Below are 115,343 nucleotides of genomic sequence, written 5' to 3' on the forward strand. Positions count from 1 at the left end.
CTACCCCTTTGTCGAATTCATGGTTCCCGACAGTTCCGACATCGAATTTCATATGATTCAAAAACTGGAGCGTCGGTTTGTCCTGGATCAAAGAAGAAACGGGTGCACTTGCCCCAACAGCATCCCCTGCCGATAGTAAAAGTGTATTTTCAGGGTTTTCAGCTTTACGCTGCTTCAAGTGCGCAGCTAAATAATCAGCACGCCCTTGCTTGATACCGCCAAAATCGGAGGTGGTATCAAGCTGGCCGTGAAGATCATTGATCCCGAGCAGTTGCACCTTGACGTTTTCTTTCCCCAAATTGAATTTGTAAATGCCAAAGCCTTTATCATCCTTTTTGCCTGTATAGGAAATCGCGCTGTCTTCATTTAAATATTCCGCACCTTTTGGTGATGAGGTGAAGGTAACGTTCACCTTGCCTGAAATCGGGGCGATCGACCAGTTATTATCAGCGGTTGGATTGATTTCACTCTCTTGTGTGATATAATCCATCAAGATCTGGCGATTTTCATCCGCAGAGTCAACTACATATTCGCTGCCCTTGACGCCCGGGAAGTTCCCCCCGCCAGAAGCACGGTAATTATTCGTCACGACGATGAAATCTTGATTCGGGTCCACTGGTTCACCATTATATTTCAAATCTGCAATCCTGCTGGAATCCGACACTTTTATCCCTTTTTCATCATAGCGCGGAGCCTTGGTGACATCGATTTGGTACGTGACACCGTCAATCACATCAAAATTATAGACGGCAAATTTTCCATTAAGCAGCTCCTGTTCCTCGGACTTTGCAGGATCGATTGTATTATATTTCCCGGCAGACATCTCAAGCCACTCTTTAACCACGGACCCTTTAATCTTGATTGCCTTCAAGGTATTATCGTATAAATATAAATCACCTGCGCTGCGAATGGTCAGTCCGCCTTCCTTGATTTCGGTGAATTCCTCGACTCCATTGCGACCCGCTTTGAACGGGGCTCCTACAGAGAGAATGGGCAAGTCTTTGTATTCAGGGCGGTTGCTTTGGATGTATTTCTCTACATACCATTTCTGTGCGCTCGTCACGACCTGTACGGAAGGATCATCTTGCACAAGGGCGAAATAACTATGAATTGGAGCTGTAGTCGTTCCAATTGGCGTGTTAACATACTTGATCGTTCCTTCGTGATCCTTCTTCACGGCTTTGACGACAGACGCATCTTCAGCTGCTTTTTTTCCTGTTATTTTGTCGTTGATTACCCGTGTTGATGAAGCGGAATTGATGACTTTCCATTTTCCCTTGATATTTTGGATATCAAGATCGATGATCCCGAGATTACTGCCGCCATATCCTGCTTGAACGGCTGGTACACCATTGATGGTACCCTTTTCATTATCCACGCCTTTAAGGATTTTTCCTTGGCCATCTTTGAATAGGCTGTCTAAAGAAGCCTCATCTTGTGCTGGAAAGACTTTATGCGTATGGGAGAACGTGATGGCATCGATGCCGGATACCTTGCTTAATGAATAGATGACATCCTCGGTATTGTTGATATCGCCATTAAACCCGGAATGTGTGAGCGCCACGATGACATCCGCGCCCTTTTTCTTCATTTCAGGTACATATTTATTCGCTGTCATGACGATTTCCTTTGCAATGACCTTACCGTCAAGATTCGCTTTATCCCAATCCATGATTTGCGGAGGGGCAAATCCAATGTAGCCAATTTTCACTGATTTTTCTTTACCATTGATGTCTTTCACTTTCTTCGTGATGATTTTATATGGAGTATATTTATTTTTATCATTCTTTGGATTATTGTCTTTATCTTTTTTATAAACATTTGCATTGACGTAAGGGAAGTTCGCATCGTTGATGGCCTCGTCCAAATAAGATAAACCATAATTGAATTCATGATTTCCGAATGTGGCAACATCATAGTCTAGCAAGTTCATCGCTTTATAGACGGGATGGACTTCACCTTTTTTCAGTGGCGCTATTTTCGCTTTGTACGTACCTAGCGGGGTCCCTTGAATAAGGTCGCCGTTATCCACTAGAACACTATTTTTCACTTCTTTTCGTGCCTGTTTGATTAAAGTTGCTGTGCGGGAAAAGCCGACCGAGTCCGATACGGCATCCTTATAATAATCATAGCTCACCAGATTAGTGTGTATATCCGTCGTTTCCATGATCCTTAGTTCAAATGGTGCATCCGAAACGGAGGCTGCCAGCCTGTTGCCGAAGTTACTAGTATTGCCGTTATACTTGGAGACAACCGATACTTTGACCCAATAACCCGATTTGTACGAATTGAAGTACGCGGAGAACTTTTGGGCCGATTTAATATCCGCCTCAATGGCTGACTGTGAAATGACCTTCGTCCCATTCATCAATTGGAAGACAACGGTTTCATTTCCTTTGTTCCCTTTTTTCGGTGTGACCGTTACAGTCGCTTTTGTGCCCTTTGCGTAATTAACAGTAGGAGCTGTAATGATAAATGGTTCAGTCGTGACAGGTTTCTTAGTGGACTCTTTGGCGGATGTCTCCCCTGGTACGGTAAATGGGGCTGATACCAAACTCACAGCAAGAATCGGGGCAAGCATCTTATTAACATGCATCTTGAACGACATACTTCACAACCCTTCTATTTTTTGTAAAATGCTAGAATAATATATCATGATTTTGTCGAATAAACGCCAAAATTTACCGTAATATTACGAATCTTGAATAAATGGTACTTTTTAACCATTCCCATTCAGAGCCCATAGCTCGTTATACCTTCAATTATGTATATAATCATCATCGAATCCCATTGAATCCTTAGGGAGAAAGTTCCCTATCAATAAAACCCAGATAGATCTCAAAGGTAAGTTTCTTAGACTCTATACTTCAATGAAACAACCTGGGAATTCCTTTCGAAATAAAAAACTGGTAATGCAGGTTGCATTACCAGTTTTAAAGTTTGAGGCCTATAAAGCCCGATTTATTAAACTGGCTGATACCGGTTCGATGCCCATCTCCCTCGACCAGATGGATAGCTGGCCTATATGGTGAATTTCGTGCGCTATAATATGGCGCAGTATCATGCCTTTTTCGTATGTCCCCTCCATCCAAGATGGCTGTATCATTCCTTGCTCATCTTCAATGGAATGGGAATTCAAATAGTCCATGACCTCAGAATGATAACGGATGGATAGATCCTCCACTTTTTCAATCGTATCATAGGTGTCCAAATCGACCGCTACATCAGGCTTTCCTTGTATCGCCTTGATCCAGCTGCATTCGACATCGATAATATGGGCAAGTGTCCTCAATATATTGCCCATCCCTCCTGTTCGCTGCCGTTTCAGTTCCTCACTCGGTAAATCCCGGCACCATTTGAACCACTCACTTCGCACCTGCCAGTTATAAATGAATAATGTCAGCATCATCCCAGCCCCTAACTTTTTGCCGTCCCTTTGTATTGATAATAATCCTGTCTTTGAATGGTTTTGAATCCACAAGATTCATAGAGTCTTAATGCATGCTCATTAGTCGCCTCGACCTCGAGAAAAATATCATATCCCAGCTGGCATTGTTCGGCTACGACCTTTTTCAATGCCTTTCTTCCAAGTCCTTTTCCCTGGTATTTTGGCAAAATGGAAAATCCATAAATCCATGCTTCACGGCCTGAGTGATCAACACGAATCTTACCGACTGCAAGGCCATCCTTTTCAATCATCATGGTTTTCAGAGTATCCTCATATAGGATGCGCTGATAATAATCCTTCGCTTCTTGTTTCGTAAATTGGAAACATTGAATATCCAGCTGAATTTCCGTTGCCTCATCTTCTCTCCGTGAAGGGCGAACGACTGCATCACCATAATCGTCAAGTTCCGTTTCGGACCACTTCATTTGAAACTCAGAAAAAGCGAATTCACATGGAAGCTGTTTCAAAAATCCTGTCCCTGAATGGGATTGAGCAGGTGAGTTCAAGAGAATCAACTTATAGTTGCGCTCCGCTGCACTCCTTATAGCCTCTTCCAGAAGCGTTGTAAAAATGTTTTGCCTCCGGTAATCAGGATGCACCATCCCGCACATCTCCGCTTTGTTTCCAAAATCGTAAAGACCAATGAAACCAATAAGCTTCGATCCATCATAGTGAAAAAAGTCATTCTTATGCACACCATTTCGACTGCGAAGCGTTTCCCAGTTCAGCTTTAAAGTAAAACCTTCCCGTTCACATTCTTGCTGTAGGATTCGAATATCTTCTAGCTGTTTATCCTTCAAATTCTCCACCCCTTTTCCATATTATCAGTTTATTACCAAAAAATAAGAAAAGCAGCACCCTTTTACTTGGATGCCGCATACTATTCATAAGTTTATTGATGAATGTTGTTTTTTTAAAAGTATTTTCACTTTATTCCATAAAACTAAAATCGTACGAGGGGAGGATTTCCTATCTAATTCCATTGTCGGATGAATTATAGTAGTAAAATGATTCCAAATGACGATTATTTTTTACCTATTTTGTGCTATATTCCAAATAATGGTTTACCATTATTTTACTTGAATGTAAAGGAGGGATTTAACTAAGGCTTGATTTTCAGAGTACCCATTTCTTTATACCCGAATTCCGGACCCTTTTTAGAATAGAATCCGAAATTCGGTGTTTATCACCTGGCACATTACGTCCTGAGGTTATCGTTTTTTTGTTTTATGAGCGGACTTTTTTAAGTTCTCTACGTCCGTTGTCAGTTCTTTTAATTGTTTACCGAAGCGGAAGAGCAAAAACATAGAAACGACGAATGGATAGCCAAATTCGCTAACTAATGAAACCCACATAGTAGCATCCTCAATCATCATCCTCTTCACCCCTTTTCTTGTATCTGATATCTAAAGTGAAACTTGTCAAAAAAAATCAATCTAGCACTATTGATTTATGGAAAAAAGAACGAATGTTCCTATATAATTGATTTATTCCCCTTGTCTATCACTTTATTAATAAAAGGAGGGATAACAATGAACCACTTAACTTCTCATTTTTTTTCTCATTCATTGGAGTTTCTGCAGCAACAGTACTCATCTTTCTTTGCACAGCCGATTATTCAGTTATTTTTACAGAACCCAGAGCATTTAAAGATTTTCACTGAAACTCTTGATTCCCCTTCTTCCCACAACATTGATCATCTCAACGAGACTTTCAAAATTTTCTATTACCGGGCTAAAGTATACAAATACATGTGCTCCTTAATTTACTTTTTCTCTGTTGATTTTGATAAAAGGGCACGGAAGCAGCGGGAACGCTATCGAATGGTACTTGATGCGACACCAATGGATACTGGCGGATTGTTCGATCGCATCGGCACATTGGACGTTCAACTTGAAAAGATGGGGGAAACGAACGAACTCGCTTCACACATAAGTGATGAAGAGATGATAAAAGCCTTGAAGACGTTAACAGCCAAACAAAACTTGGTGCTGACCATGATCTTTTCCTACGGCCTATCCAACAAGGAAATTGCTGCTTATTTCCGTGAGTCGCCGCAAAATATCTCAAGCATCCGTAAACAAGCTTTAAAAAAACTTCGAAAGCACTATATGGATGAGGTATATGTTAGAAAGGAGAAAAGCCATTGTGGATAAAAAACTGTCAAAAGAAGAATTGTTGGATCTCATAGACTCTTTGAATCCTAAAATAAAAAAATCGTTAAAAAACACGAACTATCAAGACCGGAATGATCTGGAGCAAGAAATTAAACTCAAGATCATTGAATCATATGAAAAAATCGCAGCAATCGAGGCCCCTAATTTCGAGGAGTTTCTTGCAGAATTCTTCACTAAGCAAAAACAATGAAAAAGTACCAAGTCCAGAGCAAGGATGCTGGGCTTGGTACTTTTTTTTCTGGATATCAGTATGATGGTTTCAATGTCAGCTTATCCCCTTTTGGATCGTCCATTGTGGTTTTGTGATAAGTACCTTCTGCCCAATCATCAAGCTGATCGTGGTACCACTCACTTTTTACGTTACCTGATTGACCAGGGCCAACTAGGTGATATCCTTGATTCATGTCGGATAGGTCGATGACGAATCTCCAGGAGCCACCGTGATTAACGGTTCCATCATCTAAAAATGCCGCTGCCTGTACGGTGACACCGCTACCGCCTAGCGGTATTCCGCCGCCGCTGTTAAATAAATAATTTAACGGGACGACACTCGATAGCGGGTGGTTAAACCTGACCTGATGATAGTCTCCCCATTCCCAATCGGCTATATCGTCACCTTGTGATTCTTCAAGTTCCATTAACGTCATATGTAACGACTTGGCAAGCACCTGCTCAAGTCCGCCTGCCTCTTCAATCCAAGGGCCCGGCTTACCGTCCAGTGCCCGCCTTAATAGTTCATCAACGGCCGATCGCCTTCCATTAAAGAGGTTAAGGGTTTCCTCCGGTATTTCTTCCGTAAGCAGAACATCCCCTATTTTTTTCATCCAGACATTAAAAATCATCGGTGCCGCTTCATCAACGGAATCAATATGATTCCATTTCTTCAGAATCGTAAGTGCCTGGTCTTCCTGTTTCCCCCATGGACCCTTCAATACATCCAAGAATTGAGGAACAAACTCCTTGGCTTGCAAATTCACCTTATCCATCTGCAGGCTTTGCATATCCTCGGCAGTAAGCTTTTTGTTGGCTTTTAAAAACTCCTGTATCCTCATCTGACGGTACGGCTGTGCCCAGTTATTGCTGATGTGGTAAGGATAATCATCCGAGATGACTTTATTATTCGCCGTCGAAATGAATCCCTCTTCCGGATTCACCGTTTTTGGAAGTTCATCAAAGGGAATAAAGCCTTCCCACTCAAATTCATCCGTCCAGCCAGGTACAGGCAGCATACTATCGCCTTTTTTCCGGATTGGGATTTTCCCATTCGCCTTATAGGCAATGGTCCCATCGGCTGAGGCAAAGACGAAATTCTGTGCCGGCGTTTCGAATTTCAAGAGGGCCTTTTCGAATTCTTTCCAGCTTCCCGCTTTATTCATATTCAGTACCGCTTCAAGCTCGGCGGATGGATCAAGTGCCGTCCACCTTAATGCAAGCACGGTATCTTTTCCGCTTTTCCCGGCAAACTCGGAGACCACAGGTCCATGGCGGGTAACCGTCACTTGATAATCAAGTGTTTCACCATCCTTCACCTTGATGGGTTCGTCCAAGATATCAGCTTTTTCCCATTTGCCCTTGTAGGAGAATTCTTTCTCGTTTTCCGGGTTTCTCCTCTCGATATACAGATCCTGAACATCCGGGCCGGTATTGGTCACACCCCAAGCGACCTTTTCGTTATGACCTAGTATGATTCCCGGAATCCCGGCAAAAATGACACCGCTCACATTGACTGACGGGGCCTCCAAATGCATTTGATACCAAACGGACGGTGTAGCCAATCCCAGATGGGGATCATCCGCCAATAATGGCTGACCGGAATCCGTTTTCTTGCCTGAAACGACCCAGTTATTGCTGCCGTTGAATTCATAAGGAATAACGGCCCCGGCAAAACTTTTTTCAATATCCAGTTCTTCCTTGCTGATGATATATGCGGCGCTGTTTGGATAATCAGGAAATAAATCATATGCTTTTTCCTTTGGGAACGTTTGCAGCAAATACTGCCTAAACGCCTGATCCTCCCAGTTCCCGCCTAAATCAAAGGCCATATATTTACCGATGGTCAGCGAATCGACGGGTGTCCAAGGCTCTGGTTCGTATCCAAGCAGGGTGAACTCCGCCGGCCATTTTCCATTCTCCTTCAATTCATCGATATAAAGATTTACTCCCTCGGCAAACACATCCAAGGCTTCTTTCCCGTCACTTGAATATGCTGCATAAGAGGCTTCAGCCGCCCGCCTCAAGCCAAGTGTGCGGAAATACTTATCATTTTTGACGGTTTTCTCACCAATCACTTCACTCAATCTTCCTGATGCCTGACGCCTGCTTAAATCCATTTGGAATAAGCGGTCCTGTGCTTGGATATACCCTTGGGCTAAATACAGATCATGTTCATTCGCTGCGTTGATATGCGGGACTCCACTTGAATCCCTCACCACCGTAACCGGTTTCAAAAGACCTGGAAGCGATATTTCCCCCTTTGTTTCCGGCAAGGATCTTGAAAGAAATACATTTGCAGCAATCAAAACGGACAGCAAAAGAATAATCAGGATACCAAAACTCCAGAGCGCACGCTTTCTCCACTTCCGTTTTGGCTTTTGCTGAGGTATGGCAACTTCCATCGCTTCATCTTCCTCTCCCCTTAAAACTCTCTTTCTTTCTATTTTAGATATTCCGCGTTTATCCCCATCTTTCCTACCAACTTCCTTACATTCTCTCTTTTTATTTCCGAAAGGCTGGAAAGGCGCAAGGACGGATTTTACTCGCACAAGGACGGAAAGTCGAATCATCCCGCGCATGGCCGAATTACATCCGCGAAATTGCCCCGATAAACATATCAAATGCAAAAACACCGATACAATGTATCGATGTGGCAGGTGAAGCTAGCTATTTGCAAGAATGTATTCAATCACTTTATCTGCATCGTCTGTATAAAAGAGGGCTTTATCAAAGTCATGGGCCGCCTTCGTTTCGGCTTCCATGTATTCAATCGGGGAGAGGAGACCAAAGAGCCTCTTCCATTTATGAGTTTTCTCCAGAAGTTTTCTTTCCCGTTTTATATCCTCTGGTATGAATTCATTAATGATAAAACATGGGTCGGAAAATGAAGGATCCTGAAAACGTCCGTTCAAGGCTCGCAATTTATCCCGATCCCATTCCACCCTTACCAAGTCCGATATGACCGAGACATTTTGGACCGAGTCAAGGATGCGTTTGGACAAAACATCATATTCTTCATCCTCCAACCCTTTATCCGTCATGATTCCAACACAATACCATTTTTCGTTATGATCAGGTTCTTCACTTTTCTTGAAAAACACTCTTCATCCACCTTCCTTACACGCTTTACATGTCCTGTTTAATACAAATCAACATGTCCGCCCACGTCATTTCACTATAACATGGAGAAATGGAGATGGGCGATAAAATATGAATGCTGCAGGAATGTTAGCCTGACATAAAAAAAAGATACCCTGAAAAAGGATACCTCCATCATTCTGGCTGAACAGCCAGTCCCCTTTGTTTAAACAGATATTCCAGAGCCTGCCTGAACGATAGAAAGGCTTTTACCCGATTTGCAAAATCAAGTTTGACGATCTCTTTCACGACATCAGGGGTAAAGCCGACAAAAATCGTTTCCGTACCCATCAACGCCAGTGCCCCCACTAATTGATCCAGCAGGGAGAGCATATTGTTTTCCTTCGTAAAGGTAATTCCCGAGAAATCCATGATCAATACTTCCGCATGCAAATCTGCACATTTTTGCAGTACAGTCGATTGCATCGACTCCATTCTCCAATCGTCAATGCGTCCGATCAATGGCAAGAGCAGCACATCCTTTAATACGGTCTGAACAATCGGGGTGGACAGTTCTTCCATGACTTCTTGGTTTTCTTTTATCTTCCGCAAAGAATCGTTTGCCATTGTGGCCATTTCTTTATAATGATTCACGTAACTGATACTCACACAGTGTATGAATTGGTCCAGGATTGCATCTATTATCGAGCTTGCCTTTAGCAGAATTTCAATGGAGTAATAGCGATTGCTTACCTCTTCTTCAATGAAACTCCAGAAAAGGTTACGTATCAGCTGTGCTTCCTCAATATTCTTATCCAAAGGAATGCCCATATCCACAATGCGCTTACCTATTACCATACCCGTTATTTTCATACTTTCCATCGCTTGTGCCTTTCCATGAATCAAGGCATCTGCATGTATTTGAATTAGCTTTGACCGTACCTCTTTACTCGTTTCAAAATCATAGAGCGGTTCCTCTTCTTCAAACAACTCGATATGCTCCACTAAGATATATTTAAATTTTTCAATTTTTTCACCGATCATTCTTAATTCTTCCATATGGACCTCCCATACAGGGCTTTTAACACATTTTATCAAATAATGAATGGTTAAGGATATAAAATCCTTCTATTACCAATATGATAATAGACGTTTACCCTTTTCTACATAAGGGTATTATCATATATGACTTGGAGGGATTATCATGAAAAAAGATCAACAAGACTTTGAATCTGAAAACATGAGCGATTTAGTCGAACTCATAAACAGTAAAAATAACAGCCGCAGAATCTTGGATGTACTTCGGCGTAATAAAAAGGATAAAAGCAAAACCAAAGATAAAAAATGAAAAAGCCCAGTCCAAAAAGGTCTGGGTTTTTGAGTGGATAAAAATAAAGAGCTGAGTTGCTTTATCAAGCAAATCCAGCTCTTCCGTCATTAAATATTGATTGCCTCTACCTTTTTCTCCGGATTTCCTTCACATGGTTCCCTTCAGTAGTAATATAGACTGTTTCATCAATTTTGTATGTTAAATAACGGTCACAATCAATTTCCAACGTTTTCCCATTGTTGAATTTCATTGCGCAATTGGATCCCTCTTCGGTTTCCGTCACATCAATGACTTCGTTCGTCTTAAAACCGATTGCCTTGCCATCGGAGAAATGAGGATAGTATTTTTCAACAATCTCCACCTTTTCCAATCTTCCCGGACTTGTTAAGTATACAACGAATAATATAATTAAAACGGCTATTAACCCAATGAGAATTACTGCTTTTCGTTTCACTCTATCTATTACCCTCTTCTCTTATCAATCTATTATTCAATATCCATTTTCACTAGATTATATTCAGGATTCCAGAAAAACATGATAGAAAAGAACATTTTATTTAAACGGTTTTCACTTTTCCAGCCATCATCGCACAAACGGCGGCCAGGATGATCAGAATGGATACAGCCGAGATGACCCCTCCCCAGCCGAACTTCATCAGGAATAAACCGCCTGATGCCCCCACTACACTTGATCCCGCATAGTAAAACAGGAGATATAAAGCCGATGCTTGTGCCTTTTCACTCTTATCAGCCAACCTTCCGACCCAGCTGCTCGCAATTGAATGAGCTCCAAAAAAACCAAATGTAAACAGTGCAAGCCCCATTATTTTAAGCAAAAGCGGATCCAATAAGGTTAAAAGGGCACCCATCAGCATGATTGCGATTCCGATAAGAAGTACATGTTTTCGACCATATTGATCGGCAAGCTTGCCCATCCATGTTGAACTGAATGTCCCCACAAGATAGATGATGAAAATGAAGCCTATCAATGTTTGTGATAAATGATATGGCGGTCCCATTAAAGGTATGCCGACAAAGTTATAGACGGTAACGAACGAGCCCATTAATAGGAAGGCCATGCCGAATAAGAGTACTAGCCTGCCATTCCTTAAGTTATTGATAAGGGATGTTTTGATTCTCGAAAATGAGGCCCCTACACGGATGGCATGCTGCGAAGGAGGAAGCATCCACCAAAAAGCCAGACTGATGATCAAACTTAAAGCCCCAAGGCTTCCAATCGCTATGTTCCATGAGAAATGGTCGGTCAGCACCCCGACAATCAGCCTGCCTGCCAATCCGCCGATACTCGAACCACTCACATAGATCCCCATCACATAGCCCAGGCTTTTCGGATGGAACTCTTCATTGATATAGGCCATCGCAATTGCCGGGAAACCCGCAAGCACCGCTCCTTGAATCGCCCGTATTGCAATAAGGATGTATAGGTCATCCTGGATGAAACTCACGCATATGGATAACAATGCAGACAGAGTGAGGGCCGTCCCCATTATTTTTTTCCTATCGATATTTTCTGAGAAAAAGGAAACAAGCAATAAACAGATGGCAAGCGTTCCTGTTGCGAATGATAATGTAAGACTTGCCATTGCAGGAGAGACTCCGAATTGCTTTGCGAAAACCGGAATGACCGGTTGGGTACTATACAGATCCGCAAACGTTACAAAGCTACCAAGAAATAAAGCCAAGATTGTTCTCCTGAATGATTTACCAGCAGGCTCGATATAATTCACTTTTGTTCAGACCCTTCACTATTTAACTTTCCCCCTATGTTAATACGAACTTCCCGAGTTGTCTATTTCGCCACTTTTGGCCAAAGGGAAAGTTTTGTTCCAAAAATTCACAAAAAACCCTTCACTGCATGCAGTGAAGGGTTTTTCATTAATATGAACGTTCATCATCCCGTTCACTTTTTTTAAGGAGCCAGTACACTGGCATACCTATGATGAGGATGATCACCGAGTACAACGCATTTAAAGGTGTATCGATTAAAGTGCTTACAACAATGTATATTGCTCCAGCAATCGCCACGATGGGGATGAATGGGTAAAACGGCACTTTATAAGTTTTCGCATCCGGATCTTTTTTGCGTAAGATGAAGACCGCGAAGAATGCTAATCCATAAAAACAGAAGACAGAGAATACAGCCATATTGGTAAGTTTGTCAGGGTCTGTTGCAACCATCATGATAATGGCAATGATCACTTGCAATACCGTAGCATTTATTGGCGTTTTAAACTTAGGCGATATTTTCCCGATTTGTTTATGGCCTGGCATCATTTTATCAGTCGCCATCGCCAAGGTAATGCGCGGAAAGGTCAAAAGCTTTCCGTTCAAGCAACCGAAGATTGAAATCGCTATTCCGATTGATATCAATTTCCCGCCCAATTCACCAAAGAGGAGCGTTGCCGCAACATTCGCTGCATTCGTACCATGAGCTATGACTCCCTCCGCCCCCAATACATGAAGCATGGCAAGGTTCACAGCCAAGTAAGCGACCATGACCACGACTAATCCCGTTATGATTGCACGCGGCAATGTTTTCTGCGGGTTTTTCATTTCCCCAGCCATGAAGCCGACATTCATCCAGCCATCATACGCCCAGAGCGTAGCCAAAATCGCACCGGCCATACTGATTTTCATTGAACTTTCACTATCGATATTGAATACAGGCATATCACCTTGTGCGATACCGAACACCGCTATGAAAATGATGGGGATCAGTTTAGCAACGGTCGATAAAGTTTGTATGATACCGCCGTATTTTGTCCCCAGAAGATTCATGCCCGCTATAAATACGATCGTAAAAATCCCTATCGCCAAAGTGTAGCCAGAAGCGATATTAAATATTCCGGCGACTAATAACCCGAAGTATAAACTGAGTGCGCCCATGACTGCAGGTCCATATACCAATGTCTGAACCCAGCCGCATAGGAATCCCCATGCTTTTCCGTACACTTCTTCCATATAAACATATAAGCCTCCCGTTTTAGGGATCCGTGTACTCACTTCCGCAATCGTCAACCCGCTTGCAAGGGTGATCAAGCCGCCTATCAGCCAAGCTAATAAGGCCATGGTTGAATTACCGCTTAACTCAAGCACGTCACCAGGTCTCATGAAAATACCAGAACCGATAACTGTACCAACTACAATTGATGTTCCAACCCAAAAGCCAATCGTTTTCTTCAATTGGTCATTTCTCATGATGTCCTCCCCAGGTGTACACATGTACTTTATTTATACTAAAATTATATCATATAAATTATATGAGAATAGTTTATGAAATCATTTGAATATTACAAAAAATACCCAAACACGTTGGTATCACTACGCTCAGGGAGCTTTTTTGCTTTTATATTTTTTTTACTAATTATATTTGAAACTGCACTAAAAACCGAATATTTTTTTATTATCAAAAGAATTTCCGATAATTAACTCGATAATTACGAATTAAAAACACCAAAACTAAATTAACGTTCGTAATTAATTTCCTGGGATTCCGGCTTTTTTTTTAGCCAAAAAAAAGCCACCCCGAATCAACGGGGTGGTTCCTCTCCTATTTCACGCTTCATTTCGTATTACCAAATAATGAATAGCAGCACAACCGCCAAGACGATCCGGTAAATGGCAAATGGAGTCAATTTCACTTTATTGATTAAAATCAAGAAAAAGCGGATACAGAATAACGCAAAGATAAATGCACTGATGAAACCTGCGATAAAGAATGGCAGAACTTCAGGCGTGAAGAATTCCCAGTATTTCACGATTTTCAACAGACTGGCACCAGCCATGATCGGCACTGCCATGATGAACGTGAAATCGGAAGCAGCGCGATAGCTCATTCCTAAAAGAACTCCTCCGGAAATGGTTGAACCTGAACGCGAGAATCCCGGCCACAGTGACAAACATTGAATTAACCCTACACCGAAAGCTTGTTTATAAGTGATTTGGTCAACCGTTTCTGCTGTCAGCTTTGGACGGAATTTATCCGCAGCAATCATCAAAAACGCACCAAGGAACAATCCGACGATAACCGTCTTCATCGTAAATAAATGTTCGTCAATGTAATCTTCGAATAATAGACCTAAAACGCCTGCCGGCAGCAATCCGACAAAGATCTGCAATAGGTTAAGCTTCGGGCCGCTCGCAACGGATGTGCCCTTCAGCTTCCTTAAACCAAGCAAGTCCATGAACCGTCCCCAGAAGAGCACGACAACGGCGAGTATCGAACCAAGCTGGATGACCACCTTAAAGGCATTGGCCACTTCACTCCCGAAAAGCTCAGTTGATTTCAGCCATAAATCATCAACGATGATCATATGCCCTGTAGACGATACAGGAGCAAATTCAGTTAATCCTTCTACAAGACCAAGGATAACCGCAACAAAAATTTCCCACATATTCATTTTATTCACCTCATATTTCGAACACCTATTTATGGAAATACCATATGTATTTTACTCGTTGTTTAAAATATTGTCTATTAAACATTGCTGAAACAATTCAGTGATACGTGTATGATAGGGTTCAAGATAAAGTTTAAAGGGGATGTGATGATTTTGCAAAACATACTTATTTTCGCCCATAGGGGGTCCAAGGGGACGCATCCTGAAAATACCATGGCCGCATTTCAAAAGGCGGCAGAAAACGGGGCCGATGGGATCGAGTTCGATGTCCATCTCAGTTCTGATGGGGAATTGGTCATCATCCATGACGAAACACTTGATCGAACGACCACCCTTACCGGTTATGTAAAAGAGCATTCGGCACAAAGGCTGAAAACGGCTGATGCCGGGAGCAAGTTTTCCAAGGAATTCCTTGGGGAGCGGATTCCTTTTTTAATGGACGTTTTCGACTGGGCTAAGGGAAATGCTTTATGGATGAATATCGAAATCAAAACGGATAAACTCGCTTACGAAGGAATCGAACAGAAGATCATTGATTTAATTCGTCAATATCAAATGGAAAAGCGGGTGATCCTCTCTTCCTTCAACCATCAATCCATTGAAAAAGTGAAGATGCTTGCCCCAGACCTTGAACGTGCATTATTGTTCGAGGGGCTTCCTGAAAACTATGAAGAGATTTTACGTGATAAAAAAGAAGCGGGTTTTCATCCGGATAAAAACAGCCTGACCCCGGAAGTTAATGAAAAAGCGAAAAAACTTGGATATAAAATCCGGCCTTGGGTCGCCAATGATGAAGCCGACATCGTCAAGCTGGCAGAGTTGGGAGTCGACGTCATCATGACCGATTACCCTGAAAAGGCAATCAAGATTTTAAAGGCATGGCAGTCACATGCCTGAACAATGCGAAAGAGAAGGAGCGATGCTCCTTCTCTTTCAAATCCATATTTATTCAATTAATTAACGAGAAAAGTTTGAACCGCCTAATTGTTGTTCAGCCATTTGAACCAAACGTTTTGTGATTTCCCCACCAACAGATCCGTTAGCGCGAGAAGTAGTGTCAGCACCTAGGTTTACACCAAATTCACTAGCGATTTCATTCTTCATTTGTTGTAGGGCTTGTTCTGCACCAGATACTAAAAGTTGATTGCTGTTATTGTTGTTTGCCATGTGTTTTCACCTCCTACTAATATTAATTAGCATTTTAAGCTTAAATTATTATTGCCAATTTATTGAATTTTTTTGTTTAGGATCCTCTCAATCCTAAGCTCTTTATCATGAATTTCTTTTTATGCTCATAAACTGTTAGGAAACTTTCAGTAGGAGGGAAAAGAATTGCAAATACATGTGGTTAGGCCAGGCCAGACGTTATATGGCATCGCCCAGACATACAGCGTAACCGTTGACAGGCTCGTCGAATCAAATAAGATCCCTAACCCAAATAATCTTGTTTCGGGGCAGGCCCTTGTCATTCCAATCGTCGGCAGTTATTATTTCGTTCAACCGGGTGATAGTTTATATTCGATATCTCAAAGAGTTGATGTCCCTGTTCAAGAATTGGCAAGAATAAATGGCATTTCCGAAAATCAAATCCTATCCGTTGGATACCGGCTCTATATTCCGGCACGAAAGAAAAGGACCGCCGAATTCAACGGTTATGTCGAGCCGCGGGGTACATCGGTTGCACCGGCCCTTGAAACGGCCGCCAGGGAAGCTGGGCCCTATTTAACCTATTTAGCCCCTTTCAGCTTCCAGGCGCTTCGTGACGGTTCCTTAAAAGAGCCTTTGCTCAATGAATTCCCTGCCATCGCCAGAGAAAATAAAAATGTCCTGATGATGGTCATCACAAATCAGGAAAATGATCAATTCAGCGATGAGCTTGGGCGAATCATTTTAACGAATACTTCCGTTCAGAATAAGTTCCTGAACAATATCGTTACAACGGCAAAGAAATATGGATTCCGGGATATTCACTTTGACTTTGAATTTTTAAGGCCAGCCGATAAAGAAGCGTATAATCAATTTCTCCGAAAAGCCAAGGAACGATTCAAGAAAGAAGGATGGTTCATTTCCACGGCACTTGCCCCTAAAACAAGTGCAGAGCAAAAAGGCCGTTGGTATGAGGCACATGACTATAAAGCACATGGTGAAATCGTCGACTTCGTTATCATCATGACTTATGAATGGGGATATAGCGGAGGACCGGCAATGGCTGTGTCACCTATCGGACCTGTTCGGGAAGTTCTCGAATATGCCGTCACCGATATTCCCTCCAACAAGATCCTGATGGGGCAGAATCTATATGGCTATGATTGGACCCTGCCTTTTGTACAGGGATCCACTGCCAGGGCCGTGAGTCCGCAGCAGGCCATCCAGATTGCGGCGGCCAATAATGTGGCCATCGAGTATGATGAAACCGCCCAGGCCCCGCACTTCAACTATACTGTAGAGGATAGGCAGCATGAAGTGTGGTTTGAAGATGCCAGATCCATTCAGGCAAAATTCGATTTAATCAAAGAACTGAACCTGAGGGGAATGAGTTATTGGAAGCTCGGCTTAGCCTTCCCTCAAAACTGGCTGCTCATCAGCGATAACTTTAACGTACGGAGAAGGGTCTAAAAAAAGATGAAGGAATACCGAAACGCAAACGGGCATATAATCAATCATCGAGCATGAAGTCCAGTTCAGGATACGTGACTCAACCATAAAAGCCTTCCGACATCATCTGGAAGGCTTTTATCATTTACCCTAAAATTTCCAATTTCCATCATTCAAAGTTTGTCTGGCCGCACCCTTATGAGCCAAGCCTTTTTTGACCATACTAAAAGGAACAGCTTAAGGGATGTGAAAAACATGATTCGAATCGGTCCATACACCAGCATCGTTCCCAGATTTCCGCGTTTCATCAGATTGCTTTCCACCATCGCATTATTTTTACTTTCATTCGGGGTCTTGATACACTTTGTGGAGCCAGAGAGATTCCCTACGTTACTTGATGGCATCTGGTGGGCAATCGTGACTATGTCAACGGTGGGTTACGGAGATTTCACTCCCGTGACAAGTCTTGGAAAAGTCATTGGAATTGTCCTCATTTTGTCGGGCGCCGGCCTGATTACCTCTTATTTTGCGTACATTGCAAAGATTTCCATTTCCAATGAACAGCAATTTCTATCAGGAAAGAAAGTATTCGGCGGCGGCGGTCATATTATCATTGTGGGTTGGAATGGCCGTTCCCAGAGAATCATCGAGAACATTCATGATCGTAAACATCATCAATCCATTGTCCTTATAGATGATACACTGCAAAAGCACCCGCTTCCAAGAACGAATATCCACTTTATCCAAGGAAAAGCTACATTGGATTCCGTTTTGCAGAAGGCAAATGTAAAACAAGCCATACGCGTCCTGATCACGGCTGACCTTAAGCAAGACGAGCTGCAAACGGATATGTTCTCGATATTAACATTACTGGCAGTCAAAGGGCTGAATCCTCATGTATATTGTCTTGTGGAAATATTAACGCAGGAACAAAAGGAAAATGCTTTACGGGCAGGGGCGGACGGTATCGTGGAAACGAATAAATTTGCGAGTGAATATATGCAGGATTGCTTATCGAAGGGGATCCTTGCGGAAGCCGAAGAGCAAAGTGAACGGGATGGATTGAACATCAAGCAGCTGACCATCCAGGATGACTGGGTTGAATTGACGTTTAAACAGTTGAAAGTTAAGCTATTCGATCAAGACATTTTATTGGTCGGCATCATTTCAGGAGGCAAGAAATTAATCAAGCCCCCTGGAGATGTAATCATACATCGTGATGACACCTTGCTCATCATTGAAGATTAATGTAATAAAAGCTTTTCCAAATCACGGACAAGCGCTTTTCCTAATGAGATATAGTTTTCCGGAAATTCGGCATCCGGATCTTCAGGCTCGGCAAACTGATTGAAGGAAGCGGAGAGGTTTCCGATATTTCCTTCATCATCCATCCCGTCCTCATACTTATGAGATAACAAAAACGGTTGTAATAGTTCGACCATTACCCCATCCTTATCGAGTGAACCATCAACAGCCTTGAAAGGGACTCGCAAGAATTGGTAGCCATCACTGTCATCAATCTTATAATCAAAAGACCCGTGGTCATAATCCCATCCCCCGCCTATCACATATCCTTCCGGCTTTAACTTCGTCTCCAGATCGAACAAACCGAATGTTTTCCCTTCCAACTGAGAAGAAATTTTAATCATTGTATAAAACCTCTTTCGCTAATTTTCTATTAGCTTAACCAAAGTGCCTTAAAAAAAACCCGGAATGCCTCTATTGTTCCCTCGATTGGCGTAAGGTCGGCTTCCAAGCCATGCTTTTGTGAAGTTTCCCTCTCTTCGTCGCTTCCTTGATGGCACTGCTTTAGCTTTCAACAAAAAAAGGCATCAAGCAGGATGTTATTCCGGCTTGATGCCTTTTATATTATAAGCGCTGTTCGAGCTCCGCTTTTTTCTTTTCATAACCCGGCTTTCCTAAAAGGGCAAACATGTTCACCTTATAGGCTTCCACTCCAGGCTGATCAAATGGATTTACACCCAGTAAGTATCCGCTCATTGCACAAGCTTTCTCGAAGAAATATACAAGGTAGCCAAAAGTATAAGCATCGAGCTGGGGAACCGTTACGATCAGGTTGGGAACGCCACCGTCCGTATGGGCTAACAGCGTACCCTCAAATGCTTTATCATTCACGAATTGCACCGTTTTGCCTGATAGGTAATTCAGGCCATCCAAGTCATTGGCCGCTTCTTCAATCAAGATTTCATGACGGGCCTTTTCCACTTTGATGACTGTTTCAAAAAGATCACGCCGTCCTTCCTGAACATACTGCCCCAATGAATGCAGGTCAGTCGAGAAGTTAGCCGATGAAGGGAATATCCCTTTTTGATCCTTTCCTTCACTTTCCCCAAATAATTGTTTCCACCACTCAGAGAAATATTGAAGTCCAGGCTCATAGTTTATCAGCATTTCAATCGTTTTCCCTTTATTGTATAGGATATTCCGAACTGCAGCATATTGGTATGCCTGATTCTCGCCTAACTCGGAAGAGCTGAAGTCCACCCTGGCGCGCTCGGCTCCCTCCATGATTTGATCGATATCCGCCCCGCTGACCGCAATCGGAAGCAGCCCTACAGCCGTTAAGACCGAGTAACGTCCGCCAACATCATCAGGAATGACGAAGGTTTGGAAGCCTTCCTCCGTCGCTACCGTTTTTAATGCACCCTTCTCTTTATCAGTGGTGGCATAAATGCGGCCCTTAGCTTCTTCAACGCCGTATTTTTGTTCCAACAGCTTCCGGAAAATCCTGAAAGCCAGCGCAGGCTCCGTGGTCGTACCGGATTTAGAGATGACATTGATCGAGAAATCCCTATTTTCCAACAGGTCCATCAAGTCCTGCATATATGTAGAGCTTATATTATTACCCACAAATAAAATTTGCGGTGCATTTCTTTTATCCGAAGGTAAAATGTTATAAAAACTATGTTGAAGCATCTCAACTGCTGCCCGCGCTCCCAGATATGATCCACCAATTCCGATAACCAGCAGCACTTCTGAATCTTCTTTTATTTTGGCTGCCGCTTTTTTGATTCTTGAGAACTCTTCTTTATCATAATTGGCGGGTAAATCAAGCCAGCCAAGATATTCATTGCCTGCCCCTGTCTGCTCATGCAGGGAATGGTGTGCCACTTTTACAGCATCCTGTAAATAGGTAATTTCATGCTCCCCGAAAAACGGCAGGGCTTTTGAATAATCGAAACGAATATGGGCCATTCAAATTCCTCCTTGAATTCTTAGTTTCCCTTTCACTTTATCTGATGTAATTCTCATAATCAAGAAATCGATCAAGTAAATAATGAATTATGCATATAAAGTAATCTCCCACCTGACAAGGCGGGAGAAAGGATCATATCACTTGTTTATAATGATGCCCGTAAAATGGCAAGGACATCTTCACGGTTCAGGACTTTGAATCTTCCAAATTCCCCTCTGCTCATCGCTTTATCAGCCATGACTTCCAATTGTGAGTCATCGATGCCATAATCCGAAAGATTGGTCGGCGCCCCTAAGCTGCTCCAAAATGACCTAAGTCTTTCAATGCCTTCAAGGGCCGCTTCCTCATCTGTCTTACCTTCAGGATCTACATGGAATACACGGACTGCCACTTGTTTAAAGCGTGCGACATTTTCATGCAGCACATGCTTCATCCAATTTGGGAATAAGATGGCCAATCCGCCTGCATGCGGGATGTCATAAACAGCTGAAACGGCATGTTCAATGTTATGCGTTGCCCAATCACCGCTGTAACCGACCCCAAGCGACCCATTCAAGGCCAGGTTTCCGGCATACAGGATAGTAGCCCGGTGCTCATAATTCTCCAGGTCTTCCAATAGTTTAGGTGCCGTTTCAATCACCGTCGATAACAGCGATTCACAAAAACGGTCCTGAAGCGGCGCATGCGTTTCCGGATGGAAATAAGTTTCGAACACATGTGACATCATATCGACCATTCCGTATACCGTTTGGTCTTTCGGTACTGAAAAGGTATTTTCAGGATCCAAAATGGAGAATTGCGGAAATACCAATGGACTTCCCCATCCATATTTCTCTTTCGTTTCCCAGTTTGTTATGACAGATCCGGAATTCGCCTCAGAGCCGGTTGCAGCTAAAGTCAGCACCGTTCCGAATGGAAGCGCCTCTTCGACTGGTGCCTTCTTAATGACAAGATCCCATGGATCCCCCTCATATTTAGCACCCGCAACGATGGCCTTTGTAGCGTCGATGACGCTTCCTCCCCCAACAGCAAGGACAAAGTCGATACCATGCTCTTTACAAAGATCAACACCTTTCCGGACTGTCGAGATGCGTGGATTCGGTTCAACTCCGGAAAGTTCGTGCACCTCTGCATCGACCACTTTCAAGGTATTGACCACTTTTTCATATAAGCCATTTTTCTTTATGCTTCCTCCACCATATACAAGTAAAACTTTATCACCATACGCAGGAATTTCAGTTTTTAGGCTTTCAAGCTGACCTTTCCCGAAAATGACTTTAGTAGGATTTTTATATGTGAAATTCTCCAATGGTATCTCTCCTTTAATGCCACATTGACTCCGTTTTTGAATGATCGACAGAGCCAAGTGCTAGTTTTTCTTTTATTCATTATGACCAATGTTCCATTTAAATACAAAATATCCGCCCGGAACTTTTGAGTGGATGTATATTTACATGATGAAAAAGCATGATAAGTAAAGAACTGATTTTTTCAAAAAGGAGGCTGTACAATGAGTGGAATACAAAGAACTGCACTTGTTCTTACAATAATTGGGGCAATCAACTGGGGATTAATAGGATTTTTCCAATTTGACTTGGTCGCTTCGATTTTCGGAGGGCAAGATGCTGGAATGGCCCGTATCGTTTATGGATTGGTTGGAATTGCCGGTCTCATTAATCTTGGTCTTCTCTTTAAACCAAGCCCTGAAATTTCCAGAGAGCCTGAAACTAAACCGACTCGTTGATGTCATCGACATTGTTTATGCTTTATAAAATAAAGCCGGACCATGGATAAACACATGACCCGGCTTTATTTCATTCATATGCCCAACTGCCGTCCATGAAATGGACAAAAAAAACCGGCTGATCGAAGATCTGCCGGTTCCCAAAATTATTTTTTGATTAAGTCTTCGCGTTGAGATTGTTCGATCCACTCTTGAAGTTTGTCTTTCAATGTGTTGAAACCTTCAGTAGATTCGATGTGAGATGTCGCTTTAACAGAAGCTTGGCGTTTTTTCGGAGCTTTTTTCGGAGCTTCAGTACGCTCAGGAGCTTCTTCTGTAGCGCGGATCGATAAGCCGATTTTTCCAGCAGCTGAATCGATGGAAAGCACTTTAACTTTCACTTCATCGCCCACTTTTAAATGTTCGTTGATATCTTTAACGAATCCGTGAGTAATTTCAGAAATATGAACTAAACCTTGAGTTGAATCATCTAGAGCAACAAATGCACCGTATGGTTGAATACCAGTTACTTTACCAGCAACTACCGCACCAATTTCGAATTTTTCAGACATGGTAACACTCCTATTTTATATATATTTTTTCGTCTTTTCACGCAATAAAAAATTATATCACATAATTGGAAAATAATCAAAGTTAAGTATACCATACTTTTTGGGATTTTACTCATTAAAAATGTTTGTTTTTTGGAAATAATAAATATTATAAGTTCTTTATTTATAACTTATCCTAAAAATTTGCAAATAACCTCTATTCCCCTTAAAATATTCACTCATTTTTCTAAAGATTGCAATAGTGTAACACTATCCAATTCCCTATAATCATAGTAAGATGAGAAAATGTTTTACAAAAAGTAATATACAGCTAGATATTCTTTACATCTAAAGGAGTTTTTCCATCATGTCAAAACAAGATCAATGGACTTCAAAACTTGGGTTCATCCTGGCAGCCGCGGGATCCGCTATTGGATTGGGCGCCATCTGGAAGCTCCCATATATGACTGGGGCAAATGGTGGAGGGGTCTTTTTCCTTCTCTTCATTTTATTCACAGTACTTATCGGTGCGCCGATATTAATAGCGGAATTCACGATTGGCCGCAATGCCCAGAAAGATGCCATTAGCGCATATAAATATATTGCCCCTGGAAAGCCTTGGGCGTTGATTGGATATGGCGGTGTCGTCGCTTCAATCATTCTTCTTTCCTTTTTCAGTGTTGTTGGAGGCTGGATCATCTCCTATTTAGCAAGAAGCTTTACAGGTTCTCTCTCAAACTTGACGCAAGAAGAATATGGTAACTTCTTCAATACGATAATCAGTGATCCATATGAAACGGTTATCGCTCAGTTATTATTCATGGTCTTTACCATTTGGGTCGTGCAAGGCGGCGTTTCCAAGGGAATCGAAAAGGCTAATAAATATATGATGCCTTCCTTGTTCATACTTTTCATCATTCTCCTTATCCGTTCCTTGACTCTGGATGGAGCGATGGAAGGTGTTAAATTCTTCTTGAAGCCGGACTTTTCCGCAATGACAGGGGAAACGATCCTATTGGCACTTGGCCAATCCTTCTTTGCACTAAGTGTCGGTGTTTCCGTGATGGTAACCTACGCATCCTATTTAAGTAAAAAAGAAGATATTACAAAATCGGCCTTTTCGGTAGTCGGGCTGAATATCTTCATCTCCTTGCTGGCAGGTTTGGTCATCTTCCCGGCTGTTTTCGCACTGGGTTTCAGCCCTTCAAGCGGGCCTGGACTGGTTTTTGTCGTGTTGCCTGCCGTATTCAATGAAATGGCGCTTGGCGGGATCTTCATGTTCATTTTCTTCATATTATTATTATTTGCCACCCTTACGACGGCATTCTCCATTCTCGAAATCACCGTTGCAGCCATGATCAAGGGTGATGCTGCAAAGCGGAAGAAGGCTTCTTGGATAGCTGGTATCACCGTTTTCCTGATAGGGATTCCTAGCGCATTATCATTTGGGGTGCTTTCGGATGTGAAGATTTTCAATTTATCCATATTCGATTTCGCCGATTATCTGACAAGCAATATCGCGCTGCCAGTCGGTGCCTTGTTCATATCCCTTTTCATCGGTTATCAAATGAAAAGGATCGAGGTACAAAAGGAGTTCGAATCCGGCGCAGATTCCGGCCGATCACTTTTTAAACTTTGGTATTTCCTGATTCGCTACATCGTGCCGATCATGATCATACTCGTATTCCTTAAGTCCACTAATCTCATTTAACATCCTACGTGCCGTTTCGATATTTCTCGATACGGCATTTTTTTCACAAAACCTACATATTCCGTGACTTACCTCAAGTAATAATATGGTAAAATAATGACATAAAGAAAATATATTTCCTGAAAAAGGAGTGTCTGACTATGTCAAATATCGCGAAGAATATCCGTCAATACCGAGAGAATCATAACCTCACTCAACAGGAACTGGCTTTGAAATTACGAATCGGTACGAAGAAGATAGAAAAGTATGAATCGGGTGAATCGGTTCCTGATACACAAACCATCCTACGGCTTTCCACCGTTCTTGACATTCCCGCTTCAGAATTCCTGAAGGACGCCCAAACTGGGAACGCTGCAGATATCGACGAGGACATAAAAAAACTGATTGAAGAAATCGGAACAAAAAAAGCGGAGCTCATTCTAAGAACAGCCAAGGACTTTAGCGAAGACCAAATTCTGAATGTTATGCATACTTTATATAATACACAAGCTTAATTCAAAAAAAGGTCGTAGTATGTGTATTTTTTTTCAGGGTACTGGATATACTATGATTAACACTTTCTATGTTAATCCATTAGATTAACTCTTTTTTCTAATTCCCCCTATGGAAAGGGATCCGGCTGCTTGGAACGGCCGGATCCCTATTTTTTTGCTTTTATTTGCAATGGTTCTTCATGAAACGTTCCATCCTTCTAAGCGCTTCTTGAAGCTGCTCCATGGAGGATGCATAGGAACAGCGGATATGACCTTCACCGCTTTCCCCAAACACATCACCCGGCACAACGGCTACAAGTTCTTCCGTCAGAAGTTTTTCAGCAAATTCCATTGAAGTCATCCCCGTTTTCTCGATTGAAGGGAATGCATAAAAAGCCCCGCCAGGATTATGGCAATCCAGTCCAATCTCGTTAAATGATTTCACGATATAATTTCGCCTTCTCCGATAACTGCGACGCATTTCCTCCACATCCTGCATTCCGTGCTTTAAAGCTTCCAATGCAGCATGCTGCGCAACGGTCGGCGCACACATCATCGCATATTGATGAAGCTTAAGCATCGCCTCGGAAATTTCCTTAGGTGCACAAACGAACCCAAGACGCCAGCCAGTCATCGCAAACCCTTTCGAAAACCCATTGATGACGATTGTCCGCTCAAGCATGCCGTCAATGGCAGCAAAAGAAGTGAATGTCTCATCATAAGCAAGTTCTGCATAGATTTCATCGGAAATCACCAGTAAGTCATGCTTTTTAACGATGTCAGCAAGCATCACTAATTCTTCCTGCCCAAGTTGGGTTCCCGTCGGGTTATTCGGTGAACAGATTAAAACGGCCTTCGTTTTAGGCGTGATCGCCGCCTCGAGTTGTTGGGGAGTCAACTTAAAGTCATCTTCCTTGGATGTTTGGACCGTGACCGGTATTCCCCCTGCCATGGTCACAAGCGGTGCATAGGCGACGAAACAAGGTTCGACGACAATGACTTCTTCACCCGGATTCAAGATGGTCCTCAGGGCAATATCGAGGGCTTGGCTCGCTCCGACCGTGACAATGATTTGATCCTCCGGTCTATACGAAACATGGAACTGCTTCTCCATATACCCGCTGATTTCCGACCTTAATTCATATAATCCAGCATTGGCGGTATAAGAGGTATACCCTTCCTCCAAGGAGTTGATCGCCGCTTCCCTCACTGCCCAAGATGTAACGAAATCCGGTTCACCCACACCAAGGGAGACGACCCCTTCCAAATTGGCTGCCAAGTCGAAAAAGCGGCGGATGCCTGATGGTTTAAGCTCTGAAATCGTTTTTGAAACATAACTCGTTTTAATCATGGTGACACCACTATCCTTTTATCTTCTTCAGTTTGTTCGAAAATTGTGCCATCATGCTTGTATTTTTTCATAATGAAGTGAGTCGTCGTAGAAATGACGGAATCCAGTGTCGAAAGTTTCTCCGAAACAAAGCTTGCCACTTCGTTCATCGAACGTCCTTCGACAATGACCGAAAGATCATAAGCCCCAGACATTAAATAAACGGACTGGACTTCTTTGAATTTGTAAATCCTTTTTGCGACCTCATCGAAACCGACGCCGCGTTTTGGAGTGACTTTTACATCGATCATCGCTGTGACACCGTGGTATTCATCCACTTTAGCCCAGTTAATGACTGTTAAATAACGGACTATGACCCGCATATCTTCTAATTTCTTCAATGTAATTTCAATGTCCGATTCTGATTGATCGGTCATTTTAGCCAAATCCTTCATATCAATCCGGCTGTTATTTTCAATGATTCTCAAGACTTCCAATTCCTCTTCATTCAAGTGCATTGGAAAACCCCCCTTTTGGAATTCACTAATTTAGATGTGATGGTTTGGCTGGCAGATAGTCTCACGAATTACCTTATTAGACTTTATTTAAAAACCTATATGACAATATAATTTAATAAGTCCTATTCTGTCAGGATAAACTTACACTATTATATCAAAATTGGTTGGTGACCTGTTATAGTAATTGTCTTTTTTCATCGTTATTATTACAATTACTGTTATGCAACAGTATTAAAGGACCTTTTTTGGGATTTTAAGGGAAGCACGGTTATTGACCAATAACGGAGGAGGAGCTTATATGGAGAGTCATACAATCAAAGGCGTCGAACGGGTGGGTAATATGGATATCTATTTCGAATATGACCGAATCGATGATTCCCTCCCCACCCTTGTCCTGCTTCATGGATTTTTGTCGTCGAGCTTCAGTTTCCGTAAATTAGTGCCCTATTTAATCAAGGAATACAATGTGATTTCCATAGACCTCCCGCCATTCGGGCAAAGCGGAAAAGATTATCGATATACATATTCATTCCGGAACATCGCTAAGTCCGTCGTTATGTTCTTAGAGGGAAAAGACATCAGGAAATTCAGCATCATCGGCCATTCCATGGGCGGACAGATTTCCCTGCAGCTCATCAAATCATATCCTGATCTTGTCGAACATGCCATTCTTCTTGCCGGTTCAGGCTATCAGCCAGGCTATTCGGAGAAAATGAAGATGGTCAGTTACCTGCCTTTCTTTTCTTTCGGTATAAAACGGTATCTACAAAAATCAGGTATCGAAAAGAACTTGAAAAATGTCGTCCATGACCCGGCCATGATCGACGATGAAATGCGGCAGGGATATCTAGGGCCATTCATAAAGAAGCATGATATTTTCCGGGCATTGGGTAGGATGCTTCGAGATAAGGAAGTCGATTTGTTGAAGGAGGACCTTAGTGATATTCATACACCATGCCTGCTTATTTGGGGAAGGCATGATCGAGTGGTGCCATTGAATATTGGCCAAAGGCTCCATGAAGACCTGCCTAATTCCAAGCTTGTTGTACTTGAGGATACCGGGCACCTTCTTCCAGAGGAGAAGCCGGAAGAAGTGTATCAATTAATTAAAGGATTTATTGGAGTGGCCACCCCAACGTAATTCACGAGTAAAAGCACAAACTCACGAGTAAAAGCCCATTTCACGAGTAAATCGCCCAAATTCACGAGTAAACCGCACAATCTCACGAGTAAATCGCACAATCTCACCAGTAAACCGCCAAAACTCACGAGTAAACGGCACAAACTATGAGTTAGCTGCACAAACTATGAGTATAGAGCAAAAAACAACGTAAAAAAGGTGCCCCTGATTTCTGGGTACACCCTTTTTCACCTTAGATCGAACAGCTTGCATCATTTTTTATGATGAGCAGCTTTTTTGCAACTTCCAGGCACTTTTCCATCTGAACGGATTCATCGAACGAGAACTCGTAAATGGATTTTATTTTTTCCGCCAGTACCTTTGGATCATCTATATCTCGGATCGCTACGACCGTATCTGCAATTTCGGGCTCATAAAGATCCCATCCTATTTTGAATGGGTCCCAATCTTGTAAAACGGCAACCAACGCTAAATTCATTTGCTGTGTATCCATTTAATCATCACCTGCTCAATATTTTCAAAGAACATGATTTCATAGTATCATAACAACAGGCTTTTCGCGAAATGACAAATTTTATTCGGTGGTGGATATTTTGAACAAGTCAATATTCGAAGAACAAATAAACAGGGAAAATTCAGGGTCTGCAAAATGGGATAAAAACTCGCTCACATCATTGTACGGGCGCGAAGATGTCCTCCCGATGTGGGTTGCCGATATGGACTTCCCATCTCCTGAGGGCATTCAAAAGGCATTGATGGAACGTTTGAACCATCCAATTTTCGGCTATACGGTCCCTTCTGAAACGGTTTTTACCGAAATTCAAAGTTGGCTTAAAGACCGGCACTCCTGGCAAATCGATAAAGAGTGGGTCTCATTTAGCTCTGGGGTCGTTTCTGCAATCGGTACAACGATCCAAGCATTCACGAACCCGGGCGATAAAATATTGTTACAATCTCCAGTCTATACCCCATTTTTTGATATGATCAAAAATAATGACCGGGTAGTGGTCAATAGTCCCCTTATCATGGAAGAGGACCGCTTCGAGATTGATTTCACTGATTTTGAGGACAAGCTGAAAAGCGGAGTGAAACTATTCCTTTTTTGCAGTCCGCATAACCCTGGCGGACGCGTTTGGACAAAGGACGAACTGTTACGAATCGGGGAGTTATGTGAAAAATATAATGTAGTCATCGTCAGTGATGAGATACACGCCGACTTATTCCATAAATCATCAAGGCATTATCCGATCGGCTCGCTTTCAAAAAATTTAGCGGACATAACCGTTACATTGATGGCGCCAAGCAAAACATTCAATATTGCCGGCCTTCAGGCTTCATTCCTGATCGCCAGTAATGGAAAATTGCAGAAGCAACTGCAAAAGGCGCAAACGAAACTGGCCTTCCATGGTCTTAACATCTTTGCCTTAACAGCAATGGAAGCCGCGTATCGAGAGGGCCTGGAATGGCTTGAAGACATGATTGGCTACATTGAGGAAAATATAAAAGTGGCAGAGGAATTCATTGCTGCTGAAATTCCTTCACTGCATGTCATGCATCCGGAAGCCTCTTACCTTTTATGGATTGACTGCCGTGACCTTGGATTGACCGACAAGGAAATTAAGGATCGACTTATCCATCAAGGGAAGCTCGCATTGGAGCCTGGTTCTAAATACGGACCTGGCGGAGAAGGTTTCGTCCGAATGAACCTCGGCTGTTCACGCAGCGTCCTGATGGATGGGCTAAACCGTTTGAAATTGGCGTTTTCATGAATAAAAAGAAGAACCAGGCCTAGAATCCTGGTTCTTCTTTTTCAATCTTTTTCTTCATCGACATAAGGATCATGCTCATATCGTGGCAAATCCCCAAACGAGGTTTGAATATTTTCTTCAAAAAGTTCTTCCTTCAATTCTTGATATTGGGAATTCGGATATACCGTTATCTCTTTACCGTATAAATCGACACCAACGAAATTTTCATAATCTTCGACATATCCGATATTTTCTTCGGACTCGACATACATATCTTCGTAATCGTTTGGCGGATTTGCAAAATCGGATGGCGATTCAGATGTTCCATAACTGGCAACATCCTGCCAAGAATCCTCCGCATCGTATGCAACCGATTCGTGACGGTCATCATAATCAAACTTTCCAAATGGGGGGCCCAGCACTTCCTCTTCCACCGGCCGATTGTCCGAAGTTTCCTGTGATGGGGTGTGCTCGACACAATAAGTCGTGGTAGGGATGGCTTTCAAACGTTCAAGAGGTATTTCCTTTGAACAAACCTCACACTTTCCATACTCACCTGCCTCGATGGCGGAAAGAGCTCGTTCAATATCCCTTATTTCATCGCGATCATGCTCGGAAAGGGCCAAATCCTTTTCCCGTTCATATAACTCGGTTCCTTCATCTCCGGGATGATTATCGTAACTCGATAACTCACCTGTCGAATCCTCCAAACTTCTTCTTAAATCGTAGTTGCCTGAATCATTTAATCGCTCTTCCAACTCTTGCTTCGATTGCTGCAATTGCTGTTGAAATTCTTTAAGCTGCTGATTGGATAGCATGTGCAACATCCTTTCAAAATCGTTCTTCCCTCTAGTATTTCTCTCATCCCGCTATTCCATAAAGGTACTTTTTACCTTAGGGATAATTTAATTCAGATAACAGAAGCTAACTTAGAAATATTAACTTCAAGGAGGGCATCCAAATTGTATTTCTATAAAGAAGACTTAATCAATATGATCGTTCCCGATAAGCCTGATCCGAATGCAGCAAAAGTACTTCAGGAAACGCTTGGAGGACAATTTGGTGAAATGCGGACGATGATGCAGTATTCTTTCCAAAGCGCAAACTTCCGCGGCAAGGCTAAACAATATCGCGATTTACTCCGTGGAGTTTTCTTGGAGGAACTTAGCCACATTGAACTTGTCCAATCAACCATCAACCAGCTGCTGAATGGTGCTGGCGGGAATATGCCTGGGGATTCCGCTATCGATGGCGCCCCATTGGATGAAGTCATCAACGGCGGCGCAAACCCCCATCACTTCATCATTGGTGCGAAAGCATCCCTTCCCGTCGATGCTGGCGGCAATCCATGGAATGGATCATGGGTTTATGATCACGGTAACCTTGTGGCTAACCTTTTGAACAATGTCATGCTTGAATCCACGGGGGTCCTGCAAAAGTCCAGGATTTATGAAATGAGTTCCAATAAATCGATGCGCGAAACACTGGCATTTTTGATGGTTCGCGACAATGCCCACCAAAATGCATTTGCCAAGGCATTAGAAACTCTTGGGGTTGACTGGGGGAAAATCTTCCCTGTACCTAATTATGATTTGAACAAATATCCTGAATGCCGCAAATATGTGGATTTAGGCTACCATAATGCCCAATTCAACTTCAGGTTGGACCAAACTCAAATCGGCGAGATTTTCAAAGGGGAGACACCGAGCCGAAATGGCGGAAACCTTGCTGTTACCGATCCGCCAAAAGGATTCCCTGTCCCTGAAATGCCAGATATGCCAAATGAACATAGCCCTGGCTTGAGTGATTTGAACAATTAAAAAAGAAGGCGGACACATTCCGCGTCCGCCTCCTTTTTTAATTATTTATATATTTCTCAAAAACATAGCCAAAATCTTTAACATGGTACTTTTTCCGGCTATCCATCAACCATTCGAAAGCTGCGGAATTTATTTCCTTGAAACTTGCAGCCATTTGGCTTCCATCAGTGCGAACCTGGTTCAAAGTGGAAGAAGCAAGGTTTACGCTTTGCTGGGCATATTGAAGGGCATACTCATTCTCATGGCAAATTTCCGATATTTTCACGAGTGATTTGAATAAGTCTTTTAATTCTTCAATGAATTTCTTATGGACATCAATCGAGAAAGTCTTCGCCCCGATCGAAAATTTAATTTCCGCATCCAAATCCACGGTCCCTGCGGTTTCAAGCGTAGCGTTGGAAATATTATGCTGGCTGTAGCTATATCTTGTAAGTGTACGCTTTTTGCTTATGGCACTTGTGCCGTCCAAATGTATGAACGCTTGATTCGTAAAACAATACTCATCGGTTTTAGATTTGATCAGGAAATAAATTTTTTCCCCATCTTCATGCATGATATAATCATCTGCATCCACCTTGTCATAATCGGCAGGATTAATCACACTTCCAATATCACTAAGACCAAGGGCATCCGCCGCCATTTTCTTGAACATCCCTATTCCCCCTATCAAAATCCAGGTGAATTACACCTTATTATAAGTATTTCTCCAGTATTATCTCGTCTCTGATCGGAATTCCATCAAAACTGTAAAATGGTATTTCGGGCTTGATTTTCCGTGATTCTTCAACGGCATTTTTAACGATTTCCGAAATGACATAACCACGCTTTTGAAAAAACTTCAATGCCTGTAAATTATCGTTCGTTGTAATCGCTTTAATAGTATGGCAATTTTTTTCCTTAGCGATATTTTCCATCACATAAAGCAACGATGAGCCCACACCCTGATTCTCATGCTCACTATTCAAAGAGATGATCTGACAAACATGGTCGGATAATTTGTATGTTCCCAACCCCGCGATTTTTTCATTCTCGTCCATCACCCCAACACCCTCAAGTTCCGCATAATGAAACAAGCCTCTTGAAAAAACCACTTGAGTCGTCTCCCAGTGCTGAATGAAAAAATCCTTAACCGTATCTGCCGCAATCATTCTTTTCGCTATGATTTGCATAACCAATTACGCCCCCAAAATTTCTATCTCTATGTTTATAGTATAAAATGCTTATGCTGATAAGGGAACATTTAATTCTTCACGACCTTCTAACAAAACATAATACCATTCATATTCAGATAATCAATATTAAAGAACGGGGCTCGCGATGCACGGCACTTCCGGGATCAAGAAATGGTATCATCCTTTATTCGCTGGTTCCTTCTGGTGACCTCATCTTCGAATTGCTTGGTTTTCATTTCTTCCTTCTTTGAATATCTGATAATTGCCCTCATCGTCAAAACGGCTGCCACTAAAAAAATGAAGCAAGTTATACCAGCCGAGATATATTCAGTCTTGTCTTCTGGAAAGTAAAGAAACAAGCCCAGTAAAGCATGATTGAGAAAGTCCATCCGAAACATCCTTCCTGATAGGGAATTAAACTGCATTATCCCATTATATCAATTACCAGAACAATCCACTAGTGGGCCTAATCCACTAAAACCTAAAAAAACGAGAGGCAATAAGCCCCCCGCTTCTCTTTTATATTATAAAATGGTGATCCCTTTAATGACTACGTCCACTGCTGGCTTGTCTCCCGCAACTGTCTCCACGTTAGCAATCGTATCAACAATGTCCATGCCTTCGACCACTTGTCCAAAAACAGAGTGTTTATGATCCAGCCATGGTGTGCCTCCTTGTTCCATATAAGCACTGATGATTTCCTCCGGATAACCTGCTTGCTTCATTTGCTCACCCATCCTGCTGTCCACATGCTGGGCTTGTACGACGAAGAATTGGCTGCCGTTTGTTCCCGGACCTGCATTAGCCATGGAAAGAGCTCCGCGCAAATTGAATAATTGCATAGAGAACTCGTCCTCAAATGGAGTGCCCCAGATACTTTCTCCACCCATTCCAGTCCCTGTCGGATCTCCACCTTGAAGCATGAAATCCTTGATGACACGGTGGAAGATGATTCCTTCGTAATAACCGTTTTCAGCATGTGTCAAGAAATTCTCCACTGTCTTTGGAGCCAGTTCAGGGAATAGTTTAATTTTAATATCGCCCATCGTCGTTTGCATGATGACCGCTTTTTCATTTTCCAAAACTTCACTTGTTAATTGTGGAAAGTTTGTCATGGTACATAACCTCTTTCTTTTTAAAAATAAAATGGCATGAAACACCATTTTTCATCTTCATTTGTACACTTTACACGATTTTCATAAAAAAAGCATCTTTACGAAATTGAACAAATTCGCTGTGAAAAATCGTTGTTCTTATGTATCATGAAGGAAGTTAAAAGAAAGGTGGTAGGGAAATGTCAGAACAGGATTTTAAAATCGGCGATAAGGTCACCGCCATATATAAAACTGGAAAATACATCGGGGAAGTCACCGATATCAGACCTGCTGCATATCTTGTTAAAGTGTTGGCTGTCTTGAAGCATCCCATGCAGGGAGATCTTCATAACCCGAAGCAAACGGAAGTGTCCATGTTCCATCAGCGGCGTGCTCTTGCATTCCGGGAGCAAACCAATGTACCAAAGAACATGGTAAGGAACTTTGATGAGGAGATTCCTGAGTATAAGGAATCCTTAAGAGAAGCTGTTGAGAAAATGAAAAGCACTTTAAGCGAAGCCCATACAGAGTGGAATGATAAAAGCTTACAGTTGCTTGAAGATCTAGCGGCAGACTATTTCAAATAAAGCATGATAAAAGCCAAATCAGTAGTATATGATTTGGCTTTTATAACGCTAAATGATTCAATACCTTTGATAAATCAATGCGATCGCCAATTGTCGTCGGTTCATGATTTTTCATATAACTTTTATCTTTCTCTACTAATTTAAAGATATTATATGTCGTAATGGCATCATCCAGCGCCCTGTGATGCTTGCCTGTCCCTTCTTTGCCATAGGCCTGTACAGCTTTCCAAAGTCCGGTTTGGTTTTGATCCCCGAAAAAGCGTTTATACTCCAGGCAAAGATCAATTTGTTTCCCTGAAAAAGGGAAATCCAACCCTGCTTTCTGACAGTTCTGGCGAAGCACCTTCATGTCCATATTTCCCCATGTAACAATCGTCGTCGGGTGCTGCTCATCTATTTTCTTCAATAAAGTAACCAGCTCTTCAAATGAAATCCCCTGGTCCACCTGATCCTGTGCAATGTTCAAGAACTTCTTGCATCTTCCCGTCAAAACTGGAAATTTCATTGGGTTAACAAAAGATGAGAATTGTTCCTGAATGGTCTCATTAATGACGGTGACTAAACCAACCTCAATGATTTCCGGATAAAACCCTACTGGATTGGCTTTTCCTTCCGGCATCGTAAATTCAAAATCAATGAATACATATTGCTGTTGTTCCTCCATTTTTATGACCCCCTTCATATTCTTGACATCAACATATAAACAAAAAATGGTTTTTTCTCATTATAACAGAAGATTTAGAAAGTTATTTTCTTGGAATCGTAATACACCATCCGGATACGGATCCTGACATCATACCTCATTCACCCAAAAATCTTAATTGTCTACCTTATTTGGATCATGATGGATGAACAAACCAAAAGTACCATTTTTTCATCCCTTCAATCCAAGGACATACTAAAAATATATTTGTTAGGAAGTTGAACTATGCGCACGTATCTTGGTTATATCACGATTTTCCCCTTCGTTCCCATATTGATCCTTTTCATTTTCCTTTCTTATCAGGAGTGGTCCTTAACCAATCTCCCTATCATGTACTCGACGAGCGAATTCCCATTGAATCGATAAAACTGGCTCAGAATAGTCACATGAAGGCCGCAAATGGAAAGGTCATCAGTGAAATTTCCACTGGTGAGAAAAACTTGAAGACATCCTACTTTTCCTGGAAAACCTGTTCATCGTTACAAAGGATCAGAAATTTTATGATCATGCAGGCGTTGACATATCCGGCATAAGCAGGGCGCTTCTTATCCATTCACAAAATAAAACAATCGAACAAGGCGGCAGTACCATTACCCAGCAACTCTCCAGGAATGTTTATCTCTCACATGATAGGACGTATAACCGGAAATCATGGAGCTGTATTTGAATGCCATATATTTCAGTAATGGAACTTATGGAATCGAAGCTGCTTCCCAGTATTATTTCAGTAAACCAGACTGGAGAGTTATCCAAGGCGGAACTTGCCTTCCCGGCCGCAATCCCTAATAATCCGGAAAACTATAATCCTCTTAAACATTTCGATGCTACGAAAAAGCGTCAGGAGAGATTACTGAAACAAATGGCGGCCGAAGGTGATTTAAAACAGGACGAGTACGAAATGCTTATCAAAAGTACGATTAAATTAGACTTGTCCACCCCGGTCGACTTATATCACGATTACGTGACGTATGTTCATCAGGAATTGAAAAACCTGGTTGCATCCCACGAGGGTCTCGACAAGTCCCGATGTCGCTATACGTAAGCAGGCGGAAGCCGTGCTGGATGAAAAGGTAAAAAAGCTTTTGAATTCCGGTTTAACCATCCATACCGCCCTCGATACTAAACTGCAAACACAGTCAAAGACTGTAGTTCAATCAAAAATTGGTGTCAATGATATCGAGGGAGCTTTAGTGGTTATACAGCATCATACGCACGAGCTTGTCTCTTTGATTGGGGGAAAGGATTATAAAAAAAATTCTTTCAATCGGGCATACCAAAGCTATAGGCAGCCAGGCTCAGCCATTAATCCACTTCTCGATTATGTTCCCTATTTAGAAGAAACGGATGCCGACATCAATCAGCTCGTTAGCGGAGCAAGCTATTGCCCAAAGAACTATAGCGGCGACAGCTACGGAATGGTCACACTAAGAAATGCCTTCGCTCAATCCTATAACACACCCGCCATTAGGCTTTTTGAAAAGACGGGGATGGAAACGAGTTTCAAGTACTTGGATGCTTTCGACTTTAAAAAGGTAAGCAAAAAAGACCACCATACAAGTTCGTCCATAGGCGGATTCGAATATGGCATGAGTCCCCTTGAACTGACGAATGCCTATACTTCCTTCAATGATGGAAACTATCAGCCATATAGCCATAATAATGAAGGTGCCATCTCGGCACCAATCCCACCAGCCTAAGATAAATTCAGGCTCGGGCTTAACTTATTGACAAAATAAATTAAAGCCACAATATTCGTTGCGATAAAGATCGACCCAAGCCCGATGATGAATTGAACACTGAACAATGAACAGGCACCGCCAATCACATATATGACAGATCCCTTTCTTACACTGTTCAGGGCTTTACCTTCCGAATCCTTGGAAAAGAATAATAAAGACAGCTCCCATATCATATCGGAGATCAACTTCAATGCAGCAAAAACCATGAAGAATAATAGGAGCAATACGATCAGCAGCGCCAGCTTTATGCCGGTTTCAGAAAAGAAATCAAGCATCCCTTGGTAGATTCCCAAATTCCCAAATAAATTGAGCATTTACATTTCCCCATAAACGGCAAAGGAGAGGCTGAATAATAAGATTGAATTGATTGGTAATAGCTAAGTAATGTGTGTTTTTCATGATTTCTCCATCCATGCATCTTTTATCCTAATTACGCTAGATAATCCATCATTTTACAATGGATACTCTACTAATTCACCCTAGAAAAAAATTTTTTAGGTCAGTTCCCCCTCCTTTTCTACCTATATATAAAACTTCATTCAAGTTGGCCTTCACCGTTTTCAAAGCCATGCAAACCCACATAAATTGCGTTATACTTTTAAGCGAGACAAGCATTCGATAAAAAAATACATATTCAGCGAAGCTTTCCTAACGTCTAGGATTGGTCAAAAAAAGCATAATAAGACGACTGACTTCGTTTTAAAAAGGGGGGGGTTTTATGTCTTTACTTCATTGGGCGGTATTATCACCGTTTCTATTAGCAATTATTGTACCAATATTATACAAACTATTTCGACAAATACACACAGGATGGTTTGTATTGATTTTACCGATTCTCCTTTTCACCTATTTTTCAAGGTTCATTTCCTTGACCAAACAAGGGGATATCATTATGGAGAGCGCTACATGGATTCCTTCTCTCGGAATTCATGTTGATTTCTATGTAGATGGACTAGGGCTTTTGTTCGCCTTGCTCATTACTGGTATAGGTTCGCTCGTCGTTCTGTATTCCATTTTCTATTTATCGAAAGAGAAAGAAAAGCTGAACCAATTTTACGTCTTCCTTTTGCTTTTCATGGGAGCGATGCTTGGTGTCGTCCTATCCGATAATCTAATTGTCCTTTATACATTTTGGGAATTCACGAGTTTATCATCTTTTCTATTGATAGGATATTGGAATGAAAGGGAGCGTTCACGTTATGGGGCGCAGAAATCCCTGCTGATCACTGTGCTTGGCGGCTTAAGCATGCTTGGCGGCATCATTCTCCTTTCCATTATGGGGAACACATTCAGCATTCGTGAACTGATTGCCCAAAGCGGGGAACTTATGGACCACTCGCTCTTCATTCCTGCACTTTTGCTTGTGCTGCTTGGCGCGTTCACCAAATCCGCACAGTTCCCGTTCCATATCTGGCTGCCTGACGCGATGGAAGCCCCGACACCGGTCAGTGCTTACCTTCATTCCGCCACAATGGTCAAGGCCGGAATTTATTTGGTAGCCCGATTAAGCCCTGTTTTTGCAGAATCAGGATTATGGTTCTGGCTCGTTTCGATCGCCGGATTAATCACCCTGTTCTGGGGTTCATTCTCTGCAATCAAGCAGACTGATTTAAAGGGGATTCTCGCTTTTTCCACCATCAGTCAGCTCGGATTGATCATGTCGCTTTTGGGACTTGGTGCGGCGGCCCTTCACTATGAATCTTTTGGGGAAAATATATACTTGGCAGCCACGGTTGCTGCAGTTTTCCACTTGATTAATCATGCGACCTTTAAAGGCAGCCTTTTCATGGTTGCAGGCATCATTGACCATGAAACCGGTACACGTGATATCAGAAAGCTTGGCGGATTGATGCAGTTGATGCCGATCACTTTCACGGTCGCTGTCATAGGTGCTTTTTCAATGGCTGGACTTCCGCCCTTCAATGGTTTTTTGAGCAAGGAAATGTTCTTGGCCAGCATGGTGAATGTATTGGAATTGAATATCTTCAATATGGAGACATGGGGGGTCCTTTTCCCTGTGGTGGCATGGGTAGCCAGTGTTTTCACTTTTATATATAGCATGATCGTCGTGCTCAAACCCTTTACAGGCAAACTTCAGTTGCAACTATTGGACAAGAAGCCCCACGAGGCACCGGTCGGGATGCTGATATCCCCGATCATCCTTGCTTCGTTGGTCATCGTTTTCGGTATTTTTCCAAACTTGCTATCTTCACGAATCATTGAACCTGCGGTTGCCGGCATACAGCCAAGCTTGGCGGGTGCCGATTTCAAAGTCCATATCGCCTTCTGGCATGGATTCAATACTGAAGTCTGGATGACCGTCGGCATCATAGCATTTGGAATCCTTTTATACAAAACGCTCCCGAAGTGGCAGAAGATCACTCAGTGGATTCCTGAGCGTATCTCCCTGAATGCTTTGTATGATAACGGGGTTAGAGGGCTCGAACGCTCAGCATCTTCCGTCATGAAATTTTTAATGACAGGTTATATTCGGACATATCTGCTGTCAATCTTCCTTTTCTTCATTCTCTCATTGAGCTTTACACTCTATTGGAAGGATGCATTTAAGTTGGATACAGGGAATTTTGCCCCGATCGGCATATATGAATTGGTATTAGCAGCGATCATCGTGATTGGCTCGATCGCCATTCTGTTTGCAAGATCCCGTTTAACTTCCATTATCATTTTAGGAGCGGTCGGTTATGCGATTTCCTTATTTTTCGTTTTGCTGCGGGCACCGGATTTAGCCCTGACTCAACTAGTCATCGAAACGATTTCGGTATCCCTGTTTTTGCTCTGTTTCTTCCACCTTCCGTTAATGGCAAGCAGAAAGGAAGAACGGATGACATTCAAGTTGAATAACGCCTTGATATCCATCGGTGTAGGAGTCATCGTGACATTGATCGCCTTATCGGCACATAGCAATAAACTATTTGGTTCCATATCAAATTACTATCTTGAAAATGCTTATAAGGAAGCAGGCGGAAAAAACGTCGTAAATGTCATTCTCGTAGACTTCCGCGGACTTGATACGATGTTTGAAATCAGTGTCCTTTCCATCGCTGCGCTCGGAATATTCGCGATGATCAAATTGCGTTTGACGGGGGGGAAAGATAAATCATGAAGCAAAATGACCTGATACTCCAAACGGTTACGAAAGTCGCCGCCTTTGTTATCCTGCTGTTCGCGGTTGCCATCTTTTTAGGCGGGCATTATTCGCCAGGAGGCGGGTTTGTCGGCGGTTTAATGACATCGGCCGCCATAGTCCTGCTGTTGCTCGCTTTCGACATTAAGACCGTTACCGGCATCTTGCCGATTGACTATAAGTTAATGATCGGTTCAGGCTTGTTCATATCAAGCCTGACCGTAGCCGGTGGGCTGGTGTTCGGGGTGCCCCTCATGACACATGTTTATCATTATGTTGATTTACCGCTTCTTGGGCACATTTCGCTTCATACCGCGGTACTTTTTGATCTGGGAGTTTATCTTGTGGTTGTTGGTGTAACGATGACCATTATTCAAACGATAGGGGAGAGTGAATAATGGAACTTTTAATGGCCATTGTCATTGGAATACTATTTATGTGTGCGACATATTTAATGCTTTCCAAAAGCATTTTAAGAATCATAATCGGTACTGGGCTGCTCAGTCACGGCGCCCACCTTTTGATTTTGACGATGGGCGGTTTGAAAGGCGGTTCCGTTCCATTGCTGAGTGATGAAGCTGCATCCTATGTCGATCCGCTTCCGCAAGCGCTTATCTTGACGGCGATCGTCATCAGTTTCGGGGTAACATCATTCCTGCTGGTACTTGCTTATCGGACCTACCAGGAACTCGGTACGGATGACATGGAAGAAATGAGAGGTACGGAAGCGAATGAATAATCTTACTTTCATGCCTGTTTTATGGCCGCTTTTCACAGGCATCTTTCTCATTTTCTTTGCAAAAAAAATCAAGCTGCAAAGAGGGATATCCCTTTTTTCCTCTCTTATGGGAATTGCGATTTCCCTTTATCTGGTATTTACGGTCCATACTCAAGGGATCTTGACTTTAGGTGTCGGCAGCTGGGACGCGCCATTCGGGATCGTGATCGTCGCAGATATGCTTTCTTCACTGCTGGTACTGACCACGAATATCATTGGATTGTCCATATTGCTTTACTCGTTTCACTCCATAGGGGAGGAACGTGAAAGACATTATTATTATCCTGTTTTTCAATTTTTGCTGATTGGTGTAAACGGTGCCTTCCTTACGGGGGATCTTTTCAATCTATTCGTTTTCTTCGAAGTCATGCTGATGGCTTCCTACGTGCTTCTTGTACTGGGAGGGACGAAAATCCAGCTGAGGGAATCATTGAAGTATATCATCGTCAATGTGCTTTCCTCTTCCTTTTTCGTCATCATGGTGGCGTACCTTTATTCAGTTCTAGGAACATTGAACATGGCGGACATCAGCCAAAGGATAGCGGAAGTCCACCAGCCTGGAATCGTCTCGGTGATAGCGATTGGCTTTCTGATCGTATTCGGTTTGAAGGGAGCCATTTTCCCGCTCTTCCAATGGCTCCCTGGGTCCTATTATGCTCCACCCATTCCAGTGATGGCCCTATTCGGGGCATTGCTGACAAAGGTCGGGATATATTCCATTTTCAGGACCTATACAATCATGTTTTATCATGACCAGGATTTCACCCATACTTTCCTTGCGATACTTGCAATCTTGACCATCATCATCGGTGTCATTGGTGCGATAGCTTATTGGGATGTAAAAAAAATCATCATTTACAATATCATCATCGCAGTCGGGGTTATCCTGTTCGGCATCTCCGTCATGAATGAACAGGCTTTATCAGGCTCCATTCTATATATCATTCACGACATGCTGATCAAGGCTGCACTCTTCCTGCTGGTGGGAATCATGATCAAAATCAGCGGATCGGATGATTTACGGGACATGGGCGGCTTGATCAAGCAATACCCGGCCGTTGCATGGACCTTCTTCATAGCCGCCATTTCATTGGCTGGTATCCCTCCGTTCAGCGGTTTTGCCGGCAAGCTCCTGATTCTTCAGGGAGCTGCCGAAAAAGGGGCCTACCTTGGAATGGCCATTGTCTTACTTTCAAGTTTGATGGTCCTATATTCCGTCATGAAAATATTCATGAATGGATTTTGGGGAACTCCGAAAGCTGATTATGCCTTAACTAATCAAACGGTTAATCAAATGCTGGTCCCTGCCGTCATACTTGTGATCATTTCCGTTTTATTCGGAGTGGGAACCGAATCGATTTACCCATTCATTACACAAGCTGTGGATTCATTAATGAATCCCGAAATCTATAACAAAGCGGTTTTAAAGGAGTAGTGCCTGATGTCATTCCAAATTTTACTGAATGTGTTCCTTGCGGTTATCTGGATGTTTTTGAAAAATGAGTTTAACGGGAGCACTTTTATCATCGGATATATATTGGGGCTCGGCATCATGTTCGTCTTCCGTCATTTTTTCAATGAACGTTTTTATTTGAAAAGGGTGAATGCCGTCATTCTATTGCTCCTCATATTCGCAAGGGAACTCATACTTTCCAACATTAGCGTCCTTAAGGCCGTGCTTAAACCGAGCCTGGATATGAGACCTGGCATATTCGCATTTGAAACCGTGCTGACTAAGGATTGGGAAATTACGATACTATCAAATTTAATTACACTTACACCAGGAACACTTGTCGTTGAAGTATCGGAAGATAATCGGATTCTTTATATCCACGCGATGGATATTGCCGACAAAGATGAGGCTGTGGACAGCATTAAGAATACATTTGAAAAAGCGATTATGGAGGTGGGCAAATAATGTTCGATCTAATGCTTAAATTCGCGTTGCTAGGTGTTTCGCTTTCCATGATTGGATTCTTATACCGTTTAATCAAAGGGCCTTCCGTACCGGATCGGGTCATCGCACTCGATGCAATGGGAATCAATCTTATCGCAATAGTTGCACTTGCCTCCATTGTCATGGATACAAGCGCATATCTGGAGGCCATTCTTCTGCTCGGGATCCTATCTTTCATCGGAACGGTCGCTTTCGCCAAATTCCTTGAGAAAGGGGAGATAATCGAAGATGACCGCAATCGTTGAAATCCTATCGGCCCTATTCCTACTAATGGGAGTCTTTCTCTTTTTAGTCTCGGCTTTCGGCATCATCCGGCTGCCCGACGTCTATACTAGAAATCACGCTGCCTCAAAGAGCTCGACACTTGGAATCATGTTCATCCTGATCGGCACCTTGTTATATTTTTACTATGAACATGGCCATTTCGATTTCCGGGTCGTGCTCGCGATCATCTTTATCTTCATGACCAGTCCTGTTGCCGGACATTTAATCATGCGCTCGGCTTATCATACTGGCGTAAAAATGTGGGATCGGAGTGTCCAGGATGATTTAAAGAAAACCCGGTGATCCCTGCCATGCAAAAGAGCTGCCCTGATTACAGGAGCAGCTCTTTTCTGTTTCAATCTTTTAAAAATACCTGGTCGCCCACTCTGATTTCACCTGTTTGCATGACCGAGGCATATACGCCAAAATGATTGTTCCTTTCCTTGACGACAGTTTTCAGTAATGATGGATCTCTGTGTGAATCACTTGGATCGACAGTTATGATCATACAGCGCTCACAATGCCTTTTGATCTCCAATTCCACTTCATTTCCGATTAGAATCCTTTTTCCGAACCATTGCTCTTCTAAAAAGGGCGTTTTGTTCACTAAATTTAGCACTAAATTTTGCCTGAATCTCCTGCCATCCAGCTCTTTACCCCAAAGCTTTGACAATTCGCCAATCGAGGCATCACTGACAAGCAGGATGTTTTCTTCTTCAATCGCACCTAACGGAATATGTGCAGGATGATAAACAACTGGTGCTGCTTCCTGTTTCAACAACCGCTCCATTTCCTCCTGAAAGGCTTCCTCTCCCCATGTCAGCACCTGTCCTGTTGGGGTCTTCACCTTGATTTCCGGATATTGGCCAAGGGTTTCCTCACCAGCAAAAGCAGCTTGATAACGGACCATTTCCGGGACTTGGGTTATCGTAAGGAACTTTCCATTTTTGCCTTTAAAGGCATGACTGCGATCTCCATATAGTCCATAATCCATCACCCTCGTTTTCTGTACCTGTTCACCAGTGAATGATTTTACAGGATGACGGGTGATTTCTTGTATATGACCAATCAGCATAAAAAAACCTCTTTTCATACAATAATCTTCTGCCATTTTATAATTAAACCGGACATTGTAGAATCATTATCCAACTTTATTGCGATTGTTCTTAGATTCACTTTGGCTTTGGTAAGTCGATAACGGCCAATGTACAGCGTGAAACGCAGATAAGATGATCCTCTTCATCACGGATTTTCACGTCCCACACCATCGTCGTCTTCCCGCGATGGATGATGTTCCCTTCTGCGGTAACAAAACCGGAACGGACGCCCCTTACATGATTGGCATTGATTTCAAGGCCGACGACAGCTTGTTTTGCACTATCCACCAGCTGCATGCCGCCAAAACTTGCAACAGATTCGGCAAGGGCAACGGACGCTCCCCCATGCAATAAACCATAAGGCTGCCTAGTCCGTTCATCCACAGGCATCGTTGCAATGACTTTCCCATCACCGACTTCTTTCATTTCTATCCCAAGCGTGCCTATCAATGACTTTTCAATATTTCTCTCCATCCCATTACCCCCAACTCTCATGTTTTTTTTCTTGCCATGTACATCAAAAAAATGAATCACTATTCATATCAGTATACAAAAAAAGGATGACCCAAGTCTATCAAGTCATCCGTCAATAATGTGAATTGTATTATTTGGAGAGGATTTCTTTTAATTCAAGCCAGCTTGTCAATCTTGGAATATCCAATTCCCTATTATAGGAGTTATCCATTGCATACACTTTCGTCGGAAGATCCAATAAAGTTTCCAACACTGCCGGTTTATCATCAAAATAATAATCCAATTCCAATTTGCGGATCGTATCAATTTTTTCATGATCCTTCATACCGCAGTAAAAGTGGTCATCCTTAACCGGAAAGCCGTTTTCAATCAGCCATTTTTTCGTCCGTTCACCATGCTCCGCTTTTCTGGCGGTGATGTAATAGATTTCATGACCATCGCGTTCAAGCTCCTGCAGCGTTTCCACTGCGCCCTCGAAGGCTGGACAGGATGAATAATACACTTCTTCGGCAAGGCTGTTCCACATCTTGCCCCCCGCCTCTTTATCAAGCCCGAAAGCTTCATGGATCTCCAACGTCTTTAAAGCTCTGAATTTCGTTATCTCTATGTTCGTATTAAGCTTTTCATTATAAAGATGGAACGCGAACTCCCTCAAGTTAATAAGGGTATCGTCAATATCAAAACCGAATTTCATATCCTTCACTCCCATTCAAACATAAGCGGCGGCAAACTGTGATGCGAAGGAAATTTCCTTGTCCACCTGGATGGCCTGTAATCTTTCAATTTCAGCTTTTCTTTTTGGCTCAGCCATTTTAAGACCAAGGAAACCAGTATCCCCCTGCCGGATGCATCCAGAAATAAGCTCGGCTAATATATCGGCATCCTTCATGGCACAATTGAGTCCAAACGCACCTGTAGGTGTCATCGTATGGGCTGCATCACCTAATAAAGCAACGCCATCCTTTGTCCATGTTTCACAATAGCTGCTGTAAACATCCAATAAAATGAAGTCATGCCAAGAGCGGATATTTTCACTCACAACCTTTTTTAATTCAGGAAAGGCAAAAAGCAAATCTTCAATGAATGGCTCAAAATGCTGTTTTCGCAAATGGGGGAACGAACCATGCTCTATATTCCAGCCAATTTGGATGAAACCTCCAGACTGAGTGAAGAGGGCAACCTGTGAGCCATTGACCAATGCCATCTTGATCGAAGGCTTCCATCCCTCGGGGGCTGGAATTTTTGCCCATAGTAAATCATAACCATGATTTTTAATCACCACTGGAATCCCCGCTTTTTTTCGAACAATGGAAAATCTGCCGTCCGCTCCGATTATCAATGAACTTTGCACTTCCAGGTCATTTCCGCCATTTCGAGCCTTGACACCCGTAAAACGGCCCATTTCATTCTGTATCAAGTCCGTAACCCTCGTATTCATCATCAAATGAAAAGAGTCCAGCTTTTCGGCTTCAGTCAATATAGCTGTAAGCAGATAATTTTGAGGGACATGTATCCCAACATGATCGACAGGCCATTCAGGGAAAATCCTTTTGAATATTTGGCCGTCATTCCAATATTCAATTTGTTCCATCCTAAGCAAGCCTAGTCTTTCCACACTCTCGAATAAACCATGTTTTTTAAGAATGCCCTCTCCTTCATCGTTCAAGAACTCGCCCCTGAACTCCCTTGAAACCTCAGAATGCCTCTCAAGCAATACGACTGAAATGTCCTGCTTGGCCAATAGGTAGGCCAGCAGGGCTCCTCCAGGTCCTGATCCTACTATGCATACATCTGATTTAACCAACATGCCTCTTCACCTGTTGTCTATTTTAATTTAGGATAAGCCGTGATGCGTATGTCCTCGCCAAACGTTTCCACGCCAGAGAAGGAAACATCCATCGCTTCATCCATCGTATCCACATTCATTCCAGTAAACGGTGTTAATGAGTTTCTTCCGCCCAATAGTTTAGGGGCTATATATATCAAGTATTTATCGATGAGCCCTTCCCTAAGGAAAGAGGCATTCACTTCGCTTCCGCCTTCCAGCAAGACATCTGTAATCCCCTTTTTATACAGCTCTTCCATCAAAGCCCTCAGATTCAGTCCCGTCTCGTTTTTGGGGACGAAAATGAATTCGATCCCTTTTTCACGTAATAGGTTTAATTTATCCGCTGGTGCATTTGCCTGCGTTACGATCAAGGTTTTCGCATCTGATACTTGTACAACATTGGCATCCAAGGGAACCCGTAATTCACTGTCTAAAATGATCCGGACCGGATTTTTCCCTCCGCCCTCCGGAAGTCTGGTCGTCAGTGATGGATCATCGGCCAATACTGTCCCGATACCAACAAGAATGGCATCCACCTCATCACGCAGCAAATGAACGGAGTGACGTGACTCTTCCCCTGTTATCCATTTTGAATGGCCTGTGTGGGTTGCAAGTTTTCCATCAAGCGTCATCGCATTCTTCGATATGACAAATGGACGATTCGTGAGCATATTGTGAATGAAACGCTCATTCAGCCTTTGAGCTTCCTTTTCCAGGATGCCAACTTCCACTTCAATGCCCGCATCCTTTATGATCGATATCCCTCTGCCGGCCACCTCCGGATTCGGATCCTGAGTAGCCACAACAACTCTTCGCACACCTGATTCTTTCACCAAATTTGCACAAGGAGGTGTCTTTCCATAATGGGAACAAGGCTCAAGAGTCACATATAGCGTTGCACCTTCTGCATACTCACCCGCCATTTTGAAAGCATGTACTTCCGCATGCGGTTCACCCGCTTTACGGTGGATTCCTGTCCCGGCTATCACACCGTCTTTGACTATGACTGCACCGACCACTGGATTCGGATTCGTCTTTCCTTTTGCACTGGCCGCCAAATCCAGTGCCAGCTTCATGTAATATTGATCATCATTCATACTATAGCTCTCCTTATACAATCAAAGTTGGCTTCTTTTGGGGAATATGTCCAGACTTCTTAACCTTTGTATCCAGATAGAAACTATTATCTTCCGTCAAACCGCCCCAAAGCGGAATATGGTCCTTTGCCGCAAGTCCATGCTTCATGAGGGCGTCCAGCTTTTTCGGGTTGTTCGTGATTAAAGTCACCGGATCCTCGCGCAGTTCGCTCAACACTCGAATGGCTCCCTCGTAAGATCGCGTATCATCTTCGAATCCTAACGCCTCATTCGCCTCGACCGTGTCATAACCCTCCTGCTGAAGCAAATAGGCAAGTGATTTGGAAAACAGGCCAATCCCTCTTCCTTCATGGTCTGCAAGGTAAAAGATGGCCCCGCACCCATGCTCGGCTATCATTTTCATTGATTGGTGGAGCTGGTAGCCGCAATCACAGCGTTTACTGCCGAAGATATCACCTGTGTGACAGATGCTATGCATCCGTACAAGTGCATCCCCCGAGTTTTTAAAATCCCCATACACCAATACGGAAGATTGCTGTCCAAAAGCGAGGTTGGCTTCCGAAAGCGAATCAAGCACCGCTTCCTTGTCATTGTCCGCGCCGTCAAGCTGAAGCCATGTATACCATTGGAATACAGTTGAGAAATCTCCTTGTTCAACAGGCAGGTTCACAGGCCCCACAAGGCATATATCAGCTTTCCCCGGGGTTTTGATGATATTCATTTTATCTATTAAAAGGTTTTTTGTTTTTTCGGTTATTTTCATGTTAACATCACCTATTTTATAAATTTATAGTGTGTCTTCTCCTTACTTTAGGTAAGTAAGTATATTACTATACACTATACCTGTCAATGAAGCAGTTTACAAATAATAGTGTGTCTTTGATCATAATTTTCAAGAAGTTTTGGTGAAGAAGAAAGGTCATTCACAAACCGCTATCATATCGGCTGGTCTTTATACATATTTTAACGTATAACGAAAACGTGTCTATAGACAGACTTAAGGAAAGGACGGAAACCTTTTGGAGGATTTCCCTTATTTTTTATATGACCCTATCCTATTTCCGCCTCACGCCGGGGCAATGAATATGAATCGGGAACGGGAAGGAGCATTGCGTCCCTACTCGGCACCCAACCCAGATCTGCTAGTTAAATCGGCAAAGACCTCGCAATCTTTAATGCTTGATGTAAAAAAGGTCATGGATACTTTAGCCACATCAAAGCCTTTCTCGAACCGGTTGATGACTGCTGCCCAAGCATCGCAAAAGAGTGTCGTGATCGATATGATCCGAAAGATAGGAATTACCAACGAACCTGATATCACGTATAACCCCGATGGAATCCGGTTTGATTTCTATCCTAAAGCGGGGGAAGAAAATTGTCATATCATCGTCAGCTTGAAATGGAGGGATGTATAACGTCCAACACCTTTTGGTAAAAAAACCGAAGCCTATTTTCGGCTTCGGATATTTGGGTTCATCTTGTTTTCGTTTCAAAGGTTTCAACCAATAGTGCAAGCGTTCGTGCCATGACACCGGTAGCCCCTGCCGTGCACAATTCGGAGCTGCTCGAGGTTGTGGAAGTTCCGGCAATATCCAGATGCACCCAAGGTGTGCCTTCAGCAAATTCGCCGATGAAGGCCCCGCCCATGATCGCATGTCCTGCCCCTCCAGGTGAATTATTCAAATCCGCTATTTTGCTATTGCGTACCCGTTCTTTATCCTTTTCTGTAATCGGCAATCTCCAAATGGGCTCCCCGGCCTCCTCTGAAGCTTTGACCACTTGTTCATAGAATTCCGTGTCATTTGTCATTGCACCCGTCATATCCATGCCCAGTGCCGTTATTACACCACCCGTTAAAGTGGCAACGTCAATAAGATAGTCAGCACCATGATGTTTTGCATAAGTCATGGCATCCGCCAAAACCAGCCGGCCTTCCGCATCCGTATTCAATACCTCTATCGTCTTGCCGCTCATGGCAGTGATTACATCATCCGGCTTGAATGCATCACCGCTGATCATGTTATCAGTGGAAGGAATGACAGCCACGACATTTTGATCCGGTCCTAATTCGCCGATAATTTCCATTGCACCTAAAACTGCTGCCGCACCGCCCATATCCGTCTTCATCCCAACGATTCCGGCCTTCGTTTTCAATGAGTATCCACCCGTATCGAATGTGATGCCTTTACCGACCAGGCCGATAACATCCTTCCATTCATCCTTACCTTGATACTTCAGGACGATCATTTTCGGAGGCTCGACCGAACCTTTATTGACAGCAAGGAGTGCGCCCATTCCCAACTTGAGCATGTCTCCCTTCTCGAGTATCTCCACTTCAAAACCATAACGTTCGCCCAAGGCTGATGAATAATCCGCCAAATCCGTGGAAGTCAACAAATTGCCTGGTGTGTTGACCAATGTTCTGGCTGAGTTCGTCGCCTTTCCGAAGATTCTCCCTACATGAAGCGCGGCACCGACCTCTTCTTGATCATATTCACTGTAAACCGTAATCGACTCGAGGCTTTTTTCGACCTGGTTCGATTTTTGCTTGTATCCGTCAAATTTATAGGAAGCAAGTTCGAAAGCCTCTGAACAAGCATGCGCTGCGTCCAATGCATCCAGATCTTCAGTCGTGAATGTATCCAAAGCGATCGAAAGAGTCGTAACCTTGGACTCTTCAATCGTCTTACGCGCTTTTCCCAACGCTTCGCGGAGAGTTTCAAAGGATAGCTCCTTTTCCTTGCCTAACCCTACGAAAATCAATCTCTTTACGCCTAATTTACCTAAGGTATGTATTTTGACCACCGATTTTTTCCTGGAAGAGATTTCTCCGGCCTTCACTAACTCTGTTAGCTGGCCGTCCAATCGTTCATCCGCATCTTTTCCTATGCCTGTAAATTTTACGGGTCTGTCAAATACCCCTAGAACCAGGCATTCCTCAATCAAATCTATATTCAGGGAATCTTTTACTGTGAACATTCTGCTACCTCCTCCATTCGATTACAATCATTATAACGAAATCTTCAAAAATTTTCGAATAAGGCCCACGTAAATAATAATAAAAAGGGATATTGTTTAGAATGGGTGACTTTAGAGTAATAGTATAAGAAAGATCATATTTTACTATTACCAGCAGGGAATCGACAGGACTGAATGGAACTAATAATAAGGGCCTTATTCCGAGCAGGATGTATATACCCAGATATGGAATTCATCTTTACTTATAACTAGAAAGAAGGCTGATACTCTTGGAATTATTACTCAACTTCCCTTTAATCGCAGCATTGATTGCCATCTTCTTTGCTCAATTCATTAAAGTGCCCATCCACTTCATAGCATTTCGTAAAGTGAACTGGTCACTCATTAACTCCACAGGCGGTATGCCAAGCTCCCACTCTGCGGCCGTGTCAGCCCTAACCGTAGCGGTAGGGATCGAAACCGGAATGGATTCCCCTGTATTTGCGGTTGCAGTGATCTTTGCAGTCATCACGATGTTCGATGCGACAGGAGTGAGACGGCAGGCAGGAGAACAGGCAGCCGTCTTGAATCAGCTCGTTACCGACTTCAATACTTTTGTCGAGCAGGCAAAGAACTGGCAGAAAAAGGAAGATAAACAGAAACAGCAACAATTAAAGGAACTGTTGGGCCATAAGCCAATCGAGGTATTTTTCGGAGCCTTGACCGGAGTATTCATTGCACTGGCACTTCACTTTTTCATCTTTCAAGGGTAGGTGTTCAATTTGAAAATAATCTCTCTTTGCCCCAGCAATACGGAACTATGCACATATCTAGGGATTGAAGATCAGCTGATCGCCATCGATGACTACTCCGATTGGCCTGAAACCATTCAGCACCTTCCTAAGGTGGGGCCCGACTTATCAATCGACATCGATCATGTGGAATCACTAAAACCCGATTTGGTGCTGGCTTCGCTGAGTGTACCGGGCATGGAAAAAAATATTGAGGGGCTAAAAGAACGGAACATCCCCCATATCATCTTCAACCCGCAATCACTTGAAGAAATCGCAAAAGATTTACTGACCTTGGGCGAAGCCATGGTTCTTAAGGAAAAAGCGGAGGAACAGGCTGCCAAATTCCGTGATGCCATCCTTCAATATAAAAACGTCGCCGACAAAATCGAAACGAAGCCATCCCTGTATTGGGAATGGTGGCCTAATCCCTTATTCAGCCCAGGGGGAGTTAATTGGTTATCCGAGATCAGCACGCTTGCGGGAGGATATAACCTTTTCGAAGATGTCGACATGGCCAGCATTCAAGTCACTTCCGAAGAGGTCCAAAAAAGGGATCCCGACCATATTTGCTTAGCGTGGGTCGGTGTCCCCTTACGAAAAGTAAACCCAGAGCTGGTCAAGAAACGGAAAGGGTGGACTGATATGAAGGCCGTCCGGGATAACAATATTCATATAATGGAAGAACCATTATTTTGCCGGCCTTCCCCGCGTTTGCTGGATGGGCTTTCCAAATTGGCAAAGACCCTGCATCCTGAAGCCTACAAAAGCATGGTTTAAGAGCGTCACAACTGAAACAGACAATCAAAAAGGCTGCCTCAATCGAGGCAGCCTTTCACCTTCACTTTCTCCGATTTGTCCATCAATCATTAAAAAGCAAAGGAAGCTACATTCTCGTTCAATGTTTTCTCAGCGATTTTCGGCTTGAATACCTGCTTGATCTTTGTTTCATTCAACTTGCTTAACTGTTCTTCAGATAACTCGCCATTCCCTTTTTGCACAACATATACTTCAAGGGTTTTCTTGCCCCAGTTCTCGTATACATCTTGTACCGTTTCGTAGTAAAGGTCCAGGTGGTTTCCTTTGATCGCACCACCCTTGTCCGCTACAACCCCATATCCATATCCCGGAATCCAAAGGATGGTTCCGAGAGGGAATACGGCAAGATCGGCGGCAATGGTGGAAAACAGATCCCGTTTCACCTTCACCCCTGAATAAGTGATTCCATAGGATGGACTTTCCGGGTACTTTCCTGTCGATTCATACCCTGCTGTATATCCTGTAGCCAAAACTTCATGCTTCGGGTATTTCGAGAGCTCGATTGCCTCCGCTATCGTCGTGGGACCATTGCTCGTGGATGCCGATGCCATTAGTGTCGCCACTTGACCTCCACTATGGATGGCTTTATATTCGAGACCAAGCATTCGATGTTGTCTCATTGCCTCTTCAAAAGGATGATCTTCAGGCATAGCCCCAAAAACATGATTTAAGGTTGATTCGATGGCCAAGATAAATAATATGATAATAGCAACCCTCAAAAATAATGCCTTTACAATCTTCATATGTATTAATTCCACTCCTCTCACAAGGATATTTGTTCCCTTTCCAGAGTGAAAGTATTCATAAAGCATGGAAAGAACCAATTTTTCTTACAAAAAAGGCTCTTTTCATAAAGATTGTTGTTTTTAAGACGAAACGATTTAAGGTTGATTGGAACGGATTGCAAGACACCTGCGGGAACAGCGGGACAGGTGAGACCCCACAGGCGTTTACGCCGAGGCGGCTCACCGCCCGCCCCGCGGAAAGCGAGCATCTGGAGGGGAAATCAACCACACCGCACTACTTGGTAAATAGCAACTAAGTATGCGAAAACAGCCTACAAAAAAAGGACCGTCCATAAATGACGGCCCTTTCCATTATCAAAACATTTGATATCCTTTTTTCCTTAGTATCCTGATGACCACACCCGCTAAAACCGCGCCAAGCAGCCCGCTTGATAAAATAATGATGTCTGCCGAATGAAGGGATGTAAGGTTCGTTCCAAGATTGGAAAAAGAGATTCCCGGATTTCTAAAATATTCTATTAGCTTTGTTTCATTGACAATGATGATGAAGACGATTGGAAATAAGATGACCATGATCCACGAAGAACGGAAGAGCATATTCAGCAAAAAGCCAATTCCGAAAAACAATATGAAAAATAAGAGTATTGAGATAATTAAAACAGGCAATGGCATGTTATTCTTGACCCTCCTTAAAAGCGACACCTTTAGTTTACTGAAAAAATAATTGCTGCGTCAACGACTTATACCAAATAATACCGAAGAAAAGATAATTACCCAAATCACATGAATAATTTATATGATGTATATCCAAATTGATCTCCCGGATTCAACCCGTCGAGCATTGTCTGCATTCTTTCCTTTTTAAAAGCTAAAAGCTGTTCCAATAGTAAAGATTGCTTTCCCTCCTGCATGAGTAAATCAGGGTCATAAAATTTTGCTTCATATAATTCATCCAATTGAGCGGTTACTTCAAAACTGACCGGTTTAAGTAAAAATATCAACATATTATCACTTATATCCCCTTTGATGACTCCGCTTCTCACTCCTACAATGCCTTCGATTTCTGTTCGAATGCCCGTCTCCTCCAACACTTCCCTTACGACAGCTTCATCGACGGTTTCATCATTTTTGACAAAACCTGCCGGAAGCGACCATTGCCCTTTCAATCCGCCATACCTTTTATTCACGACCAGCCACTCACCTTTATCAGAGATCACAAGTCCGGACACTGCCAGCCAAACATTTTTGCATCGTTCCACCATAATCCACTTCCCCTACATTCATTATAATTAGTTTAAACTCCAAACAGCAGAAGAACATGCGATGGTGCCAAAGGTATGTAACTTCGTCATCCTCATCCCCATTATATTCCACATAAGAAAAGTGCATACTCCACTATGGCACACGAGATGCCAAGGAAAAGGCCATTCAGGGACATACCCCAAATGGCCATTATTTATATACCGAAAAAAATTAAAGGACGTTGAATTTACCTTTTTTAGCAACAAGGGATGCTCCGCCAATCAATAACAATGCTCTGTTATCAACCATTTTCTTCATGAATGATGCAGTCTTACCTGTAACTTTCTTACCGAAGACAACACCAATCGCGTTGTCTTCACCAAGTGAACATACCGTTCCTTTGTTTTCGAAAGTGAACGTTTCAAGGTCGCTTTCATTACGAACCAATTTAGTCAGGTTCTTCGCAATGACCTCACCTTGCTGCATAGCGATTTGGGCAGTAGGTGGATATGGACGATTAATTTCCTCGTTGATGATCAAAGCGCAATCCCCCACGATGAAAATATCGTCATGACCCGGTGCCCGCATGTCAAGGTTCACTTTGATGCGTCCGCGCATAGCTTCAAAACCGGAAGCCTCTATCACGGAGTTTCCACGTACGCCAGCTGCCCATACAACGGTCCCCGCTTTGATTTCTTCCACTTCATCTTCGCCTTTTGCCACGATGATGCCTTCGGGAGTCGCCCCCTTGATCGGTGTACCGATCTTGAATTCCACACCTTTTTTCTCAAGGTATGATACTGCATAATCCACCAATTCCGGATCGAAGCCAGGGAGGACCGCTGGCGCTGCCTCCACACAGTACATACGGACCTTTTGGAAATCGATGTCGTATTCTTTACAAAGTTGCGGGACACGGTTAGCCAATTCGCCAAGGAATTCGATACCCGTAAACCCTGCTCCTCCAACAACGATCGTCAATCGGTCTTCATTCTTCTCGGCCTCAGTACTGTACGTGGCGAATTGCAATTGGATATGGTCACGGATTTTTCGTGCAGTGTTCACATTAGATATAGAGAAAGCATATTCTTTTAGCCCTTGGATTCCGAATGTTTCCGATTCCGGTCCAAGCCCAATCACTAAATAATCATAAGAAATTTCGCCGTTTTCAAGGATGACTTTTTTGTTCTCTGTTTTCACTTCCAAAACAGAGTCCTGGATGAATTTAACTTTGCCGTTAATGACACTTTTGATTGGATAGCGCACACGATCATGATGTAGAGTTCCAGCGGATGCTTCATGCAGCCATGTTGTTTCATAGTGGTAATCATTTTTGTTAACTAATACGATTTCTGCTTCATTTTGACCTAATGCCTTCTGTAAGCGAGTAACAGTCATCAATCCACCATAACCTGCTCCCAAAACAACGATAGTTGGCTTTTTCAAAAGTATTCGTCCACCTTTACGATATTTTCTTGTGATGCTTTCCATAACTAAAATATATTGTCTATCTTATTAATTTCCATTATAAAAAGCACTCTTATACATTTGTGACGTATTTCACGTAACACTTCATAAATGTCATAAAAAATTCATAAAAATTTTACCAAATGATGTATAAGTAAATATTAGTCTTTTTCCATACCTTTTTCAAGTAACAAACCGAACTTTTTCAGGGTAAAATAAAGCCGAAAATCGTTACTTTTCAACCAGTTCGAGACCATATTTATACAATATGCTTAACATTGGTAAAGAGTAATTTTACCCACTTTGAAAGTGAATAAAGAACATTCATCATTAAACCGCCTATATATAGTCAAAACTTTCTCACTTTTCTAACTTTACCCGTTTTTTAAAAGATCATCTATGTTAAAATAAGAGAATAAATTTCAGCAAACCTAGTATATCGGAGGGATAACGTTGGAAGTTAATGAAAAAGTTTATGATATTACCATCATTGGCGGAGGTCCAGTTGGATTGTTCACTGCATTTTATGGGGGAATGAGACAGGCATCCGTAAAAATCATCGAGAGCCTACCTCAATTAGGCGGACAATTGTCGGCCCTTTATCCTGAGAAATACATCTATGATATCGCTGGTTTCCCCAAAGTGCGCGCACAGGAGCTAGTGAATAATTTGAAAGAGCAAATGGCCAAGTTCGAACAGGATGTTGTCCTGGAGCAGGCCGTTCAAGAAGTGGAAAAGCAAGCCGATGGAGTTTTCAAGTTAACGACTGATAAAGAAATCCATTACTCCAAAACGATTATCATCACAGCTGGAAATGGGGCTTTCCAACCCCGCCGCATCGAGATTGATGATGCAAAAAAATATGAAAGCGGTAACCTTCACTATTTCATCGATGATCTCAATCATTTTGCCGGCAAAAAAGTGGTGGTCTTCGGAGGCGGAGATTCAGCGGTGGACTGGGCCCTGATGCTGGAGCCGATCGCCGAGAAAGTGAGCATCATACACAGAAGAGATAAATTCCGTGCCCACGAACATAGTGTAGAAACACTTAAAAATTCAAAAGTTGAAATAAAGACTCCTTACATACCTTCAGAGTTGATTGGTACAGACGGACGGATCCACACAATTGTCATCAAGGATACAAATGGTGAAGATACAGAGACTATGGAGGTAGATGCAGTCATCGTCAACTACGGATTCGTTTCTTCCCTTGGTCCCATTAAGGAATGGGGACTCGATATCCAGAAGAACAGTATTTTGGTGAATTCCAGAATGGAAACGAATATCCCGGGAATTTATGCAGCAGGTGATATTGCAACATATGATGGCAAAGTAAAATTGATTGCAAGTGGTTTTGGCGAGGCACCCACTGCCGTCAATCACGCCAAACAATATATCGACCCAAAAGCAAAAGTTCAGCCGATGCACAGCTCTTCCATGTTTTAAAATCACGCAAAAACCCGGCTTTCACAGCCGGGTTTTTTGTTATCCCCAATTCGATGATTGTGGATAACTTATTTCCATTAGTTATCCACAGTGCTTACCGTTGTCTTCTAAGGGTAAAGAGTAGGATCAGCCATGAAAGGGAAATGCACATATATGAATATTTTAATGCAGGAGCCAACGGAACGACCGGAAAACAGATTATTGCGGAATTATCAAAAAAATCCGTAAATGAATGTATACGGGATGATCCGGAACAGGCTCAAACAATAAAGGAACTCGGCGGCCATCCAATCCTTGCAGATATAGAGGGAAATGTGGATAAAGCAGTGGATAACATGGAAGCCATCATTTTTGCCGCCGGTTCTGGACCAAAAACAGGGCCGGATAAAACGACAGCTGTGGATAAGAATGGGGCCATTAAACTGGTTGATGCCCCCTAGAAGAAGATCGAACGTTTTGTCATGTTAAGCTCTGTCGGTTCTGATAATCCTGATCAAGTACAAGAAGGAATGCGCCATTATCTCGAAGCAAAGCATGATGCGGATGAATATTTAAAAGCAAACGGGCTGACATACACGATTGTCCGGCCGGTTGCTTTGACAAATGAACACGAATAAGTCCATTCCAAGGGCCAATGTCGCCGCCGTTCTTTCCCAATCAGTCACATTCAATAAAACATTCGAGATTTTAAAGCGGCACCCGGACAATCAAAGAGGCCTAAACAATATGTAAGGCAGCAAATAAGCATAAAAAAGGGGGCACTTGTTAAAGTGCCCCCCTTTTCCAATGTTTTGGAGTTTCTTAGCAATTCTCCGGCGTTCCGGCGTTTTTTGCCGTTTTGAAGGAAGACCCGCAACCGCATGAAGCGATAGCATTTGGGTTTTCGATCGTAAAGCCTCCGCCCATCATCGTTTGTTTATAATCAATTACCGTTCCATTCAATATATCTGCATCCTCGGGGTCAACAAGGATCTTAATTTCAAACTGTTCCAGCTGACTGTCTTTTTCCCCGGGCTCTTGTTCAAAACCCATTCCGTAGGATAATCCGCTGCAGCCTCCGCCTTTAACGGCAACTCTTAAAAATGAACCCTCTTCGCCATTATGTTTCATCATTTCTTTTATCTGAAAAGCGGCAGCTTCCGTTATTTGAACAACTTCACTCACAATAAATCCCTCCTTCTTCTGATATGTGAGATAGAACTATTTCTCTTTATAGTATATACCAAAGAAATTCCCACGCTCAATTTTCCAGCTTGAAAAAATTCATATTCCCCCACCTATTTTACCAACAAAAATTTGTTTATAATAAAAGTCATAGGTATAATGAACCGATCTGTTGGCCCTAATCCCAAATTCCAATAAAGGGGGTAATCTCCATCGAAGGTATACATCCTCTATATGACAAAAGCATGGAATGCCTTTTATGCAAGCAAAAATCAACCACTAAAAAGGTACGGTCGCGTTTTGTAAAAGTAGCTAAGTATGATACGGACTTTCACCCCATTTATGATTCAACCGTTAACGCACTTTACTATAATATTTTTGTTTGCCCTCACTGCGGCTTTTCTTATTCCGAAGATTTCTCCCGGTACTTCCCCCCACTACAATGGAAACCATTATGGAAAAAGTCAGCTCCCAGTGGGTTCCCCATCATTTCAGCAAGGAGAGATCCATTAAAGATGCGATCAATACATACAAGCTGGCAAGTTATTGCGGAGCTTTAAAAAAGGAAAAACATATAACCCTTGCCGGAATCTGTTTACGGATAGCCTGGCTATACAGGATCAACCAAACCACGGAACAAGAAGAAAGATTTTTGAGGTTCGCCCTGAAGGAATATGAAGCATCCATTCAACAGGGGACTTCAGCGGCACCCAGGTATCTGAAGCAAGGCTCCTATATCTCGCTGGCGACATTTCAAGAAGGATAGGAAATGAAAAGGCAGCCATCTAGTATTTTTCATTAGTGTTCGAAAGACAAAAAAATGCCCGGGAAGCCTCCATTATCCAGATGGCCAGGGATCGCTTTCAGGAACTTAAGCAGAAACATTGAACACCCCGCCCGTTGCTGCATAACTGATAATTAAAAAGGCTGTTCCATCGAGGAACAGCCTTTTAATTCGCCGTTGATGATTAGAACATTTCAAATTCATCAATGTACTTATATATTTTATCCACCAATTCATCCGTTGTGTCACCAAAAACCACTTCACCGTTTACAAGAGCATATAAGTTACTGGAGCATCTGCCGCAATATCCCAGACAACCATATTCTATGATATCTAAATTCGGATCCCTCTCCAATCTTTCCAGAGCCTCCTGAGCTCCACTGGCCAGATTGCTTACACAAAATTCAATAATCGGGTACATTGTTTCACCTCACAGTTACTAACAAACCATCTTATTACTTTTCCCATATACAGTCAATATTTACGCATAAAAAATCAGCCGATTTCAAGATATCGGTTGTGATTTCCTTTTATATTCGTTATACTTTTGTCGGGGTACGTAAAAAAAGAAAATTATCTAATTTTTTATTCTTGTTACTAATTGGGGTATATATATTTATTTAAACTTTAAAGGGGACCATTTGGGGGAATCCTATAGTTAAATGCTAGTCAAATTTTCAAGAGATCAAATAAAGGGGAAAAATCATATGAAGAATCTAGTCATACTTGGTGGCGGGTATGGTGGTATGCGCATGTTGCAAAGATTGCTGCCTAATCAGCTTCCTGAAAATGTGAGCATCACGCTTATCGACCGTAATCCTTATCACTGCTTAAAAACGGAATATTATGCTTTAGCAGCAGGCACCATTCCAGATCAGCACATCCGTGTTGCATTTCCTGAACATCCTCGCTTGAAGAACGTATACGGAGAAGTACTTTCCATCGATATGGAAAATAAACAAGTCATTATAGAAAATCAAGATCCTGTCGTTTATGATGATTTAGTCATTGGCCTTGGCTGCGAAGATAAATACCACGATATTCCTGGTGCAGACACACATACTTACAGTATCCAAACAATCGATAAATCACGCCGCACATATTCAGCTTTGAATAATTTAGGTGCCGGTGCAACCGTTTCTATCGTTGGTGGCGGACTGAGTGGTGTTGAGCTTGCAAGTGAATTGATTGAAAGCCGTTCAGATTTAAACGTTAAGCTATTCGACCGTGGACCGCATATTTTATCTGCATTCCCAGAAAGATTAAGTACTTTTGTTGAATCATGGTTCGATAAACATACAATCGAGATCGTCCACCATTCAAATATAACGAAAGTTGAACCAAACCTTCTTTATAATGGCGACGAAGCCGTACAAAGCGATGTCATCGTATGGACAGCTGGAATTCAGCCAAGTAAGATCATCCGCGATATGGATATTGAAAAGGACCGTCAAGGAAGAGCTGTTCTGACTCCTCAGCATTTCCTTCCTAATGATGACAGCATCTTTGTCGTCGGCGACTGTGCGAGCCTGCCTCATGCGCCAAGTGCTCAATTAGCGGAGTCCCAAGCAGAGCAAATCGTCCAAGTTCTTGTGAAGAAATGGGCAAATGAACCACTTCCGGAAAGCTTCCCTACGATGAAATTAAAAGGAACATTAGGTTCCCTTGGGAAGAAACAAGGTTTTGGACTTGTTGCAAATCGCCCAATCACAGGCAGAGTGGCACGCCTTATGAAATCAGGCATCCTCTGGATGTATAAATACCATAACGGTTGATTCCAACCCATGCTATATTAAACTGGCCCAATGAGCTGCATGCAGCTCATGGGTCAGTTTTTCTTATTTCTTCTTCATTATATATCACCCTTGCATCGTATATCCGTATTTTTCCATGGTTTCCACTACTTTTTTCAGACGCACATTTCCTTCTGCAATGATGTCACCTTCAATGAGGACCAGTGGATAAAATAAATCATCCTCGATCATCTTCGCGGCAAAGCTCTTTTGCTTCAACGATTCTGGGGGATTATACATATCTATATAGGATATTTTGAATTTCTGATCAGGAAACTTTCTCGTTAAAGCGGCTTCTAACCACTCGCAGGTATCTTTCGAAGAGGGGAGATTCACACAACTCGCGCAAATTTGCTCCGCTCCATACACCTCTATCTCAATTTCTTTCATTACCATACTCTTCCTCCTTCATTTTAGTATGTTTACTTCATTTTGAATACTTTTTAGAACCATTCACCTGTTTCCATCTTACCAGAATAATATAGATTATATTTCCGCAAAGTTACAGTTGGATTTTTTATTACCTTCGCATTATAATATGATTAGGAAAGGAGTCGATTGCAATGTCCGACCAACAAACAATGGAAGTCCAAGTTCAAGAGGTTCTAGATAAGCTTCGTCCGTTTCTTCTTCGTGATGGCGGTGACTGTGAACTAGTTGACGTAGAAGATGGAATTGTAAAATTACGATTACTAGGAGCATGCGGAAGCTGTCCAAGTTCGACCATTACGCTAAAAGCTGGGATTGAGCGTGCCCTTCTTGAAGAAGTTCCCGGTGTAGTGGAAGTTGAACAAGTTTTCTAATAGCCCTTTAAAATAACATGCAGCGTATGGATGAAGGATCACTTCATCTATACACGTTCAACCTTTTGCATGCAGGCCGGAATCATTTCTGGACTGTAATAAAAATAAAGCTGACTCGGCTTTTGCCCTATCAAATGAATTGATACGGCTTAACACGGGTCAGCTTTTTTATATGGACGGCAAATGAACATGGCTCACGATTTCAAAAACTTCAATTCCTTTTTTTCCTGCTCTGAAAGGATTGCCGTATAACTGCCCTCATTATCGATTTCCAATTCTTTCACAAGGAATTCCGGAAACCTTTCTTTCAAACCAGTGAGCAAACCTTCACTTTTTTCTGCAGATGATAAGCATAGAACAGTTGGTCCCGCTCCGCTTAGTGCTGCACCAAATCCGCCTTCATTAAGGACAACTTCTTCTATAAGCGCTAAATGAGGGACCAACTCGGCTCTATATGGCTGATGGAAACGATCACTTTGCATCATTTCACCAACAAGCTTCCAATCTTTTGATAGGACTCCCGCCAGCAAAACATTAGCGGCTGCACTTCCGCTTATCGCATCTTTATAGGAAAGCGAATTCGGAAGGACATTTCTTGAATCCTCAGTAAGCAATTCAAAATCGGGAATGACAGCAATCACCTTAACTCCCTCGATTGGAAACGACACGACATCCGTTCTTTCATCCGTATGAAGGCCCACAACCAATCCACCATACACAGATGCCCCCGCATTATCCGGATGCCCCTCAAAGATGGAAGCATGCCTATTTTTCTCATCATCGGATAAATGAAGTTCACCAACGATGTTCGCCAATTCAATCCCCGCCACAATGGCAGAGGCACTGCTTCCAAGACCCCGCGCAAGTGGAATTTCGCTAGAAACGAAAAGCCGGCATGGGGATAGTTCCTTTCCATAGGAAGCCGCCGTTTCCTTGGCAATTTGGACGATATAATTACGATCATCCCTTGGAAAAACAGACATTTCCTCTGAAAGCGGAACGACCTCCCAATGATCTGATGAAGATCCGTGTATTTCCAGGTAAAGTCCTAACGCCAAGCCGATGGAATCGAATCCTGGGCCTAAGTTGGCCGTACTTGCTGGTACACGGATCAAGAACATCTCCGATTCTGCACTCATGCCTGCTTCACACCCTGCAGATGTTCTAAAATGACTTCTTCATCCATTGGCAGCAATGTCGGTTGAATCGTGCTTGTATTGACTGCCACATTCGGATCTTTCAATCCATTTCCAGTCAATACAGCGACAATCTTACTTCCTTTTTTGATTTCTCCGCTTTTTAGTTGTTTATAGATACCTGCAATGGAAGCACAAGATGCCGGCTCTGCAAATACCCCTTCTTTTTTAGCAAGGAAATGATAGGCTTCCAGAATTTCTTCGTCTGTCACCTCATCAATTTTGCCTTTGGATTCTTTCGCTGCTTCCACAGCAAAGTTCCAACTTGCAGGATTTCCAATCCGGATGGCTGTTGCAATCGTTTCTGGATTTTCAATGATGCTATCCCGGACAATTGCAGCCGCACCTTCAGCTTCGAACCCTCTCATTTCAGGAAGGCCCGTTTGTTTCGATTCGTTATATTCTTTAAACCCTTTCCAGTAAGCGGTTATATTGCCTGCATTCCCGACAGGAAGCGCCAAAATATCCGGTGCCGAGCCGAGAGCGTCACAAATTTCGAAAGCAGCTGTCTTCTGCCCTTCAATCCGGTATGGGTTGACCGAATTCACAAGAGTTATCGGTGAGCTCTCACTAAGTGAACGGACGATTTTTAAAGCCTGGTCGAAGTTCCCTTCGATCGAGATGATTTCCGCTCCATACATAACGGCTTGGGCAAGCTTGCCCATGGCTATTTTACCTTCCGGGATGACAACGATACAGCGCAGGTTCGCACGGGCCGCATAAGCTGCTGCGGCTGCTGATGTATTCCCGGTGGAAGCACAGATGATCGTGTCGCTGCCCTCTTCTATCGCTTTGGCGACGGCCATGACCATTCCGCGGTCTTTAAACGACCCAGTTGGATTTGCCCCTTCATATTTTACATGTAAATCGATTCCCCACTCTTCGGATAATCGATTCAGTCTGATTAAAGGTGTATTACCCTCCAAAAGAGTTAGTGCGGGTGTGTTTTCATTAACGGGTAAAAAGTCTTTATACGTACTTATAAGTCCTTGCCAGCTCATTTGATGTCCTCTCCTTCAACTCTGTATGTGCTTTTCACTTCTCTTACCATATTGTAATCATTTAATTTCTGTATTATTTGCTCAAATGCAGCCTTTGTGGCAGTATGCGTAACCAATACGATTTCGGAAGATTCCTTTTCATCCAGGGGCAATTGAAGGATTTTATCGAATCCTACCCCATGCTCGGCAAATAAATTCGTGATTTTGGCTAAAACGCCAACTTCATCTTGAACATGTAATCGAATGAAGAACTTAGCGAAAATCTCAGTACCATCTTTTAATTGTTTCGGGTACTGAGGTGAAACGGCACTGCGGCCATTTACGCCCAGCCTCATATTCTTGATGACCGTCACCATATCCGAAACGACAGCAGTCGCAGTAGGAAGGCTGCCAGCCCCCGGTCCGTAAAACATCGTTTCCCCTACGGCTTCCCCATAAACGTATACAGCATTATACTCATTATTTACCGATGCTAACGGATGTGCTTCAGGAAGAAGTGCAGGCTGGACACTTACTTCGACCCTATCCCCTGCCCTGGAAGCGACGCCGATCAACTTCATTGTATAACCAAGCTTCTTACTATATCTCAAATCCTCTTCGGATATCTCGGTTATGCCCTGTACCTCAACATCATTCAAGCCTATGTTCATTGAGAACCCGAGTGTTGAAAGGATCGCCATTTTACGGGCCGCATCCAAACCGCCTACATCGGCTGTCGGATCGGATTCAGCAAATCCCAGCTCCTGAGCTTCCTTCAATACGTCATCATATGCTCTGCCTTCCTTGCTCATTTTCGTTAAAATGAAGTTTGTCGTTCCATTGACGATTCCCATCATTTTCGTGATGCGGTCAGAAGATAATCCATCCACAAGTCCGCGTAAAATCGGAATTCCCCCTGCAACACTTGCTTCATAGAACAAATCACATTGATTCTCGGTGGCCAATTCCAGCAATTCCGGTCCATATAAAGCCATTAGGTCTTTATTGGCCGTAACGATATGCTTTTTATTCTTTATTGCCTCTATCAGATAACCGCGTGTTTCTTCGATTCCACCCATCACTTCTATTACAACATCAATCTCGGGATTCGAAAGGATATCCTCAGGATTGTCAGTTAACATACCTTTATCGATCTCGACAAGCCTCTCCTTCGTCGTGTCTTTGACTAGTATCTTCTTAACGGATATGGAACAGCCCACTTGGTGCATGAGCTTGTCCTGATGCCTTTCAATGATTTGTACGACTCCTGATCCAACTGTACCTAACCCCAATAAACCGATCGAGATGGCTTTCATATTTTGGTTCCCCCTTAAAAACTGTTTGCCTGAAGAAGACGTTTGTATTTGTATAGTAGACATTATATGTTTAATTCATATAATTAGCAATAGTTGAAAAGATGAATGCACGAACTTTTTTCGTCCATCTCTTGAACGAGTAAGAACGGGTAAAGCTAAACTTTTATGGGAAACCATTTTGGTGATCATTACTTAACGCTCTTCAATGAATCATTTGTACCCATTACAATATGCGGCTTTTGCACGGGATCCATCCATTTCAGTAAACTGAGGACATTCTTTTCGGCCGTGGCCGTACACCCAGCCGTCGGTTTTGCACTCCCTCTCCATACATGAAGAAAGATTGCACTTCCTTTTCCTTTTACGATGGGATTCGTATTATAATTGATGACTGCCCCATACTTATAGAGTTCATGATTCATCCTTTCGAAAGACTTCCATTTAACTGCAGGATTACCTTTATAGGTTTTCCACTTGTTATAATCCGTGGATGTCTGATCATCAACCCAGTAGTCATATTTGGTCGTTTTCTTATAACTCATTTTCACTCCTGCCGGCTTCGTTTCGCTTCCAAAGGCCGTACCAAAGGAAAAAATCCCGACCGGGGATTTCCCATCACCCTCTTTTTTGCTCTTCGTGAAGCCGTTCTTCCCAATGACACCGTCCATCTTCTTCAATGCCCGGCGCCATTCCCCTTGTTTCTTCTCATAAGTTTGGATCGTGACCTTCGTATCACCCATCGCTTTACCTGTCACAGATACAACTTGGTTAACGCCTTTTCTCCCATCGAATTTCTTCAAAATGGCTTTTTCACCGGAACTGAAAACCTCTTTTGCATCCGCCATATTGATATATGCTGTCTTGTTTGAGTGACAGACCTTATACCAGCTTCCAGTTCTTCCGCTTGCCGACAATTCTTTATTTTTCTTATAAGTTTTTAATGTTTTACTTGCAGCCGACGCTTTTTCCTTCACATCCGCTTCAGACTTCATGACAATCTTGAATTGAGTTACTTCGCAGCCCGTTTTCGTTTCAGCTTTCGCAAGATTTGCCGTTTGGATGAATAAAAGGGCTATAAGGGCGGCCATCATCAATCTTTTCATGGTCCCATCCTTCCGCAGTGATCAACTATCTAATTATTCTAAAAAATCTTGTTATCATCATAACATAGTAAGTAAGGATGAATCATATTTCTTTCCCGTTTTTATCTAAATCCAGTCAATTTTAGGCAAATCATATTGCTTGGCAGGGACCTCTGCCAATTCATAAAAATGTTTGAGGAAGGACTCATATTGTTGGGAGGATTTCGTGATCGAGGATAGTTTATCTTCCAATTGGTTCGACCTCGATTCCGTCGTTTTTGAAAAATACTCTTCCACAGTTTCAAAATAATGAATGGGAAATAGCATCCTCGAATATAATAACCGGGCCGAAAAGCTGGAGAACGGTTCTATGGACTGATATTCGTGAAAAAAATGGGCAATCCCCCGCTGATGGGTATGCACATGTTGAAAATAATGTTCCCTCACCCATTCCGCGACATCCCTTGTTCCGTGGTCAAATACCCAATCGAACGGATTTTTCATCCACTTATTGCTTCTCCAGGTATCATGTAAAAAACGTTCATAACATACCGTTCCACTATCGACAATTTGCGGGGTATCATCGATTTCCGTGTCGACTAAATATTGAATCGCATTTTCACCCAGGACCATATAATAGGGAAAGGTTTCTATAAATAATTTTTCAAACTGGTTATCAGGATGGGCGCTGAGCTTATCCCGCCAAATCTTTTCTAACTGATCGATCCTTCGTTCCCAGAGTTCTTTCCATTTGCCGATCCTTGAACATGTTCGAATCGTATCATTAATAGTTCTCCCACGCTGATGGAATCTTGCCAGACGTCTTCCTGGGTTGAAATTTTTCGGACCTTCCAATGCCTGATTGGCAAGAAGGACGAATAACTGTTCATCTGCTTCCGAAACATAGCTCCCATGATTGGCAAGGACAAAGGCGGATACGTGACGATCACCTTGTGAAATCAGATGTTGGGACATTTTATAACGTTCCACTAATTCCTCCTGCTCCATATTTTCAATGGGAACGATACTGTAAACCATATTCCCTGAACGGAAGCTTGGAAACCTGACATTGGCTTCCTCAAGCTCCACCTGTATACCATAATTATTAAAAATGATTTCTTCTATCATGGAATGGCCCCCTTCATCAAATGGATATAATAAATATTGGACATCATATACTTATATATATGTGGAGTAACCCGTTTTCTGAATGATTATCGAAACCTTATAAGAAATTCCAATCAAAACATCTTCCGTGGGTTTTCAGTTTAATCAAATCAAACTACCTGCATTAGAACTTTAATATAGAGAAATGGGTGATGACATGGCTAATATTGAACAATCAATGTCTGAAAAAACGGCTCGAAAATGGCTAATTGAACGAGGAGTGAAATTGGAGGATATCGCTGAGCTTGTCATGTATTTACAATCCGGCTACCATGAAAATCTCCAATTGTCCGATTGCCTTCACAATGTCGAACGGGTACTTTCAAAACGCGAGGTCCAAAATGCCATCCTTACCGGCATTCAGTTGGATATTCTAGCTGAGAAAAAACTGCTCGAGGAGCCTTTGCAGAGCATCATTGAAATAGATGAAGGCCTATATGGGGTCGATGAAATATTGGCTTTTTCAATTGTGAATGTTTATGGATCCATCGGCTTTACCAATTATGGTTTCATCGATAAACAAAAGCCGGGTATCTTAAAATATTTAAACGATAAAAGCACGGGTAAGGTGAACACCTTTTTAGATGATATCGTTGGGGCGATTGCAGCTGCCGCTTCAAGCCGGCTTGCCCATAGAAGCGAAAATGCGGAATAGTAAACTTATGATATTCACGACATAAAAAAAAACCAGGGCTGCATTCGCAGGCCTGATTTTTTTCATTCGAAGCGCCATAAGTCAAGGGTGTCCACTACATGCGTCGGCTGCTCCTTATATTGCTTTAAGCGTTCTTTTGTCGTTACGCCCGTATGTACAAGCAGTGTATCGATCCCTGCATTGATGCCGGCAAGGATATCCGTATCATAGTTATCTCCAACCATGATCGTCTCTTCTTTAGGCACCCCTAGTACTCTTAGAGCTTGCTCCACTATGACGGATTCAGGTTTTCCGATGAAAATCGGCTGTACCTGGGTCGAAACGGAAACTACGGAGGTCAAGGCACCATTCCCCGGTAAAAGGCCTTGCTCAGTTGGAATGGCAATATCACCATTGGTCGAAATGAAAACAGCGCCATTCCTTACAGCAAGACAGGCTTTTGACAACTTTTCATAATCGACCCCGCGGTCGATGCCCATTACCAGAAAGTCTGGATGCTCTTCCACAAGCTCCATTCCTTTTTCCTTAAGTGCCTCGATGATGCCTTCTTCACCCACCACATAAACCGATGCATCTTTCTTTTGTTCAGCTATGTAATTGGCAGTGGCCATGCTTGTCGTGAAAACCTGGTCATCTTCCGTCGATATGCCGATGCTTCTCAATTTATCCGCTACTTGTGCCGGAGTCCGGGATGAATTATTGGTGACGAATAAATAAGGGATATCCCTGTTCCTTAGGTCATTAATAAACCCTGCCGCTTCCGCAATTTGTTCAGTACCGCGATACATGGTGCCATCCAAGTCAATTAAATATCCTTTATACGACTTCATTTGAATTCGCCTTCCTAACGCTGCTAGTTTTTAAAAGCTGATACAGGTCCCAATTCATTTGTTAAATAGTTCCTAACCAAATCCGGGAATTGCTTGAATGCCCCGATATTTTCCGAAAATACGGCATGCAGTTCTGTGTGATTCACTTCAATGAAGTCTTGGACCAGCATTTTCCTTAGCGGCAAGACCTTTTTGAATTGTATCGCTTTTTCTTCAGAAATGACTTTTTCATCTTGAAGGATATCGATAATATCTTCATAACTTCCTGGATCACGCATAATAAAACCATCAATTACCGCATTTCCTACGTCCAACACGGAATCGATGGAAGTTTGTATGAGCCTTTCAGCGATAAGTTCCGCAAGATCTCCATCCCAATTATCATGCCCTTCAAAAAGTCCAAGCTGCTTTTCAAGAAAACCTAATATTTGTTCAATCTTTTGGCGGTCTACAAAGTACATTTTTTTCCAGATCCTTTCTGATCTAAGATGATATAGGGAATCATTGGTTGAATGGGCGGCATAGTTAAAACCCTGTGCCGAACAACCTTATTCCTTAATGATACCATAGCTTCTCCCTTACTCTCAATTCCTTCAACCACAACCATTGTACCATCCAATAACTAACAGAAGCTGGTGCGTTACACTTTGCCATTTCCATGGGTGCATTTCCCGACAGCAACTCCAGGAAAACCAATTCACGATCCCATTTTTATTCTTACCATTTTCATTTAATCGATGAACGCTTATGATTGCCGGAGCATCTTGAGGAACGACTTAGGTTCTCATGCAGAAGCCCCGTAAAATGTCTGTTCCCCTATTGAAGTCACTTTGTTATGATGGAACTACAAATGTGAAGATAAGAAGGGAATGATACTATGGAAGATCGTTTTTATTTATACAATGACGTCGTGGATTCAAAAACCCGGTTCATAAGCTTCATGGGAGAGGAATCAAGATTCGACCTGGCCATTACGACTACCGATCGTTTTTATGGAAAGAAGCTTGTTTTAAATATGCAGAGCAACCGTTTCGCGATTATTGGGCCTGATGATTTAGAAGAGGAAGGCTATCTTGAGCATGCCTTTCAGTTATCAGAAGCGGAAGCCGAAGAACTGCGTCACTTTTTAATGGAAATCGTCTGAACGCCGAAGTTTTTCATCTTAAACGGGAAACCTACTGAATGTAAGATCGATTACATGAGGGGGGATTATCTTGGACAAAGAAGAATACCACGATTTTTCCAATGTCGAAAAACAGAGGGATTATTTAATTCCTGAAGAATTTCCCGAAGGACCTTTTGGATCAGCCATAGCAAAAGATGCACCAGTTCAGAATAAAAACACCCCGTGGCAGGAAGGGCAACGTTATCAAAGTGCCTTTAATTATGAAAATAAATCGTTGCACGAAGGTTTACCTCGACAATATCCTGGTGCTCATCCGACACATGATGATTCAGAAAAAGATGAACAGCCTCCATATAAAGGATATGGTAGCTCTTAACATGGAAGGCCAGAGTGAATTCTGGCCTTTTTATTTCTTTATTTTCTTCACGACGAAATAAGGACAGCCAAAATTGCAGTATTCATATAAATATTCACTAAGCGTGCTTATTTTCGTATCAAAGGTCGCTTTCTGATTATTATCATCAAAAAATCCACGCAGCCTCAATTGCCCGTAACCCCAATCCCCTACTATATAATCATACTTCGTTAAAATCTCACTGTATCTGGCCTTAAACGCTTCTTCGTTATAGCCTTCCCTTTCATTCTCAATTATTTCATAGGTCATGTTATTGATGTTAATCATTGTTTTCACCTCTCATATGTACATTCCTTCTTTAAATTATAACTGATTCCCCATCAATTACTAAGCGAAAAATAGAGAAATATGTTCATCCTAAAGTTACGGGGGTGTTATTGATGAAAAAAACGATAATAACGATAGGTTTAAGCTCGATTATTGCACTAACCGGATGTGCTGATAAAGAAAAAGATCTGGGGATGGGTGCAAAAAACCATGCCGGTAACCCAACAAACGTAAATAATCCGACTCAATATTATGATGAGGATTATCGTAATAATGACAATAAAAGTGATGATTTCGGTTTTACCCGCACTAATAGTGCAACCATTGATGGCCGTAACATTTCCAACAAAGCTGCTTCCATTGACCGTGAACAACTGTCTGATGTCATTTCTAAACTGAGTGTTCAGATTCCAAATGTCAATGATGCCGCTACCCTCGTTACTGATGAGGAAGTGCTTGTCGTATATGATACAAATGCCAAGGATCGGACGGAAACCGCAGACCAAGTTAAACGCACAGCCATGTCCGTCGTGCCTCGCTATTATCATGTCTACGTCAGTGATGATTATCAAACCCTTGCCCAAGATGTCGAGAATTTCTCGACATTGAAATCCGGCAGCAAAGGGATCGACTATACGATCGAACAAACCATCAAAAGAATGCTGAAGTCGCCTCAAGGATACAAAATGAGTGACGGAGAAAATGAAAACGGGGAAATGGTTAACGATAAAAGAGATCATCACGATAACATCCATCAAAAAATGGATAACCGTTAATAAAAAAGGACCGAATTTTTTTCGGTCCTTTATTTCACTCTATTTCAATAATTCTTCACCTTTGTTTTGCTTATGTTTTGCCGCAGCATTAACCTGTTCATCCGCATGGTAGGATGAACGGACAAGCGGACCGGATTCACAGTGGCTGAAGCCTTTTTCCAATGCACGTTCCTTCAGCTCGGCAAATTCCTCAGGCGTGTAGTATTTCAGCACCTTTAAATGCTTTTTAGTCGGCTGCAAATACTGCCCGATCGTCATGATATCCACATTATTAGCCCTTAGGTCATCCATTGTCTCGAGGATTTCCTCCCGCGTTTCACCCAAACCTACCATTAAACTGGACTTTGTCGGGATTTCCGGATACAGTTCCTTGGCCCTTCTTAAAAGCTCCAATGAACGTTCGTACTTGGCCTGAGCCCGTACACGGTCGGATAAACTTCTGACAGTCTCTATATTATGGTTCAGGATATCCGGTTTAGCATCCATCAAAGTCTTGATATTTTCAAACAACCCGCCCATATCAGACGGTAATACTTCAATTGATGTAAAAGGGTTTTTGCGTCGGATGGCACGGACCGTTTCAGCGAAAACTTCAGCGCCTCCATCCTTTAAATCATCACGGGCAACAGCTGTAATGACGACATGTTTTAAATTCATCAAAACAACGGAATCGGCAACACGCTCCGGTTCAGCCCAGTCCAATTCATTCGGACGTCCGGTCGTAACAGCACAAAAACGGCAAGCCCTTGTACAGATTTCACCCAGGATCATGAAAGTAGCCGTCCTTCTCACTGCCCAGCATTCGTGAATATTCGGACACTTTGCCTCTTCACAGACAGTATGAAGATTTTTCTCGCGCATCATATTTTTTAAACCGAGGTAATTTTCGTTAGTATTAAGCTTTATTTTCAACCAATCTGGTTTTCGAAGAATTTCTTTATTTGTAGAAGACATGAAAATGCCACTCCATTCTATAGAAATTAACACACCCTACTTTAACAATAAAAAAGCATTTATACAAGTTATAGTTGGTTTCCCATTATTTATTTTTCATGATTATAGCTAAATCAGCAAGACTATAAAAGATGGATGGACTGATGTCTTTTAAATACGGAGAATGTCATGAAAGGAGCCTGCCCCGTTGAAAAAATTATTCCTTCTTACCATAACTTGTTTGTTTATTTTGAATGCACCAGGCCAAGTGGCTGATGCTGCCGATACCCCAAATGCTTATGCCGGGAGAATGGAGCTATATAAAAATATGGAGGCCACCCTCCAAATCCCGTGGTATTACCTTGCTGGAGCTGATCAATATGAGCACAGCCTCAGGGCTGCACGAAGGGATTTAGAGCCGGCAAAGGGTTTGATAGGCATCCACATCGAGCCTTCAAAGTGGAGCGGGGCCCTCAATCCTGACTTAAACGACGTGAACCCGCTCACGATCACATTTTTTGATGGGCTGGGCCAGGATGGCAATGGTGATGGCAAAGCTGATATCACTAATGATACAGATCGATTGTATGCTTTTTCGAAGCATCTCCAATCATATGGTGCAGATGAAGATAATATCCGGATCGGCTTGTGGGATTATTATAAACGAGATAAAGCCGTCAGCATCATTATCGGCAATGCCGAGATTTATAAAAAATATGGCCGGTTGGATCTACATGAAAAGGCCTTCCCGGTTCCAGTACGAACTCATTATACGTACTTAAATACATGGGGAAGCGCTCGCGGATGGGGCGGAAGGAGAATCCATGAGGGCACTGATATTTTTGCGGATTATAGCCTTCCCGTTCGTTCCACGAGCTATGGAATCATTGAAATGAAAGGCTGGAATAAATTCGGCGGTTGGCGGATTGGGATTCGGGATTTAAATAATACCTATCATTACTTTGCCCATTTAAGCGGCTTTGCCAAAGGGTTGAAAGTCGGACAAATCGTCGAGCCCGGACAAGTCATCGGAGGTGTCGGCAGTACAGGTTACGGCCCTCCAGGGACTTCCGGAAAATTCCCTCCCCATCTCCATTACGGAATGTACAAAGACAATGGAATTACGGAATGGAGCTTTGACCCTTACCCGTATCTAAGATTATGGGAAAGGAAAGATCTGGCTAAAAAGCAAAAGTGAGCGGCGTGAATTTTACGCTGCTTTTTTTTGATTCGAACATAAACCTCTGAACTTGATGCATAGTTATTAGTAAAGGGGGCTAAAGCGTGTTCCGAAAAAGATTTCGAACGAAGAAATTCCGAAAAAAGGGGCCTCTTCCCACCCGAAAAGTATTTCTCTATTCATTTATCCTGTTTATCATATCAAGCATCATGACTCTTTGGTACGTGGACAAATCAATCGAACCTGTGATCATGAGTGTAGCCGAATATGAAATCAAACGGATTGCAACGGAAACGATTCATGAATCGGTTGATGAGAATATAGCGAAGGTCGACATGAACAAAATCATCACCAACAACAAGGGTGGTAAGGAATCCAGTTCTTCCTATAGCTTCAATCCGGTCATATACAGTGAATTGCGGGCTAACATTACGAATGATATTCAAAAAAAGCTTGGCATCAAACAAGGAAACCCTTTTAAAACAGGTTCAGCCAAAATAAATGATGAACAATATAAAAGTGTGGTCTATTATATACCATTTGGTGTCGTAACCGGGAATAATCTCCTTTCCAATTACGGACCTGAAATCCCAGTGAAAATGTCGGTCATCGGGAATGTTGAATCGGATTTGAGGACAAAACTGACAAACGCAGGCATCAATAATGTTTATTATGAATTGATAGTGGATTTTGATGTCAATATCCAAATCGTCATCCCCTCATTCACAAAGGAGACCAAGGTGAGTCAGGAAGTGACAGTCGGAAGCCTGTTGATCGAAGGTGATGTTCCAAGTTATTTTAGTAACGGAAACGGTTCGGTGGCACCTCCCATCATGAAGGAAAACAAGGAATGAAAAAACCAGCTTATCCTTGAGGTTAGGCTGGTTCTTGTATATTGAGACATTTCATGATAAGCAAATGCAGGTTTTTATTCAAGTCCACTTCATACGGCTCTTTTATTTGCTCCCCATCTTCTTCAAGAATCCTTATCATGGAGCGGTCTCCTATCCCCTCGTTCTGAGCGGATACTACCCCTTTCCTCCCATCATTCAATTCAACGTATAGACCATTAGGATAAATGGCAACCGCCCGGCGGAAAGCCTCGATGACCGTTTTGTCGAACTTTTTCCCGACTCCGGCATAAAGGACTTCCAATCCTTGATGCGGCAGCATGGCCTTACGGTAAACCCGATTGGAAGTCACGGCATCAAACACATCGGCAACGGCAATGATCTTGCCGAAATAATGGATTTCGTCCCCCATTATCCCCCGGGGATATCCTGATCCATCTAACCGTTCATGGTGCTGATAGGCACAATTCGCAACTATAAGGGAAATGGTATGAACATTTTTGATTAGATGGAAACCGTAATCGGCATGCTTTTGGATTTGTTCAAACTCCTTTTCCGTCAACTTACCGGGTTTATGGAGGATTTCCAAAGGCACGAGCATTTTGCCGACATCATGTAAAATCGCTCCCAGCACGAGAATTTCGAGATTCTTATCATTGATATTCAATTCCATCCCGATCGCCAGAGTATATAAGGTCACATTGAAGGAATGAGTAAAGATATAGTCATCGTATGTATAAACGTCGGCCAATAAAGTCATTAACTCTTTATTCCTTTTCAGCTCGCCCATGATGTTCGAACTAATTGAGTGAACTTGACGTTAGCCTGCTCTATCGTGAATGACCCAGCAAGGTTCATTTTGTTTTTCATGTCCAGGAAAGTGGTTTCAATCGTATTAATGGCTTCTCTTCTTAGTTTCCCTGACACTGGGGGCATGGGAATAATGTCATCCGTCCTGGAATCTTGAATGTAAACAAAGGGAATATTAAGGGACACCAGTCGATTGATCATTTTCTGCGTTAATGTAAGACCCTCGCACAATAGGATATGGCCCCGATCATTATGGATGTTTTTACCGAGCCTCGCTCCAGGGCTTAGGGACTTTGTAATAGCTAGCCTCATACTTGTACTCCATTTCCCCATTCAATATTTGTAAATCAAACCGGTTCTTTCCTTTATAAGGATTATCGGAAAGTATTTTGATGAATGAATCTGTTTGAACGCATTTATTGAAAAAATATCAGCATTTTCTTTGATAAAAAAATAAGGCCCCCTTCTGGAAAAAAGAAAGCCCCCCCCCTTTTCAAATCATTTTGATTAATGCCTCTTTACCAAGCATACCTGGATGAATGCCCCTTTCCACAGCCTCCCAGGTAACTGATTCAAGCGGCGCTTCCAATAGTTCTTCAATCGATTTAACTCCTGTGGCCCTTCCTGCAAGGATTTTACGATCTCTCAATTTATCATTCAGCAGTCCAACATCTAACGCACCGCACATTATATACCCTTTTTCGGACGCGACAGCAAGTAAATTCGTTTTGGGAAGTCTGACAGAAATGGCTAGGAATGTATGATTATCAAGAATTATTGGGATCATGTTAATCAATTGGTTTCTCCCCTCTCTTCCCCATACTTTATGAAAAAAAGGGCGAAACCGTGATTTAGAGTTTGGCGTTTATGTATATTTTTCCCAACTTCCATAAAAGGATATCCCGTAAGAATTCCGGCAGTAAGTATTCCTTGCGATCGGAGCGCTGGATACTTGGAAAGAAGTGTCCAAACGTGAACATATCAGGTATTGCCAGTTTATAGGACTTATCCGTCTGCAGCTTCTCCCCTTTTATAAGTATCCCTTTTACGATCCCATTCTCCATTTCGTTAAATTCAATTTGATCATAATGCATGACTCCCATGATTTTCCCGCGGAAACCGAAACCTTTCACCTGAATATGAGGCCACTCCTCATTTCTCGATTGCATTAAGATTTCTTTTAATTCATTCCCATTCACTTCAACGACGCAAGGATTGATGGGATGTGGACAGATTCTGTGAATATCCCCTTTTGTGACAGGTCCCTTTGGCAGCCCTTCGAGCAGAAGACCGGCATTCAAAAAGGAACAATCCGCCTGAGTCCACTCCCTTAGGGCATTCCCAAGGAGCTCAGTCAAAGGACTTCTTTTGAACCAATCATTATCCAGTGCTTCGGGTAAATCCACTGCAACCTGTTTTAGCGTCTCCCCTCCGGCCTGGTATATCTCTTCGATCCATGACCGTTCATTCTCCAATTCCAAAAAGTCATTGGTATCATAAAGAATGGCTTTCTTATGGCTAACTTTCTTTTCCTGATTGACGGTCATTTCCACCTGTCCAACATAGAAACCATATTTCCCTGCACCGCAAAGGAGTGTGTCATTGATCAATTTACCTTGGTGGAGGATGTGGTGGGTATGCGCGCCAAGTATGATGTCAATCTCCGGAAAATCCTCTGCCATCCTTTCATCATCGTGGATGCCCAGGTGGGAAAGGATGACGATTACATCCGCCTCCGTTTTGACCTTTTCGAGCTGCGCCTTCAACTCCGCGAATGGTTCTGTTATTTCCCAGCCCATCGCAGAATAAAACTTTTGGAAAAAGGCTGTCAAACCTATCATGGCAATTTTGGTGCCTTTTACCGTCGTATGTATCCAATATGGCAGCGCCCATTCCGGCCTTTCATAATCACCGTAATAAATATTGGCTACCAAGACCTTGAACTTTGCATGATCATATAAGGAGTCTAACGCATCATGAGGTAAAGTGATGCCTTCATTATTGCCGATGGTCACATATTGGTAGCCCGCTTCTTTAAGCAGTTCAATATTCCCTTTACCCAACGTACCTTCTGTATATGGATGCCAGCGGTCCACATGATCGCCTATATCCAGTATGATCGCTTCTTCTCCCGTTTCTTGATGAAGTTGTCTTCTTTCTTTAAGAAACTTATCAATTCGAGGCCAATTCTCAAAATGACTATGGAGATCATTGGTGTGATACAAATGAATGATTTCTGACATCATTTCTCCTCCTCGTTTATCCTGTGATACCTTGATATATAAGACGTAAACCAATGATTATCAGCACTATTTTCAACATATTTTCCAGCGAGGCACTTTTTAGGCGCGTATTGATGAATGCGCCCAATTTAGCACCGAACCATGCACCCGGAATCAGGGCAAAAGCATATGGCCAATTTACATTTCCAAGGGAAATATGCGTGATCGAATTAGTGATGGAAGATAGAAATACCATGAACATCGAAGTCGCTACAGCCATATGCGGAGGGAAGAAGAATAGAAGCATCATGACGGGTACCATTAAGGCCCCACCGCCAATTCCAAATAACCCTGAGCTGAATCCCACGAAAAAAGAAATCAATACAGCCAGAAGGGGATGGTAACCATAGGAAAATGAATGTCCATTTTCAGTTTTATACGTCTTCACTATTTTCCCTTTTCCAGGCTTGAAAAGCATTGGCTTCAAACGATTCTTCACTAATAACACGATAGCCATGAAAACCATGAAAATCCCAAAGTACAATGAAAAAGCTTCGGCGTTAAGGTTTTTATTCACATAAGCCCCTATCATTCCACCAGGTGCACTGCCAATAAAAAAGATTAAGCCGGCCTTATAATCCACCACTTTATGTTTTAAATAAGATAAAGTGGAAGATAGGCCGGTAAAAATCATGATTACGGTTGAAACACCTACGGCGACCTGAGGAGTCAGCTCATTGATAATATTCGTAGATGCACCTAAATATAAAAGAGAAGGCACAATGATGATGCCGCCGCCCAGACCGACAAGTGCGCCGATTGCTCCCGCTAATAATCCAATACCCACTAATACTAACCATACCATGAAGAAATCCGCCTTTACCTGTTTGTGAGGATATACCTCTCTAGCTTGTCACATCATCTCTTTATTCATTATATAATTCCCCTTAAAACAAACCAAGCTGCTTAGGAGCCAGCCCTTCATATTCTATACCAAGCAACTCAATCATTTGTTTGGCATTATCAGCGGCATCTCCGCCTGAGTTATTATTGAACAGGACATATATCTCCTTGGATCCCCTTTCCAATTTCCTAATTTTTTCCACCCATTCTGTCAATTCCTGATGATTATATCTATATAAGTACCTGACCTCACGCCAATTATCACCTGAAGAGGCCCTTTGCCAACCATGCAGGTTACGTCCATGAAAGCGTATCAGGGTTTTATCTTTATTGGTGGCATGCAGAACGACAGGAATGGATCCCTCTCCAGCCTGCGGCTCATCGCATATAGTATGGATCCAGCCTTCCTTTTCGATAAAGTCCAAAGTTTGCTGGAATACATTGGGCCTGTACCAGCTTTGATTCCGAAATTCAATGGCAGCTGGAATATCGCCCATTTCAGTTTTGCACCATCGCAGGTAATTCACATTTTCCCGTTTACAATCAAACCATGGCGGAAACTGAAATAAGACCATCGCTAGCTTACCGGACTTCTGATAAGCTTCCAGAGAGTCGCAAAATGCCTTGAACATTTCCTTCTTGCTTTCAAAAGGGATTTCCCCACGCTGATGTCCTGTCATCCCTTGATAGGCTTTAACGACAAACTGGAATGATGCAGGCGTCTCGGATACCCACTTTTCACTGTTCCTCTTTGGCTGAACTGCATAAAATGAAGCATCCACCTCCACAACGGGAAAATGAGCACCGTACTCTTTAAGTTTATCACGTTGGGACACACCGCCATGATACAAACTATCATGATCACCCCAACCGGTCACACCAACATAAATCATCTGCATCATCACTCCTTTGGGACAGGCCCTAATTACTGGACTTCTTCTTTTATTATTTTTTACCCTTATTGAGCCATATCTAATCTTTGGTATTAGGGTGTAAATATCAAAAACAAAAAGCCTGCCAGACAGACCCGGCAGGCTTTTTGTATGAATGGTTATCCTAAATCGCTCTACAGGCAGACCAGTCGGTTATTAACCGATGGATCCTTCCATTTCGAACTTGATCAGACGGTTCATTTCAACCGCATATTCCATTGGAAGTTCTTTTGTAAATGGTTCGATGAAGCCCATTACGATCATTTCCGTTGCTTCTTGCTCAGAGATTCCGCGGCTCATCAAGTAGAACAATTGTTCTTCAGATACTTTGGAAACCTTCGCTTCGTGTTCAAGGGAAATGTTATCATTCAAGATTTCATTGTAAGGGATCGTATCAGATGTAGACTGATTATCCATGATTAATGTATCACATTCAATGTTGGAACGAGCTCCATCCGCTTTACGTCCGAAATGAACGATACCACGGTATGTTACTTTACCGCCCTGTTTGGATATTGATTTTGATACAATCGTTGAAGATGTATTAGGCGCTAGGTGAATCATTTTTGCTCCTGCGTCTTGGTGTTGGCCTTTGCCGGCAATGGCAATCGATAATGTCATACCGCGAGCGCCTTCACCTTTTAAGATGACAGCAGGATATTTCATTGTCAATTTGGAACCGATGTTACCATCGACCCATTCCATTGTTGCGTTAGCGTCACAAACCGCACGTTTCGTAACCAGGTTAAACACGTTGTTTGCCCAGTTTTGGATCGTCGTGTAACGGCAGTAAGCATCTTTCTTGATGACGATTTCAACAACCGCGCTATGAAGGGAGTTAGTCGTATAAACAGGTGCTGTACAACCTTCGACATAGTGAACGGATGCGCCTTCATCAACAATGATGAGCGTACGCTCGAATTGCCCCATGTTTTCAGAGTTAATCCGGAAATAAGCTTGAAGCGGAGTATCCACTTTAACGCCCTTTGGTACATAGATGAAAGATCCGCCTGACCAAACTGCTGAGTTCAATGCAGAGAATTTATTGTCAGTAGGCGGGATCGTTTTCCCAAAGTGCTCACGGAAGATATCTTCATTTTCACGAAGTGCTGAGTCCGTATCTTTAAAGACGATACCCAATTCTTCCAATTCTTCTTTCATGCTATGGTAAACCACTTCTGATTCGTATTGAGCAGATACGCCGGCAAGATATTTTTGTTCGGCTTCAGGAATTCCCAATTTATCAAAAGTCTGTTTGATTTCTTCAGGAACTTCATCCCAAGATTTCTCTGATTTCTCTGATGGCTTAACATAGTATGTGATTTCATCAAAATTCAGGCTCTGCATGTCGCCGCCCCATTGAGGCATTGGCATGTTGTAAAAATGCTCCAATGATTTCAAACGGAAATCAAGCATCCATTGAGGTTCATCCTTCATTCGAGAAATTTCTTCCACGATTTCTTTTGTCAGACCACGCTTTGAACGGAAGATGGAAACATCTTTATCCGCAAAGCCATATTTATAATCGCCGATTTCAGGCATTTTCTTTGCCATAGCTCGTATTCCTCCATTTTCAAATGGCTGAATTACAACAGCTCATTTTAGTTTAATTATTCCTTCAATCCCTTTTCCATGGCTTTCCAAGCTAAGGTAGCACACTTGATTCGGGCTGGGAATTTAGAAACACCTTGAAGGGCTTCAATATCCCCAAGGTCCATCTCATCGTCGTATTCTTTTCCCTGGATCATTAAGGAAAAAGTCTCGGATATCGCTAGGGCAGTATCAACGTCTTTGCCCTTAATGGCTTGAGTCATCATGGAAGCCGAACTCATGGATATCGAACAACCATCACCATCGAATTTAACATCGCTGACCTTGCCATCTTCAATCTTCATCGTTAAACGAATCCGATCGCCGCAAGTTGGATTATTCATATCGATTGTCATGCTTCCATCTTCTAGCATGCCCTTATTACGTGGTTTCTTATAGTGATCCATAATGACTTGACGGTAAAGTGTATCTAAGTTATCAAAAGACATTACTGAAATACTCCTTCGTTTTAACAAGCCCGGACACGAGCTTATCAATATCTTCTTCCGTGTTATATAGATAGAAACTTGCTCTTGCCGTCGATGATACGTCCAGCCATTTCATTAATGGCTGTGCGCAATGATGACCGGCACGGACAGCAATTCCATCTGCATCAAGAACGGTAGCGACATCATGTGGATGTACGTCATTAATATTAAAGGTTATTACACCCGCACGCTTTTCTGCATCTTTAGGACCGAATATGGTCAGCCCTTCGACAGCTGACATTTTTTCCATTGCATAAGCGGCGAGCTTATGTTCATGCCGTTCAATATTATCCAGGCCGATTTCTTCCAAGAAATCAATTGCAGCACCAAGACCGATGGCGCCGGCAATGATTGGGGTACCGCCTTCGAATTTCCACGGGAGTTCTTTCCATGTAGACTCATGCAAACCTACAAAATCGATCATCTCTCCGCCGAATTCAATCGGCTCCATTTTTTCCAGAAGTTCTTTTTTGCCATATAATACGCCGATACCTGTTGGACCGACCATTTTATGACCCGAGAAGGCAAAGAAATCACAATCCAGATCACGGACATCCACTTTTAGGTGCGGCGTGCTTTGCGCCCCGTCGACTACCATTACGGCACCGTGTTCATGGGCAATTTTCGCGATTTCCTTCACAGGATTGATGACACCAAGTACATTCGAAACCTGCATGATGGAAACGATTTTCGTTGCGTCCGTAATTGTTGCCCTAACATCATCAAGGGAAATCGTGCAATCCTCTTGAAGCGGAATATACTTCAGTACAGCGCCTTTTTCTTTGGCAAGCTGCTGCCACGGAATGATATTACTGTGATGCTCCATATAAGAGATGACGATTTCGTCACCCTCTTTAATATTTGCACCACCGTAACTTCTTGCTACAGTATTCAAAGAAGTCGTTGTGCCTCTTGTAAAGATGATTTCTTCTGTAGAAGAAGCATTAATGAATTTACGTACCTTTTCACGTGCACCTTCATACGCATCCGTAGCTTTTGTTCCAAGTGTATGCACCCCGCGGTGAACATTCGAGTTGTATCCGCGGTAATATTGCTCAATCGCTTCAATCACTGCAGCCGGTTTTTGAGAGGTTGCAGCACTATCTAAATAAACTAATGGCTGACCATTGACTTCTTGATCTAATATCGGAAAAAGCTTACGAATTTCGTATGGGTTCATTACTGTACTTTCCTTTCAATGACCGCTACTAATTGTTTTTTAACTCCCTCAATTGGAAGCTGGTTAACAACAGGGGCCAAGAATCCGTGAATGACAAGTCTTTCTGCTTCTTTCCTAGTAATACCGCGGCTCATTAAATAATACAGTTGAAGCGGGTCGACACGGCCGACGGAAGCAGCATGGCCAGCCGTTACATCATCTTCATCAATCAAGAGGATTGGATTGGCGTCTCCCCGTGCTTTTTCACTTAACATCAATACGCGTGATTCTTGTTCGGCATTTGACTTTGTAGCGCCATGCTCTATTTTCCCGATTCCATTAAAAATGGAGGATGCGGCTTCTTTCATGACACCGTGCTTAAGGATATAGCCCTCAGAGCGTTTGCCATAATGAATGATCGCTGTCGTAAAGTTCTGTTTTTGTTCCCCGCGTCCGACTACAACGGTTTTAGTATCACCGTGAGAGCCATCGCCCATTAGATATGTTGTATTATCTGATATCGTATTTCCATCGTTCATCAGGCCAAGTGCCCACTCAATACGAGCGTCACGTCCTGCCACCCCACGGCGGTTAACGTACGTCGTGAAGCCTTTAGAAAGGGTATCGACCGCTCCGTATTCCACTTTGGCATTCGCATTTGCAAACACTTCCGTTACGATGTTGGCAACCCCTTCGTTAGAGTCAACGCTTGAGAAGTAGTTCTCTACATATGTGACAGAGCTATTATCTTCCGCTACGATCAAGACATGGTTGAAAAGTGTAGTATCTGGATTATCCAATAGGAATACCGATTGGATCGGCTCTTTGATTTCTACATTTTTCGGAACATAAAGGAATGCTCCCCCATTAACTAATGCAGCATGAAGTGCCGTTAAACGATGTTCATCTATTTTAACGCCGTCTTTCATGAAATATTTTTGCACGAGCTCAGCATGGTCACGAGCCGCTGTTAAAATATCCGTAAAAATGACGCCTTGTTCTTTCACATTTGCTGACAGATTGATATGTGCCGGCGTATTATTGCGTTGAATGTATAAGTTTTCATTTTCTTCAATGATGGATTTAATTTCTTCCGGAAGCTCCTCTAAAGAGGCAAAAGCTTCACTTTCAACCGTATGAGTCTGGAAAGAAGTAAAATTCCATTTATCGATTTTCGTTTTATCCGGCTTTGGCATCGGGAGCTTTTCTAATTCAGAAAACGCTTGAATCCGAAGCTCGGATAACCAAGCTGGATCATTATTTTTAGTTGAATAGGAGCTTATATCCTCTTGTTCAAACGGTAATTTCGTTTCTGTAGTCATTGCAAATCCTCCTACTTACGCTTCTTCGCCAACAGTTTCGTCTTCAATGCCCAATTCTTGTTTGATCCAGTCATAACCTTCCGCTTCCAAGCGTGCAGCAAGTTCAGGACCGCCTGATTTAACGACACGTCCTTGCATCATAACATGTACAAAATCAGGAGTGATGTAATTTAATAGACGTTGGTAGTGAGTGATGATCAAGCATCCAAAGTCTTCTCCGCGCATTTCGTTGATTCCTTTTGAAACGACTTTAAGTGCATCGATATCTAGACCTGAATCAATCTCATCCAAGATTGCAATTTTAGGTTGGATCATCATTAATTGAAGAATCTCGTTGCGTTTTTTCTCTCCGCCTGAGAATCCTTCATTCAAATAGCGTTGCGCCATATCTTCATCCATTTCAAGGAACTCCATTTTTTGGTCCATTTGACGGATGAATTTCATCAATGAAATCTCATCGCCTTCTTCACGGCGCGCATTAATGGAAGAACGCAAGAAGTCAGCATTTGTAACACCGCTGATTTCACTTGGATATTGCATAGCCAGGAATAGACCGACACGAGCGCGCTCGTCTACTTCCATTTCCAATACATCTTCGCCATCGAATGTGATGCTTCCGCTAGTCACTTCATATTTAGGGTGACCCATGATTGCTGATGATAAAGTGGATTTACCAGTTCCATTTGGTCCCATGATCGCATGGATTTCTCCACCTTTGACTTCAAGGTTTACCCCTTTTAAAATCTCTTTACCTTCAATTGATACGTGAAGATCTTTAACCGTTAATGTAGAAGCTGACATAATAATACCTCCGTGAACTAATTCCAATTTTATTACCAGAAAGTAAAGATTACTTTCCTTACTGTAATTTGCGTAAAAGCATTCTCACTTTATTCTCATTCCAATTTTATAACAAATCCAATTTGGAATCAACTAAATAGATAAGGGTTTCCACTTCCGCCATGTTTAAAACCCGTCCTATTCTTACAATACTAACAGATATAGCCTGTTTACTGCATATTCATACTTATTTTAGCCTTTGTTAAAATTATCTTATTATTCAGCAAATCTTCATCCTTATTAATATATGTTCGAAGAATTCGATTGCAAGGTATGAACGTTCCGCTTTAAAAAGAAAAAAATCGGACTGTCAGGCATTATGTAAGTTTATCCAATAAGGCACCCCTTATTTATGGACCACTTTCCATTTTACCTCTACAGACCGATCTTTTAAAGAACTCTTTTATATGCTTATCCGTGAATTTTGCGTTGTAGGTCCAAGACCATTTTGTTGCACTTTACATGTTCCCTATCCCGTTCTTTCTCAACCTCGATACGGAGGTCTAGGTTTCTACTGTACTCACTGTAGCCAATCCCATGTGAAGACTGCATCGCCTTTTCCATTTCGCTTGTTACATTTAAATCTAGAGTATTGATAGTGAACCATCCTTTCAAATTTGTGTATCATTTTAATGCCTTCATTACCTCTATACCCTTCACTTTCATGATTAAACATAAAAAAAACGGCCCGAATTAAATCATGCCGCCAGATTGTAGACAAACTGGATGTCATTTGACTTTAAATTTGGACGTTACTTTCCACTTCAGGCACTCGCTTTCCGCGGGCGGTCCGGGAGCCTCCTCGACGCTTCGCGCCTGCGGGGTCTCCCTTGGACTCGTTTTTCCCGCAGGAGTCTCGTACCTTCCATTCCAATCCACTAAGACTAAGCAATCAGATAGAACCACTTTGCCTAAAGTCTTTATTCGTTCCATGCGTAAAACGATTGAAGAAGTTGGAATCAACATGATACCGTTGGTTTTCAGGTTAAGTTTCCATGATAAGTGCCTCACCTCTAAGTTCGGAAAAAATTATGAGCGACGCATTATGTAAAAGCTGAACGAACAAAACAGTTTGCCTATTCATTCATGCGGCGACAGACTGTAACGGATTTATGTTGAGGACGATAGTAACACCCGGAAATATTCATGATAGTCGTTTCTTAAGAGCATCTGGTTGAACAAGTGATTGAGAAAGTTGGAAAACCTGAAGCTGGTTGACGCAGATGCAAACTAACAAAACACCAGCTATTCTCTGTACAAGTCCTCGAACAAAAGAAAGGTTCTTTCGCAACCGTTTTGGTTGTTATCTCTGCCCATCCGGCAATCAACAACAAATAAAGAGGCCTATCGTGAGTAAAAATCGCTTTACAAATCCAATAAAAAAATCAAAAAGGTTCCGGAATGAGAACATTCCGGAACCTTTTTGTTTACAAACTGCGGCCTTAATTAAATCAGGTCGCCATTCTTGAATTATTTATCCGCCGGTACAACTGCACCTTCGTATTTCTCAAGGATGAAATCTTGAATTTCTTTAGAATGCAATACTTCTACAAGTGCTTTGATTTCTTCTTTGTTTTCATCGCCTTTGTTTACAGCGATGACATTCACATAAGGTGATTCGGAATCTTCAATCGCAATTGAATCTTTCAATGGATTCAAGCCAGCGTCGATTGCATAGTTAGAGTTGATCAAAACAGCATCGCCTTCGCCGCTTTCATAAATTTTAGGAAGCAGGGCCGCTTCATAATCAGCATCGAATTTAAGGTTTTTCTTATTTTCAACGATGTCTTTAGTTGTAGCCGTCGTTTTATCGATGCCTTCTTTCAAAGTGATCAGGCCATTCTTTTCCAAAAGGGATAAAGCGCGTCCATGGTCAGCGACAGAGCTGCTCAAAATGATCGTTGCCCCATCAGGTAGTTTATCGATGCTTTTATATTTTTGAGAGTATAGTGCTATTGGCTCGATATGGATTCCGCCAGCATTGACGAAATCATATCCATTTTCTTTAATTTGCGACTCTAAGTAAGGAATGTGCTGAAAATAGTTAGCATCCAATTCCTTATCATTCAACGCCTTATTCGGTAAAACGTAGTCCTGGAATGTTTCGATTTCCAATTCGATTCCTTTTTCTTTAAGAAGCGGCTTAGCTTCCTCAAGGATTTCAGCATGCGGAACATTGGATGCCCCTACAACTAATTTCTTCGATTCTTTTTCCGTATCACTGCCGCTTTTATCCTTTTCACTTCCACAAGCAGCCAAAGCGATAGATAACACTAAAATTAATGCAAATCCTAAAAACTTTTTCATCCTATTCATCTCCTTTTATCTTTTGTCCAATTTAGATGTAATCACATCTCCAATAATTTGAATTATGAAGACGATAATTAGAATAACGATCGTCGCTACAAGCGTAACGTCATTTTGATTTCTTTGATAGCCGTCCAAATAGGCTAGATTACCAAGTCCGCCTGCACCGATGACCCCGGCCATTGCGGTATATCCAACCAATGCAATCGATGTTACCGTAATCCCGGAAATAAGGGCAGGCATCGACTCTGGAAGAAGGACCTTCCAAATGATCGTACTCGTTTTTGCCCCCATGGATTTAGCGGCTTCGATTACACCTTTATCGATTTCACGCAGGCCGATTTCAACCATACGCGCATAGAATGGGGCAGCCCCGATAATAAGTGCCGGCAATGCAGCGTTCTCTCCAATCATGGAACCGACAAGCGCTTTAGTGAAAGGAATGAGCAGCACGATCAAAATAAGAAATGGAATGGAACGGAATATATTAACGATAGCACTCATGACCCCGTTAATCACCCGATTTTCCCACATATTACCCTTCCCTGTCAGGAACAGTATCAATCCTAATATTATGCCTATAAAAAAGGTTGCCACTACAGAGACGCTTGTCATGTAAAGCGTTTCTTTCGTTGCTTCAATAATGTCTTCCCAATCAATATTCGGCAATAATTCTTCAAGCATGAGTAATCACCTCCACGCCTACCTGCTGTGCTTTAATGAATTCGATTGCGCGGAGCATTTCATCCTCTGTGCCATCAAGATGGATAAACAATGTTCCATATGAACCGCTTCTTGTTTGGGATATCTTACCTTGAACGATATTGACATCCAACTCGAAGTTACGTACAAGCTTGGTGATCAACGGGCTTTCTGCATGATCACCTACAAAGGTCAATTGAATCACTTTGCCTGCAGGATAACGTTCGAGCAAATGGTCCATCGTTTCTTTCGTTTCTTCTGGTTCCGTTACCTGTTGCACGAAACGCTTCGTCATTTGTTCTTTAGGATTCTTGAAAACATCCAGGACAGGCCCTTGTTCAACAACTTGCCCGTTTTCCATCACGGCGACGCGATGACAGATTTTACGTATTACATGCATTTCATGTGTTATCAAGACGATCGTCAATCCCAAGCGCTGATTGATGTCAACAAGCAATTCGAGTATTGAGTCGGTAGTCTGCGGATCCAAGGCAGAAGTCGCTTCATCACACAGCAGCACTTTAGGGTTATTTGCCAGAGCCCTGGCGATTCCCACCCTTTGCTTTTGCCCTCCGCTTAATTGTGAAGGATAGGCCTTTTCCCTGCCTTCCAGTCCGACTAACTTGATCAATTCGTTTACACGCTTGGTTCGTTCAGTTTTAGAAACTCCTGCAATTTCCAATGGGAAAGAAATATTTTCCTGAACGGTCCTTGACCATAATAGATTGAAATGTTGGAAAATCATGCTGATTTCTTGACGGGCCTTACGGAGCTGAGCCCCTTTAATTTTTGAAATTTCCTTCTCAGCCACCACTACGGAACCCTCTGTGGGGGTTTCCAATCCATTGAGCATTCTGATCAAAGTACTTTTCCCCGCTCCACTGTAACCGATGATACCGAAAATCTCGCCTTTATTTATTTCAACATTCACATTATTTACAGCCTTGATCGTCTCACTGTTCCCTTTTCCTGTTCGGAACAGCTTACTGACTTTCGTCAATGTAATCATTAATCCTCACCTCTTTTATCCAATAAAACCTATGAACTTAGTTGATTTCTCTACATTATTAGTCTGTTTCTCATATCATGCACATGTTTTCCCCATTAAAACAGAAAAAACCTTTCTGCATGAGCAGAAAGGCAGGTGAAGAAACAGGCCTTTCTCTCATCTTCCAAAGTAATTAAACTTTGTGTGAATTGGCACCTTTCCAAGGAAATCTCCTTGTCGGTTGCCGGGTTTCATCGGGCACATCCCTCCACCTCTCTTGATAAGAGCTAATATATAGAATATTTGTACATCATTAAGTTCTTTAGTATGGAGAAATTTTATCATAGATAAAAAAGGAGCGCAATGTATATTATTTCTAGTTCAAGAATGAACAGGAACTTTGCTTAAAGCGTTTTGGAGGTCAAGGAGACGATATTCGTCGCTTTTTCAATTGCCTGCTCCAAATCTTCTATTAAGTCGTCTACATTTTCAATCCCGATGGATAAACGGACTTGATCGGCACGCACACCCGCTTTCGCAAGACCCGCCTCATTCAATTGTTGATGGGTCGTACTGGCTGGGTGGATGATCAAGCTCTTCGCATCCCCTACATTCGCCACATGGGACCATAATTCCACCGAATTGATAAGTTTTGCCCCTGCTTCGCGATTACCCTGTATTCCAAAAGTCACGACTGATCCAGCTCCCTTAGGCAAATATTTATCCGCAAGGGCTTTATCGGGATGATCCTCATCACCAGGATGCGAAACCCAAGTCACGGCAGGATGGTTTTTTAAATATTCAATGACGGACTTGGTGTTTGATAGATGCTCTTTCATCCTTACATGCAGCGTTTCAAGACCAAGCGTAAACTGGAATGCACTTTGGGCACTTAGCGCAGGACCTAAGTCACGAAGTAACTGGACCCGGGCTTTCGTTATGAATGCGGCAGGTCCTACTGCCTCGGCGTATACAAGACCGTCGTAGCTTGGGTCAGGCTCCGTGAAGCCAGGGTAGTTTGGCGAGTTCCAATCGAACTTCCCTCCATCCACGATGACACCGCCTAGCGTCGTTCCATTTCCCAGAAGCCATTTTGTAGCGGAATGGATGACGATGTCCGCTCCAAAATCTATTGGTCTGCAAAGATACGGTGTTGCAAAGGTATTATCAATGATTAAAGGTATGCCGGCATCATGGGCGATTTCCGCTACCGCTTCAATATCAAGCACCCTCAAACTTGGATTACCGATCGTTTCGGCAAAAATGGCTTTAGTTCTTGGCGTAATCGCCCTTTTGAAATTTTCAGGGTCATCGGGAGAAACGAACTTCACTTTGACCCCATATTTAGGAAGAGTATTTTCAAAAAGGTTATACGTACCGCCATATAATGTAGAGGCTGAAACAATCTCGTCACCTGCAGCGGCAATATTCAGGATTGAAAGTGAGATGGCAGCCATTCCGCTTGATGTTGCCAATCCGCCGATACCGCCTTCCAACAAGGCCATTCTTTCCTCGAAAACGCTGACCGTGGGATTATGAAGTCGTGTATATATATAGCCATTCTCCTTTAGTCCAAATAAATTCGCTGCATGGTCGGTGTCCTTGAACAAGTATGCATTGCTTTGGTAGATAGGAACTGCACGTGCACCTGTTTCATCAGCTTGCAGACCGCCATGAACACTCAATGTTTCGAAACGTAACTTTTTCTCTGACATATGATTTCACCTTTTTCTATGAATTTAGTTGGAATTATATGATATCCGGCCTTTTATAAACAAAAAAACCACTTCAATAAGAAGAGGTCACAAGAACACACCTCATCTACCAGAGCCAACACTCTGCTGGAATTAGCACCGTATATAAAATTTATACCGGTTGCCGGGCTTCGTCGGGCCAGTCCCTCCGCCACTCTTGATAAGAACTATTAAATTCTGCCATTACTTAATTCAAAATATAGCATTTTAGAATAAATCAGTCAATGAATTGTTAGAATATTCTTTGTTTAATTCCAATCTCGCATTCAAATGGCCGCAACAAAGAAACCAATCATGGTTCTGATTGGTTTCTTAGATGATTTCCTTAAGCAATCCATACAAATAAGGAACGGATTGAAAGGCATATATTTTTTTGTGCAGCTTTCCTTTTTTGAAAAGCAATAAACAAGGCACACTTTCAATTTCATATGTTTCGGCAATTGCTTGAACATAGTTCATATTCATTTTGCCTGCCTTCAATTCCTGGAACAGCTCCAAGGATATCGTCAGCATCTTGGAGGCAACCTGACAAGTGCCGCATAAAGGCGTATATAAATATAAGCAAAAGGTTTCCCCATTTTCAACAGCAACCTTACACTCTTCTTCTTTCCATTCCTGCATCAATTAGTCGTTCACCCTTTGACTTAAAAATTTCATTTTCACATTCATATTGGCAGATAGTAGCACAGTTGCGATATGATGTTCGGGTGAGCTTTCCACTTCTTTGTACATTTTATTAATATACAGGTGGTTCGCTTCCGGCATTTCCCTTCGGAACTGCTTCCGCAGCTTTTCTCCTGATTCATCTGCGTCAAAAAGGAGATAAACATCACGATCCATCAATTCATCCACTAATTCATCCAGCTTGGTTAATGATATGGTCCCGTTCGTACATCTTATTTCCACATCTTCATTTAAAACGGAGGCAACTTTTCTTCTATCGGAACTGCCTTCTACAATGATCACTTTATCGAATTCGCCCCACTCCATGTCATCACTCCATCTCACGAATTATGTGCGCAACTGCCGCTGTACAAAATGAAAAAGAGAGCAGGCCTATTCAGTCCCCCCTCTCCTTCTTTTTAACCGTTGATTAAACTCTCATACTCTTCAGCGCTCATCAAGTTTTCAATATCACTGCTATTAGATGGTTCAAGCACGACCATCCATGCCTTTTCATAAGGAGACTCATTTACATATTCAGGGTTGTCACTTAAATCTTCGTTTACTTCAACAACCTTGCCACTGATAGGTGCATAAAGCTCAGAAACGGTCTTAACGGATTCAACACTTCCAAATGGTTCGTTCGCTTTCAATTCATCGCCGATTTCCGGAAGCTCAACGAATACGATGTCCCCAAGCTCGGACTGTGCGAAAGCTGTAATCCCAATGCGCACTGTTCCATCTTCCGTTTTGACCCATTCATGTTCTTTAGTGTAACGAAGTTCTTTTGGTGTTGTTGTCATTATTAACCCTCCATATGTACATCTTATTTTATCTATTCCATTATAAGGTAGATTGTTTGTTTAAGTAAGGAATTAACCAAATATTTTGTGAAATTTCAGTTCCAAACCTGTTCGAATTGCTCTTCTTTGAAACCTACCGTCACTTTGGTGCCATCTGTAACAATCGGCCTTTTCAGAAGCATGCCATCCGTGGACAATATATCAAGCATCTCTGCTTCAGAAGCTTCTTTCAGCTTATCCTTTAAGCCCAGCTCCCGATATTTTTGACCGCTGGTATTGAAAAACTTCTTCAATTCCAAATTGCTGATTTTATATAGTTGTTCTATTTCTGTTCGCGAAGGCGGATTTTCCGCTATATGGATCGCTTCATATTGCAGTTCATGATTATCCAGCCACTTCTTCGCGTTACGGCATGTGCCGCATTTTGGGTACCAATATAATGTTAAGCCCATCATTTCACCACCTATCAATAGAATACCCGTTTTCAGCACGCAATACAACGAAATGTCTTTTGAATTTCCGATGCGATTTCATCAAAGGAAATAAAGGGAATGCCTTTTCGGGCATTCCCTTTACAGATTCTGATTCATTGCTTAAAGAGCATATTTTTCCGCTTCGATCACCTTGATGGAAGCTTCACGTTTTTTCGCAATGACATTGATCGGATTGTGTCTTGTCAGCTTGCGGAGCGACGAAAGCATGATGCGAAGAGTATCGCCTGTTTCCACCGCAATCAACGTTTCTTTTGCATGTTGTTCTATTTCATTGAAGGCTTCCTGAACGAAGATTTCAGTGTAAAGCACTTTTTGTTTGTTCTTCTCCAGGCCTGTAGCTGCAATGGCTTTCTCCGTACGCAATACCACGGATTCAGCTGCATAGGCAAGGGATGCGATATCGGCAATGTTAGAGAGGATTTCTTGTTCTTGATCAAGAGTTTTGCCGTATTTCTGTGCCGCTAGGCCAGCTGCCAGAATACCGATTTTCTTAGCGTTCCTAACAAGCATTTTTTCTTGTGCCAGTGGCTCATCGCCAGGTTCTTCCGGCATCATCATCATTAATTCCTCTTGCAGGCCTTGAGCTTTTTGAAGAAGCGGCAATTCCCCTTTAAGTGCTTTCTTCAGGAAAGTTCCCGGGACAAGCAATCGGTTGATTTCATTCGTCCCTTCAAAGATCCGGTTAATACGTGAATCGCGATATGCTTTTTCAATTTCATACTCCTGCATGAAACCATAACCGCCATGAAGCTGTACGCCTTCGTCCGTAACATAATCCAATACTTCGGAAGCGAAGAATTTATTCAATGAACACTCAATGGCATATTCAGCAACTGCAGCCGCCATTGATTTCCCATCTTTCACTTGCTCATCCGTCAATTTGCTTTGTCTTTGATCATAAAGGCCAACGGTACGATACACAGAGCTTTCTGCTGCATAAATTTTAGCGGCCATTGTTGCAAGTTTTTCTTTCGTCAAGTTAAAACTGGAAATTTTCGTTTTGAACTGTTGACGTTGATTCGTATAAGCAACTGTAATCTCAAGGGCACGTTTAGATCCGCCAACCGCACCGACGCCTAACTTATAGCGGCCGATATTCAAGATATTGAAGGCGATTACATGACCTTTTCCTGCTACACCCAAAAGGTTTTCGACTGGTACATGTACGTCTTCAAGTATTAATGTACGTGTCGATGAGCTTTTGATCCCCATTTTCTTCTCTTCGGCACCAGTTGATACGCCTTCATATTCACGCTCAACAATGAAAGCGGAGAATTGTTCGCCGTCGATTTTGGCGTATACACAGAAGACATCTGCAAAACCTGCATTTGTAATCCATTGTTTTTCACCATTTAAAATATAGTGTGTTCCTTCTGCGTTCAATTTTGCCGTCGTTTTTGCTCCCAAGGCATCTGAACCTGAGCTTGGTTCCGTTAAGGCATACGCTGCAATCTTCTCACCCGTTGCCAGTAAAGGGAGATATTTTTTCTTTTGTTCTTCATTCCCGAATAATACGATCGGCAATGATCCGATACCTACATGTGCACCATGTGTAATTCCGAACCCGCCTGCAAGCGCCATTTTTTCCGTAATCAATGCCGAACTGATTTTATCAAGACCCAATCCGCTGTATTCCTCAGGAACATCAGCACCAAGTAAACCGATTTCTCCTGCATGTTTCAGTAATTTAACGGAACGGTCAAATTCATGGTTTTCTAAATGTTCAACCTGCGGCAGAATTTCATTCACTACGAAATCCTCGGCAGTTTTGGCGATCATTTTATGCTCATCAGAATAATCTTCCGGTGTAAACACTTGATCATACGTAATATCTTCCACTAAAAAGGCTCCGCCTTTAATGAGGTTACCTGTAGTTTGATTTGACATGTCATTTCCTCCTAAGTATTCAAGATGGTAAACCCGCCGGAAGCATGACAGCTTCCGGGAGGCGTGGGATTATGCCAATAATTCAAATACTCCGGCAGCACCCATTCCGCCGCCGATGCACATTGTCACGACTCCGAACTGTTGGTTTCTGCGCTTCATTTCATGAAGCAGGCTTAATGTCAATTTTGCTCCCGAACATCCTAGTGGATGGCCTAAAGCGATGGCTCCGCCATTTACATTGACAATCTCTTCATTCAATCCGAGCTCACGAATGATTTGAATGGATTGGGAAGCAAAGGCTTCATTCAATTCAAATAAACCAATATCCGATAACTCAAGACCTGCTAGTTTCAATGCTTTAGGAATGGCTGCAATCGGACCGATGCCCATAATTTCAGGCGGTACTCCCGCTACAGCAAAGGAACGGAACTTACCCATCGGTTTCATCCCTAATGAAGAGGCCTTTTCCCCATCCATGACCATCACCGCGGCTGCACCGTCACTCGTTTGTGACGAATTCCCTGCTGTTACGGATCCTGTAACAGAAAATGCAGGTCTTAGTTTTTTTAGCACTTCAGCAGTCGTGCCTGGACGAACGCCCTCATCCTGTGTAAAAGTAAATGACTTTTCCTTTAATTTAAGATCTGGGCCCACTGAACGGAGGGTCACTTCAACCGGTACGATCTCATCGGAAAACTTTCCTTCTGCAATGGCCTTAGCCGCCTTTTGATGACTTCTAACGGAAAATGCATCTTGATCGTCACGGGAAATGCCGTATTTTTTTGCAACGGCTTCAGCTGTATGACCCATGCCCATATAATATTCCGGTGCCGTTTCCGCAAGTCTCGCGTTCGGACGTGTTACATGGCCCATCATTGGCAAAAGGCTCATGGATTCCGCTCCGCCTGCAATGACTGTATCACTTTGGCCGAGCATGATTCTTTCCGCTCCATAAGCGATACTTTGCAGCCCGCTTGAACAGTAACGATTAATCGTTATGGCCGGTACTGTATAAGGCAATCCTGCCAATGCTCCAATGTTACGCGCCATGTTCAATCCTTGCTCCGCTTCAGGCATTGCACAACCGATAATCAGGTCATCTATGGTGCCTTCATAATTCCCTGCCCGCTTTAACGTTTCCTTTACAACAAGAGCCCCTAAATCATCAGGACGTACACTGGCAAGAGAACCTTTTTTCGCTCTTCCTACCGGAGTCCTTGCTCCAGCTACTATTACCGCTTCTTTCATGAGGATCCCCCTTACTCATTTTTAAGCTATCGATCTATTAATCTTCGTTTTGGCCATAATTTCATCTATTCATCAATTACGGAGTGGTTTACCTTTAACAAGCATGTGCTGCATCCTTGCCTGGGATTTCGGAGTCGAAATCAGTTTTAGGAAAGCCTGTTTTTCCAGGTTCAAGATATACTGTTCATCTACTTCCGTGCCAAATGGGAGTTTTCCTCCTGCCAGGACGTATGCAAGCTCTTTGGCTATGACAAGGTCATGATCTGATAAGAATCCTGAAAGGCGCATGGATTCCGCCCCTAATAGAAGTGCGGCATATCCAGTTTCACCTACGACAGGGATCTTTGTGCGGGCTGGAGCGGTATAACCTTGTTCATGCATGGAAAGTACCGCCTGTTTCGCATCATATAGCTGATGATCCGCATTCACGCTTATTCCATCAGCTGAATTAAGGAAATTATTCTCTCTCGCTTCCTCGGCTGAGGTCGAAACTTTTGCCATGGCGACCGTTTCAAATACTTGGTTGGCCACTTTCTGTAAGTCGAAGTCGACGCCCTTCGGCATATTCTTCAACGTCTTCACATAAAGTTCTTTAGTCCCGCCGCCGCCTGGGATCAAACCTACGCCAGCTTCCACTAATCCCATATACGTTTCGGTCGTTGCCTGGATGCGGGCTGCCGGAAGTGACACTTCAGCCCCCCCGCCAAGTGTCATATTAAACGGGGCAACCACTACGGGAACTGCACTGTACTTAATTTTAAGCATCGCCTTTTGGAATTGGCTGATGACCATATCGAGTTCAAAAATATTGTCATCCTGCGCTTCCATCAGCATCATTGCAATATTGGCGCCTACACAGAAATTCTTTCCTTGGTTTCCGATGACCAAGCCTTTAAAATTCGCTTCCGCCTCGTCGACCGCCGCATTGATCATTTGTATGATATCAAGACCGATTGCATTATTCGGTGAAGTGAATTCAAGAAGAGCCACTCCATCGCCGATATCCATCAAGCTAGCACCACTGTTTTTCTTGATTACGCCTTTTTGCTTCTTGATCGCTTTAAGATTGATCACTTTAGGATTTTCGACAAGTTCTTTATATTCACCATCATCATAATAGTGAACAATGCCATTTTCTTCTTTATAGAAAGAAGTGATGCCTTTAGCGAGCATATCCTTCACCCATTTCGGAACGGTGATGCCTTCCGCTTCCATTCGGGCTACCGATTTTTCCATACCTATCGCATCCCAGGTTTCAAAGGGACCTGTGGACCATCCGAAGCCCCATTTCATCGCTTGATCGATCGCCACGATGTCATCCGCGATGTCCCCAAGCAGCTGGGCAGAATACACAAGCGCCGGATTGAGAACATTCCAAAGTAATTGGCCTGCACGGTCTTCGCTATAAACAAGCGCTTTCATTTTATTTTCCAAGCCCTTGGCCTGTTTAGCCATTTCGATGGAAGGCGTTTTTAATCTTTTCCGTGCATCATATTCAAGGGTATCGGGATTCAGTTCAAGGATTTCCTTGCCTTTTTTCAAGAAAAAACCTTGGCCTGACTTGCTTCCAAGCCACCCATTCTTAAGCATTTCATTCATGAAATCAGGTATTTTGAAAACTTCTTTTTCTTCTCCATCCACCTGGTCATATACGTTTCTGGCAACATGTTCAAATGTATCCAATCCAACTACATCAAGTGTCCTGAAAGTAGCGCTAGTTGCCCTTCCAATCAACGGACCTGTAACCGAATCGACCTCACCGACACTGTATCCGCCTTTTTGCATTTCGCGCAAAGTGACCAATAAACCATAAGTTCCAATACGGTTTGCGATGAAGTTAGGGGTATCCTTGGCTTCGACGACACCTTTTCCCAGTACATCTTCGCCGAATCGTTTCATGAATTCGAGCACTTCTGGTGAAGTTGCTTTAGTAGGGATGATCTCCAACAATTTAAGATAACGCGGCGGATTGAAGAAGTGGGTTCCCAGGAAGTTCTTTTGAAAATCCTCCGAACGGCCCTCTGCCATCGCTTCGATTGAAATTCCGGATGTATTCGATGAAACGATGCTTCCCGGTTTACGATGCTGATCAACCTGGGCAAACACATTTTGCTTAACCTCAAGCTTCTCAACGACCACTTCGATGATCCAATCGACATCCTTTAAACGACTTATATCATCTTCCAGGTTTCCCGCCTCGATCAACGCAATGTTTCCCTTAGCCGAAAGCGGAGCTGGTTTCTGTTTTAAAAGTTTCGTAATCGCAGTTTGGCTGATGCGGTTACGCACTTGTTTATCATCTAATGTAAGTCCCTTTTTCTTTTCATCCTCAGTGAGTTCACGAGGTACAATATCCAATAGTAAAGTCGGAATGCCGATGTTAGCAAGGTGTGCAGCAATCCCTGATCCCATAACTCCTGACCCTAGAACAGCAGCCTTTCGTATTTGTCGAACCAAGTTTATATCCCCCTTACGCAATTTATTGAATGAATGTTCATTCATTTTTAATTCAAAAAAATTTTGAATATTTTTTCTTATTACTAATATAGAATATATTTGGAAATTCCGCAATGATTAAACAGGAAAAAAATATTTTTTTCTCCGCGTTATTTTGGTTATTTCTCCTCCGTTCAGCAAAAAATAACCGGGGCAGGAGGTGACCTATATAATGAAGCGTAAAGATAATCCTTCCAAAGCAGCCGTAAGCGCAGCAAGCGTTAAAGGCAATGCCGGACCTGGCGCCGAACGTCAACATGGAATCAATAAAGTGAACAGCCAGAACAATCAGTTCAAAAGATAATCCTTCTTAATTTGAGCAGCCGTTCCTTTTCCGGGGCGGCTCTCGCTTCTATTTCTTGAATATGCCTTTTAAAATGAACGCAATATTGGCCGGTCTTTCCGCAAGGCGGCGCATGAAATATCCATACCAATCCGTACCATATGGAACATACACCCTTACCTTATATCCTTCTTTAGCAAGTTCAAGCTGCTTTTCAGTGCGGATGCCATATAACATTTGAAATTCAAATCGATTCAGGGGAATCCCCTGATTTTTGACCAAGTCCCTCGTATAATCAATGATTTTCTCATCATGTGAGGCCACGGCTGTGTAATGGCCATTTTGCATATGCTTCTTGATGATTTTCTTGAAATTCTCATCCACATCTTTTTTCTCGGGAAAAGCCACTTTTCTCGGTTCTTTATAAGCCCCTTTAACAAGTCTTAGATTTGGCTGGTATGCATCCAGTTCCTCAATATCCTTCTCAGTCCGATACAGATAAGCCTGGATGACAGTCCCCAATTCATTATATTCAGACTTAAGGTTTTTGAATACATCCAAAGTCGGCTGACAGCGCGGAAAATCTTCCATATCAAGCGTCACGAATACACGATGGGCTTTAGCTTCATCTAATATCCTCCGCATGTTATTCATTACCACTCGTTCGGACACATCCAGGCCCATCGAGGTCAGCTTCAGGGATAACTGTGAATCCAGTTCATTTGTGCCGATCATGCGGATCGCTTCGATGCACTCATCTGCCATCTTCCCTGCTTCTTGTTCATCCTCAATGAATTCACCTAAATAATCAATGGTGACAGCAAGCCCTTTCCGGTTAAGATCTGCAATCACTTCACATGCCATATCCAAGGATTCCCCAGCCACGAAACGAGATGCCCCAAACCGCAGCCCGTATTTTTTCGCTGCCTTTGTCATGCCTTTATTCTTTGATAAAAAAAGGAATAGATTTTTTAAAATTCTTTCCATCTGCATTCCCCTCCAAATCATTCTGGAAAATAGATGCACAAGATTATTTTACCATTTAATTCATTTTTCAGATATTTAGAATCAAGAATAAAAAAATTCATGAAGGGAAAATTAAACTCGTTTAAAGAACACTTAAGGAGGTAGAATGATGGAACAGCAAAATTCGTCTAATAGCCAACAGCAGTCCACCGGCTTTATGAAACAGCCGCCGGAAATGGTTTCGGTGAAAGATAGCTTATACTTAACAGATATGCTTGCATGGAATCTTAATGCGGTTAAAAAAGCACATTTTTTTGCCACACAATGCAAGGACCCGCAAATCATTGATGCGTTAAATCGGTGCGGATTCATGCATCAACGCCATTACGATACCATTTTGAAACATTTGAACCCGAACCAAAACCAGGTTCAACAACAATACCAGTAAAGGAGGGTTCTTTATGCCCAATGAAAACAAAGTCCAAAATCCAGAATCTCCCGTGGCGAAGACACCGCAAATGAATGACAGGGATTTTATAAATGATATGCTCACAACTGAAAAGTACTTTTGCAACTCTCTTTCCGTTGCCCTGCATGAAATGAGTAACCAAGCATTATTCCAAGACATTTTCTCCGTTTCCAAAGAAAATCAGGAGATGCAGCGAGAACTCTATAACCTTATGTTCGAAAAAGGCTGGTATAGTTTAGAAAAGGCGCAATCCACCAGCTTAGGCCAATCGTATCAACAATTTTCCGGTTATAAAAATCAATTTCCATCTGGAACGAACATTCAATAAGCAAACATTCAGGGGGGTGGATTCTGCTCCTTTTGTTTTTGTGCTAAAAGTAAAGCCGGCCCATCTGGGGGCCGGCTTTATTTTTAGATATCCGTTGAAAACATATACTTCTTATAGTGATACCGAATGCTGAATATTAGGCCCATGGCCATCATGTTCCCCATTAGCGAGCTTCCTCCATAACTGATGAATGGAAGCGGAATCCCCGTAATCGGCAAAAGGCCTACCGTCATGCCGATATTTTGAAAGACGTGGAACGTCAACATGCTTATAACGCCAACACAGATATATGTATAGAAGTTATTTTTCGTGTCCATTCCCGTTTTTGTAATATGATAAATCAATAAGAAAAACAAGGAAATAATGATACTTGATCCGATGAAGCCGAATTCTTCACCGATGATGCTGAAAATGAAATCCGAATGGCTCTCAGGCAAATACACTTCCCTCGAACCGATTCCCTTGCCCGTTGTCTGGCCGGAGCCGATGGCCAGCAAGGACTTGGTTAAGTGATACCCTTCGGAGCTGGCATAATTATATGGATCCAGCCAAGAATAGATACGGCCGAATTGATAGGATTTTACCCCTAGGTATTTTTCCAGGATCTCCGGCTTCCAAAGGACAAAGTACAGGACCGTTGAAGCGACGACAATTCCTCCCGAAACGATCGGCAGCAGGATCTTCCATGTTACCCCTGAAATGAAAATCATTCCGAGCATGATTGACAGGATGACAAGCGAGGTACCCAAATCCGGCTGTTGCATGATTAACATTAAGGGGGCACCGGTCACAAGACCGATTTTAATAAGCAGCCAGATATCCGTTTGAATCGTTTTCAGCATGTTTTTTAGATGATGGTTCGATATGACATTGGCTAGAGCCAAAATCAGGAAAACCTTCATGAATTCCGATGGCTGAATCGAACCGATTCCCGGAATGACGAACCAGCTTCTTGCACCATTTATATTAGGTACGATGTTACTTGGCATAATGATCAGCAAAAATAGCAAAAACAATCCGAATCCATAGGCGTACCAAGAGATTTTTTTCAGTTGGTCCGAATCCAGTGTGATGAACCCTAATACGATTCCAATCCCCACTATATACCAAAAAATTTGTTTAATTAAGAAGTTTTCAGCGTACTGTCCAGTCGTTTGGGCACTATAGATTGCTAGGCAACTTCCAACGCATAATAACAGCAATATTGTGACCAAAGAGAAATCTATTCGAGATGAAAATTTATTTTGTTCTTCCATACTTAACTCTCCCTTAAAAAGGCTCCTGCGATACATCTATAAATACACTTATTCATTATACTTTAAACAAATAAAATCACAACTATATCGAAGAATTGTTTACAGGCTTCATGGAGTTATTTCCATGAAGCCTGTATGCAGGGAGAGCTATGCGTGTGATTCCTTTGATTTTCTCCGTTTCAGCAATCTGCTGACCAAGCCATGGCTTGGGGAAAAGAGAAAGGCCAATCCGAATAATATGGCGGCCGATCCCACCATGCAACCTGATATCGAAGCATCCAAAATGGTGGCTGAATAGTAGCCGATGATGGAACTTAGCACCCCGACCCCGATACTGACCAATATCATGCGGCTTAAACGGTCTGACAGCAGATAGGCTGTTGCCGCAGGTATGATGAGCATTCCAACTACTAAAATGGAACCAACACTATCAAAAGAAGCTACAGTTGTCAGTGAAATGAGGCTCATCAATAAGTAATGGAAGAACAGTACAGGAATTCCCATTGCAGCCGCAAGTGATGGATCAAATGACACGAGTTTAAACTGTTTGAAGAAAAGGAAGATCAGTATGAGGTTCAGGATAAAGCAACTGCCGACAATCCAAACAGCTTTTGGTCCGACCTCGATTCCCGCGATTGTCATCGTGTTCCAGGGAGTATAGGCTATTTCGCCATAAAGGACATGTTCCAGGTCAAAATCTATTTGTTGCGTATACAAGCTCACGAGTACGATTCCCGTTGCAAAAAGGGAAGTGAATACAATCCCGATCGCCGCGTCAGATTGAACGCCCGACGATTGGAAAAGCTGGATCAAGAATACGGTGAGCAAGCCGAGCGCAGCTGCCCCTATCAGCATTGGAACAGAGTCACGGGTCCCGGTTATCAAAAATGCCAATACGATTCCCGGCAAAACGGAATGACTGATGGCATCCCCAATCAACGTCATTCTCCTGACTATCAAAAAGCATCCTAATACACTGCAAGCACCCGCCACCAATGCTCCGACTAAAATAATCCAAAAATCATTCATGATGAGTGGCTCCCTTTCCTTCTATTCTGTTCGAGAGAATATTTCTTTTTCGTCGATACCCTTCTCCATATAGATGAAAGCACTCCGCGTTTAGGTGCAAAAAGCATGGAAAAGAAAAACCATACCGTCGCGGATAAGACAATTAACGGTCCTGTAGGCAAATCATTGACCGATGTACTGATCAACGTTCCAGACACACCGCTCAACATTCCGAATATACCAGACAGGATGACCATGATATGCAGCCGTTCGGTCCAATACCTCGCAGAAACTGCAGGCGTGATCAGTAAAGATGCCATCAATACGACGCCTACAGCCTGGATGCCGATCACCACAGCTGCCACGATCAGCATCATGATGAAATAATCCAGAAAAACAACCGGCAATCCCATCCCCTTAGCAAACCCGGGGTCAAAGGACAGTAATTTGAATTCTTTAAAAAATACGGTACAAGTGAAAATGAGAATAAAGGAAACCGTCATCATCATATATACATCGGACATGACCATTGATGCCGTCTGCCCGAATAAAAAGGTATCCAATCCGCTCTGGTTTCCATACTCACTCTGCTGAATCTGTGTAAGCATGACAATCCCGAAGCCAAAGAAGGAAGATAAGACAATTCCCAATGCCGCATCCTGCTTGATCTTACTGTATCTCGTAAGCACACTGATCAAGAAGACAGCCACTAAGCCCGCAAGGGCCGCACCTATTAGAAAGTAGGAAGTGGATTTCACTCCAGTTAAAATGAAGGCGACACAGATACCGGGTAACGCTGCATGTGCGAGCGTGTCGCCAAGCAAAGACTGCTTTCTGAGGTAGGCAAAGCTGCCGATGACCCCGCTGCTTAATCCGAGGAACATCGTGCCAAGCAATATCCACCTTGTATTTGGATCAGTAATAATATCCAGTATATTCATCATGTACACCTCATTTTAATAAAAGGCCGGACTTCGTGTCTGATAGTATCGCTAGGCGGCCTCCATATGTTGCCTGTAAGTGTTCGGGAATGAACACTTCTTCCGTCGGACCTATTTTCATCACCTTTTTATTCAATAACATCGTCCAGTCGAAATATTCCTTCACGGTCGAGAGATCATGGTGCACAACCAGAACGGTTTTGCCTTTTTCCTTCAATTCCATCAGCAATTGTATGATCGCTTTCTCTGTTGCGGCATCCACCCCTACGAACGGTTCATCCATAAAATAAATGTCCGCTTCCTGTGCCAATGCACGTGCAAGGAATATCCGTTGCTGCTGTCCACCTGATAGCTGGCTGATCTGGCGGTTAGCATATTCAGCCATCCCCACCTTTTCCAGGCACTCCATCCCCTTCTGCCTTTCGGACTTACCTGGTCGCTTCAGCCATCCGAGATGACCATATCTGCCCATCATCACGACATCGAGTGCGTTGGTCGGAAAATCCCAATCCACTGACTCCCGTTGTGGTACATAGCCGATACTCTTCCTCATCGATTTATAAGTGGAACCCTTTATTGTGATTTGCCCCGATATCTTGGGGATCAATTCGAGTATCCCCTTTATCAATGTGGACTTCCCTGCTCCATTGGGGCCAATGATACCGATTAAATTCCCTTCCGGCACCTCAAATGAGACATCTTCGACAACCGGCTTCTTATGATAAGCAATCGTTAAATTTTCGACCTTCAAAGCTGCTAGATTCATAGTTTCTCCCCCTTATTTCAAAGCACGGACGATGGTGTCGGTATTATGACGGACCATTCCGATATACGTTCCTTCTTCCGTCCCCTTTTCACCCATGGCATCCGAGAACAATTCACCGCCGATTTCCACCTTATGACCCTGCTTACCTGCTCCTTGAATGACAGCCTCGATGGCCTTCCTTGGTACACTTGACTCAATGAAAATCGCTTTAATTTTGTTCTCCACAAGATAATTCCGCATATCCGTCACATCTTTTGATCCATATTCCGATAATGTATTGATCCCTTGGAGCCCTCTTACGTCAAGGCCGTATGACTGACCGTAGTACCCAAAAGCATCATGCGCTGTAACGAGCACCCGTTGATCTTTTGGTATTTTATTAATTTCATCTTGAACATATTTATCAAGTTCCTCCAATTGCAGAACGTACTCTTCATAATTTGCACGAAACTCCGCTTCATGGTCCGGATCATTGGCAATCAATTCTTTCTTAACAGCCTCCGCCGCAACGATCCAAAGCTTTACATCAAACCATACGTGGGGATCATGTTCCGTTGCACTCACTTTGCGAAGTTGGTTCTCATTGAAGTCCTCCGTTACGGGAATCGTCGGTTTATCCTTGCTCATCATTTCAAATATATCCGTCATTTTCCCTTCAAGATGCACACCGTTATAAAAAATCATATCAGCCGAATCCAGTGTCTTAACATCACCCTGTGTCGCTTTATATAGATGGGGGTCGACCCCCGGACCCATTAAACTGGTGACCTCGACTTGTTTACCGCCGATATTCTCAACCAAATCTCCAATCATTCCCGTTGTTGTAACGACATTCAGCTTGCCATTGCCTTTATCACTTTCGGCCGTATCATTGCCGCACCCCGTTAACATCAGCAATGCAGCAAGCACGCCCCCAATAGATTTCAGAAAACCCATCCATATTCCCTCCCTTTTTCATCTTTCTAAAATAGTTTCCCTTATGCAAAATTAAGTGTAAATTTTTTTACATTGTCGTAAATGCTAAAAAGTTTCCCATACACAACTTATTTTATACTATACACAAATATATAAAAAAAGTGCAACCATTTTTTCAAACATTTCAAAAAGGACAATGATTTTTACACACAGCAAAAACTGTCAGGAAGGTCCACTAGGGAGCTTCCTGACAGTCAGTCATTCCGTACATGAAACTATCGCTGAAGTTATATTATATTGTGGAGGTTTAATGGTGAATATAAACTATGGGGCTATTTCGGGACGGTGTAATTTCACGAGTAAACGCGGATTTCACGCATTCCATATGCATTGCCACTCATTTTTCCAAGGAAATTGCCAAGTACGCAAATCCCAATTCGATTCCGCAAAGCACAAAAAGGGTGATTAAAGTTTGGAACATCATGATCTCCTCCTCCTCTAAGACTTAAAACAATCTTAAAGGATGAAACCAATACCAGAACAAGACCTTATTTGAAGAAATCTTCAGCAGCCCCACACTGTTCTCTTGCCCTGAAATGGGTTTCATACTGTACAATATAAAAAAAGAAAAAACGGTGATACCATGACAAATATTAAAGAAATAGCTCAATCTGCCGGTGTATCCGTCTCAACAGTGTCCCGGGTATTGAATGATCATCCATATGTAAGCCCCGATAAAAGAAAGAGCGTCTTAGAAGCCATCGATCGTTTGAATTATACGAGAAACATAAACGCCATTCATCTTTCAAAAGGTAAAACGAATCTTATCGGTGTCATCATCCCCTTCAACAATCACCCATATTACGGGGCAATCGTTAACGGAATCACTAAACAGGCAAATGCAATTGGCTGCCATATCGTCATCTTTCAAACAAATTATGACAGAGAGAAAGAAATCCAGGCTTTTAATATGCTGCAAATGAAGCAGCTCGATGGCATTATCGTTTGTTCAAGGATTTCGGAAATGAAAATCCTTTTGGATTATCAAAAATACGGACCGATTATTTTATGTGAAGATACAGCCCAGGCTGAATTCTCATCCATCAGCATTGATCATTATGCAGCTTTCTCCTGTGCCCTTGAGTACGTGATTGCTAAAGGATATAAGAAAATCGGATACAGCCTCGGCCGTAAAAAGAGCAGAAATAGTTCCCACCGTACAAAGGCCTTTAACGATATCATGGGTAAACATCAACTGATAAACAATAAAGAATGGCTGTTTGAAGGCAGTTATCACATCAAAGACGGTGAACAATTGTTTCAGGAATGGAATTCGATGATAGATAAACCTGAAGCCATCATCATCACGAATGATGACACGGCGGCAGGCTTCATTCTTACCGCCAAGAAATCGGGTATTAGGGTCCCGGAAGATGTGGCCATTCTCGGTTTCAATAATGATAGCCTGAGCGAAATGCTCGACATCACGACCATTTCCTTACCGCTGGAATGGATTGGGAAAATGGCAGTGGACCTATTTGAGAATCCTGAAGAGGTCAAACATGTAAAACTGGACTACGCCCTTATAAAAAGGAAGACCGTATAGTTATCTCCATGCTTTATTTTGGTATATCATCATTCGATTTCTTCCTTACTGCCAACATTCATTAACTAGGAAAAAATAACCACATAAAATAATCATTGCGATATCCCAGAAGTTATTTTATAATTTTGATATAGTAAAGTTTACTCAATTACTAGCAATCTATTTGCGATTGCATGAATTTCATGAGTACAATCGTCCGACGTCACCTACAAGCTGACGCCAACGATTTCAGAAAATTGAATACTTCCTCATTTACCGATGAGTTAGAGGCTGCAGCTTATAAAAGTAAAACGGACGAGATTCTGGAAAATTAAAGACTCCGTTTGAAAGGATAAGTTGCCGAAGTTAGGGTATATTCCATGTATATTCTTGCTGGCGGTGTTACCGAACAGGAACACCACTGTCACGTTTTTTCAAAAAGCGTGGGGAGCTATCTTCGGAAGGATAAACGGGTTTATTATAAACAGCCGTCGATCTTTTTCGACTGCTGTTTTTTATTTTTCGTTCCCTTCCAATAAAAAGGAGTGTAACATCAATTGTCAAATTCACAATCAGCATCAAGCCCTACTGAACTGAAAAGGAGCCTGAAAGCGCGTCATTTAATGATGATTTCATTAGGTGGAACGATTGGAACAGGTTTATTTTTAGCAAGTGGCGGTGCCATTCATTCAGCCGGTCCCGGCGGTGCCTTGGTGGCATACGCGGTCATCGGCATCATGGTATATTACTTAATGACAAGTCTTGCAGAAATGGCAGCGTTCATGCCAGTGGCCGGTTCGTTCCGTGTCTATGCATCCAAATTCGTCGATCCGTCTTTCGGTTTTGCGATTGGCTGGAACTACTGGTATAACTGGGCAATCACCATTGCCGCCGAATTGGCAGCCGTTGTCTTAATTATGAAGTTCTGGTTCCCGGATAGCCCTTCATTTATCTGGAGTGCCATTGCGTTAATCACTATGTTTCTTATCAATTACATGTCAGTTAAAGGTTTCGGGGAAACGGAATTCTGGTTTGCCATGATCAAAGTCGTGACAGTCGTCATTTTCTTGATTACGGGTGTTCTGATCATTCTCGGAATCATGGGTGGGAATGACCCAATTGGTTTTTCCAATTTCACAATGGGCGAAGGTCCCTTTAACGGAGGGTTCTTCACGATTCTTGGCGTATTCATGGCTGCCGGCTTTTCATTCCAAGGAACGGAATTGCTTGGAGTGACTGCTGGTGAAAGTGAAGATCCAGAAAAAAATATCCCTAAAGCGATCAGATCCGTTTTCTGGCGCATCCTCTTGTTCTATATCCTTGCAATTTTCGTTATTGGAATGATCATTCCGTTTACGGATTCACGTTTATTGAGTCAAGATGTTGCCGTAAGTCCATTCACGCTTGTATTTGAACGTGCCGGCCTTGCATTTGCTGCATCCATCATGAACGCGATCATTTTATCATCCGTACTCTCTGCAGGTAACTCTGGCATGTACGCTTCAACCCGTATGCTATGGGACTTGGCACGTGACGGGAAAGCACCGAAATTCCTAGGCAAGTTAGATAAAAGAGGCGTACCTGTGAATGCACTTATCGTGACTTCATTAGTTGGCTGCGTTGCATTCTTAGCTTCATTTTTCGGTGATGGCGTCGTTTATATCTGGTTATTGAATGCTTCAGGGATGGCAGGATTCGTCACCTGGGTCGGGATTGCGATTGCCCATTATCGGTTCCGCAAAGCCTACGCTGCACAAGGTCTTGATATCAATGATTTACCATTCCGTGCAAAAGGCTTCCCATTCGGGCCTATATTCGCACTTGTCCTATGCATTATCATTATTATCGGACAAGGCTATCAAGCTTTCAGCAGCGATGGGATTGACTGGAATTCAATGTTTGTTTCGTACATTGGCTTAATTTTATTTTTCGTCCTATGGTTCGGATATAAAATCAAGCATAAAACGAAAATCATTCCCCTCGAGAAATGTGACCTTAAATCAAAATAATAGCAAAGGACCTGTTCTAAGGAGAACAGGTCCTTTTTTCATTTCAAATGATAAACACGGCATTCATATGGACGCAGCGGTTTGCTGGAGATTCCTTCTTCCTCCTGATCATAATTGCCGATCAGCCTTGTGGCTGAATATGCATGCAGCTCTTCAGGCAAAGTATAGGATGCCTGCTCTTCTTTAAAGTTGCATAGCACCAACAGCTTTTCTTCTTCAAACGATCTCGTGTAGGCAAATATTCGTTCATCATCCGGACATAGCAGTTCAAAACTTCCATAAACGACGACTTCATGTTTCTTGCGTAATTGGATAAGCTTTTTATAAAAATGAAAAATGGAATTCGGATCATTATAGGCATTTTCTGCATTAATCTCGGGAAAATTGGGATTAACCTTAATCCAAGGAGTCCCTTTGGTGAATCCTGCGTTCCGGGAGTCATTCCACTGAATCGGTGTCCTCGCATTATCCCTACTGCGGGCGTGGATGGCTGACATCATCCTCTCTTTTGACCAGCCTTGCGTTTTGACGAGTTCTTCATATGAATTCAATGTTTCGATATCCCGGTAATCATCGATGCTTTCAAATGCCACATTGGTCATGCCCAGTTCTTCCCCTTGATATATATAGGGTGTCCCTTGAAGCATATGAAGGCAAGCTGCAAGCATCTTTGCGCTTTCAATACGATACTTTCCATCATTACCAAACCTTGAGACAATCCGGGGCTGATCATGGTTGTTCCAGTATAAACTGTTCCAGCCATCCCCCTCCAAACCAGTCTGCCACTTGGAAAGAATTCGCTTTAAATCGGTAAGCTTCCACTTATCATTACTCCATTTCCCTGCTGGTCCGCTCCCCAAATCCATATGTTCGAATTGAAAGACCATATGTAGCTCACCACGATCTTTACCTGTGAACAATTGCGCCTCCTCCGGTGTGACGCCTGGCATCTCCCCAACCGTGATCACGTCATGTCCAGAAAGTGCCCGTTGATTGATTTCCTGCAAAAACTCATGTATGCGCGGGCCATTCAGGAAAAAGGGGCTTCCATCGCCATACTGTTTCTCATGATGAACGGTTCCATCTGAGTAGCTTTGATCTTTTGAAAGGAAGTTGATGACATCCATCCGGAAGCCATCGACACCTTTATCCAGCCACCAAGTCATGATGCTGTAGATTTCTTCACGGAGCTTAGGATTCTCCCAGTTTAAATCCGGTTGTTTCCTGCTGAATAAATGTAAATAATATTCATCCGTTCCTTCATCATATTCCCATGCTGAACCTTTAAAAATGGACTCCCAATTATTTGGTTCTTTTCCATTCCTGCCAGGTTTCCAAATATAATAATCACGTTTCGGATTATCTTTAGAGGATCGGGATTCCTTGAACCACGGATGTTCATCAGAAGAATGGTTGACCACCAGGTCCATCATGATCTTCATTCCACGTTCATGAACCGCCTTCAATAACCTATCGAAATCAGCCATGGTTCCGAATTCAGTCATGATTGATTTATAATCACTGATATCGTATCCATTGTCATCATTGGGAGATTGATAAACAGGGGATAGCCATATCACATTCACACCCAGCTCTTGTAAATAATCGAGCTTCATCAAAATCCCGTTTATATCCCCTATCCCATCTCCATCACTATCCATAAAACTCCTTGGATACACTTGATACACAACTGCCTCTTTCCACCATGCTTTGTCCATGCCTTTCCCCCTCTTTAGCCGCATTGATATAATTACACCAATACCCCTATTATAAAGAGGGAAACTTCAGAATATTCTACTTTTATTCAGCTATTCCCGTTTGAATCATTTCAATATCCAGATCCACCTCGATTGGAATATAGGGATATGCCTTCTCCCAATGTGTCTGATCAAAGTTTCTTGTTTTACTTTTAGCGTGATCACCGATTGCAATCGGATCGATATTGTTCTCCTGAAACATGGTTACCATCTCATTTAATTTTTTCCCAATGACATGCTCGGCCCTGGCCTCTATTTTATTCAGGTCGACCGCTTTGCCCAAGTCATAGCCTTGGACCTCCAGCAGACTCGCTTTTAATTTCACTTCAATCCTGACCTTGGGGTCATGGTTTGCATTCGAAATATGATAATCGACACGTGACTCCACGTTATTGATATCTGTAAAGTCATTTTCCTTCCATTTAATTTCATAACTCCCCATCTTAAAGTTTTCAGTAAGGACTTTAAATAAAAGCCCTTCCTCATAAGGAATATATTTACCAATATAACGGTCCTTTTTAAACAAGGCGATCCCTTTTATCCGTATTTGGTCCCCTGCCGTTTCCAATAAGGGCAAGACCGGGTCGATTCCTTTACCATGACACGCATATAAATACCTGTGGAGATCCGCATCAGGCAAATTAGTCCTGATATTCTGTTCGATCAGCTCTTTCACTTGAACCCCTGGAGTTTTAATCAACTTCGGCTCCATTTTAACTACATCCTCCGCTTTGCCATGAACGACCGCTAAATACAAATCCCTTCCCACCATTGGGTCCCGCCTATATGTATCGACATAATCATTCAACCCCTTGCTTGCCAATTCTTCACCATAGAGAATGACCGTCAGTCTCCCACCGACAATCGGGAATGGTGTTTTTGCATTTTCCTGCTGGCGGGCTGCCTTTATATCATGGGAGACCGCTTCATATACTTCTTTACCTAGATTTGCTTCCTCACCAGGCTGAGGAACGCTGACAACGACCGTACCTTTGACTTTTTTATCTTCGGCATCATCATAACCCACGACTTCAGCAATTAAAATATCTTCTAATATTTGTTTTTCCACGCCGCAAGCCGTCATCAAGAAACCTGCCAATGTTATAAAAAGAAGTCGGATTTTCATGATTTATGCCCCCTGACTTTATAGACAATCGACTGCCATATGAATAAGAGAGGAAGATACAAATAAACGATATAAAAACCAATTTCCGAACTGATCGTGTTAAACTTATCGATTCTATAGCGGTTATCCAATAAAATGCAGGAAACTAAAATGATTAACAGAATCAAGACCAGCATCTTTTTCTGCCTTAGTCCAAATACTCTTTTTGCTGTCCTGCTCGCTGCCCAAACCCCTATGCAAACATTCGGCAGCACCATAAACAGCCAAACGGAAATCCCTATGTATTCGAACCTTTCAATGAATGGAAGATCTACAATTTTCCATAACGTCAAAGTTGCCCATATTACATCTTTCAGTTGATCTTGATGATAGTAGGCTAATGAAACAATGATGGATACTAAATATATCACCATAGTAAAAACCACCCCTAAGTGGGCCCACTTTTGTGATTTTTCACGGTTTTTAATGAAAGGGTAATAAATGAGGAGTAATTCAAAACCAAGGTAATTCAGGGTCATTTTCTTACAGGCATTCATGATTTCCAAAAAGGAATGATCAAGAAAAGGACCCAAATTTTCAAAGTGGGAGTACTTCAATGGGAAATAATTCAAAAGGAATAATGGCGACCCGATAATAAGCCCGATTATGCAAAAACCGGTGATGACCCTGAACCCTCCCTCCACAAAACTATACACGAGAATAAGAATGATGGTTATTAGCATCAGGATATTAACACCAGGGAACATCCAAACCTGAATGACTTCTAAATAAGTCCTGATAAGAATGATGGAGATCATTATGAAGTAGAGGATGAATAAAATATTCAAAGCATTTCCGACCCATTTACCGAACAAATCCTTGTGGATGGCGACTATATCAAGTGTTTGGGGACCCCTGCCTAAAAGCTTGAAACACATCCAAAGCAGAACATTTATGATCATCCCTGATATGAGGACAGATAACCATGCGTCTTGACCAGCCTCTTTCGCTATGACCCGTTCAAACCCCAATATCCCTACCCCAATCTGCATGCCGGGCATGAGGAAAAAAACAAAAAATGGAGATATTAGTTTAGTTTCATTCGGTTTGACTTCCATACCTTCTCACCGCTTTCTACACCTTATTCATCAATATCACTATGGGAGTTTCGCTCTTCCGCCTCCTTCCTTATCCTTAGTGGATTTTCCGTCCGCAGAAATTGCGGACGTTTTTTCTGCTTTGAAAAAGGGAGGCGAATGAGACTATCTTTAAAGTCATGAATTCTTAACGGGTAAAGCGGGTCTAAATATGGACTGCCAAGCGAAGTCAATTTCAATAAATGACTTAAAATGAATGCACTGCATAAAGCTATTCCAAACAGGCCGTATAACTGGGCTGCAATTAGAAAAGGGAAGCGGATAAGGCGGATGGTATTACTGATTTGGTAAATCGGCACCGTAAATGAAGCCAAGGCAGCCAAAGCGACGAGCATCAGTAAGACATTACTGACAAATCCGGCTTCCACAGCGGCTGTACCGATGACTATACCGCCAACAATACCAATGGTGGAACCAACCTTAGCAGGCAGCCTGACCGCTGCTTCCCTCAGCAATTCAATCGTCCCTTCCAGCAAGATGGCTTCCAAGATCGGCGGAAAGGGGATCACTCCCCTGGATGAAATTAAGATTGGCAGCAAATCCGTTGGAATCACTTGATAATGATAGGTTAAAACGGCAACATACAGCGGTGAAGATAAAACGGAAAACAGCACTGCGAAAAGCCGAATCAAACGGAATGAGGTGCCAAGATTCCAAATTTGAAAATAATCTTCAAATGACGAAAAGAACGAAATGATGGTATTTGGACCAACTAATGCATGTGGAGAACCATCCAGCATGATCCCTATTTTCCCTTCCGATAATACACTGGCCAGATGATCAGGCCGCTCCGTATCAATCAGTTGCGGAAACATCGAATTTCGATTATCCGTGATCATCTGGCTTACAAACGAAATATCGACGATCGTATCATATTCTATATCATCTATTCTCTGCATGACTGTATTAACGATCTGTTGATTTACTACCCCATCTATGTAGAGTACCGCTAACCTTGTTTGCGAGATGCTGCCGACCCGGAATTCCTTTGACTGCAATTCAGGAGTGGGCAACCGGTTACGGATCAGATTCAAATTCGAATCAAGCGATTCAACAAAGGCCTCCTTGGACCCGACGACCGTATACTCCGACTCGGGTGTGGAAATTTGCCTTTTCACATTATGAACACATGGAATCAGCAAACACATTTCATCATCTTGCTTGTATTGAATCATGATTGATCCTGCCAAAACCAACCTTTGAATGTCTTTTAGATCAGCCGTCAATTTCATATCTTCCATCGGAATATCGCCTTTTAGTTGCTTAAGATCCTTCTTTGGTTGATCCGATATGACAGCCAATACTTGTTCATGAAGCTGTTGTACACTAACCAGTGAATTGAAGTAGGAAATAGTGTAGCCATCATCATTCGGGAATTGGAAGGTAAGAAAATCGTTGGATGCTTTAAACTTTTTAAAGAGTCCCTGAAAATCCTTGGAAGTAACCTGAAAGGATGCTGCATCCATTTCCCTCCTGCCCTTAAAAAACCTCACCATCCCACCCCCATTTCCTTCTTAAAGTTTTTAGTTCATTCGATTATTGTAACCACCCTATTTAAAGTTAGTCATGATCCACCGATATCTTTAAAATGGGAAAAGACCTATCCGGAATCCACCGGATAAGCCTCTTCGTCTTAATTCTTTAATGAATACCAATTACCTTGGACTTGGAAAAATGCGTGTTACTAGTTCACGGAACTCTTCAGCGAATCCTGCAACGGGTTTTCCATTCTCGATATCATTCGCATACCCTTTAATTCTTTGAACGAAGTCCGGGTTTGTCGACACATAAACTTGGTCTACCGATGGATCGGCCCCCCTCACTGCATCAGCAACCCTTTCTTTAAGGTCATTCGAGATATCCTTATCCCCGCCGTCTTTCAATACTGCCCCTACATAGGCATTATTTTCAGTAACGATGACACTTGCGTTACTTACTTCCTTCAAGGCTTCGACCCGGTTTGAGATATCCTCGGAGACCCTCATATCGTTTATGCCATTACCGTTATCATTATTGTTATTGTTATCATTAACATTTTGCCTTGTGTCGCTCACATTCATCGGATTATCTAAATTATCTTGATTGGTACGATTCAGGCCAAGATTTTCACTGGCATCATCTTTATCATTAGGGGAACAACCTGTAATCACTAAAGCCATCATCGCACTTGATACTATCGCTTTATAATTCATTTCTTCACTCCTCTAAAATCGTTTAACATTACTATTTACGAGGAGAGGATGGATTATTCAGAAGAAGTGATCTTCAATCCGATAATCCCCACCAAAATTAAACCGACTAATACCAACCGCATAGTATCCTTAGGCTAATTGCTCAGGCTGTTTTTCTTTTCCCTAAACAAAGCTCTATGAAACATTATTGTAAGACAAGATTATTATTCGGGTGGTGACAGTGGCACTCTCTTTACAAAGCTTTACCCGAAGAACCAAATAAGCGTATTTTACCAATAACCATTTCTTTCACCGCTTCACGACCAAGACTTACATATTTGCTTGCATCGTAAACTTCAGAATCTTGATTTAATATGTCTCTAACAGTTTTTGTAAACGCAAAATGATTATCTGCATTCACATTAATTTTTGCAGTTCCTAACGAAATAGATTTTTTTATTTGTTCAGTAGGAAGGCCTGAAGCACCGTGTAAAACTAAGGGTATACCAATTGTTTGACTAATCTCTTTCATTTCTTTAAAACCTAGTTTGGGTTCTCCTTTGTAAAGGCCATGAACAGATCCGAGTGCTGGAGCTAAAAGGTCAATACCAGTGAGTTTAACTAACATCTCACAATCCTTTGGATTTGCATAGATAGAACCTTCTGAGACTACATCATCTTCTTTCCCACCTATACTTCCTACCTCAGCTTCAACCGATACTCCACGTTCATGAGCGTATTCAACTACCTGCTCGGTTAACTTCACATTTTCTGCAAATGGTAAACGGGATGCGTCTATCATA

Annotated in this window: 122 protein-coding genes, 4 pseudogenes and 3 riboswitches (2 of these 129 only partly in view); of the genes and pseudogenes, 43 read left to right on the forward strand and 83 right to left on the reverse strand. The window is 42.5% G+C overall.

The features are described from left to right. The 4 genes from QNH43_RS25115 to QNH43_RS25130 all read right to left on the reverse strand — a co-directional run. A protein-coding gene (locus tag QNH43_RS25115; protein WP_283916135.1) for a bifunctional 2',3'-cyclic-nucleotide 2'-phosphodiesterase/3'-nucleotidase crosses the window boundary here: on the reverse strand, positions 1–2,608 show its 5' portion. It extends 1,211 nt beyond the left edge of the window; the window shows 2,608 of its 3,819 coding nt (coding positions 1–2,608); it begins with the start codon at positions 2,606–2,608; its stop codon lies beyond the left edge, outside the window. A 339-nt stretch (positions 2,609–2,947) separates the two neighbouring features. Then, the gene (locus tag QNH43_RS25120; RefSeq protein WP_283916136.1) at positions 2,948–3,406 is read right to left on the reverse strand and encodes a DinB family protein; all 459 of its coding nucleotides are present in this window, start codon (positions 3,404–3,406) and stop codon (positions 2,948–2,950) included. A gap of 11 nt (positions 3,407–3,417) precedes the next feature. Beyond that, a complete protein-coding gene (locus QNH43_RS25125) occupies positions 3,418–4,248 on the reverse strand; it encodes a GNAT family N-acetyltransferase (protein WP_283916137.1) in 831 nt (276 codons plus the stop codon). Between the two features lie 411 nt (positions 4,249–4,659). Beyond that, positions 4,660–4,824 carry a YvrJ family protein gene (locus QNH43_RS25130; protein ID WP_081088496.1) on the reverse strand — a complete coding sequence of 55 codons (165 nt, stop codon included), beginning with the start codon at positions 4,822–4,824 and terminating at the stop codon, positions 4,660–4,662. Positions 4,825–4,980: 156 nt separating this feature from the next. Between QNH43_RS25130 and QNH43_RS25135 the strand changes: the two genes are divergently transcribed. Both QNH43_RS25135 and QNH43_RS25140 read left to right on the forward strand, forming a co-directional pair. After that, on the forward strand, positions 4,981–5,604 hold the full coding sequence (locus tag QNH43_RS25135; RefSeq protein ID WP_283916138.1) for a sigma-70 family RNA polymerase sigma factor: 624 nt from the start codon (positions 4,981–4,983) through the stop codon (positions 5,602–5,604). Further along, positions 5,597–5,815, forward strand: coding sequence for a hypothetical protein (locus QNH43_RS25140; RefSeq protein WP_081395591.1), 219 nt, complete (start codon positions 5,597–5,599; stop codon positions 5,813–5,815). Before QNH43_RS25135 ends, QNH43_RS25140 begins: the two co-directional genes overlap by 8 nt. Before the next feature lie 55 nt (positions 5,816–5,870). On the opposite strand, the gene QNH43_RS25145 is transcribed toward QNH43_RS25140, so the two are convergent. From QNH43_RS25145 to QNH43_RS25155, 3 genes are all read right to left on the reverse strand, one after another. Further along, complete coding sequence (locus QNH43_RS25145; protein ID WP_283918450.1) at positions 5,871–8,240, reverse strand: penicillin acylase family protein; 2,370 nt, start codon at positions 8,238–8,240, stop codon at positions 5,871–5,873. A 261-nt stretch (positions 8,241–8,501) separates the two neighbouring features. Further along, complete coding sequence (locus tag QNH43_RS25150; RefSeq protein ID WP_283916139.1) at positions 8,502–8,939, reverse strand: hypothetical protein; 438 nt, start codon at positions 8,937–8,939, stop codon at positions 8,502–8,504. A 172-nt stretch (positions 8,940–9,111) separates the two neighbouring features. After that, positions 9,112–9,975 carry an STAS domain-containing protein gene (locus QNH43_RS25155; RefSeq protein ID WP_283916140.1) on the reverse strand — a complete coding sequence of 288 codons (864 nt, stop codon included), beginning with the start codon at positions 9,973–9,975 and terminating at the stop codon, positions 9,112–9,114. Between the two features lie 145 nt (positions 9,976–10,120). On the opposite strand from QNH43_RS25155, the gene QNH43_RS25160 reads away from it, so the two are divergent. After that, a complete protein-coding gene (locus tag QNH43_RS25160) occupies positions 10,121–10,264 on the forward strand; it encodes a hypothetical protein (protein ID WP_179086062.1) in 144 nt (47 codons plus the stop codon). Positions 10,265–10,370: 106 nt separating this feature from the next. On the opposite strand, the gene QNH43_RS25165 is transcribed toward QNH43_RS25160, so the two are convergent. From QNH43_RS25165 to QNH43_RS25180, 4 genes are all read right to left on the reverse strand, one after another. Continuing rightward, positions 10,371–10,700 (reverse strand): hypothetical protein, encoded by a 330-nt coding sequence (locus QNH43_RS25165; protein ID WP_251436962.1) that lies wholly within the window; start codon positions 10,698–10,700, stop codon positions 10,371–10,373. A gap of 103 nt (positions 10,701–10,803) precedes the next feature. Continuing rightward, positions 10,804–11,994: an MFS transporter gene (locus QNH43_RS25170; RefSeq protein ID WP_434060144.1), complete on the reverse strand. Its 1,191-nt coding sequence runs from the start codon at positions 11,992–11,994 to the stop codon at positions 10,804–10,806. Positions 11,995–12,142: 148 nt separating this feature from the next. Next, the gene (locus QNH43_RS25175) at positions 12,143–13,465 is read right to left on the reverse strand and encodes an APC family permease (RefSeq protein WP_283916142.1); all 1,323 of its coding nucleotides are present in this window, start codon (positions 13,463–13,465) and stop codon (positions 12,143–12,145) included. A gap of 374 nt (positions 13,466–13,839) precedes the next feature. Then, positions 13,840–14,667 (reverse strand): undecaprenyl-diphosphate phosphatase, encoded by an 828-nt coding sequence (locus tag QNH43_RS25180; protein ID WP_283916143.1) that lies wholly within the window; start codon positions 14,665–14,667, stop codon positions 13,840–13,842. Between the two features lie 153 nt (positions 14,668–14,820). Between QNH43_RS25180 and QNH43_RS25185 the strand changes: the two genes are divergently transcribed. Then, complete coding sequence (locus tag QNH43_RS25185) at positions 14,821–15,564, forward strand: glycerophosphodiester phosphodiesterase (protein WP_283916144.1); 744 nt, start codon at positions 14,821–14,823, stop codon at positions 15,562–15,564. Positions 15,565–15,624: 60 nt separating this feature from the next. On the opposite strand, the gene QNH43_RS25190 is transcribed toward QNH43_RS25185, so the two are convergent. Next, entirely contained in the window at positions 15,625–15,834 is a 210-nt protein-coding gene (locus tag QNH43_RS25190) for an alpha/beta-type small acid-soluble spore protein (protein WP_034310322.1), read from the reverse strand. 165 nt (positions 15,835–15,999) lie between these two features. Here QNH43_RS25190 and QNH43_RS25195 point away from each other — a divergent pair, with 165 nt between their 5' ends. Both QNH43_RS25195 and QNH43_RS25200 read left to right on the forward strand, forming a co-directional pair. Next, complete coding sequence (locus QNH43_RS25195) at positions 16,000–17,283, forward strand: glycoside hydrolase family 18 protein (protein WP_283916145.1); 1,284 nt, start codon at positions 16,000–16,002, stop codon at positions 17,281–17,283. A gap of 234 nt (positions 17,284–17,517) precedes the next feature. Next, a complete protein-coding gene (locus QNH43_RS25200) occupies positions 17,518–18,510 on the forward strand; it encodes a potassium channel family protein (RefSeq protein ID WP_283916146.1) in 993 nt (330 codons plus the stop codon). Here QNH43_RS25200 and QNH43_RS25205 read toward each other — a convergent pair. The 3 genes from QNH43_RS25205 to QNH43_RS25215 form a co-directional block, all read right to left on the reverse strand. Then, complete coding sequence (locus tag QNH43_RS25205) at positions 18,507–18,911, reverse strand: YugN-like family protein (protein ID WP_076368103.1); 405 nt, start codon at positions 18,909–18,911, stop codon at positions 18,507–18,509. The genes QNH43_RS25200 and QNH43_RS25205 overlap by 4 nt on opposite strands. 220 nt (positions 18,912–19,131) lie before the next feature. Further along, a complete protein-coding gene (locus QNH43_RS25210) occupies positions 19,132–20,478 on the reverse strand; it encodes a glucose-6-phosphate isomerase (protein WP_076368104.1) in 1,347 nt (448 codons plus the stop codon). A 146-nt stretch (positions 20,479–20,624) separates the two neighbouring features. Continuing rightward, a complete protein-coding gene (locus QNH43_RS25215; RefSeq protein ID WP_283916147.1) occupies positions 20,625–21,788 on the reverse strand; it encodes an iron-containing alcohol dehydrogenase in 1,164 nt (387 codons plus the stop codon). Positions 21,789–21,989: 201 nt separating this feature from the next. Between QNH43_RS25215 and QNH43_RS25220 the strand changes: the two genes are divergently transcribed. Beyond that, on the forward strand, positions 21,990–22,223 hold the full coding sequence (locus QNH43_RS25220) for a DUF378 domain-containing protein (protein WP_076368106.1): 234 nt from the start codon (positions 21,990–21,992) through the stop codon (positions 22,221–22,223). 146 nt (positions 22,224–22,369) lie between these two features. Here QNH43_RS25220 and yugI read toward each other — a convergent pair whose 3' ends face one another. After that, the gene (gene yugI, locus QNH43_RS25225) at positions 22,370–22,774 is read right to left on the reverse strand and encodes a S1 domain-containing post-transcriptional regulator GSP13 (protein ID WP_063234086.1); all 405 of its coding nucleotides are present in this window, start codon (positions 22,772–22,774) and stop codon (positions 22,370–22,372) included. Positions 22,775–23,120: 346 nt separating this feature from the next. Between yugI and QNH43_RS25230 the strand changes: the two genes are divergently transcribed. Both QNH43_RS25230 and QNH43_RS25235 read left to right on the forward strand, forming a co-directional pair. Continuing rightward, positions 23,121–24,464, forward strand: coding sequence for a sodium-dependent transporter (locus QNH43_RS25230; RefSeq protein WP_283916148.1), 1,344 nt, complete (start codon positions 23,121–23,123; stop codon positions 24,462–24,464). Positions 24,465–24,604: 140 nt separating this feature from the next. Beyond that, on the forward strand, positions 24,605–24,958 hold the full coding sequence (locus QNH43_RS25235; protein WP_283916149.1) for a helix-turn-helix domain-containing protein: 354 nt from the start codon (positions 24,605–24,607) through the stop codon (positions 24,956–24,958). A 160-nt stretch (positions 24,959–25,118) separates the two neighbouring features. On the opposite strand, the gene QNH43_RS25240 is transcribed toward QNH43_RS25235, so the two are convergent. Then, complete coding sequence (locus QNH43_RS25240) at positions 25,119–26,288, reverse strand: aminotransferase (protein ID WP_283916150.1); 1,170 nt, start codon at positions 26,286–26,288, stop codon at positions 25,119–25,121. Then, the gene (locus QNH43_RS25245) at positions 26,285–26,785 is read right to left on the reverse strand and encodes an Lrp/AsnC family transcriptional regulator (protein WP_076368110.1); all 501 of its coding nucleotides are present in this window, start codon (positions 26,783–26,785) and stop codon (positions 26,285–26,287) included. Before QNH43_RS25245 ends, QNH43_RS25240 begins: the two co-directional genes overlap by 4 nt. A gap of 298 nt (positions 26,786–27,083) precedes the next feature. Between QNH43_RS25245 and QNH43_RS25250 the strand changes: the two genes are divergently transcribed. Further along, the gene (locus QNH43_RS25250) at positions 27,084–27,926 is read left to right on the forward strand and encodes an alpha/beta fold hydrolase (RefSeq protein ID WP_283916151.1); all 843 of its coding nucleotides are present in this window, start codon (positions 27,084–27,086) and stop codon (positions 27,924–27,926) included. 232 nt (positions 27,927–28,158) lie between these two features. On the opposite strand, the gene QNH43_RS25255 is transcribed toward QNH43_RS25250, so the two are convergent. Beyond that, positions 28,159–28,419, reverse strand: coding sequence for a DUF1871 family protein (locus QNH43_RS25255; RefSeq protein WP_283916152.1), 261 nt, complete (start codon positions 28,417–28,419; stop codon positions 28,159–28,161). Between the two features lie 91 nt (positions 28,420–28,510). Here QNH43_RS25255 and QNH43_RS25260 point away from each other — a divergent pair, with 91 nt between their 5' ends. After that, positions 28,511–29,695 carry a MalY/PatB family protein gene (locus QNH43_RS25260; protein ID WP_349654820.1) on the forward strand — a complete coding sequence of 395 codons (1,185 nt, stop codon included), beginning with the start codon at positions 28,511–28,513 and terminating at the stop codon, positions 29,693–29,695. A gap of 41 nt (positions 29,696–29,736) precedes the next feature. On the opposite strand, the gene QNH43_RS25265 is transcribed toward QNH43_RS25260, so the two are convergent. Further along, positions 29,737–30,492: a TraR/DksA C4-type zinc finger protein gene (locus QNH43_RS25265; protein WP_283916154.1), complete on the reverse strand. Its 756-nt coding sequence runs from the start codon at positions 30,490–30,492 to the stop codon at positions 29,737–29,739. Positions 30,493–30,636: 144 nt separating this feature from the next. Here QNH43_RS25265 and QNH43_RS25270 point away from each other — a divergent pair, with 144 nt between their 5' ends. Next, complete coding sequence (locus QNH43_RS25270; RefSeq protein WP_283916155.1) at positions 30,637–31,494, forward strand: manganese catalase family protein; 858 nt, start codon at positions 30,637–30,639, stop codon at positions 31,492–31,494. A 37-nt stretch (positions 31,495–31,531) separates the two neighbouring features. On the opposite strand, the gene QNH43_RS25275 is transcribed toward QNH43_RS25270, so the two are convergent. The 4 genes from QNH43_RS25275 to QNH43_RS25290 all read right to left on the reverse strand — a co-directional run bounded on the left by QNH43_RS25275 (position 31,532) and on the right by QNH43_RS25290 (position 33,781). Beyond that, the gene (locus QNH43_RS25275) at positions 31,532–32,146 is read right to left on the reverse strand and encodes a PH domain-containing protein (protein WP_283916156.1); all 615 of its coding nucleotides are present in this window, start codon (positions 32,144–32,146) and stop codon (positions 31,532–31,534) included. 40 nt (positions 32,147–32,186) lie between these two features. Beyond that, positions 32,187–32,663: a GNAT family N-acetyltransferase gene (locus QNH43_RS25280; RefSeq protein ID WP_076368118.1), complete on the reverse strand. Its 477-nt coding sequence runs from the start codon at positions 32,661–32,663 to the stop codon at positions 32,187–32,189. Between the two features lie 167 nt (positions 32,664–32,830). Next, complete coding sequence (locus QNH43_RS25285; protein ID WP_076368119.1) at positions 32,831–33,055, reverse strand: hypothetical protein; 225 nt, start codon at positions 33,053–33,055, stop codon at positions 32,831–32,833. Between the two features lie 135 nt (positions 33,056–33,190). Then, a complete protein-coding gene (locus tag QNH43_RS25290) occupies positions 33,191–33,781 on the reverse strand; it encodes a peptidylprolyl isomerase (protein ID WP_283916157.1) in 591 nt (196 codons plus the stop codon). Between the two features lie 179 nt (positions 33,782–33,960). On the opposite strand from QNH43_RS25290, the gene QNH43_RS25295 reads away from it, so the two are divergent. Beyond that, positions 33,961–34,347: a kinase-associated lipoprotein KapB gene (locus tag QNH43_RS25295; RefSeq protein WP_283916158.1), complete on the forward strand. Its 387-nt coding sequence runs from the start codon at positions 33,961–33,963 to the stop codon at positions 34,345–34,347. Positions 34,348–34,387: 40 nt separating this feature from the next. Here QNH43_RS25295 and kapD read toward each other — a convergent pair whose 3' ends face one another. Beyond that, a complete protein-coding gene (gene kapD, locus QNH43_RS25300) occupies positions 34,388–35,011 on the reverse strand; it encodes a 3'-5' exonuclease KapD (RefSeq protein ID WP_283916159.1) in 624 nt (207 codons plus the stop codon). A gap of 514 nt (positions 35,012–35,525) precedes the next feature. Between kapD and QNH43_RS27895 the strand changes: the two are divergent. From QNH43_RS27895 to QNH43_RS25310, 3 genes and pseudogenes are all read left to right on the forward strand, one after another. Further along, a pseudogene (locus tag QNH43_RS27895) lies at positions 35,526–35,836 on the forward strand (transglycosylase domain-containing protein). Next, a complete protein-coding gene (locus tag QNH43_RS25305; RefSeq protein ID WP_283916160.1) occupies positions 35,718–36,092 on the forward strand; it encodes a transglycosylase domain-containing protein in 375 nt (124 codons plus the stop codon). The pseudogene QNH43_RS27895 and the gene QNH43_RS25305 overlap by 119 nt, the downstream one beginning before the upstream one ends. Positions 36,093–36,105: 13 nt before the next feature. Then, the gene (locus tag QNH43_RS25310; protein ID WP_283916161.1) at positions 36,106–36,747 is read left to right on the forward strand and encodes a penicillin-binding transpeptidase domain-containing protein; all 642 of its coding nucleotides are present in this window, start codon (positions 36,106–36,108) and stop codon (positions 36,745–36,747) included. Here QNH43_RS25310 and QNH43_RS25315 read toward each other — a convergent pair. After that, positions 36,744–37,103 (reverse strand): DUF5366 family protein, encoded by a 360-nt coding sequence (locus QNH43_RS25315; RefSeq protein WP_283916162.1) that lies wholly within the window; start codon positions 37,101–37,103, stop codon positions 36,744–36,746. The genes QNH43_RS25310 and QNH43_RS25315 overlap by 4 nt on opposite strands. 404 nt (positions 37,104–37,507) lie before the next feature. Here QNH43_RS25315 and QNH43_RS25320 point away from each other — a divergent pair, with 404 nt between their 5' ends. Genes QNH43_RS25320 through mnhG form a run of 7 tightly spaced genes read left to right on the forward strand, consistent with a single transcriptional unit; the run spans position 37,508 to position 43,236 of the window. Next, complete coding sequence (locus QNH43_RS25320) at positions 37,508–39,913, forward strand: Na+/H+ antiporter subunit A (protein ID WP_283916163.1); 2,406 nt, start codon at positions 37,508–37,510, stop codon at positions 39,911–39,913. Next, positions 39,910–40,332, forward strand: coding sequence for a Na(+)/H(+) antiporter subunit B (locus QNH43_RS25325; RefSeq protein ID WP_098371445.1), 423 nt, complete (start codon positions 39,910–39,912; stop codon positions 40,330–40,332). Before QNH43_RS25320 ends, QNH43_RS25325 begins: the two co-directional genes overlap by 4 nt. Beyond that, positions 40,332–40,673, forward strand: a complete 342-nt coding sequence (locus QNH43_RS25330) for a Na(+)/H(+) antiporter subunit C (RefSeq protein ID WP_076368129.1) — start codon at positions 40,332–40,334, stop codon at positions 40,671–40,673. Before QNH43_RS25325 ends, QNH43_RS25330 begins: the two co-directional genes overlap by 1 nt. Continuing rightward, positions 40,666–42,147, forward strand: a complete 1,482-nt coding sequence (locus tag QNH43_RS25335) for a Na+/H+ antiporter subunit D (RefSeq protein WP_283916164.1) — start codon at positions 40,666–40,668, stop codon at positions 42,145–42,147. Before QNH43_RS25330 ends, QNH43_RS25335 begins: the two co-directional genes overlap by 8 nt. Positions 42,148–42,153: 6 nt before the next feature. Continuing rightward, the gene (locus QNH43_RS25340) at positions 42,154–42,630 is read left to right on the forward strand and encodes a Na+/H+ antiporter subunit E (protein ID WP_283916165.1); all 477 of its coding nucleotides are present in this window, start codon (positions 42,154–42,156) and stop codon (positions 42,628–42,630) included. Positions 42,631–42,641: 11 nt separating this feature from the next. After that, positions 42,642–42,914 (forward strand): Na(+)/H(+) antiporter subunit F1, encoded by a 273-nt coding sequence (locus QNH43_RS25345; RefSeq protein ID WP_434060216.1) that lies wholly within the window; start codon positions 42,642–42,644, stop codon positions 42,912–42,914. Next, positions 42,898–43,236 carry a monovalent cation/H(+) antiporter subunit G gene (mnhG, locus tag QNH43_RS25350; protein WP_076368132.1) on the forward strand — a complete coding sequence of 113 codons (339 nt, stop codon included), beginning with the start codon at positions 42,898–42,900 and terminating at the stop codon, positions 43,234–43,236. The genes QNH43_RS25345 and mnhG overlap by 17 nt, the downstream gene beginning before the upstream one ends. 52 nt (positions 43,237–43,288) lie before the next feature. Here the strand turns inward: mnhG and QNH43_RS25355 are convergent, their stop codons facing one another. The 6 genes from QNH43_RS25355 to QNH43_RS25380 form a co-directional block, all read right to left on the reverse strand. Further along, the gene (locus QNH43_RS25355) at positions 43,289–44,008 is read right to left on the reverse strand and encodes an MOSC domain-containing protein (RefSeq protein ID WP_283916167.1); all 720 of its coding nucleotides are present in this window, start codon (positions 44,006–44,008) and stop codon (positions 43,289–43,291) included. Between the two features lie 97 nt (positions 44,009–44,105). Then, a complete protein-coding gene (locus tag QNH43_RS25360; protein WP_283916168.1) occupies positions 44,106–44,504 on the reverse strand; it encodes a hotdog fold thioesterase in 399 nt (132 codons plus the stop codon). A gap of 130 nt (positions 44,505–44,634) precedes the next feature. Beyond that, positions 44,635–45,198 (reverse strand): 5' nucleotidase, NT5C type, encoded by a 564-nt coding sequence (locus QNH43_RS25365; protein WP_076368134.1) that lies wholly within the window; start codon positions 45,196–45,198, stop codon positions 44,635–44,637. A 15-nt stretch (positions 45,199–45,213) separates the two neighbouring features. Further along, a complete protein-coding gene (locus tag QNH43_RS25370; protein WP_283916169.1) occupies positions 45,214–46,311 on the reverse strand; it encodes an FAD-dependent monooxygenase in 1,098 nt (365 codons plus the stop codon). A 17-nt stretch (positions 46,312–46,328) separates the two neighbouring features. After that, a complete protein-coding gene (ribD, locus tag QNH43_RS25375; protein WP_283916170.1) occupies positions 46,329–47,429 on the reverse strand; it encodes a bifunctional diaminohydroxyphosphoribosylaminopyrimidine deaminase/5-amino-6-(5-phosphoribosylamino)uracil reductase RibD in 1,101 nt (366 codons plus the stop codon). A 13-nt stretch (positions 47,430–47,442) separates the two neighbouring features. Beyond that, entirely contained in the window at positions 47,443–48,192 is a 750-nt protein-coding gene (locus tag QNH43_RS25380) for a GTP cyclohydrolase II (protein ID WP_283916171.1), read from the reverse strand. 322 nt (positions 48,193–48,514) lie between these two features. Between QNH43_RS25380 and QNH43_RS25385 the strand changes: the two genes are divergently transcribed. After that, positions 48,515–48,844: a YuzC family spore coat inner layer protein gene (locus QNH43_RS25385; RefSeq protein WP_283916172.1), complete on the forward strand. Its 330-nt coding sequence runs from the start codon at positions 48,515–48,517 to the stop codon at positions 48,842–48,844. A 58-nt stretch (positions 48,845–48,902) separates the two neighbouring features. Here the strand turns inward: QNH43_RS25385 and QNH43_RS25390 are convergent, their stop codons facing one another. Further along, positions 48,903–50,408 carry a leucyl aminopeptidase gene (locus tag QNH43_RS25390; protein ID WP_283916173.1) on the reverse strand — a complete coding sequence of 502 codons (1,506 nt, stop codon included), beginning with the start codon at positions 50,406–50,408 and terminating at the stop codon, positions 48,903–48,905. Positions 50,409–50,677: 269 nt separating this feature from the next. On the opposite strand from QNH43_RS25390, the gene QNH43_RS25395 reads away from it, so the two are divergent. Both QNH43_RS25395 and QNH43_RS25400 read left to right on the forward strand, forming a co-directional pair. After that, entirely contained in the window at positions 50,678–51,160 is a 483-nt protein-coding gene (locus tag QNH43_RS25395; RefSeq protein ID WP_283916174.1) for a divergent PAP2 family protein, read from the forward strand. Positions 51,161–51,169: 9 nt separating this feature from the next. Next, positions 51,170–51,958 carry a cobalamin-binding protein gene (locus QNH43_RS25400; protein WP_283916175.1) on the forward strand — a complete coding sequence of 263 codons (789 nt, stop codon included), beginning with the start codon at positions 51,170–51,172 and terminating at the stop codon, positions 51,956–51,958. 89 nt (positions 51,959–52,047) lie between these two features. On the opposite strand, the gene QNH43_RS25405 is transcribed toward QNH43_RS25400, so the two are convergent. The 4 genes from QNH43_RS25405 to QNH43_RS25420 form a co-directional block, all read right to left on the reverse strand. Then, positions 52,048–52,740 carry a stationary phase survival protein SpsC gene (locus QNH43_RS25405; RefSeq protein WP_076368142.1) on the reverse strand — a complete coding sequence of 231 codons (693 nt, stop codon included), beginning with the start codon at positions 52,738–52,740 and terminating at the stop codon, positions 52,048–52,050. Positions 52,741–53,097: 357 nt separating this feature from the next. Next, positions 53,098–53,415, reverse strand: a complete 318-nt coding sequence (locus tag QNH43_RS25410; protein ID WP_283916176.1) for a YuiB family protein — start codon at positions 53,413–53,415, stop codon at positions 53,098–53,100. Positions 53,416–53,522: 107 nt separating this feature from the next. After that, entirely contained in the window at positions 53,523–54,002 is a 480-nt protein-coding gene (locus QNH43_RS25415) for an NUDIX domain-containing protein (protein WP_283918451.1), read from the reverse strand. 214 nt (positions 54,003–54,216) lie between these two features. After that, on the reverse strand, positions 54,217–55,431 hold the full coding sequence (locus tag QNH43_RS25420; RefSeq protein ID WP_283916177.1) for an NAD(P)/FAD-dependent oxidoreductase: 1,215 nt from the start codon (positions 55,429–55,431) through the stop codon (positions 54,217–54,219). A gap of 474 nt (positions 55,432–55,905) precedes the next feature. Here QNH43_RS25420 and QNH43_RS25425 point away from each other — a divergent pair, with 474 nt between their 5' ends. Together QNH43_RS25425 and QNH43_RS25430 are read left to right on the forward strand one after the other, a co-directional pair. Further along, positions 55,906–56,898, forward strand: a complete 993-nt coding sequence (locus QNH43_RS25425; protein WP_241592746.1) for an NAD(P)/FAD-dependent oxidoreductase — start codon at positions 55,906–55,908, stop codon at positions 56,896–56,898. A gap of 143 nt (positions 56,899–57,041) precedes the next feature. Further along, a pseudogene (locus tag QNH43_RS25430) lies at positions 57,042–57,515 on the forward strand (NAD(P)H-binding protein). A gap of 184 nt (positions 57,516–57,699) precedes the next feature. Here QNH43_RS25430 and QNH43_RS25435 read toward each other — a convergent pair. Further along, positions 57,700–58,062, reverse strand: coding sequence for a HesB/IscA family protein (locus tag QNH43_RS25435; RefSeq protein WP_283916178.1), 363 nt, complete (start codon positions 58,060–58,062; stop codon positions 57,700–57,702). A 245-nt stretch (positions 58,063–58,307) separates the two neighbouring features. Here QNH43_RS25435 and QNH43_RS25440 point away from each other — a divergent pair. Then, positions 58,308–58,828 (forward strand): annotated as a pseudogene (locus QNH43_RS25440) (DUF2225 domain-containing protein). Positions 58,829–59,030: 202 nt separating this feature from the next. Here the strand turns inward: QNH43_RS25440 and QNH43_RS25445 are convergent. Beyond that, positions 59,031–59,267 carry a YuzB family protein gene (locus QNH43_RS25445; protein WP_063234046.1) on the reverse strand — a complete coding sequence of 79 codons (237 nt, stop codon included), beginning with the start codon at positions 59,265–59,267 and terminating at the stop codon, positions 59,031–59,033. Between the two features lie 286 nt (positions 59,268–59,553). Between QNH43_RS25445 and QNH43_RS25450 the strand changes: the two genes are divergently transcribed. Beyond that, a complete protein-coding gene (locus tag QNH43_RS25450) occupies positions 59,554–60,621 on the forward strand; it encodes an NAD(P)/FAD-dependent oxidoreductase (protein WP_076368149.1) in 1,068 nt (355 codons plus the stop codon). Between the two features lie 84 nt (positions 60,622–60,705). On the opposite strand, the gene QNH43_RS25455 is transcribed toward QNH43_RS25450, so the two are convergent. Continuing rightward, on the reverse strand, positions 60,706–61,035 hold the full coding sequence (locus QNH43_RS25455; protein WP_076368150.1) for a YuzD family protein: 330 nt from the start codon (positions 61,033–61,035) through the stop codon (positions 60,706–60,708). A gap of 167 nt (positions 61,036–61,202) precedes the next feature. Between QNH43_RS25455 and QNH43_RS25460 the strand changes: the two genes are divergently transcribed. Further along, complete coding sequence (locus tag QNH43_RS25460) at positions 61,203–61,442, forward strand: NifU family protein (RefSeq protein ID WP_076368151.1); 240 nt, start codon at positions 61,203–61,205, stop codon at positions 61,440–61,442. A 194-nt stretch (positions 61,443–61,636) separates the two neighbouring features. Here QNH43_RS25460 and thrB read toward each other — a convergent pair whose 3' ends face one another. The 5 genes from thrB to yutH form a co-directional block, all read right to left on the reverse strand. Then, a complete protein-coding gene (thrB, locus tag QNH43_RS25465; protein WP_283916179.1) occupies positions 61,637–62,581 on the reverse strand; it encodes a homoserine kinase in 945 nt (314 codons plus the stop codon). Then, positions 62,578–63,639 (reverse strand): threonine synthase, encoded by a 1,062-nt coding sequence (gene thrC / locus QNH43_RS25470; RefSeq protein ID WP_283916180.1) that lies wholly within the window; start codon positions 63,637–63,639, stop codon positions 62,578–62,580. Before thrC ends, thrB begins: the two co-directional genes overlap by 4 nt. After that, positions 63,636–64,934 (reverse strand): homoserine dehydrogenase, encoded by a 1,299-nt coding sequence (locus tag QNH43_RS25475; RefSeq protein ID WP_283916181.1) that lies wholly within the window; start codon positions 64,932–64,934, stop codon positions 63,636–63,638. The genes thrC and QNH43_RS25475 overlap by 4 nt, the downstream gene beginning before the upstream one ends. A 188-nt stretch (positions 64,935–65,122) precedes the next feature. Continuing rightward, entirely contained in the window at positions 65,123–66,037 is a 915-nt protein-coding gene (locus QNH43_RS25480; RefSeq protein ID WP_283916182.1) for a L,D-transpeptidase family protein, read from the reverse strand. 105 nt (positions 66,038–66,142) lie between these two features. Continuing rightward, a complete protein-coding gene (gene yutH / locus QNH43_RS25485) occupies positions 66,143–67,144 on the reverse strand; it encodes a spore coat putative kinase YutH (protein WP_283916183.1) in 1,002 nt (333 codons plus the stop codon). Between the two features lie 196 nt (positions 67,145–67,340). Between yutH and QNH43_RS25490 the strand changes: the two genes are divergently transcribed. Beyond that, complete coding sequence (locus QNH43_RS25490; RefSeq protein WP_283916184.1) at positions 67,341–67,838, forward strand: phosphatidylglycerophosphatase A family protein; 498 nt, start codon at positions 67,341–67,343, stop codon at positions 67,836–67,838. Positions 67,839–67,900: 62 nt separating this feature from the next. Here the strand turns inward: QNH43_RS25490 and QNH43_RS25495 are convergent, their stop codons facing one another. Further along, positions 67,901–68,668, reverse strand: coding sequence for a TIGR01457 family HAD-type hydrolase (locus tag QNH43_RS25495; protein WP_283916185.1), 768 nt, complete (start codon positions 68,666–68,668; stop codon positions 67,901–67,903). 23 nt (positions 68,669–68,691) lie between these two features. Further along, positions 68,692–69,129 (reverse strand): DUF86 domain-containing protein, encoded by a 438-nt coding sequence (locus QNH43_RS25500; RefSeq protein ID WP_076368158.1) that lies wholly within the window; start codon positions 69,127–69,129, stop codon positions 68,692–68,694. 416 nt (positions 69,130–69,545) lie between these two features. Between QNH43_RS25500 and QNH43_RS25505 the strand changes: the two genes are divergently transcribed. After that, positions 69,546–69,812, forward strand: coding sequence for a DUF3055 domain-containing protein (locus QNH43_RS25505; RefSeq protein WP_098371475.1), 267 nt, complete (start codon positions 69,546–69,548; stop codon positions 69,810–69,812). 70 nt (positions 69,813–69,882) lie between these two features. Continuing rightward, entirely contained in the window at positions 69,883–70,170 is a 288-nt protein-coding gene (locus QNH43_RS25510; RefSeq protein ID WP_377409758.1) for a cytosolic protein, read from the forward strand. A 30-nt stretch (positions 70,171–70,200) separates the two neighbouring features. Here QNH43_RS25510 and QNH43_RS25515 read toward each other — a convergent pair whose 3' ends face one another. Next, on the reverse strand, positions 70,201–70,476 hold the full coding sequence (locus tag QNH43_RS25515) for a YutD family protein (protein WP_076368161.1): 276 nt from the start codon (positions 70,474–70,476) through the stop codon (positions 70,201–70,203). A gap of 113 nt (positions 70,477–70,589) precedes the next feature. On the opposite strand from QNH43_RS25515, the gene QNH43_RS25520 reads away from it, so the two are divergent. Continuing rightward, positions 70,590–71,252 carry a YhcN/YlaJ family sporulation lipoprotein gene (locus QNH43_RS25520; protein WP_283916186.1) on the forward strand — a complete coding sequence of 221 codons (663 nt, stop codon included), beginning with the start codon at positions 70,590–70,592 and terminating at the stop codon, positions 71,250–71,252. A gap of 39 nt (positions 71,253–71,291) precedes the next feature. Here QNH43_RS25520 and lipA read toward each other — a convergent pair whose 3' ends face one another. After that, positions 71,292–72,206, reverse strand: a complete 915-nt coding sequence (lipA, locus tag QNH43_RS25525; protein ID WP_076368163.1) for a lipoyl synthase — start codon at positions 72,204–72,206, stop codon at positions 71,292–71,294. 187 nt (positions 72,207–72,393) lie between these two features. On the opposite strand from lipA, the gene QNH43_RS25530 reads away from it, so the two are divergent. Together QNH43_RS25530 and yunB are read left to right on the forward strand one after the other, a co-directional pair. Further along, positions 72,394–73,383: a M23 family metallopeptidase gene (locus QNH43_RS25530; RefSeq protein ID WP_076368164.1), complete on the forward strand. Its 990-nt coding sequence runs from the start codon at positions 72,394–72,396 to the stop codon at positions 73,381–73,383. Positions 73,384–73,469: 86 nt separating this feature from the next. Next, on the forward strand, positions 73,470–74,219 hold the full coding sequence (gene yunB, locus QNH43_RS25535; protein WP_283916187.1) for a sporulation protein YunB: 750 nt from the start codon (positions 73,470–73,472) through the stop codon (positions 74,217–74,219). 22 nt (positions 74,220–74,241) lie between these two features. Here yunB and QNH43_RS25540 read toward each other — a convergent pair whose 3' ends face one another. From QNH43_RS25540 to sufC, 11 genes are all read right to left on the reverse strand, one after another. Next, entirely contained in the window at positions 74,242–74,976 is a 735-nt protein-coding gene (locus QNH43_RS25540; RefSeq protein WP_349654789.1) for an HD-GYP domain-containing protein, read from the reverse strand. Positions 74,977–74,993: 17 nt separating this feature from the next. Continuing rightward, positions 74,994–75,338, reverse strand: a complete 345-nt coding sequence (locus tag QNH43_RS27665) for a hypothetical protein (protein WP_349654790.1) — start codon at positions 75,336–75,338, stop codon at positions 74,994–74,996. Positions 75,339–75,519: 181 nt separating this feature from the next. Next, the gene (locus tag QNH43_RS25545) at positions 75,520–75,822 is read right to left on the reverse strand and encodes a YunC family protein (RefSeq protein ID WP_283916188.1); all 303 of its coding nucleotides are present in this window, start codon (positions 75,820–75,822) and stop codon (positions 75,520–75,522) included. Between the two features lie 55 nt (positions 75,823–75,877). Then, positions 75,878–77,269: a bifunctional metallophosphatase/5'-nucleotidase gene (locus QNH43_RS25550; protein WP_283916189.1), complete on the reverse strand. Its 1,392-nt coding sequence runs from the start codon at positions 77,267–77,269 to the stop codon at positions 75,878–75,880. 16 nt (positions 77,270–77,285) lie between these two features. After that, entirely contained in the window at positions 77,286–78,113 is an 828-nt protein-coding gene (locus QNH43_RS25555) for a sulfite exporter TauE/SafE family protein (protein WP_283916190.1), read from the reverse strand. Between the two features lie 82 nt (positions 78,114–78,195). Further along, the gene (locus QNH43_RS25560) at positions 78,196–79,044 is read right to left on the reverse strand and encodes a DUF72 domain-containing protein (RefSeq protein WP_283916191.1); all 849 of its coding nucleotides are present in this window, start codon (positions 79,042–79,044) and stop codon (positions 78,196–78,198) included. 195 nt (positions 79,045–79,239) lie between these two features. Then, positions 79,240–80,637, reverse strand: coding sequence for a Fe-S cluster assembly protein SufB (gene sufB / locus QNH43_RS25565; RefSeq protein ID WP_283916192.1), 1,398 nt, complete (start codon positions 80,635–80,637; stop codon positions 79,240–79,242). A 56-nt stretch (positions 80,638–80,693) separates the two neighbouring features. Then, complete coding sequence (gene sufU / locus QNH43_RS25570) at positions 80,694–81,122, reverse strand: Fe-S cluster assembly sulfur transfer protein SufU (RefSeq protein ID WP_076368171.1); 429 nt, start codon at positions 81,120–81,122, stop codon at positions 80,694–80,696. Then, positions 81,112–82,341: a cysteine desulfurase gene (locus tag QNH43_RS25575; RefSeq protein ID WP_076368172.1), complete on the reverse strand. Its 1,230-nt coding sequence runs from the start codon at positions 82,339–82,341 to the stop codon at positions 81,112–81,114. The genes sufU and QNH43_RS25575 overlap by 11 nt, the downstream gene beginning before the upstream one ends. Further along, entirely contained in the window at positions 82,341–83,642 is a 1,302-nt protein-coding gene (gene sufD, locus QNH43_RS25580) for a Fe-S cluster assembly protein SufD (RefSeq protein WP_283916193.1), read from the reverse strand. The genes QNH43_RS25575 and sufD overlap by 1 nt, the downstream gene beginning before the upstream one ends. Positions 83,643–83,657: 15 nt before the next feature. Next, positions 83,658–84,443, reverse strand: coding sequence for a Fe-S cluster assembly ATPase SufC (gene sufC / locus QNH43_RS25585; protein WP_034310141.1), 786 nt, complete (start codon positions 84,441–84,443; stop codon positions 83,658–83,660). 1,080 nt (positions 84,444–85,523) lie between these two features. On the opposite strand from sufC, the pseudogene QNH43_RS27900 reads away from it, so the two are divergent. Further along, positions 85,524–85,804: pseudogene (locus tag QNH43_RS27900) on the forward strand (IS5/IS1182 family transposase); the annotation flags it as partial. Positions 85,805–85,952: 148 nt separating this feature from the next. On the opposite strand, the gene QNH43_RS25590 reads toward QNH43_RS27900, so the two are convergent. From QNH43_RS25590 to QNH43_RS25640, 11 genes are all read right to left on the reverse strand, one after another. Continuing rightward, positions 85,953–86,789, reverse strand: a complete 837-nt coding sequence (locus tag QNH43_RS25590; protein WP_283916194.1) for a MetQ/NlpA family ABC transporter substrate-binding protein — start codon at positions 86,787–86,789, stop codon at positions 85,953–85,955. A 15-nt stretch (positions 86,790–86,804) separates the two neighbouring features. Continuing rightward, positions 86,805–87,473, reverse strand: coding sequence for a methionine ABC transporter permease (locus QNH43_RS25595; protein ID WP_076368176.1), 669 nt, complete (start codon positions 87,471–87,473; stop codon positions 86,805–86,807). Continuing rightward, positions 87,466–88,500 (reverse strand): methionine ABC transporter ATP-binding protein, encoded by a 1,035-nt coding sequence (locus tag QNH43_RS25600; RefSeq protein WP_076368177.1) that lies wholly within the window; start codon positions 88,498–88,500, stop codon positions 87,466–87,468. Before QNH43_RS25600 ends, QNH43_RS25595 begins: the two co-directional genes overlap by 8 nt. 153 nt (positions 88,501–88,653) lie before the next feature. Beyond that, positions 88,654–88,766: riboswitch (SAM riboswitch) on the reverse strand. Between the two features lie 117 nt (positions 88,767–88,883). Then, positions 88,884–90,194, reverse strand: a complete 1,311-nt coding sequence (locus QNH43_RS25605) for an O-acetylhomoserine aminocarboxypropyltransferase/cysteine synthase family protein (RefSeq protein ID WP_283916195.1) — start codon at positions 90,192–90,194, stop codon at positions 88,884–88,886. A gap of 99 nt (positions 90,195–90,293) precedes the next feature. After that, positions 90,294–90,400: riboswitch (SAM riboswitch) on the reverse strand. 145 nt (positions 90,401–90,545) lie between these two features. Beyond that, entirely contained in the window at positions 90,546–90,854 is a 309-nt protein-coding gene (locus QNH43_RS25610) for a thioredoxin family protein (protein ID WP_283918452.1), read from the reverse strand. A gap of 3 nt (positions 90,855–90,857) precedes the next feature. Continuing rightward, complete coding sequence (locus QNH43_RS25615; protein WP_048688210.1) at positions 90,858–91,223, reverse strand: toprim domain-containing protein; 366 nt, start codon at positions 91,221–91,223, stop codon at positions 90,858–90,860. A gap of 92 nt (positions 91,224–91,315) precedes the next feature. After that, on the reverse strand, positions 91,316–91,699 hold the full coding sequence (gene gcvH / locus QNH43_RS25620) for a glycine cleavage system protein GcvH (RefSeq protein ID WP_034310122.1): 384 nt from the start codon (positions 91,697–91,699) through the stop codon (positions 91,316–91,318). Between the two features lie 95 nt (positions 91,700–91,794). Further along, positions 91,795–92,151 carry an arsenate reductase family protein gene (locus QNH43_RS25625; protein WP_063234020.1) on the reverse strand — a complete coding sequence of 119 codons (357 nt, stop codon included), beginning with the start codon at positions 92,149–92,151 and terminating at the stop codon, positions 91,795–91,797. Between the two features lie 141 nt (positions 92,152–92,292). Next, positions 92,293–94,080: an acyl-CoA dehydrogenase FadE gene (locus tag QNH43_RS25630; RefSeq protein ID WP_283916196.1), complete on the reverse strand. Its 1,788-nt coding sequence runs from the start codon at positions 94,078–94,080 to the stop codon at positions 92,293–92,295. Between the two features lie 69 nt (positions 94,081–94,149). Further along, positions 94,150–95,328, reverse strand: coding sequence for an acetyl-CoA C-acetyltransferase (locus QNH43_RS25635; RefSeq protein ID WP_283899384.1), 1,179 nt, complete (start codon positions 95,326–95,328; stop codon positions 94,150–94,152). A gap of 72 nt (positions 95,329–95,400) precedes the next feature. Then, positions 95,401–97,785, reverse strand: a complete 2,385-nt coding sequence (locus QNH43_RS25640; protein WP_283916197.1) for a 3-hydroxyacyl-CoA dehydrogenase/enoyl-CoA hydratase family protein — start codon at positions 97,783–97,785, stop codon at positions 95,401–95,403. A 208-nt stretch (positions 97,786–97,993) separates the two neighbouring features. Here QNH43_RS25640 and QNH43_RS25645 point away from each other — a divergent pair, with 208 nt between their 5' ends. Next, positions 97,994–98,128, forward strand: a complete 135-nt coding sequence (locus QNH43_RS25645) for a YuzL family protein (RefSeq protein WP_072273724.1) — start codon at positions 97,994–97,996, stop codon at positions 98,126–98,128. A gap of 48 nt (positions 98,129–98,176) precedes the next feature. On the opposite strand, the gene QNH43_RS25650 is transcribed toward QNH43_RS25645, so the two are convergent. Further along, positions 98,177–99,094 carry a proline dehydrogenase family protein gene (locus QNH43_RS25650; protein ID WP_283916198.1) on the reverse strand — a complete coding sequence of 306 codons (918 nt, stop codon included), beginning with the start codon at positions 99,092–99,094 and terminating at the stop codon, positions 98,177–98,179. Between the two features lie 148 nt (positions 99,095–99,242). On the opposite strand from QNH43_RS25650, the gene QNH43_RS25655 reads away from it, so the two are divergent. Further along, entirely contained in the window at positions 99,243–99,521 is a 279-nt protein-coding gene (locus QNH43_RS25655) for a hypothetical protein (RefSeq protein ID WP_283916199.1), read from the forward strand. 13 nt (positions 99,522–99,534) lie between these two features. Then, positions 99,535–99,870 (forward strand): spore coat protein, encoded by a 336-nt coding sequence (locus QNH43_RS25660; RefSeq protein WP_076368185.1) that lies wholly within the window; start codon positions 99,535–99,537, stop codon positions 99,868–99,870. 83 nt (positions 99,871–99,953) lie between these two features. Here QNH43_RS25660 and QNH43_RS25665 read toward each other — a convergent pair whose 3' ends face one another. The 5 genes from QNH43_RS25665 to QNH43_RS25685 form a co-directional block, all read right to left on the reverse strand. Beyond that, positions 99,954–101,126 (reverse strand): FtsW/RodA/SpoVE family cell cycle protein, encoded by a 1,173-nt coding sequence (locus QNH43_RS25665; protein ID WP_283916200.1) that lies wholly within the window; start codon positions 101,124–101,126, stop codon positions 99,954–99,956. Positions 101,127–101,273: 147 nt separating this feature from the next. Then, positions 101,274–102,155, reverse strand: a complete 882-nt coding sequence (locus QNH43_RS25670) for a metal ABC transporter permease (RefSeq protein WP_283916201.1) — start codon at positions 102,153–102,155, stop codon at positions 101,274–101,276. After that, positions 102,152–103,078 carry a metal ABC transporter permease gene (locus QNH43_RS25675; protein ID WP_076368188.1) on the reverse strand — a complete coding sequence of 309 codons (927 nt, stop codon included), beginning with the start codon at positions 103,076–103,078 and terminating at the stop codon, positions 102,152–102,154. Before QNH43_RS25675 ends, QNH43_RS25670 begins: the two co-directional genes overlap by 4 nt. Positions 103,079–103,085: 7 nt before the next feature. Continuing rightward, positions 103,086–103,841 carry a metal ABC transporter ATP-binding protein gene (locus tag QNH43_RS25680; protein WP_076368189.1) on the reverse strand — a complete coding sequence of 252 codons (756 nt, stop codon included), beginning with the start codon at positions 103,839–103,841 and terminating at the stop codon, positions 103,086–103,088. Between the two features lie 12 nt (positions 103,842–103,853). After that, positions 103,854–104,777, reverse strand: a complete 924-nt coding sequence (locus QNH43_RS25685) for a metal ABC transporter solute-binding protein, Zn/Mn family (RefSeq protein ID WP_076368190.1) — start codon at positions 104,775–104,777, stop codon at positions 103,854–103,856. Positions 104,778–105,399: 622 nt separating this feature from the next. On the opposite strand from QNH43_RS25685, the gene QNH43_RS25690 reads away from it, so the two are divergent. After that, positions 105,400–106,362, forward strand: coding sequence for a LacI family DNA-binding transcriptional regulator (locus tag QNH43_RS25690; RefSeq protein ID WP_283916202.1), 963 nt, complete (start codon positions 105,400–105,402; stop codon positions 106,360–106,362). Positions 106,363–106,618: 256 nt separating this feature from the next. Beyond that, positions 106,619–106,803: riboswitch (Lysine riboswitch) on the forward strand. Positions 106,804–106,898: 95 nt separating this feature from the next. Further along, positions 106,899–108,350, forward strand: coding sequence for an amino acid permease (locus tag QNH43_RS25695; protein ID WP_283916203.1), 1,452 nt, complete (start codon positions 106,899–106,901; stop codon positions 108,348–108,350). A gap of 38 nt (positions 108,351–108,388) precedes the next feature. On the opposite strand, the gene QNH43_RS25700 is transcribed toward QNH43_RS25695, so the two are convergent. From QNH43_RS25700 to fba, 6 genes are all read right to left on the reverse strand, one after another. After that, positions 108,389–110,068: a glycoside hydrolase family 13 protein gene (locus QNH43_RS25700; RefSeq protein WP_283916204.1), complete on the reverse strand. Its 1,680-nt coding sequence runs from the start codon at positions 110,066–110,068 to the stop codon at positions 108,389–108,391. Positions 110,069–110,150: 82 nt separating this feature from the next. Beyond that, positions 110,151–111,233 (reverse strand): Ger(x)C family spore germination protein, encoded by a 1,083-nt coding sequence (locus tag QNH43_RS25705; RefSeq protein WP_283916205.1) that lies wholly within the window; start codon positions 111,231–111,233, stop codon positions 110,151–110,153. Further along, positions 111,230–112,330, reverse strand: a complete 1,101-nt coding sequence (locus tag QNH43_RS25710) for a GerAB/ArcD/ProY family transporter (protein WP_283916206.1) — start codon at positions 112,328–112,330, stop codon at positions 111,230–111,232. The genes QNH43_RS25705 and QNH43_RS25710 overlap by 4 nt, the downstream gene beginning before the upstream one ends. 23 nt (positions 112,331–112,353) lie before the next feature. Then, a complete protein-coding gene (locus QNH43_RS25715; protein ID WP_283916207.1) occupies positions 112,354–113,865 on the reverse strand; it encodes a spore germination protein in 1,512 nt (503 codons plus the stop codon). Between the two features lie 159 nt (positions 113,866–114,024). Beyond that, positions 114,025–114,561, reverse strand: coding sequence for a YhcN/YlaJ family sporulation lipoprotein (locus QNH43_RS25720; RefSeq protein WP_283916208.1), 537 nt, complete (start codon positions 114,559–114,561; stop codon positions 114,025–114,027). Positions 114,562–114,793: 232 nt separating this feature from the next. Then, a protein-coding gene (gene fba, locus QNH43_RS25725; RefSeq protein ID WP_283916209.1) for a class II fructose-1,6-bisphosphate aldolase crosses the window boundary here: on the reverse strand, positions 114,794–115,343 show its 3' portion. It continues 311 nt past the right edge of the window; 550 of the gene's 861 nt are visible here — the last part of the coding sequence; its start codon lies off the right edge, out of view — the gene reads right to left on this strand; its stop codon occupies positions 114,794–114,796.

It is taken from the genome of Peribacillus simplex (assembly GCF_030123325.1).
Lineage (GTDB): Bacteria > Bacillota > Bacilli > Bacillales > DSM-1321 > Peribacillus > Peribacillus simplex_D.

Bases quoted from the DNA above. Each gene is read 5' to 3' on its own strand.
- QNH43_RS25480 (WP_283916182.1), bottom strand. From the start codon at position 66,037: ATGAAAAGATTGATGATGGCCGCCCTTATAGCCCTTTTATTCATCCAA.
- QNH43_RS25220 (WP_076368106.1), top strand. From the start codon at position 21,990: ATGAGTGGAATACAAAGAACTGCACTTGTTCTTACAATAATTGGGGCA.
- sufC (WP_034310141.1), bottom strand. From the start codon at position 84,443: ATGTCAGCTTCTACATTAACGGTTAAAGATCTTCACGTATCAATTGAA.
- QNH43_RS25690 (WP_283916202.1), top strand. From the start codon at position 105,400: ATGACAAATATTAAAGAAATAGCTCAATCTGCCGGTGTATCCGTCTCA.
- QNH43_RS25575 (WP_076368172.1), bottom strand. From the start codon at position 82,341: ATGAACCCATACGAAATTCGTAAGCTTTTTCCGATATTAGATCAAGAA.
- QNH43_RS25700 (WP_283916204.1), bottom strand. From the start codon at position 110,068: ATGGACAAAGCATGGTGGAAAGAGGCAGTTGTGTATCAAGTGTATCCA.
- QNH43_RS25275 (WP_283916156.1), bottom strand. From the start codon at position 32,146: ATGTTCAAGAAAATGGCGGCGGATGCCCTTGGTCTTAGTGATATTGGA.
- kapD (WP_283916159.1), bottom strand. From the start codon at position 35,011: ATGGAGGAACAACAGCAATATGTATTCATTGATTTTGAATTTACGATG.
- QNH43_RS25380 (WP_283916171.1), bottom strand. From the start codon at position 48,192: ATGAAAATAACCGAAAAAACAAAAAACCTTTTAATAGATAAAATGAAT.
- QNH43_RS25590 (WP_283916194.1), bottom strand. From the start codon at position 86,789: ATGAAAAAGTTTTTAGGATTTGCATTAATTTTAGTGTTATCTATCGCT.
- QNH43_RS25490 (WP_283916184.1), top strand. From the start codon at position 67,341: ATGGCTAATATTGAACAATCAATGTCTGAAAAAACGGCTCGAAAATGG.
- QNH43_RS25450 (WP_076368149.1), top strand. From the start codon at position 59,554: ATGAAGAATCTAGTCATACTTGGTGGCGGGTATGGTGGTATGCGCATG.
- QNH43_RS25320 (WP_283916163.1), top strand. From the start codon at position 37,508: ATGTCTTTACTTCATTGGGCGGTATTATCACCGTTTCTATTAGCAATT.
- sufD (WP_283916193.1), bottom strand. From the start codon at position 83,642: ATGACTACAGAAACGAAATTACCGTTTGAACAAGAGGATATAAGCTCC.
- QNH43_RS25680 (WP_076368189.1), bottom strand. From the start codon at position 103,841: ATGAATCTAGCAGCTTTGAAGGTCGAAAATTTAACGATTGCTTATCAT.
- QNH43_RS25145 (WP_283918450.1), bottom strand. From the start codon at position 8,240: ATGGAAGTTGCCATACCTCAGCAAAAGCCAAAACGGAAGTGGAGAAAG.
- QNH43_RS25340 (WP_283916165.1), top strand. From the start codon at position 42,154: ATGTCATTCCAAATTTTACTGAATGTGTTCCTTGCGGTTATCTGGATG.
- yutH (WP_283916183.1), bottom strand. From the start codon at position 67,144: ATGATAGAAGAAATCATTTTTAATAATTATGGTATACAGGTGGAGCTT.
- QNH43_RS25285 (WP_076368119.1), bottom strand. From the start codon at position 33,055: ATGGACTTTCTCAATCATGCTTTACTGGGCTTGTTTCTTTACTTTCCA.
- QNH43_RS25600 (WP_076368177.1), bottom strand. From the start codon at position 88,500: ATGATTACATTGACGAAAGTCAGTAAGCTGTTCCGAACAGGAAAAGGG.
- QNH43_RS25155 (WP_283916140.1), bottom strand. From the start codon at position 9,975: ATGGAAGAATTAAGAATGATCGGTGAAAAAATTGAAAAATTTAAATAT.
- QNH43_RS25330 (WP_076368129.1), top strand. From the start codon at position 40,332: ATGGAACTTTTAATGGCCATTGTCATTGGAATACTATTTATGTGTGCG.
- QNH43_RS25705 (WP_283916205.1), bottom strand. From the start codon at position 111,233: ATGAAAATCCGACTTCTTTTTATAACATTGGCAGGTTTCTTGATGACG.
- mnhG (WP_076368132.1), top strand. From the start codon at position 42,898: ATGACCGCAATCGTTGAAATCCTATCGGCCCTATTCCTACTAATGGGA.
- QNH43_RS25120 (WP_283916136.1), bottom strand. From the start codon at position 3,406: ATGCTGACATTATTCATTTATAACTGGCAGGTGCGAAGTGAGTGGTTC.
- QNH43_RS25360 (WP_283916168.1), bottom strand. From the start codon at position 44,504: ATGGAGAGAAATATTGAAAAGTCATTGATAGGCACGCTTGGGATAGAA.
- QNH43_RS25295 (WP_283916158.1), top strand. From the start codon at position 33,961: ATGTCAGAACAGGATTTTAAAATCGGCGATAAGGTCACCGCCATATAT.
- QNH43_RS25670 (WP_283916201.1), bottom strand. From the start codon at position 102,155: ATGAATGATTTTTGGATTATTTTAGTCGGAGCATTGGTGGCGGGTGCT.
- QNH43_RS25655 (WP_283916199.1), top strand. From the start codon at position 99,243: ATGGAACAGCAAAATTCGTCTAATAGCCAACAGCAGTCCACCGGCTTT.
- QNH43_RS25290 (WP_283916157.1), bottom strand. From the start codon at position 33,781: ATGACAAACTTTCCACAATTAACAAGTGAAGTTTTGGAAAATGAAAAA.
- QNH43_RS25460 (WP_076368151.1), top strand. From the start codon at position 61,203: ATGTCCGACCAACAAACAATGGAAGTCCAAGTTCAAGAGGTTCTAGAT.
- QNH43_RS25205 (WP_076368103.1), bottom strand. From the start codon at position 18,911: ATGATTAAAATTTCTTCTCAGTTGGAAGGGAAAACATTCGGTTTGTTC.
- QNH43_RS25610 (WP_283918452.1), bottom strand. From the start codon at position 90,854: ATGCAGGAATGGAAAGAAGAAGAGTGTAAGGTTGCTGTTGAAAATGGG.
- QNH43_RS25685 (WP_076368190.1), bottom strand. From the start codon at position 104,777: ATGGGTTTTCTGAAATCTATTGGGGGCGTGCTTGCTGCATTGCTGATG.
- QNH43_RS25500 (WP_076368158.1), bottom strand. From the start codon at position 69,129: ATGTACTTTGTAGACCGCCAAAAGATTGAACAAATATTAGGTTTTCTT.
- QNH43_RS25240 (WP_283916150.1), bottom strand. From the start codon at position 26,288: ATGATTAAAACGAGTTATGTTTCAAAAACGATTTCAGAGCTTAAACCA.
- QNH43_RS25625 (WP_063234020.1), bottom strand. From the start codon at position 92,151: ATGGGCTTAACATTATATTGGTACCCAAAATGCGGCACATGCCGTAAC.
- QNH43_RS25355 (WP_283916167.1), bottom strand. From the start codon at position 44,008: ATGCTGATTGGTCATATACAAGAAATCACCCGTCATCCTGTAAAATCA.
- QNH43_RS25650 (WP_283916198.1), bottom strand. From the start codon at position 99,094: ATGGAAAGAATTTTAAAAAATCTATTCCTTTTTTTATCAAAGAATAAA.
- QNH43_RS25410 (WP_283916176.1), bottom strand. From the start codon at position 53,415: ATGCCATTGCCTGTTTTAATTATCTCAATACTCTTATTTTTCATATTG.
- QNH43_RS25315 (WP_283916162.1), bottom strand. From the start codon at position 37,103: ATGCTCAATTTATTTGGGAATTTGGGAATCTACCAAGGGATGCTTGAT.
- QNH43_RS25495 (WP_283916185.1), bottom strand. From the start codon at position 68,668: ATGAAGTCGTATAAAGGATATTTAATTGACTTGGATGGCACCATGTAT.
- QNH43_RS27665 (WP_349654790.1), bottom strand. From the start codon at position 75,338: ATGAGGCTAGCTATTACAAAGTCCCTAAGCCCTGGAGCGAGGCTCGGT.
- QNH43_RS25675 (WP_076368188.1), bottom strand. From the start codon at position 103,078: ATGATGAATATACTGGATATTATTACTGATCCAAATACAAGGTGGATA.
- QNH43_RS25665 (WP_283916200.1), bottom strand. From the start codon at position 101,126: ATGGAAGAACAAAATAAATTTTCATCTCGAATAGATTTCTCTTTGGTC.
- QNH43_RS25605 (WP_283916195.1), bottom strand. From the start codon at position 90,194: ATGTCAGAGAAAAAGTTACGTTTCGAAACATTGAGTGTTCATGGCGGT.
- QNH43_RS25390 (WP_283916173.1), bottom strand. From the start codon at position 50,408: ATGTTCACAGTAAAAGATTCCCTGAATATAGATTTGATTGAGGAATGC.
- QNH43_RS25335 (WP_283916164.1), top strand. From the start codon at position 40,666: ATGAATAATCTTACTTTCATGCCTGTTTTATGGCCGCTTTTCACAGGC.
- QNH43_RS25550 (WP_283916189.1), bottom strand. From the start codon at position 77,269: ATGTCAGAAATCATTCATTTGTATCACACCAATGATCTCCATAGTCAT.
- QNH43_RS25710 (WP_283916206.1), bottom strand. From the start codon at position 112,330: ATGGAAGTCAAACCGAATGAAACTAAACTAATATCTCCATTTTTTGTT.
- QNH43_RS25555 (WP_283916190.1), bottom strand. From the start codon at position 78,113: ATGGTATGGTTAGTATTAGTGGGTATTGGATTATTAGCGGGAGCAATC.
- QNH43_RS25720 (WP_283916208.1), bottom strand. From the start codon at position 114,561: ATGAATTATAAAGCGATAGTATCAAGTGCGATGATGGCTTTAGTGATT.
- QNH43_RS25520 (WP_283916186.1), top strand. From the start codon at position 70,590: ATGAAAAAAACGATAATAACGATAGGTTTAAGCTCGATTATTGCACTA.
- QNH43_RS25255 (WP_283916152.1), bottom strand. From the start codon at position 28,419: ATGGATACACAGCAAATGAATTTAGCGTTGGTTGCCGTTTTACAAGAT.
- QNH43_RS25160 (WP_179086062.1), top strand. From the start codon at position 10,121: ATGAAAAAAGATCAACAAGACTTTGAATCTGAAAACATGAGCGATTTA.
- QNH43_RS25325 (WP_098371445.1), top strand. From the start codon at position 39,910: ATGAAGCAAAATGACCTGATACTCCAAACGGTTACGAAAGTCGCCGCC.
- QNH43_RS25660 (WP_076368185.1), top strand. From the start codon at position 99,535: ATGCCCAATGAAAACAAAGTCCAAAATCCAGAATCTCCCGTGGCGAAG.
- QNH43_RS25235 (WP_283916149.1), top strand. From the start codon at position 24,605: ATGTCAAATATCGCGAAGAATATCCGTCAATACCGAGAGAATCATAAC.
- QNH43_RS25305 (WP_283916160.1), top strand. From the start codon at position 35,718: ATGCCATATATTTCAGTAATGGAACTTATGGAATCGAAGCTGCTTCCC.
- QNH43_RS25190 (WP_034310322.1), bottom strand. From the start codon at position 15,834: ATGGCAAACAACAATAACAGCAATCAACTTTTAGTATCTGGTGCAGAA.
- QNH43_RS25370 (WP_283916169.1), bottom strand. From the start codon at position 46,311: ATGTTGGTTAAATCAGATGTATGCATAGTAGGATCAGGACCTGGAGGA.
- yugI (WP_063234086.1), bottom strand. From the start codon at position 22,774: ATGTCTGAAAAATTCGAAATTGGTGCGGTAGTTGCTGGTAAAGTAACT.
- gcvH (WP_034310122.1), bottom strand. From the start codon at position 91,699: ATGACAACAACACCAAAAGAACTTCGTTACACTAAAGAACATGAATGG.
- thrB (WP_283916179.1), bottom strand. From the start codon at position 62,581: ATGAGTGCAGAATCGGAGATGTTCTTGATCCGTGTACCAGCAAGTACG.
- QNH43_RS25515 (WP_076368161.1), bottom strand. From the start codon at position 70,476: ATGATTAACATCAATAACATGACCTATGAAATAATTGAGAATGAAAGG.
- QNH43_RS25245 (WP_076368110.1), bottom strand. From the start codon at position 26,785: ATGCACTTGAATGAAGAGGAATTGGAAGTCTTGAGAATCATTGAAAAT.
- QNH43_RS25455 (WP_076368150.1), bottom strand. From the start codon at position 61,035: ATGGTAATGAAAGAAATTGAGATAGAGGTGTATGGAGCGGAGCAAATT.
- QNH43_RS25250 (WP_283916151.1), top strand. From the start codon at position 27,084: ATGGAGAGTCATACAATCAAAGGCGTCGAACGGGTGGGTAATATGGAT.
- QNH43_RS25475 (WP_283916181.1), bottom strand. From the start codon at position 64,934: ATGAAAGCCATCTCGATCGGTTTATTGGGGTTAGGTACAGTTGGATCA.
- thrC (WP_283916180.1), bottom strand. From the start codon at position 63,639: ATGAGCTGGCAAGGACTTATAAGTACGTATAAAGACTTTTTACCCGTT.
- QNH43_RS25230 (WP_283916148.1), top strand. From the start codon at position 23,121: ATGTCAAAACAAGATCAATGGACTTCAAAACTTGGGTTCATCCTGGCA.
- lipA (WP_076368163.1), bottom strand. From the start codon at position 72,206: ATGTCTTCTACAAATAAAGAAATTCTTCGAAAACCAGATTGGTTGAAA.
- QNH43_RS25445 (WP_063234046.1), bottom strand. From the start codon at position 59,267: ATGTACCCGATTATTGAATTTTGTGTAAGCAATCTGGCCAGTGGAGCT.
- QNH43_RS25180 (WP_283916143.1), bottom strand. From the start codon at position 14,667: ATGAATATGTGGGAAATTTTTGTTGCGGTTATCCTTGGTCTTGTAGAA.
- QNH43_RS25595 (WP_076368176.1), bottom strand. From the start codon at position 87,473: ATGCTTGAAGAATTATTGCCGAATATTGATTGGGAAGACATTATTGAA.
- QNH43_RS25630 (WP_283916196.1), bottom strand. From the start codon at position 94,080: ATGTCAAATCAAACTACAGGTAACCTCATTAAAGGCGGAGCCTTTTTA.
- QNH43_RS25135 (WP_283916138.1), top strand. From the start codon at position 4,981: ATGAACCACTTAACTTCTCATTTTTTTTCTCATTCATTGGAGTTTCTG.
- QNH43_RS25560 (WP_283916191.1), bottom strand. From the start codon at position 79,044: ATGATTTATGTTGGTGTGACCGGTTGGGGTGATCATGATAGTTTGTAT.
- QNH43_RS25130 (WP_081088496.1), bottom strand. From the start codon at position 4,824: ATGATGATTGAGGATGCTACTATGTGGGTTTCATTAGTTAGCGAATTT.
- QNH43_RS25265 (WP_283916154.1), bottom strand. From the start codon at position 30,492: ATGCTATCCAATCAGCAGCTTAAAGAATTTCAACAGCAATTGCAGCAA.
- QNH43_RS25365 (WP_076368134.1), bottom strand. From the start codon at position 45,198: ATGAAATTCGGTTTTGATATTGACGATACCCTTATTAACTTGAGGGAG.
- QNH43_RS25615 (WP_048688210.1), bottom strand. From the start codon at position 91,223: ATGGAGTGGGGCGAATTCGATAAAGTGATCATTGTAGAAGGCAGTTCC.
- QNH43_RS25345 (WP_434060216.1), top strand. From the start codon at position 42,642: ATGCTTAAATTCGCGTTGCTAGGTGTTTCGCTTTCCATGATTGGATTC.
- QNH43_RS25635 (WP_283899384.1), bottom strand. From the start codon at position 95,328: ATGAAAGAAGCGGTAATAGTAGCTGGAGCAAGGACTCCGGTAGGAAGA.
- QNH43_RS25715 (WP_283916207.1), bottom strand. From the start codon at position 113,865: ATGGTGAGGTTTTTTAAGGGCAGGAGGGAAATGGATGCAGCATCCTTT.
- QNH43_RS25405 (WP_076368142.1), bottom strand. From the start codon at position 52,740: ATGAAGATTGTAAAGGCATTATTTTTGAGGGTTGCTATTATCATATTA.
- QNH43_RS25210 (WP_076368104.1), bottom strand. From the start codon at position 20,478: ATGGCCCATATTCGTTTCGATTATTCAAAAGCCCTGCCGTTTTTCGGG.
- QNH43_RS25385 (WP_283916172.1), top strand. From the start codon at position 48,515: ATGAATCGGGAACGGGAAGGAGCATTGCGTCCCTACTCGGCACCCAAC.
- QNH43_RS25505 (WP_098371475.1), top strand. From the start codon at position 69,546: ATGGAAGATCGTTTTTATTTATACAATGACGTCGTGGATTCAAAAACC.
- QNH43_RS25200 (WP_283916146.1), top strand. From the start codon at position 17,518: ATGATTCGAATCGGTCCATACACCAGCATCGTTCCCAGATTTCCGCGT.
- sufB (WP_283916192.1), bottom strand. From the start codon at position 80,637: ATGGCAAAGAAAATGCCTGAAATCGGCGATTATAAATATGGCTTTGCG.
- QNH43_RS25280 (WP_076368118.1), bottom strand. From the start codon at position 32,663: ATGCAAATCATAGCGAAAAGAATGATTGCGGCAGATACGGTTAAGGAT.
- sufU (WP_076368171.1), bottom strand. From the start codon at position 81,122: ATGTCTTTTGATAACTTAGATACACTTTACCGTCAAGTCATTATGGAT.
- QNH43_RS25540 (WP_349654789.1), bottom strand. From the start codon at position 74,976: ATGACTTTATTGGCCGACGTTTATACATACGATGACTATATCTTTACT.
- ribD (WP_283916170.1), bottom strand. From the start codon at position 47,429: ATGAATGATGATCAATATTACATGAAGCTGGCACTGGATTTGGCGGCC.
- QNH43_RS25175 (WP_283916142.1), bottom strand. From the start codon at position 13,465: ATGAGAAATGACCAATTGAAGAAAACGATTGGCTTTTGGGTTGGAACA.